We start from the raw sequence: 115343 nt of genomic DNA on the forward strand, positions 1-115343 counted from the left end.
GGAGCTTGGGCAATTTGAGCGGGAGCATGGTGAAGAAGCAGCACGTATGCTGAAGGAGCGGCTTCGGATATTTTTACTGCAAGCGCCCCCGCAGCTTGTCTTTTGCCGCAATGGCGTGAGACAGCTCGTTGTTGTGCATGCGGGCATTCGCGACAGCTATATTGGCAAGCAATCCACTAAAATTCAGGACTACTGCCGCTATGGGGAGCAGGGTGGTACCGATGCAGAGGGCAAGCCGCTGCGCAAGGAATGGTATAACGATCATGAGTCTGGCGAGCTTATCGTCTGGGGACATGATCCGCGAGTCGAGCCGACGATCATGAACCAAACGATTAATATTGATCAAGGCGCCGTATTTGGCGGGTATTTGACCGCATACCGTTACCCGGAGAAGCAGTTCGTACAAGTGAAGGCGTATGAGAATTATGCCGGGGAAGGTCGCAATCCTTTGCTAGAGGGACAATTGAATCGGTTCAGGCAGCCAAATTTGCGAAAATATATTGAAGGGTACTCGGTGCTGACCTCCGCTTATGGCGATATAACGGCCCGGGGCGAATTCGTTAAAGCGGCGATTGATACCGTATCGCATTATACGGTGCCGCTGGAGGAGCTGGTGTATATTCCGCCGACGATGAGTCCGCCGCCACAGACGGCTGAGGATGAGCGGTATTTGGAGCATCCGGCCGAAGCCTTCGCCTATTATCGTTCGCAAGGCGTAGAGAAGATGATCATGGAGAAAAAGCATATGGGCAGCAGAGCCATCGTGCTGCTGTTTCGAAACGAAGCCGCAGCTGCCTCGTATGTCGGCCGGCAGACACTAGGCGTCATTTATACTCGAACAGGCAGGCGGTTCTTCGAGCCTATGCTTGAGGAGCAAGTGCTGCGGAAGCTGAATAGCGATTTGACGAAGGCGAATTATTTTGACCGTTACGGTACGGATTTAGTGCTGCTGGATACGGAAATTGTCCCGTGGAATTTAAAGGCACGGGAGCTGATTGCTTCGCAATATGCCCATGTGGCGGAGGTTTCGCTGATGGACAGACGGGCCAAAATCGCCAAGCTGCGGGAGGCGAACGGCGCGGGCAAAGCCGTGCAGCACTGGATTGATGAGCTGGAAATCAAGCTGGGCAATGCCGAAACGTTCGAGCGGGCATTCCAGCAATATTGCTGGGATACGAATGGATTGGAAGGCATTCGAATTGCGCCTTTCCACACGCTGGCGCATAGTACATCAAGCTACCAAAGCGAACAGCACAGCTGGCATATGGAGCATGCGCGCGAGCTAGCTGCTTGCTCGGAGCTGTTCATGGAGACGGAATACAAGGTTGTAACGGATGAGGCCAGTGAGCTTGCGGCGATTCGGTGGTGGGAGGAAATGACGGAGCAGGGGCATGAAGGAGCTGTCATTAAGCCAGAGTATTTTGTCGCCAGACATAAAGGAAGGCTGATTCAGCCGGCCATCAAAGTCAGAGGCCGAAGCTATTTGCATATTATTTATGGCATGGATTATTTGCTGCCCGAAAACCTCCAAAGGCTGAAGCAGCGCAAAACAAGCAAAAAGGAGCGTTATGCGCTCAAGGAATTTGCGTTGGGACTGGAGTCGGTGGAACGGTTTATTCGCAAGGAATCGGTGGAACGGATTCATGAATGTGTGCTTGCCGCTTTATCCATGGAGTCGGATTCGGTTGATCCGCGGCTGTAGAGGATGAGGGAAGATGGTTATAAAAACGGGGCTGTCCAATAAGTCCCTAAAATAAAAAGTTGTACGGAAAAATGCAATGTTTTCCGTACAACTTTTTTTGTGCCCATGCTTTTGCAGAAGGTAGCAAGGCGAAGGCCTGCCACCTTCAAGAGATTGTGAGCCAACGCCACAATCCCAAACTCCGTGTGAACCTTGTCCAGCCCTCGCAGGGAGAACCGGCGGAACGACCGGTTGCCCTTGATGTGACCAAATACGCTCTCTACCTCGACCTTACGCCGAGCATAAATGGCGGATTTATCGTCATCCTCAAGGGCTTTTTTGGCCTTTGCTTTTAACTCTTCCCAAATCGTATTCCAGTGAACCTGGCGATTTCCCTTTGCTTTGCTGCATGCGGGCTTGAAGGGGCAGTTGCTGCAATCTTCACATTCATACAGCTTGAAGCTTTGTTCCAAACCAGAAGCATTCTTTTTTGTTTGGTATTTCTTAAAGCGAACGTAGCGGCCATTCGGGCATACAAAGCGGTCATCGTGCTCTTCATACGTCCAGTTCGAGGCGTGCCGGATGTCCTTTTGGTAACGACGCGTTTTTTCTTTCATATAGGTGCCGTAAGGAATGAGAAAATCAAAGCTCGGCTCTTTTTCCTGGCCCATCGCATACAAGTAGTTCGCTTCACTGCCATAGCCTGCATCGGCAATCACGGTTTTGGGTATAGGCAAAGAAGACGCCGCCAACTTTTCCATATGTGGAATGAAGCAGCGCGTATCCGTAGGTCGCTGATGAAGACTGTAAAACAAAACGAATTGGTTTTCCGTGGCCATTTGCACATTGTAGCCCGGTTTCAGTTGGCCATTTTTCATGTGATCTTCCTTCATCCGCATAAATGTGGCGTCCGGATCGGTTTTGGAGTAGCTATTGCGCTCGCCAAGGCAGGCTTTCTGCTGCTCATACCTCGCGAGCCTAGGAAGAAAATCCTCCCGAATCTGCTTCAGTGGATGCTTTCAGGCACGACGCGCTTTACGTAAGGCTTTCCTCCCTTCGCTGTCGTTTGCCCCAGCGATCTGTTCGGTTACGTTTGCCACTTTTTCTTCCAGTACGACAGCTGCTTCTTCGAGCTGACCCGAAAGCCCATCTGGATTCGCTGCTACGTACTCGCGAGCTTCTTGCTGCGTGAGGGTATGAATATGGGCAAGGGTCTCCTACACCTTCTCTTTCAGCTTTGCTTCAAAGCGCAGTGTGGATTTTTTCCACACGAACGAATACTTGTTAGCATCGGCTTCGATCTTCGTGCCATCTAAAAAGTACTGCTCCATCGTAATGTAGTTGCCTTCGATGAGCTTTTGAATCATCGTTTCAAACAACTCGTCCATGCATGCTTTCATACGCACGCCGCGAAATTCATTCAAGGTGCGGAAGTCCGGCTGCTGCATCGCCGACAGCCACATCGCTGGGAGGTTTTCGCGCAGCAGCTTCTCAATCCCTCGGCAGGAGTAAATCTTTTGCGAGTAGCCTTAGAGGATCGCCTTAAGCATCATTTTAGGATGGTAAGAGCTGCAGCCCCCACCAACATAGTGAGTAAACAACTGCTCGTCCGGGAGCGCTTCGATCATCTCATCAATGACACGCCCCACATGGTGGGCAGGGATAAATAACTCCAGATCCAAGATCATCTGAGCCTGCTTGTTGTCGTAGGGCTTGAAGGTAGGGGCCAGCTTTCGTTTCGACACCCCTTTTTCTTCAATATCCTCTAGAGGAAGTGAAAGCTGCATGGTATACTGTTCGGTAGTAGTCATCAGATTACGCAAAAAAATCGCCCTTTCTGTAGTGGTTGTGTGGTAACTCCCATTCTACAAGATTTGGCGATTTTTTTTTTGCTTATTTTTTACATGTCACGAAAATGGGGGGCCAGAAATCACTTTTCACTGACTTTCTGGACAGCCCCGCTTTTTTTGTGCGGAATACTATAGGTTGTGTTTATTGGGCAGAAAAATAATCCAATCAGGTGACGATAGGTTCGTTTTCTGAGGAATAGGTACGGGTGAGACACTTCAAACATGAGGGAGTCTTCATTTTTTCTTAATTGGTTTTAATGAACTGTTTTTATAAAAAGTTAATTATTTAACTTAAATTTCAAATAAATGAAAGGGTTGTATCCGATATAAGACTATAGGGATGAAAATGAGAAAATAGGATAGGAATCTTGGTTAGAATAAAAAGTAAATCTTTACGAAAGTCGAGGACGCAAAGCTGTGGGTCTAATTCATCGGTAGGAGAAACGATGTCATGACAGTCGGGCCGCTGGAGGGACCAAGGCTCCGCGTAGCTAGGATACTTGCGTATGGCGAAATAAGAGAACATAGCCACCATAAAATTATAAGCGGTGAATTCTCAAAACCTATTAGACCAAAAACAACAGAATTAGATTATGTACCAACACAATATATAACTGGATGGTTTAAAGACACAATCTATTCGTAGGCAACCCCGTGTGAAAATCAGTTATTTGTGGCTTTACCCGATTTTTTTAGTTTACCAACTCATTGTGTAACAGAAAATAAATACGATTGATCTCTACTGGGGGATTGTGATGAGATGGGTTTGAATGATCTTCAGAAACGAGTCATTGAAGAACTATACTTCGAGATGTTCAATTCTTTGTTAGCATATGCGCAAAGCGCATTGAAGGACCGAAGGTTAGCTGAAGAATCTGTACAGGATACATTTAGAATAGCATGTAATAAAGTTGGCCATATAATAACCAGCCCCAATCCAAGAGGCTGGTTATTAAATACACTGAAATATGTTATAAAGAATATGATTCGAAGCCGAGCCTCTTTAAGCAGCCTAGTAGTATCATCTTTGGTTTACGAAAACATCTTCTTGGGAGATACAAATTCGCATAATGTCGATCTGTTATACTCAGAACTAATGGATGCCGATGATTATAATTTGCTGAAAAAGGTAGTCATAGAGAAATATACTATGTTTGAGGCGGCACAGGAGCTTGGCATATCGGTAGAGGCTTGTAAAAAACGAGTTCAAAGAGCTAAAAATAAGCTGAAAAAGCTTCTTGAAAATGAGGCTTAATTTTATCCTAAATTTCGAAAGTAAGTATTCAAAATCATTAAAAGAATACGCTACCAAAGTAGTGCTTTATGGTGTTAAACAATGGCTCTTGATAGTATCAGTAGATTGTGTTTTCAAATGGACGAAGTACATGTTTAGTTTTACTGATTAGCTAGTGGCTTACTCTAATGGATAAACCTTAGTGGGTTCATGTTTTTGTTCAGTTATGCTGTATAAGGATTTAAATTGATCAAAATAGTATAAAGTATTGTTAAAGACTTGGAAATTGGTGACTCCCGGTATTTCTATATTAAGATGTCCGTCAGGAAATGAAAAAGACTGTAATAATCCAGATCTATTCAACGTTACGATTTCGTTATTTCCAAATACTTGGACAAACGAATAGTCACCATCTTTTAAGACAGAAAGTTTTTTAGTATTTATATTATATAAATAAATTCGATTGTCTTCAGAAGAATTTATGAATATAAGGGCATTATCTTTTTTTCTGTATGTTAAAGAATTTAACTGTATGTCGGAAAGTAGCTTTTGTTTGTTTTTCCCATCAAGATTGATTGAATAAAGGTTATTACCGTCACTGTAAAATATGCCATTGTCATGTAAGGTGAATTCCTCTACTGGTTCTTCAGCAAGCATCTTAAGTTCTGAATTTTTAATGTTAATTTTATAAAGATTTCCTCCACGTAGATTGGTGGCATATATCCAATCTTCGAAAACAACAAAGGGGTAGTAACTCATCTTTGATATCTGTCTCAAGAACTTACCGTCCAATGAGCGGACAACAAGTCCTCTTTTGTTTTCTTTGCTATTGAATGCATTATAATACAAGTATCCATTGACTACGTTGACATATCCAAACTCGGCAACAATATCCTGTAGTACTATAGAATTTCCGGTTTGTTTGCGTATTTCTATGACATCATTCTCTAAAGGAATATATATGTACTCGTCTGTGCTTGCCATTAGACCTCCTTGGTTTACATTGTCAGAAGTATTGCCGAACATTGCTGTAAAATCTTCCGTGTAGAAATCAGACTTCTGGCACCCTAATAATGAAAAAGATGCAACGATGACCAAAATTATACACATTATTTTTTTCAAAGTATCCTCTCCTTATCTATTATTTTGTTTTAGTGCAATATATATCATTTGTTTAAGATGTCTTATGCAAAAAATATATGAGTAGTGGGATAAGCGTGATGTAGATTAACAGTATTATAGTGTATTGTTCAACGATTAATGAACTGTTCGAAACAATTAATAACGATGTTTCAGTATACAATTTTATAAAATTTCCAGAAATCAAAGTTGCCGCCTTGTCAAGCTTATCTAGCGTGGTTGCAATAACCGTAAATGCCACAAAAGTTAAGCCATTGATAGAATACGCTAATCTACTGTTTTTAGAAAGTGAGGACAACAATAGCACTAGACAAGACATAAATACAGTATTTAGCATACCAATTATATAAAACTTGGTTAGAAACATGCCTATGCTATCATTTGTCAACACCGCACTGATGATGCTCCGGTAGGGACTGCTTACTGATCCAAAATCGGATAAGGTAAAAGTTATTAATAGATCGCAAATATAACCAATGTTGAATATTAACGTACTGACTCCTATTGTCAAAGCCAGTTTGTTTTTAAAGATTTTACCCCATCCCATCCCTGTAGCTCTAATTATAGACTGCATGCCTGTTTCGCGTTCTATACTAAAGATCGAGGAGAAGACTAGAATAATAATAATCGGTATAAAGTTCACTTCGTTCAGTTTAACGAAAAGCTGATAACCTAATACATTCACTATATCAGGTAAATTATTTGAAGCGTAGACCGATCTGAGTTTATTGAAATCAGGAGGCATGTTAAAGACGTAACTAGATTCTGTTTGAGCCACTTTTTGTACAATCTCGTAGTATTCTCGTTCTTTTAATTGCTCCAACACAGTATCAATTGCTTCTACTTCAGCACTATATTGGCTGAAATTCCCTCTAACTGCACTTAGTTCTTTTTCTACAATATTAATGTCGTGCTCTAGCGCGTAAGTAAGATAGTTGGAGTAAGTTTGTCTCCATTCTTTATCATGATCATTGTAATATGCAGTGGCTACTACTCCCTTGAACATCAACATAATAAGCAAACTAAGCAACAAAAATACAAGTGGAATTTTTCTAAGCTCAAAAAGCAGCAATTTGGTCATGATCATACCCCCTCGTATAGTAAGGCGTGCAGATGGTCGCATTCTTTTGTTAAGAAGAAACTACCATTCGCGAGATACGACGATTAGAAGTAATAATAATAGTAGAAATAAAAAGAGAGAATAATAAAATACAGGTGAATAAAATGGTTGTGTTATTAATAAGTTTAGAAAAAACTACAGAATATTCATCCAGCGCAACGAAGGTATTGTGTGAATAAAGATTTAGTAGATTGTATTGAAAAAAGATATTGTAAGGGTACGTAATTTGCACAAGTTCACTTATCAAAACAGATAATCCCACCAAAGATATCGAAGCGATCATGGAATAGGCCATTTTTCGGCAAAGCAAAGATATAAATGTAACAATCACAGCAATAAAAACATAAAAAACAGTTTTATAAGTTATTAGTAACAATATATAATCTATGACTGTTCCATTAAACAATGAATTACTCATATTTCCAATTGCTTGAACCGGCTGCAATAATGAGTGGAAATTTGTTGTATGAACAATTAGCATAGATAAGTTGATTATTATTGAGATAGCCGAACACAGCAACGCAACAAAGAAGGAACAAAGAATCTTATGTATACCGATTCTAATATGGCTGATAGGCATGCTGAATAACAACAAATGCCTGCTTTGCTCGTAGTCACTACAAAATACGGTTGAAAGTACCATTATAATTGTGAAGAGAAACATCCAATCTGTTGCGTAACTTTCCAAAAAAGAATTTACAGCACGCATATCATAGAACTCTACTTTTTGCAGGTTTTCACTTTTTTCCATTAAGAGACTCCAGTACTCCGTGTTACTGTTCGACCTTTCCATATTTCGGGCAATATTTCCCCGCATCTGAACATTTTTATCTTCCACCTGACTTAATTCGCGATAAGAGCTAATTAGGGTCGAAAGTATCAGCATGTCATCATATACGGTATTTCCATACTCGCCTTTTCCATTAAGAAATTTTTGAGATTTTTCCCATAATTCCGATTCAATATTGACCGTTGAATTTTTTTTGCTATTATTAGTGAATTGTTCTAACCAACTATTTTGTAAGTCATCATAAGCTGTGGAAGACATTTGAGCGTGCTTATAGATCAGTTCTTCCATCTTCTTATCTTTTTCAACGGAAATAGGTCCCGAAAATTGTTCGCTTAAACGAGTATACGTTTTTCCAAACTCTCTTGCAGGCGAGTATTGAAGGGCGATTATTACCGTTGAAATCAATATAACTGCAATATACACATACTTGAATTTATTGAATAGATCTTTTAAATAATAATGTGTTAACTGAATATTCATGTTAATACACCTCAATCATATATGTGGAGAAAGATTTCTGAAAGCGTCTTCGTGTCAGGAAATCTTTTTTTATGTTCGTCTATTATTTCGGAAACAGTGCCTTCATAGAGTATTGAAGAGCCCTTTAGCAACAAAATTTTGTTTGATATGTCCTCTACATCGGATACAACGTGAGTTGAGAATAATATCGTTTTAGTACTAGATGCTTCTTTTAGATATTCTATGAAGATCATTCGCTCTTTCGGGTCAAGTCCGACTGTCGGTTCATCCAAAATGAGAATCTCTGGGTCGCCTAATAATGCCTGCGCTATAGAAATTCGCTGCTTCATACCACCAGAATAGTTTTTGATTTTCTTCTTTGCATATTCAGTCATTCTAACGATGCTTAAGACTCTTTCTATTTCACATTGAATATGTTTAACGGGTATCTGCTTTAATAAACATATATATTCAAGAAACTCATGTCCGGTGTAGAACGGATAATAGGGAGGTGACTGGGGCACAAACCCCAAACAATTTCGATATTCAACTATTGACTTCTGAATTTTATTATTTTTATACAATATCTGACCACTATCAAAATCAAGCGAAGTAGCTATGATATTAAGTAGAGTTGATTTACCTACCCCATTTGCACCGAGTATTGATGTAATTCCAGTGTCAAAAACGGTTGTAAAATTTAAGATTACATTGTTATCGCGATATTTCTTGCTTAAGTTCCGAAGCTCCAGCATTTATTATTCCCTCCTCTAAGGATTCGGTGATTTTCTTGAAAGATAGGAAAGTATATGATTTCGCCATACTTTCTCTATATTTCTCGGACTGAAACGCCGCGCGCGGTCAGAGGACGGTGACAGCCGTTTCACCTTGAAATATAAGAAATTATAAGTTTCACTCTTATAATCCGGCTTATATTTCATCGCGAAATGGAAGCTTTGCCGCCAAAGGACGGCGAAAGCCGTTTACGCTTGGGATACGCATGTTGAAACACCTTTCGATCACTGTTGTGCCCCTGAATTTTTGAATTTAGGTACCTGTATTTGTGAATTTCGGAATATAAAAGCGAACGCTAACACTTCTCAAGGTTGTTTTCCGCCTATTCAGCCGCCTTTCACCGGACTTCTAATTCTGTTTCAAAGGTAGCTTTATTAGTCAGAAAGGGCATATAGTTTTCATTATCCAGTGGGAATATCAGAGCATATAAACTTCCATCAGTATCTTCGACTGATATTTCTATTTCCTTTGAAAGCATGTCGTCTCCATTTAACATAAATATATAGTTGCTTTCATTATTTGAAAAACGTATGGGTTTATTATTGCAGAATAACAGGAGAGAGTATACTCCTTTATCTCCAACCGTCTCTATTCGTATTCCTTTTCGTTTATCAGAATTGAGTTTAAGACTCCTATTGCTTATCATTTGGTATCGACTTGTTTCGATATCTTGTAATGTAGCAAATTGATAATTTCTGTACCTTTCAATAATTTCATCACTCTTGAGGTAATAATCGTTTTCATTGATTGCAATTTTGGGGATTTCGACTTGAATAGCATCGGGAACATTTATTTTGTTAGCAAAAGATACTTTGTTAAAGATCAAATCAGTATTCTGAACATTAGCGATCTGATTTTCTGTAATTACTGTAAAAACAAGGTAGTTTGATTCGGGCAGGAGTTGCTCTTCTGTTAATTGTACATTAACTTCCATTTCTGTAACGGAATCTGCTTCAGTGCTGTTGTTGTAGATGATATCAGCCTGTTGACCATCTACCTTAATAGGGCACAAAGTACCGTTTAACGTCACAAAAAAGGTATAATCAGTTTTATGATCTGTCAGGTTATAGAATTTAATTATCCGATCCTTATTTGGTGAAAACTCGTCAATGGCATTGGGCAACATCTCCATAGACCTGTCAAATACTTGGATTCCATAACTAAATTTATTTTTATACTCGTCTAAATTAAGCGTATCTTCACGGGTGCTGCAACTTGTGAAAAAAATTAAACTTATTGTAGCCACAAAGAGAATATGGACTCTGCATTTCATTTTCATCCCCCTATTATGTAAATAATAATTTTTTAGCAACTGCGTGCTTGCTTTCCATAAAATACAGCCTTAAATAGTTATCGGAGCATGGGGATTCCATGCTCCGATAACTCCAAATTAAGCCCCTATATTGTGTAAGGGAGAATTGAAAAGGAGTGCCGCGAGAATGGTATGTTTTCCGACCTTTTTGGGTCGAAGCCCCAAACCATTCGTTGAACGTGGGCAGTGCCCCGTTCAACGGGTGGTCAGTAATTAAGAGTAGTCTTTTGAAGTGCCTCCACTCCAAGATCCGCGAATATTGGAGGAATATGTGTGACCTCCAGTCCCACGGTTACCATTATCGTTTGGTGCTGTACTAGTAACAGATATCTCAGCTGTAGAATTGTTAACAATTTTGTCTTCGTATTTGGACTTCTCACTTGTCCCATCGTTATACCAAACAACTGCTGCAACTCCGTATGTACCGGTCGCGTCAGAAGTTGTATAAGCTGTAGCTGAGTCATTACTAAATAATCCACCTTGCGAGAGTGTTATTCTACCAGAGGAGTTAGCTATTCCTGATGATCCACCAGAAGATGGCCCTGAGACAGTGGGTGCGGCAAAAGCAGTCACTGTGTTTCCTAGTAACCCTAAAGCCACCAACAATGTAAATGTGCGGATTTTAAATTTTTTCATACATCTAGCCTCCATATCATTAGTATTTGTTTAGTATCATTAACCCAATCAGAATTCACTTGCATTTTATTATCTTATTTGCATCACCTCTTTACACATATATATGTGTGCAAAGAGGAAAAAGGGGACTTTTTATGGGAAATATTTCTGGAATAGATGTCTCAAAACCAAATAGGCGCTTACCTCACAATCTTTTCCTATTCAATCGTCTCCTTGTTTCTGGAGAAAATCAACCTCTTTTTGTTCCTTCGCAGGAGATCTAGAGTCTATGAAATATTTTGTGTAACTTGATAATGGGCTGTTCGATGTTTAAAGGGTTGACAAATCATTTAATAATGTCATAATGATAATATCAAACAGAAAATTAAATCGTAGCAGGAAGTGAAGCACTTGATCGAAAATGAATCCAATTATTCGCCGGAACATTACCGAACGCCGGACGGAGCGCCGACGGACATCGTGATCTTTACGATTGTTTCAACCGAGCGCAGCAAGGTTAAGAAAGCTTTGCCGCATCATGAGCTGCAGGTGCTGCTCATCAAACGTAACATTTGGCCTTTCGAAGGGCAATGGGCTCTGCCAGGCGGTTTTACATTGGAAACCGAGACGGTGCAGGAATGCGCCAGACGCGAGCTGCTCGAGGAAACGCAGGTTAGCGAGGTTCATCTCGAATATTTTAATGTATATAGTGCGCCCGGACGTGATCCGCGGGGCTGGATGATTTCACATGCGTTTCTGGCACTCGTGGGTGAGCAGAAGCTTGCAAATCGGCAGGCGGCGGTCGATGCAGCTGAGGTGCAGCTGTTTCCGGTAGCGGAGGCGCTAAAGCTCCCGCTCGCCTTCGACCATCGGACTCTGATCGAGGATGCGCTGCTCCAAATTCAGCGGAAGATGCTGACGACGACTATAGCAAAAGCTTTTTTACCGGATGAATTTACGATTGCCGAGCTGTATCAGGTCATTCAAGCGGTCGTGCCGGATTTTGCGGAACAAAACTTTATTCGGAAAATTACATCGACGCAAAGCCGCAGCGGCATTATTGAGAAAGCCGTGGACGCGGCGGGGGAGCCGAAGTCATCGAATTTGTATTCCCAGCGCCCGGCTCAGCTGTATCGGTTTACGGGACATGAACCGCAGCTGTCGATTTATGGATAGCTCCCAGAGTAAGGGAAACAGAGCATATCAGAGTGTGTCAGAGCGGAATGGCAGATTTAAATAGTAACTACGCAGCAGCGAGGAGAGTGAGTTAGATGATCAAGCTCAATGGCACGGAGCTAGCATTCAAGACGTTTCCCAACGGAGAAACGCTTGTGGATGGTGATGCGATTACGTCGCTTTTGGCGGAGCAGAATAGGCTTGCTTTTAAATATGAGACTGACAGCGACTTGATTAAGCTGATGTTTGTGAAGCAATATTTGGACAGCCGTAAGGTGCACACCGACTTGACGATTGCTTATATGCCCTACAGCCGGATGGACCGGATCGAGGGAGCCTCTGTTTTTACTTTGAAATATGTATGCGGCCTGATCAATTCTTTGGCATTTGGGCAGGTGACGGTGCTGGAGCCGCATTCGGATGTGACGCTAGCGCTGCTTAACAATTGCTCGGCGCGGTATCCGACGATTGAGCTGCTGGACCTTGTTGTTGAGGCGACGGGCTTTGACCGTGCGGCGGACTATTTATTTTTCCCCGATGCCGGGGCGCAGAAGCGCTACAGCAAAGTTCGCGGCTATAACGAGCTGGTCGGCTTTAAGGCGCGGAATTTTCAAACGGGTGAAATTGAACGGCTAGATGTGGTTGGGCAAGTGGCAAGCGTTGGCTTTAAGGCGATTATCGTCGATGATCTTTGCTCCTACGGGGGAACGTTTATGCGCAGTGCGGAGAAGCTCAAAGGCTTGGGCGCGGCGGAAATTTATTTGCTGGTAGGGCATTGTGAGCCTTCGATTCATAAGGGCAAGCTGCTTGATTCGCCGCTTATCGATAAAGTGTTTACGACCAATACGATGCTGAATGAAGCGGGACATGAGAAAATCCAACTTTTTGAATGGGGAGAGGTTTAAAATGACGACGAAGACAGCTTACCCTGCGACACTGCTATGCGATTTTTATAAAATCAGCCACAAAAACCAGTATCCGAAAGGGACGGAATTCGTCTACTCGACCTGGACCGCCCGTACTAGCCGGCTGGAAAGTGTAGAGGAAGTGGTCGCCTTTGGTTTTCAAGCCTTCATTAAGGAATATTTGATCGATTATTTCAATGAGCATTTTTTCGCAAGAACGAAGGAAGCAGTTGTGGAGGAATACTGCCGCGTGCTGAAATTTGCACTGGGAGACGCTAATCCGGATGCTTCGCACATCGCTGCGCTGCATGAGCTCGGCTACTTGCCCATTCGCATCAAGGCTGTGGAGGAAGGCTTGATCGTTCCCGTTAAAGTACCGATGCTGACGATTGAAAATACGCATCCCGAATTTTTCTGGGTGACCAATTATTTGGAGACGCTCATGTCGTGCCAGCTGTGGATGCCGACAACGAGCGCGACGATTGCTTTTGAATACCGTAAAATTTTGGAGCAATACGCTTTGCTGACAAGCGGCGATACGTCGGGCGTACCTTTTCAGGGGCATGATTTTTCGATGCGGGGCATGAGCTCGCTGGAAGCGGCGAAAGGCAGCGGCGCCGGGCATTTGCTATCGTTCACAGGAACGGATACGGTTCCGGCGATTTTGTATCTGGAGCAATTTTATGGCGCGGATATGGAAAAAGAGCTAGTTGGCACTTCGATTCCAGCAACGGAGCACAGCGTCATGTGCGCCCATGGCACCGATGAAATGGCGTCGTACCGCTACCTGATTAATGAGGTATATCCGAAAGGGTTCGTCTCGATTGTTTCGGATACATGGGATTTGTGGAGCGTGCTCGATGTGGTGGTCAGAGGGCTTAAAGAGGATATTCTTGCCCGTGATGGCAAGGTCGTCATTCGTCCGGACAGTGGCGATCCGGTCAATATCATTTGCGGCGATCCCGATTCGGAGCATCCGCTGGCGCGCAAAGGCGTTATTGAAATTTTGTGGGATATATTCGGCGGCACAGTGACCGAGAAGGGCTATAAGCAGCTCGACAGCCACATTGGCGCGATTTATGGGGATGCCATTACGATTAGCCGCTGCCGTGAAATTTGCGAGAAGCTGGCGGCGAAGGGCTTTGCTTCGACGAATATGGTATTCGGCATCGGCTCGTTCACCTACCAGTACAATACACGCGATACATTCGGCTTTGCGCTGAAATCGACGTTTACGATCATTAACGGCGAAGAGCGTAAAATTTTCAAAGACCCGGCAACCGATATCGGCAAAGTGAAAAAATCGCAAACCGGACTCGTACTCGTAACCGAGCAGAACGGCGTGCTGACACTCACGGACGATTTGAGCGTTCAAGAGTATGAGGCAAGGAAGCAGGAGGACGTAATGAAGCCGATTTTTGAAAATGGCAAGCTGGTGCGTGAGCAGGAGCTGGCGGGGGTACGGGCGAATTTGCTGGGGAAGCAGTAGGGGCGGTTTGCTACTGGAAATTTGTGAGTTTAATCGGTATAGCCGATATTAAGTAGTTATGGCGAATAGTTCAAGCGGTGATTAAGTTTCATACTGAAAAGGAAAGATTCTGAAAGGCACGGAATTGTTCATCCGTGCTTTTTGTATTTCAAAAGAGAATTCCAATTCCATATTGCGTTTGGTAAGGGGATGCTTATAAGGAATTTTGTCGTAATATGTAGTATAATATTGGAAACGATTTTATGAAGAAATAGCGGGGAGCGAGAGTAATGTCACTAGAAGAAACAGTAGAATACATCTCCGAAAGGGTAAGCAATGGTGAACTGTCAGATCACTATAAAGATATGGCACTTTCTTTGAAAAGAAGAGGTCAAATCATATTATATGGTCCGCCAGGCACAGGCAAGACTTATACGGCGAAAAAGTTTATTGAGTTCTGCTCAGTGAAAGATAGTGAGAAACCAAGATTATGGTTGTATTCTACTAGATTACATATGGAAGAAGAAGTACATTGGCGTGTTAAGGGACATCTTTGCATTAATATTGCTGAAGATGACATTGTGTTAATAGTACATGTCTCCGGTAATCAAAATACTATTATTGGTTTAGCAAAAGTAAAGTATTCAAAGGGTAAAAAATTTAAAAACAAAGAGGGGGCTGAATACTATAAAGACCATTTTGAGGATTTACATTATTTTAAACCTTCACTGACTGTATCTCTCCTCAACAAGTATTATAAAGGAGCAGAAGACGAAATTAATGAAGTATGTGCTAAACCCAATTCTGATCAAAAGCTTGCTTCAATTAATCTGAAAGAAGCAATTATTGCTTGCTTAAATGAAATTAGTGAACGAGATAAGACTATCGAAATGATTAAAAATATAGATAATGAAATAGTACCTCTGAAGATGTGTACTTTTCACCCTTCATTCAGTTATGAGGATTTTATTGAAGGCTACAAGCCTATTCAAACAAATGAAGGTTTAGTAGCATTTACATTGGAGGATGGGATATTCAAAGATTATTGTAATGAAGCGAAAAAGAATCCTGATACAGACTATTACTTTATCATCGATGAGATTAATAGAGGAAACACGGCAAAAGTTTTTGGCGAAATTATTACTTTGCTAGAATTAGATAAACGAAACACGTCTTTGACTTTACCTCAAAGTAAATCGAAATTTTCTATTCCAGATAATCTTTATATAATCGGCACAATGAATTCTGCAGATAGAAGTATCAGTTCCTTAGACGTGGCTTTAAGAAGACGATTTGCGTTAATAGAAATTCCATCCGAGCCTCAATCACTAAATAACATCATTAGCTACGAAAAAAATGGAACAGAATGCGAGGTAGAGTTAAGTGGTTTACTGGAAAAGATCAATAGTCAACTGAAAAATGAAATGGGCATAAGTGCAAATAAATATATTGGACATGGTTATTTCTATCAAGATGGTCAGGAAATTGAGGAGTCACTTGAATTGAGGGATATTTTGAAGTTTGAAATATTGCCGATATTAATGGAGTATTGTTCCTATGAGACGAACAGGTACACTGAAGTATTTGGTTATTTAGAGGAACTGTGTTCAGATCTTACAGAAGATTAGGTGCTGATGATGGTCATACAAAAAGAGCAAATTATTCTTATGGAGTATGGGAAAGAGGAACGGTTAAGTAAAGAAAGAATGACTGAAGAGGATGTTCGGTATTTGAAATCGCTCCAAAATCGGAGAAGCGATGGAAAATCCTATGAAGAGGATGATGGTTGTTTAGTTTTTAATGAGTGGACTTTTGGGATACGGGCGTTAGGATGGGTAGGAGTTATTGAGTTGAAAAACTATCAAATCACTATTCGTCCTAGGTTTAATAAGAATTTCAAATACTTTATTAATATGTTACAGGTAGCAGAGGGCTTGCCTAATCTTCAGGAAAACAGCATGGTTGAACCGGCTAAATTGCCTAAATTAATGCATAATTTTTTGGAGTTATTGGCGCAATTATATTTAAGTGAACTAGGAAGAATGATGCGTATTGGTGTGTATAAAAGTTACGTTACCGAGGAGGATAATCTAAATATACTCCGGGGTAGACCTGATTTTTATAAAAATCTTAAACATAACTATGCGTTACCGCCAAAAATCTATTGTAGTTACGATGAATTAACCACGGATATACCTGAAAACCAATACATTCTTAAAGGGTTAGACTACCTTACCCATGTATCTAGATACCTAAGCGAAGCAACTAAGCAACAACTGATGCATTTTTATAATGAATTTATTGATCTTTGTACAAATGTTGATGATTTTCAGGATTCATTTAACTATAACCCATTAAACAAACACTATAAAGAGGCGCATAGATTAACGCATCTATTAATTAATAGTATGACAGTCGTAAATCTTCATAAGCCAACAGATCAATTATTTACTGTTCTTTTTAATATGAATGATGTTTTTGAAAAGTTCACAGGGAAATTTCTCGAAGCATCACTCAAGGATTTGTATCAAGTGAATTTGCAGCCCGAAACATTTGGTTCGATACAAAGTGATGGTGGGACGATGAAGAGAAGAGCCATAATTCCAGATATCGTTATTTCATCATCATCAGAAAATAGTAGTGGTTTAGAGAAGAATCTTGTTCTCGACACTAAGAATAAGGATTACTCTAATTCAGCCAAAATTTCCAATGCGGATATTTATCAGATTACGTTCTATGCTCAGTTTTTTTCGCAAATGTCTGTGGTAGAGCAAGGTGAGGAATCTAATGAGTTTTATGCAATTATGGTCTACCCAATAAGAAATAGTGAATACTCTGGAAAAATTGTAGAGAAGAACTCCAATATTATCGTTCCTTTAATGAATGGTGGGATAGGAAAAATTCAAGCTAAAGGTATTCATGTGGATTCATTAATTGAACTTATTTATTCTCGGAAACAGGCAGAATTAGTTCATGCTGCTTTGGACTTGATAAGTCAGGAAATGAGTATTAGTACAAAGTAGAGATAGTGTAAAAGCGCTATTCTTCCAGACACTATATGCTTTACACATTTGGAATGCAATGTGTACTCTATTGACTGAAGTACATATACTTAAGACGAAGGGTTCAAGCGCTGGTACAGCATTTTGAGAAAATATGTTTGAAATACGATGGAGTTTTAATGCCTCGCATCTAAATTAGACGCGGGGCTTTTTTACGTTAGTAGAGAGGGGGCAGATGATTGATGAATAATTGCTCATATGTTAAGGTGAGGTGAGATTACTTCTCTTAGATGGGAAGTACAAGCTTTCGTGTGAAGCGCTGAAATTTTTATGAATTATACGGGGGGCATAGGCAAAGTGAAAAAGAAAAATGCGAAATCAAGGACATTAGTTTGGTATACCTTAGTCATTGTCGTTGTGTTTATTGCGCTGTTCGCCATTAACGAGATTTCCAAAAGCCGGACAGGCATCGAGCAGGAAACAGCAGTAGCACCGCCTATATCAAGTCAGCCTACATTGGGGGATAAAGCCGCCAAGGTGTCTATCGTAGAGTTCGGAGACTACAAGTGCCCGTCCTGCAAGGCATGGGGCTCCCAGATTTGGCCGCAATTGAAAAAGGATTATGTCGATACGAAGCAAGCCTCGTTCTCGTATGTGAATGTTTTATTTCATGGGGCAGAATCGGCTTTAGGCGCTTTGGCTGGAGAAGCGGTGCTCGAATCGAACCCGGATGATTTCTGGCATTTCCATGAAGCTTTGTTTGCGGAGCAGCCGGATGCAGACCATGATGGACTTTGGATTACGGTAGAGAAGCTGATGCAGGTGGCGGAGGGGGCTGTTCCAGGGCTGGATAAAGACCAATTCAAAACTCTGCTGAGCTCGGAGGAAGTGCAGGGACGCGTCGATCAGGATCAGCAGCTCGTGAAGGATTTTAATATTTTGCAGACGCCTACCATTATGATTAACAATAAGAGAATAGGGAATCCGTTCGATTACGAGGCCATCCGAGCTGTCATTGAACAGGAGCTGAGCGAGGCGGAAGCGGAATAAAGATTAGTGCTCGCAAGCCAAATTTACCTAATGGAAAGCCAGACAGCCCGAATTCTCTTGAGTCATTCCGCAGTAAAGCCTCGTGTGTCCTTGTTTCTCATTAGCTCTTGTTTTTATACTTGAGATAGTGGTAAAATTAAGCGGGAACATTTGTTCTTTTTTTACTGGATAGAGGGAATAGGCGTGGATAAAATCGTTGAAAAAGAGCTATTTTCGATGATTAGACAATTATAAACGGGCAAGCGAAATCCGTTTGTTTCGTTAAGGAGCTGACGCATACATGATCCAATTGACAAACCGTCAGGCACGGCAATTTCTGTTACTGAAGCACGGGCTGTTGGGTGAACATCAATTTACCGGAAAGCAGGGCGTATTGGATTTTGTGCGTCAGGTGAGCTGTATTCAATTTGATCCCATTGATGTTTGTGGAAAAAACGCCGAATTGGTGCTTCAGTCGCGCATTAAACCATTTTCCAAGGACATGCTCGACGAGTTGTTGTATAAAGATAGATTACTGATTGATTATCCAGACAAAAATCTGGCTATTATCCCTGTTGAGGACTGGCCGTACTTTGAACGGTACAGACATGCTGCCCGACAGCATGCCAAGCGCTATCCCGAAATGGAAGCGTTGACAGAGCAAGTACGAGTTTACATCCAAAATCACGGTGCGCTAAGTTCGAATGATTTAAAATTGGATGGGAATTTCTCTTGGCAATCGGTGATCCACTGGAGCGGCGGAAACAATGCATCGCGGTCGGTGCTGGAGCAGATGTATTCGACAGGAGAGTTGATTATCCATCATAAAAAAGGAACACGCAAGTATTACGATCTCGCGCAGAAGTACATACAGCCAAGCTTGCTGAATGCGCCAGAGCCGATAGAAGGCGAGCTTGAGCATCATAAGTGGCGGGTACTGCGTCGCATCGGCGCTGTTGGACTTTTATGGAACCGAACATCTGATGCCTGGCTGAACATATGGGGATTGAAAGCGGAGCAGCGCAACGAGGTTTTCCGCCAACTGTTGCAAGAAGCTCGCATTATTGCGGTTGTCGTGGAACAGATGAAGGATACACTGTACTGCCGCGCGGAGGACTTGCCGCTTATTGAAGCTGTCCTGCAAAATCCGGCACCGAAATGGCGCTGCGAGCTGATTGCCCCACTAGATAATTTCATATGGGACAGAAAACTGATCAACGAATTGTTTGGATTTGATTACACATGGGAAATTTACACGCCAGCAATCAAACGGAAATTCGGTTATTATGTGTTGCCTATATTATACGGAGAAAGTCTCATCGGACGAGCTGAGATAATCGCAGAGCGAAAATCCGGGACGCTCGTTGTTAAAAACATTTGGTACGAGAACGGCATAAAGCCAACAAAGCAATTGCGATCAGCCTTAAAGCAGTGTTTTCAAAATTTTGCAGTATTCAACGGCTGCGAGACGATTTCGGCAGAGTCTATGAGCTAATATTTTCAGAATCAGGCAATACCCCGAATGCTTTCTATGCGTCCGAGCGAACTAAACACGGATGGTCTTGTTAGAAACTTGTATCCGAGGTTCCACGGCCTTCATTATCTTTACCTGCTTTCCAGTCAGGTGCGGACTTTCGTTCATCGTCTATCTGTTGATTTGTGTTCTTTGATTTGAATATACGTAGCTGACATTTGAAATGTTTTGGTGGAAATAGTAAAGAGGGGCATAGGAGCATAGAGGGGCCTTTGCCCCTCTATTTCTTTATTTATGTCTTATTATTCAATCATTCAGAGCGTAAGATGCCTAAGTGACAGACGGCTTCGAATGTATACTATATCAAAACTTCATGCTTTGCTAACCTTTCAACAAGGATTGCGACGATGAAGGCGTGCTAGCCTATGACGCAAATTCTGGGTTTCATTTCACACACTCCATACGGAGTGCGACGGTGAGGGGGCATGGCAATGGTATGGCTACAGGGAGTTTCAATCCACGCACCCCATACGGAGTGCGACATAAAACAATTAACCGCGCTATTGGCGTGATTAAGTTTCAATCCACGCACCCCATACGGAGTGCGACGTCACTCCGGGATTAGCGCTAACGATCTGGAGCGAGTTTCAATCCACGCACCCCATACGGAGTGCGACATAAGGAGATGAATATAATTATGTTTTATTTATATGTTTCAATCCACGCACCCCATACGGAGTGCGACGACAAGCTGCTAGGATAAACATAGCCATAGATGATGGTTTCAATCCACGCACCCCATACGGAGTGCGACCGCCAAGACAACAAATGAGGAGATGCGGATGTTAAAAGTTTCAATCCACGCACCCCATACGGAGTGCGACCCTTGCCAGAGCTGCTTTTTCTGCTTCATCAAAGTTTCAATCCACGCACCCCATACGGAGTGCGACTGTATAGCCGTTGTTGCTCGCTACGCCGTAGGTGTTTCAATCCACGCACCCCATACGGAGTGCGACTTCCATAACCTTTCGCAGTAGCAGGCATGAATTGGTTTCAATCCACGCACCCCATACGGAGTGCGACAGCAAAAACAGTACTAATTAATCCCATCATGGCATTAATTGGCGCTATTTTCAACGAAATAATATCGAAAAAAGATAAGAGTAAGCTTGACTTTTTGCGGATTTACTCGTTTTCGTCAAGGTTCGACAAAAAATGAGGTGCGAATCCCCCAGGGATTTCATGGGAGCTTCACATTCGCACCATAAAAGCGGAGAAATTTATTTCCTAGGCGCGTTATCGTATCCGTAAAAATAATCACAAAAATATTTTTTGAAAACTACTTACAAAATTAAAGTAGATATATTATAATTACAACATAGAAGCAAGCTTTTAAGTCACTTTACATAAAATGATTTTTTAAAGGGAGCGTTTGAACATGGGAGAACTTAAAACGATTATCGAAAAACGTCGTTCGGCAGTGAATTTTGTGGAAAATGTAGCGATTTCGGAGGAGGAGCTTCAGCAGCTTTTTTCATTAAACCGCTTCGTTCCTTCAGCCTTTAATTTGCAGCACAGCCACTACATCGTGGCGACATCCGAGGAAAGCAAAGAAAAAATCTATGAGGCTTCCAAACAATATAAAGTAAAAAATGCTTCAGCAGCCATCGTCGTGCTTGGTGATACGAAGGCGCACCTCAATGTTGGAGAGCTGAACGCAGGCATGCTCGCGCTGGGCATGATGAGCAAGCTCGATTACGATCAGGAAAATGAAAACGTGATCCAGTTTTATGAATCGCGCGGCGAGCAGTTCCAGCGGGACGATGCCATTCGCAATGCGAGCCTGTCGGCGATGCAGCTCATGCTGATCGCGAAGGATATGGGCTGGGACACATGCCCAATGATTGGTTTTGACGCGGATAAAGTGCAGGAGCTGTTCGAAATCCCCGAGCGTTATGTGCCGGTTATGCTGATAACGCTGGGCAAAAGCGATCCAAACAAAGAGCGCCCGCGCGGCTACCGCAAGCCCGTTAATCAATATGTGAATATGAATGCTTTTCATTCCCCGGATACTCACTGAAATCATTAACTCACAACTATTTCTATCCATACGAAAAAGCTGCCTCCCTCTAAGGATGCAGCTTTTTTACGTGTTACGTGCAGTTGTAATAGGGTGGTATGCAAACCGCAGCCTGCGATTAGCCCAGACCTCGCAGCTCGGGTTGCTCACGCCTTTTTCGAGGACTGAGGTTCCGCTATTCTGGCTTTGGGACCGATTTCAGGCGGTAAGCGGACAGGAAAGCCGCTATCACCCTCATTATCCCGACAAAATGGACATTTTCAGGGTAATAGCGGCTTCTGGGTCCGCAGCCACTGCCTAAACCCGTGATTCTACTAAAATAGCGCCTGCGGTGTCCGCCAAAACGATCATGACGCATCCGGCTTTAGTTTTGGGACAGCGTTTGCGTTTGAACGTGCTGCTGCTACCTCTGCTTCTGTCTCTGCTTCTGCCTCATTAGTGCGTGCATGCACCACTATACGCTCGCTTTCAGACACTAGCCGTCGCTCTCCTCATTTTTCTCCTGCGGCTGCTTCGTATAATACAGGCGGAACACCAGGTCCTGATTATGATTGCCGAAGCCGGAGCCGAACAGCGTGACGCCGCCAATATGCTCGGCATTTTCCTCTACGGCGATACGGAAGGTCCATTGGTTGCTGCGAATATCAATATCGTCAATCGTCACATCGGACAGCTTGATGCCATCCATGAAGGTACCTTCCTTCTTCACGATCAAATGCTTGAGCAGCCCATGCTGATTGACGCTTTCGAACCACCATGGCGGATTAAGCTTGCCTTTGCCGCCAAAGTCGCCGGGACTCGTCCACATGCCCACCTTCATGCCGTTGAAAAAGAAGCTGATGTCCGAAGGCCAATTGTTGTTCGTAAAAGGGGCCTCCGAGGAAATTTCCATCGAAATTTCGAGCTGCTCCGGATTTTCGCTCCCCAGCATGTAATTAGGCATCTTGTATTCAATATACCCTTGCCCAAACCACAAAATCTTCGCGTTCAGCCGCTCGGGATCAAGAAAATGCCTCGGATCGTCGAATATGCCAATGATGGAATCCCGCGTACAAATGCCGCAGGTTGGCGTAATGTCCAAATCGGTAAAATGGCCAATCGAAATATCGGTCCGGCGTACCTCGCGCGGAATCACATCTTTGATCGGGAACATGATCTCCAAATTATCGATGCTGAGCGAGCAAACCTTCTGGGCTGCTCCGCCTTTGCCGGGCGTCATTTCCGAGTGGATGATGTTTGCTTTCTCCAGCTTCTTGACGTGCATCGTCATAATGGCGCTGCTAAGTCGAAGCGCTTCGGCGAGCTCACGGATATTCATCGATTTTTGCGACAGCAGGTGAATGATTTGGATGCGGACGTTGCTGGACATAGCCTCGAATACAGGCAAATATTGTTCGGAAAGTTCTATTTTCAACGTGGCGTCCTCCGGAAATTGAAATATTAATAAATATGTGAATAACACTGATTGACACTAATGATACATGATTTGCTCAAAACAGACAAGGAAACGCCTTCAAACAGGCATAATCCGGTTGACAGTCACATAAAACTGTTGATATATTAACATCGAAGATAGTAAGTAATATATTTGTGAATAATTAATAAAGGGGTTTTGATTATGCTGGAACAGCAGATTCAAGTCGAGCAAACTTTCGTCAATCCTATTATACCGCAGCGTGCGGACCCGTGGGTATATCTCCATTCCGACGGCTACTACTATTTCACAGGGTCCGTTCCGGAATACGACCGTATTGAGCTTAGAAGAGCGCGCACGATTCAGCAGCTGGGGGAAGCAGAACCCGTTGTCGTCTGGCGAAAATATGCGGAAGGACCGATGAGCGCTAACATTTGGGCGCCGGAGCTGCACTTTGTTCAGGGCAAATGGTATATCTACTTCGCGGCCGCGCGGACGACGGAGACGGTAGAAGGACTGTTCGACCATCGCATGTTCGTATTGGAAAATGAATCAGCTAATCCGCTTGAAGGGCAATGGGTGGAAAAAGGGCAGCTTGTCGCCAATTGGGAATCGTTTGCGCTGGATGCGACAAGCTTCGAGCATAAGGGGACGCAATATCTCGTATGGGCGCAGAAGGATTTGGCGATAGCGGGCAACTCCAACTTGTATATAGCGGCAATGAGCAATCCTTGGACGATGAGCGGCGAGCAGATTTTGATTTCCAAGCCCGAATACGAATGGGAGAAAATCGGTTTTTATGTCAACGAAGGAGCTGCAGTGCTGAAGCGTGGCGGAACGATATTTATTAGTTATTCGGCGAGCGCAACGAATCATCATTATTGCATGGGACTCCTTAGCGCTTCGGAGGACAGCGATTTGCTCGATCCGGCCTCATGGAGCAAAGCACCTGAGCCTGTCTTTTCAACGAGTGAAGAGAACGGACAATATGGCCCTGGACATAACAGCTTTACGGTGTCACCGGATGGCAAGCAGGATATTTTGATTTACCATGCCCGCAATTACAAGGAAATTACAGGAGATCCGCTTTATGATCCGAATCGCCACACAAGAGCGCAAGTATTCGGCTGGACAGCGGATGGCAGGCCTAGCTTTGGTGTTCCGGTGCGAGACGGCTAGTAGGCAGGAGGCTGGCAGCAGCACAACGGGTCTCCGATAATTAAACAAATATAGTTGACAATGTAAGCGCTTTGAACTATTATCATAAATAATAAAAACATTAATAATTAATAAATTTGTTATTAATGTTTGCTAAGCAATATGGAATCATAAGGCGCGATACAACGGTTGAAAGGCCATTTGGCTTGCAAACGGGTGTGTCGCGTAAGCCAGCACTTATACCATCATGATGCACATCAACATTTTCAAATTGTGTATGCGGTTTCATTTTATGGAGGAGGGCTTGAGGATGAAAAAAAGTTTACTTGCAACAATGGCAGCGACGATTGTGCTGGGGGGCGTTATCGCGGGCTGCAGCAGCAACTCGCAAACAGAAGGAAGCACCGAGGCTGGGCAGGGCGGCACGAAGCAAATTAGCTTCATGTTCCGCGGCGGACCGGAGGAGCAGAAGGCGTATGAAGCGACGGTCAAAAAGTTTGAGGCCGATCATCCTGATGTAAAGGTGAAAATCATTACGACGACGGGCGACCAATACGCGACGAAGCTGAAAGCAGCGATTACGGGCAAAAGCGTGCCGGATGTCTTTTATTTTGACCCAGGCGATTTAAGAGCTTATGTGAATGCGGGAGTGCTCAAGGATATTACGGAAGATGTGAAGGATGTCGACTTTGATAACCTATGGAAGCGCGGCGTAGATATTTATCGCTACGATGGCAATAACGTAGGCCAAGGCAGCATTTATGGCTTGCCGAAGGACGTTGGCCCATTTGCGCTCGGCTACAATAAAGACATGTTCACAGCGGCGGGAATCCCATTGCCGGATAAGGAAAAGCCGTATACATGGGACGAATTCATCAAGGTCAATCAGCAATTGGTGAAGGATACGAATGGCGATGGCAAAATCGACCAGTACGGAACGGGCTTTAATGTCAACTGGGCGCTGCAGGCCTTCGTCTGGAGCAATGGCGCGGACTGGCTGGACGCAACGAATACGAAGGTGACGATTGACGATCCGAAGTTTGCGGAGGCGCTGCAATATTTTGCCGATATGCAAAATGTACATAAAATCACGCCTTCCATTGAGGATGCGGCGACGCTGGATACGTATCAGCGCTGGATGAAGGGCGAGCTTGCTTTCTTCCCGGTAGGTCCGTGGGATCTTGCGACGTATGAGACGCTGCCTTTCGATTATGATTTGATTCCTTACCCCGCTGGCTCGACGGGCAAATCGGCGACATTCCTTGGCTCGCTTGGCATCGGCGTATCCAGCAGCTCGAAAAATCCGGAAGAAGCGGCGCAGCTCGTAACGTATCTCACCGCATCGCCGGAAGGCATGCAGCAGCTCGTTGATGCCAAGGTGCAAATTCCGAACCTGGTTGATATGGCGGAAAAATGGGCAGCAGACACGACGACGAAGCCTGAAAATAAAGCAGAGTTTCTCCGTATCGTCGAGGATTACGGCAAGCCAATGCCTAATACGCTGACGTACAACTCGGAATGGTATCAGCTATTTTTCACCGATATTCAGCCTGTGCTTGATGGCAAGATGACGGCAGCGGACTATGTGAAGGCAGAGCAGCCGAAGATGCAGAAGCTGCTTGATAAAGCGATTGAGCAGGAAGCAAAATCCAAGAAATAAAGGTTGAAAGCAGCAGCTAATCTTAGAAGTAATCTCAGAGGTAATCTCAGTACCGGCAGGACGGAGGACAGGCGAAGCTGCGGCTCCATGGCTTTCAAGGGGCAGCTGCAAAGAGCGTCTGTTCCTCTGGCCTCCGGTCATTTTGAGGGGTGAAACATGAAAGTAAGATCGAATCTCTACCGGAAGGAAAGCTACTACGGGTATTTATTCGTGCTGGCCCCCGTTGTTGGCTATCTATTGTTTACGATGTATCCGCTGCTGTACTCCCTATATGGTTCTTTTACCGATTGGGATGGGCTCGGGCAGATGACATTTATCGGGCTGGACAATTTCAAAGATATTCTCGCGGATGAGCTTTTTTATAAAGCGAGCTTTAATACGATTTTTATGATGATTGGTATTCCGATTGAAATTACATTAGCGCTGCTGCTGGCGATGGGCCTGAATCGAAAAATGTTCGGTACGACGACGTTCCGGGTCATCTATTATGTGCCGGTTATTTCTTCACTCGCGGCGGTATCAATTTTGTGGCAGTGGGCCTATAACGGCGACTATGGTCTGGTGAACCAGTTTCTGGCGCTGTTTGGTTTTGAGGGGCCGAACTGGCTCACGGATAAGTACACCGTAAAGCCCGCTCTTATTCTAATGATGATTTGGAAAAATATTGGATATTCCATGCTGCTTTATTTGGCTGCGCTGCAAAGCGTGCCGAAGGATTATTATGAAGCGGCGCAACTGGACGGCGCGAATAGCTGGAACATTTTCTGGAACATTACGTTCCCGATGGTGAAGCCTGTAACGTTCTTTATCGTCGTCACGAAAATTATCGGGGGGGCGCAAATTTTCACTGAGGTTAACATTATGACGCCGACGGGCGGGCCGGAATACAGCTCGGCAACGGTCGTTTTCTATGTATGGAAGAAAGCGTTCGAGAACCTGCAGATGGGCTATGCCTCGGGGATGGCGATGCTGCTGGGACTATTTATTTTCGTCATTACACTCGTGCAGTTCCGCATGAATGAACGTTCCTCGAAGGATATGGAATAAACTTGCCGGCAGGAAAGGAGTGAAGCCTGACTTATGCTATCGTTAAAAAGATTCAATCTGACCGATTTGCTCGCTTTTATCGTCATCAGTATCGGTGCCGTATTCATGATTGCCCCGCTGCTGTGGACGTTGTCTACCTCCTTTAAGTCGAAGGCGGAGGTTTTTGCGCTGCCTCCGGTATGGATACCGGAAACGTTCCATTTTGAGAAGTATATCGAAATTTGGGAAAAGGGCCCGCTGCTCAGCGGCATTCAGAACAGCCTGATCATTACGGTGTGCGTGACGATTATCGGCACATTCACCTCTAGTCTGGCGGCGTTTGCCTTCGCCAAGCTGCGGTTTCCTTTCAAAAATATGATTTTCCTACTGCTGCTTTCCGCCCTAATGATTCCTTACCCGGCGGTTATGATTCCGCAGTTTATTCTGTTCTCTGAATTTGGCTGGGTTGATACGCTCAAGCCGCTGATCGTGCCGGGACTATTCGGCAATATTATGATGATTTTTTTCCTGCGGCAGTATTTGACCAGCGTTCCTGGAGCGATTATTGAAGCGGCAAAAATTGATGGCAGCTCGTATTTCGGCATTTTCTCCAAAATCATTTTCCCGCTTATCCGTCCAGCTGTGGCGGCGCAGCTTATTTTATGGTTTATGGCGGTATGGAATGATTATTTGGCGCCGATTATTTATTTGAATTCGCCGGAGAAGCAGACGCTTCAGCTCGTTATTGCGAATTTTAACGCGACTTATGCGATTCAGACCGATTATGCGCTTATTATGGCGGCCTCTTTCATTGCGCTGCTGCCGATGCTTATTATTTTTCTCGTGTTCCAGAAGCAAATTATTGAATCGGTTGCCATTTCTGGCGTGAAAGGTTAGAGGCGCCTATGAAACGATATTTGTTAACGATTACGGTAGTTGCAACGGTATGGCTGTCTGGCTGCTCTGGCGAGAAAGTGATTTATCCGCAGGAGCCGCCTAGCTACCCGATGTACGATACTTCAACGATAGACAATGAGCAGGGCTGGAATATAAGCAATGTACATGATCCTTCTATTATTAAGGAAGGGGATACGTATTATATTTTCTCCACGGATGTTAAGGTTGGCGGAGTAGCAAAGCCGGGGCTCATGGTCAGAAAATCGAAGGATCTAATGAACTGGGAATGGGTAGGCTATGCGCTCGATGGTGTTCCTGCGGAAGCAGAGGCTTGGACGGGGGCAACGGGCATGTGGGCGCCAGAGGTTGCGAAGCTTAACGATCGCTTCTATTTGTATTATTCCGCGTCAACCTTCGGCTCGAATCGCTCGTTTATTGGCGTCGCAACAAGCGATTCGCTCGAAGGACCGTGGATGGATCAGGGGGAAGTCGTCAAGACGGGACCTGGTGATGAACCGAATGCCATTGACCCTAACATCGTAAAGGATGCCGAAGGCAAGCCTTGGTTTGTGTATGGTTCTTTTTTCGGAGGCATCTATGTATCTCCGCTTGATCCGGCTACGGGCAAGCTTAAGGAGCAGGGCTACGGGACGAAAATCGCGGCTCGCGCTGCCTCGGAATCGGGTGCCGTGGAAGGCCCTTATATGATTTATAATGCTGAGCAGAAGCAATATTATTTGTTCGTTTCCTATGATTCGCTCAGCCAGGATTATAATGTGCGAGTAGGACGCTCGGCGTCGATAACAGGGCCTTTTCTGGATTCTCTCGGGCGGGATCTGCTCGATACCGCCTATGATCCGACCTTCGATGTCGGTAACAAGCTTATGGGCGGCTACCGATTTGCTGAAGGAGAGGGCTGGATCGCTCCCGGCCATAATTCAATTTTGCAGGATGGCGATAGCGATTATATCGTTCATCATGCTCGCCCCGAGCAGGACTCAAACTGGATGTACCTGCATGTGCGCAAGCTGCTTTGGACTGGCGACGGCTGGCCGGTGGTGTCGCCGGAACGATTCGCGGGGGAACAGGTGCAGACGTTACCTAAGGCTGCGCTTGTGGGAACATGGGAGCGCATAGTACACGAGAAATATATAGACGGGCCTATTGATTCGGAAAGGGTCGAGCTGAGAAAAGACGGTAAGATTGGTGCCAAAGATGCAAAAGATGTTGTAGACTATTGGGAATTTGACGGCGAGCATACGCTGCGCTTGTACTTTCAAGAAGAGGATCAGACGGAGGCGGCGGTCGAAACGGTGCTGGTACTGCCAGCATGGGACTGGGAGCTGAACGAGCCTACGCTCGTATTTACCGGCATGGACGACAAAGGGCTTGCTGTCTGGGGAAAACAGATCAAATAGCTAAAATACCTCTATAAAATTGGATAGCGGCACCCTAATAATGGGTGCCGCTGTTTGTGTATCGTATATTTAACCGGGCCTTCTGCAACAAGACGGCCGTTATATCCCTTGTTAATCTTGCAAGACAGCATAATCTTGCCTCGTAACCTAACTCCAAAACAACGGAAGCCCTACCTCTCTTCCATCCTTGCGGCTCCTAGACCGCGCCAGTGTGAATCAAAGCTCGTACAGCACGAACGTGAGAATTCAGAAATAACAGAAAAGAAAATCCAGAAAAGAAGATTAAAATCTGTGGAAAACATTGAATCTCTAGGAGGGATATTTGGGGGTTAAATATAACACATCAAAGTCTATTGTAGCCCATATATAGAACAATTGCAAGGGGAGGCAAAAAGATGCCTCTATATGCATGACTTTTGCCTATCTGGATACGCTATTTTAAGGTGAAACAGCGGTCGCCGTCCTCTGGCGGCACGCGGCGTTTCAGTCCGAGAAATATAGAGAAAGTATGGCGAAATTATATACTTTCCTATATTTTAAATACAAAATCTCAGAAAGTTTGTTCCGCTTACCCGGGTAAGAGCAAACAAATGCAGGAGGCGTAACCTTTTATGCAGGATTGGTTGGAAATTACGCTGCGAACGTTGTCCTCGGTCGTTATATTGTTTGTCATGACCAAGCTGCTGGGCAAACGGCAAATTTCGCAGCTGTCGTTATTTGAGTATATTACGGGGATTACAATGGGGAATATTGCTTCGTATATTTCGCTTGACCTCGATAATGACTGGTATTTAGGTATTGTCGCTTTGTCGGTGTGGGTGATTGTGTCTGTAGGGTTTGAGTTCGCCACGATGAAAAGCAAAAAGCTGCGCGACTTTATAGATGGAAGAGGAACGGTGCTTATTAAAAAAGGAAAGCTGCTGGAGAGAAATTTAAGCAAGGAGCGTTTGACTCTGGATGAGCTGCTGGAGCAGCTGCGCAAAAAGGATGTTTTTCAAGTAGCGGATGTGGAATTTGCGATCATGGAGCAGAGCGGCGAGATCAACGTTCTATTGAAGAAGGAGCAGCACCCGCTGACCGCCGAAATGCTAGGCATCCAGGTTCCGGAGCAGGCAGAAGCCAAGACTATTATTATGGATGGAAAGGTGCTCCTGCCGGAGCTGAAAGCGGCAGGCCTTGATGAAAATTGGCTGAACAAAAAGCTGCGTGAGCAGCAAATGAAACTTAAGGACATTTTTTTGGGACAGGTGGATGATCAGGGAGGACTCATGCTTCAGACAAGCAGTAAATCCATTGGGCAAGTAAAGCCTAAAAATCCCAAAACGCAGCTTCTTCAAATAATGAAGCAATTTGAGGTTCAACTGCAGCTTCAGGATCAGCTGTTTCTCGATGAGAAGGACAGGTCTGATTATCAAAGCGCGATAAATAAGCTGCAAGCGCTAATTAATAAAAAATAGGCCGGGCGGCCACTGGCGCTGTGTCATAAATGCTGTAAAATCGGCTGTTCAACGCAGACGATGTATTTTAAAATATACGGAGGTGGATATACATAACGATAAGGGGCGAGCTATGAGACAGGTTTTATTTTTGCGAGCATACAATTACTTCTATTTCTCGCTGTTTGCATTATTTCTCTCCTTTCTGCCGATTTATTTGGCTGAACGCGATATTAGTGCGACGAATATTGGGTTAATGCTGGGGCTGGGCAGTCTTATAGGCGTCGTATCTCAGCCGCTCTGGGGCATGATTAGCGACAAATATAAAGTAGTCAAAAAGGTTTTACTGCTGCTAATTGCGATATCCGTCGTAATCGGCGGACTGCTCTATCGCTCAACAGAGCTGGTGCCGTTGTTTGTAGGGATAAGCTTGATGTATTTTTTCTTCATGCCGACCGACCCTCTTGTTGAAAGCTTCAATTATCGCGTGTCCCGTCAATACAAGGTCAATTTTGGCTCGATTCGGATGTATGGCGCGCTTGGTTTTGCGATGGCCTCTTCCATCATTGGCTATGCGGGCAAGCACTATGGCATCGGCAGCTTGGCGGTATTATTCCTCGTTTATGGGGTCATTACCTTGCTGCTGTGCAGTCTGCTTGCAGAAGTGCCGGCAGCCTCCAAACCGATTGCAATCAGGGATATCGGCTTGTTTTTCAAAGACAAGCAGACGCTATGGTTTCTCGGGCTTGTGCTGTTTCTCGCCGTGCCGCACCGGATGAATGATAATTATATCGGCCTCTACATCAAAAGTTTAGGCGGTGATGTCCAACTGGTCGGGCAAGCCTGGACCGTTATGACGATTATTGAAGTTGTCTTTTTTGCCATTAGCCATTATTTTATTAAACCGGGAAAAGAGCTGGCTGTTATCGCTGCTGCCGCTAGTTTCTATGCGCTGCGCTTTGCGCTGTCTGCTGTCGTCACGGATCCTGCTGCGCTCATGTGGCTGCAACTGCTGCAAGGAGTATCCTTTGTGCTTTTTTATGCGGCTTCGATTCAGTATTTGTATGCGATTATTCCTGAGGAATGGAAGGCAACGGGGCAGACGGTGCTGGCGGTATTGCTGTTTGGGGTATCCAGCATAGTATCGGCAACCGTCGGAGGATGGTTCATTGATCAGTACGGCGGGGCGAAGCTTTACGGGGCAATGGCGTTCTGGTCGCTTGCTGCCATGCTGCTATGTCTGTTCATCATGCTGAAACAGAAGAAAGGAGACCCTGCTTAACGGTCCCCTTTCTTCATTGTTGCGTTGCATCAGCATATATAATAGAAGAGTTTTTTTGATACGCAATGGCGAGGCGCGACTTTATGGTGTCTTTTTGGATTGAATAGGCTTAGGCATTTGCTTGCCGCCGATAAATTGATATTTCACCAAAGTATTAAAAGCATCGACATGCGGGGTCAGCGGCCGTCCGCCCCAAGACTCCACCGCATAATCATTCATTTGGTTCACAAAATCCATATTGGCGGATATGTGCACCTCCTGCACCATAGGGGCAAGCTCGCGAATACGATTGGCGATAGTCTGTTTAAGCTCAGGAGACAGCTCGTTGTGGTCGTTGACTGAAAAATACGACTGATAGGGCCTGACGAGCAGCCGATTGTCCTCAAGCGGGCTGACACGGCTCGTGTTGTAGGCGTCCTCCGGCTGTCCGCCGTTCAGCTGCTCCCGATTGCCGCCAGCGCCTCTTGTGCCAACAGCGGTCCAATCAAGCACGATGCCGACATAAGCGTTTTTGTCCGTCAGCATGACGTTCGCCGAGGCGACGCCATTTAAATCCGTCACCTTTTTCGAGAGGGTATTGCTGTATTCAAAAAAAGCATTGTCATGCTGATGCGGGTTGTTCGTCGTCGTTCCATACATTTTACTGCCCAGCATTTTTGGATCGCCGGCTTTCCTGCTGCCATAATCGTAGTCGCTGTTTTGTACCCGCTGCTCGTAGTTGCAGGCAGTGGATGAGCTAACGAGGAGGGCGGCGCATAATAACGCATTAAGCATTCGATTTTTAGGCATTTGGATGTCCTCCATTCCTGCTGTAATAAGAATAGGGTTTGTAGGGAACGATTAAATATACACAGGAAAAGCTATACAGATTTGACTTTGTGAACGGAAAGCCCGCGATTCTCGAAAAAAGCGCTTTAAAATAACGAATTTGACAGCTTTGCGAACAATTTGTGAACTCTCTGTGGAACATTGACAAATAAGGGCTTCAACTTTATATTTAATAAGGTATTAAGGTCGCAGAAGTTGTCATTTTTTATTAGCTTAAAAACAAGCAGTTTGCCACAATTTCGGGGTGTTTACAGCTGCAAAAACGTCAAAAGTGGGGTTGATTATTGATGAATCGGTGGCAGTTTTTAAAACGGCTTACGCCGCTTCTGGCCTTGATGGTATTGGTGCTGTCAGCATGCGGACGAGCAGATCTATCCGCGCTGAATCCCCAGGGGCCCGTAGCGCAAGAGCAATTCGGATTGATGAAGCTCGCATTTTCAATCATGATCGGTGTAGTTGTGATTGTCTTCGCGCTTTGTTTGTTTGTCATTGTTCGTTTTCGCAGACGCAAGGGGGATAAGTCGATTCCCAAGCAGGTCGAAGGTAGCCACAAGCTAGAGATTATTTGGACCGTAATTCCTATTATTCTCTTGATTATTTTGGGTGTACCTACTGTACAGTCCGTGTTTAACCTGTCAAAGGATTATTCAAACGATCCAGATGCGGTTAAAGTAATCGTAACTTCACACCAGTATTGGTGGGAATTCGAATATCCGGAGCTGGGCATTAAGACCGCGCAGGAACTGGTTATTCCTAAAGGCAAGATCATTACAATTGAAGCGAAGACAGCAGACGTGCTTCACTCGTTCTGGGTTCCTTCTCTTGCAGGTAAAATCGACACTAATCCTGGTGGTTCTACAAATAAAATGTTCTTCTCGGCACCAAAAGAAGGCGTTTACTTGGGCAAATGCGCCGAGCTTTGCGGACCTTCCCATGGCTTGATGGACTTTAAGGTGAAATCGGTTGATGATGCATCGTTCGACCGTTGGGCAGCCGCGCTTCAAGAACCAGTAGCAATGCCAAGCGATCCGGTAGTTGCTGCTGCTTTCGAAAGCAAATGTCTCGTTTGCCACGCTGTTGGCGACAAAGGCGGACCATTGTACCCGAACCTTACCGGTATCGGAAGCCGTGATTCCGTAGGTGGTATCCTGATTAATACAGACGATCCTAAGTACTCCAATGAAGCTTCCACTTATGACAATCTTCATCGTTGGATCGAAAATCCAGATGACATTAAACCTGGCAATCTGATGGGCAAGATCGATCTGACGCAGCAAGAGCTTGATGGTATTGCGAAATACTTATCGGAATTAACATTGGACTACGAAAAATAGATCATCGGTGATGAAAAGGAGGTACCAACTTGGCTCAAGGACACGCGGTTAAGCGTTACTCTGGTCTGATGGACTGGTTAACAACGGTTGACCACAAAAAAATCGGTATTTTATATTTGATCGCCGGCGGTTTTTTCTTTCTGGTCGGTGGTTTGGAAGCACTTCTCATTCGGATTCAGCTTTGGAAGCCGCTAAATGATTTCGTTAGTGCGGATACATACAATGAGCTGATTACGATGCACGGTACGACGATGATTTTCTTGGCTGCGATGCCGATGCTGTTTGCATTAATGAATGCGGTCGTTCCGCTGCAAATCGGCGCACGCGACGTTGCCTTTCCGTTTGTAAATGCACTAGGCTTCTGGACGTTTTTCTTCGGAGCGGTATTATTGAATGTCAGCTGGTTCACGAGCACAGGTGCGCCAGCAGCAGGCTGGACGGCCTATGCACCACTTTCGGGGCCGGCGTTCAGTACTGGCCATGGGATGGATTATTATGTCCTGGGTCTCCAGATAGCCGGTATTGGTACGCTAATCGGAGGCATTAACTTCCTGGTAACCATTATTAATATGCGTGCGCCAGGCATGACCTTCATGCGGATGCCGATGTTTACATGGGCTTCGTTCATTACGTCGGCGCTTATCTTGTTCGCTTTCCCTGCACTTGCTGTAGGCTTGGCAGCGCTTATGTTCGACAGGATTTTCGATGCCAACTTCTTCGACCCTAACAATGGCGGTAACGCTGTACTTTGGGAGCATATCTTCTGGATTTTCGGACATCCTGAGGTATATATCCTCATCCTGCCTGCCTTCGGTGTTATTTCCGAGGTAATCAGTACGTTCTCGCGTAAACGCCTGTTCGGTTACAGCTCGATGGTGTTCGCGACCATTCTGATTGGCTTTTTGGGCTTCATGGTTTGGGCGCATCACATGTTTACGACGGGTCTAGGCCCTGTTGCAAACGCCTTGTTCTCAATAGCAACGATGCTGATTGCGGTACCAACAGGTATCAAAATCTTTAACTGGATCTTTACAATGTGGGGCGGCTCGATCAAGTTTACGAGCGCTAACTTGTATGCTGTTGGATTCATTCCAACCTTCGTTATGGGTGGCGTTACAGGTGTTATGCTTGCAGCTGCGCCAGCGGATTTCCAGTATCACGATACGTATTTCGTAGTTGCCCATTTCCACTACGTTATCGTCGGCGGTCTGATTTTAGGTATTTTCTCCGGTCTTCACTACTGGTGGCCTAAAATGTTCGGTCGCATTCTGAATGAAACGCTTGGAAAATGGACGTTCTGGATATTCTACATCGGCTTCCATCTGACATTCTTTATTCAGCATTTCCTCGGTTTGCTCGGTATGCCGCGTCGTATTTGGACGTACCTGGACGGCCTTGGATTTAATGAAATGAACCTGATTAGTACAATCGGTGCGATTATGATGGGTGTTGGTACGATTATGTTCATTCTGAACGTAGTTATTACGAATGCAAAACCACAAAATGCAGCGGATGATCCTTGGGAGGATGGCCGTACGCTGGAATGGACAATTCCATCGCCGCCTCCGGAATATAACTTTAAGCAAACTCCGCTTGTTCGCGGCTACGATGCTTATTGGAAAGAAAAAATGGATGGACACAAAGGCATGACACCTGCTGAGCCAATTGGCTCGATCCATATGCCATCTCCTTCTATTCTGCCGTTCACAATGTCGCTTGGCTTGTTCATTACAGGCTTTGGCCTGATGTATTCGAGGGATTGGACGTTTATTACAGAGCATATCGGCTTCTATGTTGCCGGTCTCGGCCTGTTGATTACGTTCGGAAGCATGTTCCTTCGCTCGGTATATGATGATCATGGTTTCCACATTGAGCCGGAAGAGTTGGAAGACAAGGGGGTTAAAGCATGAGTACACATTCACATGCAGAGGGGCATCTTCCTCATGAGCCCGAGAAAGCCACTCTTGAGGGCCGCAATAAAGTATTAGGCTTCTGGCTATTTCTTGGTGGTGAAACGGTCTTGTTCGGAACGCTGTTCTCGGCGTTCCTTGCCCTTCGCCATCAAGTGCTGGATGGACCGCAGCCGAGCGAGCTGTTTAAGCTTTCGCTCGTTGCAGCAGCAACTGCTATTTTGCTTACATCAAGCTTGACTAGCGTATTTGCTATCCAAGCGCTGCATAATCATAATGTAAAAGCGTTAATCAACTGGTTGATCGTAACCGTAGTGCTCGGACTTGGATTCCTTGGACTCGAAATTTATGAGTTTTACCACTACGTGCATGAAGGACATGGCTTTACGACAAGTGCGTTCAGTTCTTCCTTCTATACGCTAGTCGGTTTCCACGGTGCTCACGTTGCGTTCGGTATTTTCTGGATTTCCAGCATTATCGGACAGTTGATGAAAAAGGGTCTTACGGTTGTTACAGCTCCTAAAGTGTACGTTGCAGGTATGTACTGGCACTTTATCGACGTAGTTTGGGTATTTATCTTCACCGTCGTTTATTTGATGGGAAAGGTGGTCTAGCCAAATGGCAAGCAATCACTCGACAGCTGAAGACCAGCGTCCAGTTCGCCACAACTCAGAAGGACCGAAGAAGCACATTATTGCTTTCATTTTCTCCATATTGCTAACACTCGTGGCATTCGCTGCGGTAGCGGCTGGCGAAATCAATAAAAGCTTCATCTATATCATTATCATGGGTTGCGCTATGCTCCAAGTATTCGTACAAATGGCATTCTGGATGCATATGAAAGACCGCGGCCATGTTTTCGCTACGGTCGGCATTCTTATGGGCGTATTCATTGCATTCACGTGTATCATTATGGCGGAATATTGGGTTTGGTGGTAATACAGATTTAAAATTGCACAGAGGAGGGTTCCCGGGTGGGTTCCCTCCTCTTTTGCAGAAGATAAAGGGAGGTTGCAGCCATGCTTGGCCTGGAATATTTCAGTTTTGAAGAGTTGTGGACCCCATGGTATATGTTTGGTACAATTGCAGTTATTATTTTGTATTTTTATTTGAACGGACCATGGCGGGAGAAGCACGCACCGCTTGAGGCGTCTGCAACAGGCAAGCAGCGGTTTATGTTTGTTGTTTCAGCTATTCTCTATTATTTGTGCAATGGCGGGCCGCTTAATTTCCTGGGACATTTAATGTTCACCTTCCATATGTTCAATATGTCGATTTCGTATCTCATTGTGCCGCCAATGCTTATTTTATCAATCCCTGCATTTATGTGGCGCAAGCTGTTTGCTTCGACAAAATGGCGTTCGCTCAATTTTTTAATGAATCCTATTTTATCGCTGCTGCTGTTTAATCTATTGTTTTCTTTTTACCATGTTCCAGGCATACATGACTTTGTCATGACTCACTATACGATTCACCGTATCTATTATTTTGTTATGCTAATTGCTGCGATTATGATGTGGTGGCAGATTGCATGTCCCGTGCCGGAATGGAATCGCCTGACAGATTTGAAGAAGATGGCGTATGTTTTCGCGAATGGCATTTTGCTGACTCCCGCGTGCGCCTTAATTATATTTGCAAGCAGCCCCTTGTATGCGGTATATAATGATCCAAACGTTTGGGTTCTGGCGATGGGTTATTGTGTATCGGGTGATCCGACAAGGCTGCTTACGATGTTCGACGGTCCTCAATTTTTCAATTTGATGGAAGTGGTAGAGGACCAGCAGCTGGGCGGCATCGTCATGAAGCTATTGCAAGAGGTGATGTACGGCATTATACTGGCGTATATATTCTCTCATTGGTACAAGCGTGAGAATAAGGAAGACGATTTGCCTAATACCAATACAGGTACGGCATAATAGATAGGCGGATTTACTATTTTACCGATATAGGTGGGATCGACATTGGATTGGTATTTTATTCTCCCTACAATAAGCACATCGTTTATCGTTATTAGTGCGATACTGGTTGCGATTGGTTGGGGACTGATTATTAAGCGGAAGGTTGAGGCGCATAAGAAAGTGATGATTGCAGCTGCAATTGCAGCCATCATCTTCTTTATTATTTACTCCTCACGAACAATAGTTGTCGGCAATACGACATGGGGCGGACCCGAAAGCATGCATCTCTATTATGTTATTTTTCTGATTTTCCATATTACGCTCGCAACGGTTGCAGCGGTATTTGGAATTACGACGCTGGTGCTCGGATTTAAAGAGAAGTATGCCAAGCATCGCAAATGGGGACGCGTAACGTCGATCATTTGGTTTTTCACAGCGATTACGGGAGTTATTGTTTATGTGCTGCTTTATTTATTGTATCCGGGCGGCCACACGAAGCCGATGATTGATGCTATATTTGGTCTATAAGGTTAAAATCACGACAAGGAAGCCGCGAAGCTGATTCGCGGCTTTGCTGTATTAAAGGGGGATTTCCTTTGTCCAGAGAAATTCACGCAGATGAGCTGGCGGCGCTCAAGGAAATTGCCGAAATGCTCAATTCGATGAATGATATGAAGGTCATGCTGAATGCGGTACTGGTGAAGCTTCTTGAGGTCACGAGCTTTACAACAGGCTGGATTTTCTTGCTCGATGAGCATTCAGACAGCATATGTGCGGCCGCGCAAAATCTCCCCTCAACACTTGCAGCAAACGATAATGCCGCGATGTGCGGAGAAGGCTGCTGGTGCACCGAAAGCTATCGCCAGAACAAGCTGAATCGCGCGGTCAACATCATTGAATGCTCGCGAATCGTATATGCTGCGGAATACAACGCCGGCGATAAAGGCGGCTTGACGCATCATGCGACGGTGCCGCTGAAAGCAGGCACGGAGAGCTTTGGACTGCTGAATGCAGCCCAGGCGGGCAAGGAGTTTTTTTCGAATGAGGAGTTGGCTCTGCTGCAGGCGGTTGCCTACCAGATAGGAACAGCGATTAAGCGTATCCGCCTATTTCAGGCGCAGGAGCGAAGTGCGCTGCTCTATGCAAAGCTTGGCGACGTCATTACCCGAATTCATGCCGTGCAGGACATTAGCGAGCTTCCACTTAAAGCGGTAGAACATATCGCTGAAGCGTTCGACTGGCCGCAAATTGCTTTATTCGTCTATGAGCAGGACAAGCTCTCGCTTCGTGCCAATTACGATGGACGGCAGACGAGGGAAGGCTGGCAGCAGCTCGATTGTGGAAATGGAGGGCTTGTTGCCGAAGCGTTTCACCATAATCGTCTCGTCGTTGTTGCGGATAGCAAGGAGGAAGCGGTTGTGCCGCTAACAGCTACGGGTCTAAAGGCATTCTCATCGGCCGTGGCGATTCCGCTGCGAAGGGGAAGCTGTCCGTATGGTGTTCTGTTCATTAGCAGTATGGATAATGGGCATTTCGATCATTATCATGAGGAGTTTATGTATGCGCTCGGCGAGCATTTGACGCTCAGCATTGATAATTTGAGAGTAATTGAGCAGCGTAGGGAGCTTGCCCGCATGGAGGAGCGAATCCGAATGGCACGGGATTTACATGATTCGGTGATGCAGAAAATATTTTCGATGTCCTTTATCGCGAAAGGGGCAGAAAAGCTGCTTGGCGGGAAAGAGCCGATTGTCGAGCGCTCGCTTCAGGAAATTGCCAGCTTGTCGCAGGAGACGCTCGGCGAGATGCGTACCCTTATTTGGCAGCTGCATCCCGCTGGCCTGGAGAATGGGCTGCTGCCTGCGCTTAAGCAATACGGCGAAAGGATGGAGCTTACCGTACATACGAAGGCAGAAGGGCTGAAGGAGCTGCCCCGAACGCTGGAGGAAGGGCTGTGGCGAATTGGCCAGGAAGGGCTCAACAACATTCGAAAGCATGCAGGCGTGAATGAGGCCTACATTCGACTGGTGAAATCGGAGCGGGCAGTATCGCTGGAGATCGAGGATCATGGGCGGGGCTTTTCGCCTAAAGAGCTGCACGGACAGACGATGGGAATGCTGTCTATGCGGGAAAGAGCAGAAGCGCTCGGCGGCGAATTTATTATTCATAGCGAGCTGGGGCAGCGAACCATTATTCGGGCAAGTATACCGCTGGCAGTAGAGGAGGGAGGGTAAGCGGTGAAAATTAAGCTTTTACTCGTTGACGATCATCAAATTGTTTTGAAGGGCATTGCTTTTTTTCTAAGCTTGCAGCCGGATTTCGAAATTGTCGGGGAGGCAGCCAATGGACAGGAAGCGGTGGAGAAAGCGGCCGAGCTGCAGCCGGATATGATCTTGATGGATTTGCAAATGCCTGTCATGGACGGCATAGAGGCAAGCCGAATCATTGCCGAGCAGCATCCAGCGATAAAAGTGCTGGTGCTGACCAGCTTCGCAGACCGCAGCCACATTGTACCTGCTCTGCAGACGGGGGCGATTGGCTACATGCTGAAGGATGTCGCACCGGATCAACTGGCGGAGGCGATACGCAGCGCTTATAAAGGCAATATTCAGCTGCATCCCGATATTACCAGTGTGTTAATCGGTACGGGAGCAGCCTCTTCCCGGCTCGATGGGACAGAGGATCGCTTATTTCATTCGCCCCCGCAGGTAGAGTCGGAACGCGATTCATCACGCTCCAAGTCAGATCAAATAGCTTTCGCTTCGCTGACACCCCGTGAAATGGAGGTGCTTAGGCAATTGATGAGAGGAAGCAGCAATAAAGATATTGCCCGGGCATTAGTCGTTGCTGAGAAAACAGTGAAAACGCATGTCAGCAGCATTCTTAGCAAGCTTGATGTAACCGATCGAACACAAGCTGCGCTGCGCGGCATTCATTATTTGGGCCCAGAGGCGTAAGGCTAGACCTAAGCCCTCCGCGCCTCCAAGCTGGCGACTTTCATGCTATTGGCCGATGTTTTGTGAGCAGAAGGCTTGTAAAATAAAGCTTATCACAAATACACAATAGAGAAGCTGCCCGCATAGAGCGCTTTTTTACGGAGGGAATATTTATTATGAGTACTGTACTTTTTGTAAAAGCAAATGATCGTGGATTAGACCAAGCGGTTAGCGTAAAGCTTTATCAAGCTTTTCTCGATTCTTATAAAGAAACACATCCGAATGATGTCGTTACGGAGCTGGATTTGTTCCAAGAAGAGCTTCCGTATATGAATGCCAATATGATTAACGGCAATTTCAAAGCGCCACGCGGCTATGAGCTGACACCTGAAGAGCAAGTAGCGGTTGACGTTTCCGGCAAATATATCGATCAATTTCTTGCGGCGGACAAAGTTGTTTTCGGTTTCCCACTGTGGAATTTGACGATTCCTGCTGTGCTGCACACTTATATTGACTACATTTACCAAGCAGGCAAAACATTTAAATATACCGAGCAAGGCCCAGTTGGTCTTATTCCTGATAAAAAGGTTGCTCTGCTCAATGCAAGAGGCGGCGTATACTCCGAAGGTCCAGCAGCGGCAGCTGAAATGTCCCTCAATTATGTCCGCAATATTATGCAGTTTTTCGGCGTAACGAATTTCGAAATCGTTATTGCAGAAGGCCACAACCAGATGCCAAATGAAGCGGAAGCGATTGTAGCGCATGCAATTGAAGAAGCGAAAGCAGCGGCAGCACGTTTCTAAATCAACAACATATAAATTGAAAGAAGCAAAGCCTTGGCCAGAGCCTAATAAGCTCATGGACAAGGCTTTTTTTTGTTTTGCCGCTGCTGGATGGTCTGGGTGAAGCAGGTTTATAAAAATTTGCTGTCGATGGATTGACAACGAAAAGAGGTGTGTTTATACTGTGTATAAAGATATATACAGTATACAGAGTGACAGGAGGAAAACTTGTGAGTATGTGGCAAGGGGCATGTCATATTTTAATCTACGAATTGCGGAAGACTCGTTGGGGTTTTCTAGGCTCGCTCTTTTTAGCTTTATATATGGCAATTATCGGAGGTATGCTCTTCCGTCTAGATGAGCCGCTGGTTTTGGCAGCTGAGTATTGGGCCATTGATTTTGTTTTTCTCACGACGCTTCCTTGTCTAGGCTTTGTGCTAAGCCATACGAATATGTTCTATTGGCGTAATGATACCTTTAGCGGGAAGCTGGCTGAATGGCGCATATTGCCGATACCGCTGCCTCAGTTGATTTGGGGAAGGCTGATGCAAATCGTTGTTATACTGCTTCCTATGCAGATTATTTTTTTCCTCCTTCAGTATTTTTTGGTCGATGGGATGAAAGAGACGATTTCTCCAGGCGCTTATATTTTATTCGGACTATTCTGGTTTCTATATTCACTTGGCATGGCAGCAACCTATGCCATTTGGGAATACGGCTACAGCGGAAAAACGTATATGATCGTTTGTTTCTTATACTGCATTTTTTATCTGCTGCTTACCTTCTTGCTTAGTGTCAATGATATTTCGATTGTCCAAAGCTTGTTAAGAGGAATGGAAAATGGCGAGTGGTGGTATTTGTTAATCGGACTATTGATAAGTATTGTTGGAATTGCCGTCAGCTATATGAGTCTTAAACGCCGTTTGGAAACACGAAGCTTTTAAACCAAGACATTCAGTAATCAAGCAAAGAAGGTGAAGCCGTGTGGCTGCCGATTCAAATTAATGAGCAAAGCGCAGAACCGCTTTATTACCAAATAGAAGTACAGCTGAAAGCGCTGATTGTTAGTGGACAAGTGGCCGAGGGAACGCTGCTTCCGTCTATTCGGGAGTTCGCGCAATCGTTGAAATGCAGTGTCATTACCGTTCGTAGGGTTTATCAGGATCTGGAGTCGGAAGGGCTGCTGCGAACGAGACAGGGAACGGGAACCTACGTTGCTGCGGTTGAGCAGGGTGATCGTGACCGCTATCGGCTAAATGCTGTCGTTGAAGCATTCGAGACGGCCATTACAGCGGGACAGCGAGTGAAGTGCTCTCGCGAGGAACTGGAACGGATTTTTCGCGAGCAGCTGGAGAAGCATTTTAAGGATCATGCTTAGAGGGAGGGCAAGTCATGAGCAACGATATTGCTATTCGAATACACGAAGTAGAGCTGCGGCATGAGCGGTTCCAGCTGGGACCTTATTCATTGGAAGTGCCGAAGGGCTGCGTCACCGCAATTGTCGGTCCGAATGGCTCGGGCAAAAGCTCGACCTTCCGAATGCTGCTGGGTCTGATCAAGCCGGATAAAGGCGAGCTTAGCATGCTTGGCCATTCCATCGCAGACCATAAAGATACTGGCTGGAAGAACAAAATCGGCTATGTGCCTGAGCTGTTTGGCAGCCATGAGAATAGGCTGAGAGCCTCGGACAAGACGGACTTTGTGCGAAAATGGTATCCGAATTGGGATGTGAACCTGTATCGTGAAATTTTACGGATATTCGAGGTAGATGACAGCATTAAGCTTGGCAAAATGTCCAAAGGGACGAGGCGCAAATATGAATTCGCGCTTGTGCTTGCCCATCGCCCCGAGCTGCTGCTCCTTGACGAGCCATCCTCTGGCTTCGATCCGCTTGCTTGGCGCAGCATGATGAGCTTTTTGCACAATTATATGAATGATGGAGAGCGCACGATTCTTATGGCCTCCCACATTGTGGATGAGGTAAAGCGTCTCGCGGATTATATCGTCTTTATGTCGCAGGGCCGCATACTGGGCATGTACGAGAAGGATGAGCTGCTCAGCAGCTGGCATATGTTTTATGTGAGTGGCAGCGAGCTTGATGGTATTGATGTCAAGAGTATCCCCGGCGATTGCATAATGGAGGATGCAGGCGGCGGAAATATGCGAATCATTACGCGGCAGGCACTGGAAACCGAGCGCTGGCTTGAGCAGGCGAGCATCGAGATCATGGGGCGGCAGACGCTCGACCTTGATGATATTTTGGCCGTATTAATTGAACAAGACAGACAGCATATTAGAGCATAATAACGAGGAGGATACGACGATGAACCCATTAAAAATCGAACAAATTTATAAGCAATATGGCGATAAAACAGCCGTAAATGGCATTAGTCTAGAAGTAGGAGAAGGCGAAATCTACGGCCTGCTAGGTGCGAATGGCGCAGGCAAAACGACGACGATGCGAATGGTGCTGGGACTTATTTTTCCCGATGGGGGCCAAATTTTATATAACGGCAAGCCTTACAGCCATAATCAGCTGCAAATGCTCGGTTATTTGCCGGAGGAGCGGGGCATGTATCCGCGTGTTCGTGTAAGTGACCAGCTGCTGTATTTGGCGAAGCTGCGGGGGATGTCGAAGCGGGATGCCGATCAAAGCCTAAAGTATTGGCTGGAAAAATTCGGAGTGCCGGAATATTACAATAAGAAGCTGGAGGAGCTGTCAAAGGGCAACCAGCAAAAAATTCAGTTCATTGCCTCGGTCATCCATAAGCCGAAAATCGTCATTTTGGATGAAGCCTTTAGCGGGCTTGATCCCGTGAACGTGGAGCTGCTGAAGGCGGCGGTGAAGGAGCTGCGTGAAGAAGGAACGACTATGCTGTTCTCGACACACCGCATGGAGCATGTGGAGGAGCTGTGCCGCAATATTACGATCATGCACCGCTCGAACGCGGTACTGCAAGGCAATCTTAAGGAACTCAAGGGGCAGTATCCACGCGAGCGCGTCATGCTGGGAACCGAGCGCACCGTGAAGGGGCTGGAGACGCTGAAAGGCGTAACGAATGTGCAGCGCAATGAATCGGGATACGAGCTTCGAATTGAGAACGAAGCGGCGGGCGGGCTTATTTTACGCCATGCGATGGAGCAGACGGAAGTTCGGCGCTTTGAGATTATGGAGCCAACCTTAAACGAAATCTTTATAAAATTGGTGGGTGAAAAGCATGAGTAATTTTTGGACAGTCGTCAGCTTTACTGTTCGCAATAAGTTTCGGACAAAATCCTTTCTAGTTATGACATTGATTTTCGCAATCATTATTACGATTGGTACTAATTTGCCTTATCTGATTTCTCTGTTTAACAATGACAGTGTAAAAACGGCCTCCATCGGCTATATTCAGTCGGAAGCGGGCAGCGCGGCCGAGGGAACTAAGCTTGCCGAGCAGCTCAAAGTCTACTACACGCAGCAGGAGCAGCCGAATGTGATACTGGTTGATTTTGCGGATACGGGTAGTGATGCGGGCAATGAGCAAGCACTTAAGCAGGGCATTATCGATCAGAAAATTAAAGGGTATTTGACCTTTGGCGACGTTCAGGCAAACGGCCTGCCAGCTGTAACGTATAAATCCGAGAAGCTGCTGGATGAATCCACAACACGTTCGCTGCAGGGGGCGCTGCAAAACATACGCACCGAAATGATTTTCAAGGAAGCCGGGCTGAGCGAGGAGCAGAAGGTGCAGCTGTTCGCGCCGGTTTCGATTGAGACGATGCAAATTGCTGCGGAAGCGGGAGCAGGGTCCAATGCCGAAGGGCTGTCGCCTGAGCAGCAGGCGGTCAATATGGGACTTGTATCGATTATTGTCATTATGCTGTTCTTTGTTATTATGGTGACGGGGCAGCTCATTGCGACAGAAATTACATCGGAAAAAGGCTCGCGGGTTATGGAAATTCTCATTACTAGCGTATCCCCGCTGACGCAAATGTTTGGAAAGGTGTTCGGAATGTTCCTTGTTGGCTTGTTCCAGCTGGTGCTGTATGGAGCCGTGATGATCATTAATTTATCGATGCCGCAAAATAAAGATGCGTTTATGAATTGGAATATTGATTTCAATCAAATTAATCCGTCGCTGATTGTGTATGCGGTCATCTACTACTTGGCAGGCTATTTCCTTTATGCCATGCTATATGCGGCGATTGGCTCCATTGTGAGCCGGACGGAGGATTTGGCCCAGGCGGTTATGCCGATTACGATTTTATCGCTGGCAGGCTTCTACATTAGCACGTTCAGCATTTCAAATCCGGACACCATGCTGGTGAAAGTCGCTTCCTTTGTGCCGTTTTTCTCGCCATTCGTCATGATGCTGCGAATTGGACTGACGAACCCGCCAGTATGGCAGGTGCTGCTGTCCTTGGGCATTTTGTTCGTATCGATCTACATCTTCGGCTGGCTGGGAGCGAAAATCTATCGCACCGGCGTCCTGATGTACGGCAAACGGCCGACGTTTAAAGAGCTGCGCAAGGCGATGCGGGCTTATAAGGTTTAGATGATGATTATCCACTGAAATGACCCCAGTAAATACAGTGTGAGTAATGTCTATAAATGATAGCGATTGTACTTATAGATGACTTTTTTATGGTACATGTTTGATATCAATAAACAGAAGCCAGTAGCTTTAAAAGCTTGATTCTACTGGCTTTTGTTGATCAATTATATAAGAGTCGGTTCGAATTAGTCAAATGATAATATGCTAAATATCAGATAATGGATTGTGTCTATATATGATGTTTTATGAATGCTAATGGAGGAATAATGGAACATTTAACCATAAGGCCTCGGATGTTTGACGATGAAAGTATGAGAGGTTTTATAACTAGGGTATCTAATGAAAACTATTTGTCAGATCCAAAGGTGCTGTATAGGAGCTCGGGTATAATGATATACAATAATCCTAAGAACATGCTCATGCCAGATGATGATCTTAATTTAACCATTCTGATTTCCTATGTTGGACGTGAACTTGATAGTAAAATACTTTTTCATCAGATTGAGCACTCTTATAATGAATTACCCGCGAGTATTAGACATCATTTCTGGAGATATGCTGCATGTACTCTTGTACAAAGAATTTGCCCGAGGTGTCTTGGGGAAAAGCCCTATCATAGGGATATATGGGAGATGTCGTTCTTCGTTATTTGCCCTCTCCATAATTGTTTATTGGTGGAAAAATGTGATAATTGTGGTGAGAAAATCGACCCGTATAGAAAAGAATTACTAGTTTGCAAATGTGGGTTTTCTTTTGGAAAATCAGAAGTGATACATGCGGAATCAACTGACTTCAGTGCTTATTTATATAAGAGGTTTTACAGGGAGATTGATCTACCAGACAAACTTAAGGTCTTGAATTCGATGTCATTTTTAAATGTGTTATTTTTAGCTAGCGTGATGAGTCAGTGGAGTTATTTTAAAATTGTTGCTGAACAATTTGTTGGACTACACGAAGATAATCAAAGATTCAATAATAATGTCGAAAAGGCTATCTTTATCTTTTCAAAGTGGCCAATTAACTTCTTTAAATTTATTGATAACTTCAGATCAATAGGTAAGGTTAATTCAAGAAAGCCTTTGAAGTTTTATTACTTACAAAAACTATTGAGAAAGAAATTGAATTACCCAGAGTATCAATTTATTCGGGATGAATTTAGAACAATTAGTAACTCACTTTCATGAACGAAATGAATTGGATAAAGCGAGAAGAGTTCTACCTTATCGTAGAAAAAGTGAAGGATGTAACTATTATACTTATTGGGGAGTACCACAGTATTTATTAATCTCTAAATTGTCAATGGAACGCATGTCCACAAATACAAAAGAATTGTTATCAGTTTTAAAGCGAAGACTCAGTGATAGAACAGATGTGGAATTAATGGGTAGAACTGGAGTTTCGGGAGGTATTGTTGGGTCTGCTTTAGATAAAAACTTAGATCGTATAAGTGACAGAGCATGGTTACAAATTATCTCAAATGACAAAATACCATATGATAGTCATTTTTCGCGGAGAAATACACACAGAGACGGAGGGTGGCTTGAGTCTTCTATTTGGCAGTTCTCAAGTAGTCTAGAAAAGGCATCTAAAGCAAATCCGACTCGATTTGTAAATCTTGCTCTTCAATTCCCAGATCGTGTGCATCCTCAATATATTTCAGCAATTCTAATTGCCGCACAATTGACCCAAAATAATTCTGAAAATCAAGGGGAAGGTAGCGAATTATGGAGAGCTGCTCCTATTGAAAATGTAATAGCATTTATTGAAAAGTATCAGAACTTTGAAGATAATAATGTATCGATCTCATTTTGTAGGCTAATTATGGAGAGAAATGAAGACGACTGGCCTGAAAGGATTCTAAATAAGTTATCTGAGCTTGCTATATTTCATAAAGATCCGTTACCCAATGAATTGAACGTACATGACTCTAAATGGGATGGTATCTTATCAAACGCTAAGATTGAAGATATATTTACAAGTGGTCTTAGTTGTGTTAGAGTAACAGCCGCTCAAGCTATTGCTAATGTTTTATGGAATAATGGAACGTTATTAAAGTTTTTTGAAAAAACAATTGCTTCCTTAGTGACTGATCAGCACATTGTTGTTAGAATGGCTGCTTTATGTACATTGTTACCAGTACTAAATTTAGATAGAGACTTAGCTGTTCGATGGTTTAAAAAGGCCGTTGAGGGTGATTTGAGAGTAGTTATGTCAAGGTATGGATTGCGTTTTATATCCCATACCATAAGGACACATTTCTCAACAATTGCAACTATTATTCATTCAATGCTTGAGTCTGACGATGCTGAAATTGTCAGTCAGGGTGCTGAATTTGTAACAGGCTTCTGGGTGTTGTATTGTTTTTTTGAAGAGGAACTTCAGAAATGTTTGTCGGGAACAATTGATCAGAAAAAGGGTATCGTTCAATTCTCAATAGAGCATTTGGAGAGTTCTGAGACATTGGAGAAATGCAATGTTTTATTGTCTCAATTAATTGAAAGTGACGGCGAGCAGCTTTCCGAAGAACTATCAGGAATGTTTAGATTCGATATTATGAACCATTCATCAAATATCAAGTTAATTCAGCAGTATCTTAGATCGGATGCATTTACTGATTCATCAATGATAGTACACAGGCTTAAAGAGTATGAGGGGAATTTACTCGGTTTTTCAGAGATCATCTTTAACTTGTTTGATGCATTTGTAAACCATAAGAATAAGGGGAAAGATTTCTCATATCGGTTTAGTCATGACATAGAAGAGGCTATCGAGCTGCTTATCAGACTATATGAGCAATCCAAGGACCATGATTCACTCATTTTTAATAAATGTCTAGATACATGGGATCTGCTCCTAGAGGAGAGAATTGGTCGAGCAATGGTTTTACAACAACAATTAAACAGGTAGTGCAGGGTGCTAAACTGCTGATAAATTTTTGATAATGAAAAGCATGATAAATCAAGCGAAGCGAGTGTGAAAGTCTTGCATCAAACTTGATTCTACCGACATAAAGTCAATTCGCTAACCCCATACTAGTCATGTGGAGTCGGTCGTATTATTACACAGAGTTGATAAATAACCGTGATGCTCGAGAAAATAAATGTCACTTTGCACAACAAACAGAGCCCATTACTGCATAAGAAGCAGTAATGGGCTCTGTTTGTTAAGGATTCATCTAGTTCTTCGGCAGCTTAATGAGAAATGTAGTCTCCTCGTAGGGGATACTGGTCAGTTGAATATTGCCTTGATGCGCTTCGACTATATCCTTTACGATAGATAGTCCGATGCCAAGGCCTTCACCCTTTCTTCCCCGATCTACACGATAGAACCGTTCAAAGATTCGCTCCTGTTCTGCTGGAGGAATTCCTGCACCTTTATCCTTCACTACAATACACACAGTTTGTTCTTCCTCAATCAGCTCGATGTGGAGAAAGTGTCCATCCTTCCCATAACGAATGGAATTATCTAGCAAGTTACGGAGCATTCTTTCGATTAATGAAGCATCAATCCATGCAAAAACCTCCATTTCCGGTAAGGCTACCTCAAATAACAATTCCTGTTCATCAATAACAAAAAGGTAATCAGAAGCAATTTTTCGAATAAGCTCGGATAAGTTATAGGAGGAGAAATGGATTTCCAGCTTATCGGTTTCTTGTCGTGAAACGTCGAGTATTTGATCAAGAAGTTTGGCCATGTATCGGGAGCGTTGAAGAATGATTTTGGCGCTGGTTTGCAGATCCTTCTCATCTTTGTAATGGCCAGTTCGAATCAACTCAGCATAGCCAAGCATCATAGTTAAAGGTGTTCGCAAATCGTGGGATAAATTAGACAGCAAGAGCTTGCGATTATTCTCCAATTGTTCGATTTGATTGACTTGCGTTCGTATTCTTCGAGTCATGTCATTATAATGCCGAGTGAGATGGCCGATTTCATCCTTGGAGTTATCCTTCAGTTCCATTACATTCGTTTGGATATTAACTTGATTCAACGCCATATTTAACTTGCGGATACGTCGATTAATAGAGTGAAAATACCATGAAGATAGTATGTATGGTATTAAAAATGCGACCAATATAGGTAATGCAAAAATAAAATATACGGAGAAGGAACGAACGTAGAAATACATTTGGCCTGGCTTTAACGCATCGGTAGGCAATCCCATTATTAAATAATAGGTTTCTCCATTCTGTTCTGATGCATAGGCCAGTGAAACCTGATTTCCGTCGGTTGATAGTGTATACCTCATGTCGAGAAATCGATCGAACAGTTCTTTAAATTGATAATGGTTCATGATGCCGGAAGAGTCGTATATCGCTGTGCCATCAGAGGCGATCCATTCAAAACGGATTTTCGGATGCTCCTTTGAAAAAGGCGTTAAAGCTGATTCAATTCCATGCTCACTGAATACTTGCTGCTCCTGCGCGGATTCCAGTGCGGAATGTGCAATATTGTCCAGAATATGCAAGGAATATCCATCATTAGCGACATTCGCTATTGTTCTGATGAGAATGAGGAATACAACCAAGCTTATTACGTAACTGAAAATGACGAAAATCCACATTTTTGTACGAAGTTTCATAGTCCATCTCCCGAAAAACGATAACCTACACTTCGAATAGTATGAATATAGTGAGGAGAAGAGGGGAGAGGTTCTATCTTTTTGCGTAGCCGATTCATAAAAACGCTTAACGTGTTATCATCATAATTTTCGTGATTCCAAATTTGCTGATAGATTTCTCTTTTGGTTAGTACACGATCAGGATTTCTCATAAACAATTGAAGGAGTTCGCACTCCGTCTGGGTCAAGGTAAAGCTTTTTCCATGATTAATAAGGAGTAGATTGTCAACATCGAGCTTCAAATTATTCAGTTGAATCACAGCGGTATTGAGATGAGCTTTGGGACGTAGTCGTCTGAGATTGGTTTGTAAACGGGCAATAAGCTCCAGTGGGCTAAAGGGTTTTGTAACGAAATCTACTGCGCCAAGACCGAGAGCGGTGATCTTGTCTTCTTCGTTTCTTCTGGCACTAAGCACGATGACTAGTAGCTCCAATTCATTCTCTCGTAGATAGTGTAAGACCTCGAATCCGTTTCGGTCATCCATCATCAGATCGAGAATCATCAAGCTAAAGTGAGTTCCCTTTAGTTGCGCTATTGCTTCATGTCCTGATTCAGCTTCGAAGGCTTCCATTCCAGCATGTTCGACGTGAATGCGGATGAGTTGACGGATTTCGGGTTCGTCGTCAACGATTAGAATTTTGTCTGAATTCATCAAAGGTAGGTCACTCTCCATAGTTGTCACTTTTTATTAAAATATATCAGGTTGCCAGATGAAAGTGTAGCACAGATATACATTTTGAATTCCGTTAAGAATTCGTTAAGAATTCAATTCCTTGTCATTGTTATACTTTTTTAAGTAAGCTCAATATTAATTAGGAATAGGTGAGTGGAATAACTATGATTAGACGATTTTTTTTCCTATTAACCTTATTATTCATTTTGGTAGGCATGATTCCTGCGTTGGCTTCGGCAGCTTCTTATGATCAGTGGAATATTCGAAGTCCGCTGCCCACAAGTCAGAATCTGAATGCCGTCGGCTACGGGAACGACATGTATGTGGCAGTGGGGAACAACGGAACGATTGTGACTTCCAGTGACGGTGTTAGCTGGACGAACCGCACTTCGGGAACAACAGCCCACTTATATTACATCAGCTACGGCAGTGGTAATTACGTGGCGGTGGGGATATCTGGAGAGATATTGAGCTCTAGTGATGGGATAAGTTGGACGAGACGTTCGTCGGGTACCTGGAATTATCTTATTGGGATCACCTATGACAATGGCCAGTTCGTGGTGGTGGGGAATAGCGGGACGATACTGACCTCGAGTGATGGCGTCAGTTGGACGAGCGAGACATCGAACACGGTAGCTCATCTGAATAGCGTGAGCTACGGCAATGGGAAGTATGTGACGGTGGGGAATAGTGGGACGATACTGACCTCGAGTGACGGATCGACCTGGGTGAATGGCTCTCCGGAAAGTGGTCATCTCACGGATGTTTTCTATGACAATGGGATGTTCATAGCGGTAGGGTTCAATGGAATCATACAGACATCCATAGATGGATTGAGCTGGACGACTCGCGTGTCGGGTAACACGAATTTTCTATATGGGGTTAGCTATGGGAATAGTACGTTCGTAGTGGTCGGAAAGAATGGAATGATATTGACATCCGATGATGGGGGAAGTTGGACGAGCAGGGCGTCCAATACCACGAATCAACTGAATGGCGTGACCTACGGCGACGATAGGTTCGTAGCAGTGGGGGAAAGTGGATTGCTATTGAGCTCATCTGATGGAGTCAGTTGGACGAGTCATTCATCGGGTACCCCGAAGAATCTGCGTAGTGTGAGCTATGGCAACAGTATGTATGTGGCTGTTGGGGTAGAAGATACGATAGTGACTTCCAATGACGGAGCATTCTGGACAATCCGCAGGGCAGGTTCTAATCAACTTAATGCCGTCACCTATGGCGATAATCAGTTTGTAGCGGTGGGCTACTCTAGCAAAGTGTTGAATTCAAGTGATGGAGTGACTTGGACAGACACGTCTCGATCGGGTACTGTGGAGACGTTAAGAGGCATTAGCTATGGTGCTGATCAATTCGTGGCGGTGGGGGATAGTGGAACGATCGTGAGTTCCGATGATGGAGCGACCTGGATGGTTCGCACATCAGGCACCACGAATGAACTTCGTGCTGTCACGTACGGCAATGGTAAGTTCGTAGCGGTGGGAGTGGATGGCACGATTCTGACTTCCAGTGATGCAGTGACTTGGACGGATCAATCATCCCCGTCACATACAGCTGGTCTTCTTAGTGTCGTCAGCAACGGTACCAACATGTATGTAGCGGTAGGGGCAGCAGGAAAGATATTGACCTCCGGCGATGGGGTGACTTGGACAAGCCGCACGTCGGGAATCTGGACTCATCTTCAAGGTGTCACATACGACGATGGTACGTATATAGCGGTGGGGGACAGTGGTAAGATATTGACCTCCAGCGACGGGATAACGTGGACGAGTCGCTCGTCAGGAATCTTCGATTCACTTATAGGTGTCATCTCCTCCAGCGGTACTTCTATCGTGGTGGGGGAAAATGGAGTCATTATACAATCGGAGGCAGCGCTAAGCAGCGATGCTGACTTAAGCGGTTTGACGTTATCGAGCGGAACGCTGAGTCCGGCGTTTGCGTCCGGCACGACAAGCTACACGGCGAGTGTGGCTAATGGCGTGAGCAGTATCACCGCAACACCGACGGTATCGGACGCCGGCGCGACGGTGACGGTGAACGGCATAGCCGTTGCGAGCGGAGCAGCATCGGGAGACATTAGCTTGAGCGAGGGAAGCAACACCATCACGACGGTGGTGACGGCAGAAGATGGCACAACGACGAAGACGTACACGGTGACGGTGACACGAGCGGCGGCAGCGCTAAGCAGCAATGCGGATTTGAGTGATTTGACTTTTTACCAAGAGAATGGTGTTATTCCTTATAACATTAATTTTGAACCTGGCAACATCAGCTATGCGTTAGGCAACTTATATGGTGTGACTAGTCTCCTGGTAAAGCCGGTATTGTCTGACATCTTGGCGACGGTGGAGGTTAACGGGACGGTAGTGACAAGTGGCAGCCAGTCCCCGGTAAATTTGAACTTGGGCAGTAATACGATCACAGTACTGGTGACAGCGCAGGACGGTACGACGAAGACGTACACGGTGACGGTGACGCGTTTGCCTGGCAATGACTCGGTTTTAAAACACAACGGTTTGACGTTATCAAGCGGCACACCTATGGAAGACCCAACGAACTATACGAAATACTTTGCTGACGTGGCGAACAGCGTGAGCAGCATCACGGTTACACCGACGGCGAGAGATAGCAAGGCAACGCTAACAGTAAATGGTACGGTGGTGGCAAGCGGCAGTGCATCGGGTTCGATTACCCTGAATGTGGGTAGCAACACGATCACGATACTTGTGACAGCGGAGGACGGCACGTCGAAGAACACATACACATTGACGGTGACACGAGCGGCGGCAGCGCTAAGCAGCAACGCTGACTTAAGCGGCTTGTCGTTATCGAGCGGAACGCTGAGCCCGGTGTTTGCGTCTGACACGATAAGCTACACGGCGAGCGTGGCTAATGGCGTGAGCAGTATCACGGCAACACCGACGGTATCGGACGCCGGCGCGACGGTGACGGTGAACGGCATAGCAGTTGCGAGCGGAGCAGCATCGGGAGACATTAGCTTGATCGTGGGAAGCAACACGATCACGACGGTGGTAACGGCAGAGGATGGCACGACAACGAAGACGTACACCGTGACGGTGACACGAGCGGCGGCAGCGCTAAGCAGTAACGCTGACTTGAGCGGCTTGTCGTTATCGAGCGGAACGCTGAGCCCGGTGTTTGCGTCTGGCACGACAAGCTACACGGCGAGCGTGGCTAATGGCGTGAGTAGCATTGTGGTAACACCGACGGTGTCGGACAGCAATGCGACGGTGAAGGTGAACGGCATAGCCGTTGCGAGCGGAGCAACGTCTGGAACGATTAACTTGAACGTGGGGAGCAACACGATCACGACGGTGGTGACGGCAGAGGATGGCACAACAACGAAGACGTACACAGTGGCAGTGACACGAGCGGCGGCAGCGTTAAGCAGCAACGCTGACTTAAGCGGCTTGTCGTTATCGAGCGGAACGCTGAGTCCGGTGTTTGCGTCTGGCACGATAAGCTACACGGCGAGCGTGGCTAATGGCGTGAGCAGCATTGTGGTAACACCGACGGTGTCGGACAGCAATGCGACGGTGAAGGTGAACGGCATAGCAGTTGCGAGCGGAGCAGCATCGGGAGACATTAGCTTGATCGTGGGAAGCAACACGATCACGACGGTGGTGACGGCAGAGGACGGCACGACAACGAAGACGTACACGGTGACGGTGACACGAGCGGCGGCAGCGCTAAGCAGTAACGCTGACTTGAGCGGCTTGTCGTTATCGAGCGGAACGCTGAGCCCGGTGTTTGCGTCTGGCACGACAAGCTACACGGCGAGCGTGGCTAATGGCGTGAGCAGCATCACGGCAACACCGACGGTATCGGACGCCGGCGCGACGGTGAAGGTGAACGGCATAGCCGTTGCGAGCGGAGCAGCATCGGGAGACATTAGCTTGAGCGTGGGGAGCAACACGATCACGACGGTGGTGACGGCAGAGGATGGCACAACGACGAAGACGTACACGGTGACGGTGACACGAGCGGCGGCAGCGTTAAGTAACAACGCTGACTTAGGCGGGTTGAGTCTGTCGAGTGGAACGCTGAGTCCGGTGTTTGCATCTGGCACGACAAGCTACACGGCGAGCGTGGCTAATGGCGTGAGCAGCATCACGGCAACACCGACGGTATCGGACGCCGGCGCGACAGTGACGGTGAACGGCATAGCCGTTGCGAGTGGAGCAGCATCGGGAGACATTAGCTTGAGCGTGGGAAGCAACACGATCACGACGGTGGTAACGGCAGAGGATGGCACGACAACGAAGACGTACACAGTGGAAGTGACACGAGCGGCGGCAGCGCTAAGCAGCAACGCTGACTTAAGCGGCTTGTCGTTATCGAGCGGAACGCTGAGCCCGGTGTTTGCATCTGGCACGACAAGCTACACGGCGAGCGTGGCTAATGGCGTGAGCAGCATCACCGCAACACCGACGGTATCGGACGCGGGCGCGACAGTGACGGTGAACGGCATAGCCGTTGCGAGCGGAGCAGCATCGGGAGACATTAGCTTGAGTGTCGGGAGCAACACGATCACGACGGTGGTGACGGCAGAGGACGGCACAACGACGAAGACGTACACGGTGACGGTGACACGAGCGGCGGCAGTTGCACCGACACCACCAGCACTGGATCCAACACCACCGACTGATAACAAAGTAATCTCAGAGAATGGTGAATTATTGCTTCCTGTGGGTAAGGCGGGCGAAGTTAGTTTGGGGGAATCGATTAAAATCGATGTACCGGCAAATGCAACAGACAAAGAATTGAAATTAACGATTGAACAATTGCTGGACACTCAACACCTTCTAACGAAAAAAGAGTTACTAGCCAGCCCGGTCTATGAGATATTGAAAAATTTCTCAGAGAACTTCAGCAAACCGGTAACGCTAACCTTTAATTTTAATCCATCAAGTCTTAAGAACGACCAAAGAGCTGCAATATTTTTCTATGACGAAGTGAAGAAGGAATGGGTGGAAGTCGGGGGCGTGGTTAGCGGCAATCAAATTTCAGTAGAGGTAAATCACTTTACAAAATATGCGGTGTTGGCTGTAAGCAAATCCTACGAAGTAAAGCTTAACTTTAGCGATACTACGGGACATTGGGCAGAGAGTATGATCCAGCAAGCAGTGAGTGAAGGAATCGTCAATGGGTATCGTGACGGAACGTTTAAGCCGAATCAGACGGTGACGCGCGCTGAATTTGTTGTTATGTTAATGAATGCACTGGGGGCGCAAGGAGAAGGAACGACATTGACGTTCACAGACACGTCGAAGATCGGAGCTTGGGCGCAGACAGCGGTGGCGCAAGCGGTGCAAGCAGGCCTAATAACAGGCTATGCGGACGGTTCATTCCACCCCGATTCCGAGATTACACGCGCCGAGGTGGCGGTAATGATCGGTAGGGTACTCCGACTTGCAGTCGAATCTGATGCCGCAACCGGCTTTGCAGACGACAACGACATCTCGTCATGGGCGAAAGGCACAGTAGCAGCAATGAAGAAGCTTGGCATTATAGAAGGCACAGGAGCAAATAAATTCAATTCCGATGCAAAAGCGACCAGAGCGGAAGCAGTAATCATTTTATTGAGAATGTTGGAGCAACAGAGTAAGTAGGTTAACAAACGGAGGGTTACCCTGAAGCCAGCGGAACTAATGGCTTCAAGGTAACTCTTTCTTTTTTTATAGGGTAGATAAATGTCGGGTCAATGACCCCCACTTAACTATCATTTGAAGTGGGAGCTTGCAACTACCCTATCGTACGAACGTCATGGCGACTCCGATCTTTTCGCGTTCCTAAGAACGTGGTGTTACATCCTCAGGCAAGCTTTCGCTTACCGATGGGCAGACTGACAGCTACCCTGCAAGCCCAGTCATGTTGAGCCTGCATCTGGAAGAAGGTACTCTGTTCCCTTCTGACAAAGATTCATCGCGCCGATCCGGTCATCATTCCTTGCATAGCCGCAGGCTTGGCAACGGAATCTATGCTTGCGATTGTCTCGATTTCCTTTCGCGGTGTGACGGCAATCGTCATCGCTTTTGCCAACTGCGACGTGTACGTCACCATCTCCCGAAGCTGGCGGACGGCTACGTCTTTCGACACGGGGATATGCAGAAACCATTTCCGCTTCTTATACACCAGCTTAGACGTGCCAAACGTCCACGAACTGTCGAAGTAGGCTTCCCTGCCTTTCGCTTCGAAAGGCACTTGGATTCGGCCTTGCAGCGTATTAATGGAGAACCGTTGCTTGGCGAGTTGCAGCGAATAATCGCGATGCCACACCAGATCATATTCTGGCTTCTTAAAGCGTACGCGTGTTCGATCATGGCCGTTGCTCCGGGCTGACTTGTATCTGGCCATCACCGTTTTCAATACCGATTGCGTCATCTGGGAGCGCAAGCCGAGCGTGTTGCGAAGGGGGGATACTTCAGGCGATGCAAAGCAGAATGCTGGCGCTCATTCGTCTCAAAAACAAGAGCAGAGACAATATTGCAGCCTTGCCGATACGCGTTCATCGTTTGTTGCATAGTCGAGAGAATAAGAACAATCGAAACAACAGTCAGGCTAACGCCTGACGCTCATTCCTCCCCCTCTTGCAGAAAATGTGAGTATCCTGAACGATTTTGATGAAGATAATGTCTCAATATGCTTAACAGTATTGCTTTCTTATACTTCAACTTGGGTTAGGCGTCCCGAAATTAGATAATTATACGTGTGTACACTGCTTACTCCACACATGTGGAGTACGTAATAGGAATACAACGAATCGATACGTAGAAATCCTTTGTTTTCAACACTTTACGCGATCTATGACATTTACGACCGAGGGTAGCGACTACAGAAATAAGATCATTAAAGACAAAATTAAGGTTTCTGTCGTTTTGGACTTGGATTTGGATGTCGAGTGTGTAGACATGTTGAATTCATTAAAGTGAGTAAGGCTTGAATGAAAGACATCTGCCGCAGATAGGCAGAATGTTATGAGACGTGAGTGTGAGCGTAGGGAGGTAGCAGAGCCGATTTGGTTCCTGCGCCTCCCTTTTGTTTGATAAGCAAAGGTTGAATTGAAGACGATGGGAGATACAATACGATTGATTTGGAAATAGTAGGCGTTCTTGTGTCTGCTGTTCTCCGCTGCATAATGGGAAAGAACCTTCACAGCCCTGCTGATTGTTTTGTCTTCAAAATAAATCATATTTCTTTAAACAAGTAACTCAAAGGGGGTATGTATAATTGTTGAATTACAAAGAACTTCCAAAGGATGGAACTGACCTGGAGCGATTAGTAAGGGAGATTTCCATACGAGAGGGATTTGACCCTTACCTTGAAGAGGATGAATCATTATTTATACTTTGAACAAACTTGCTAAAAACGAAGTAGATCCTAGTAGTAAGAATCATGAACAAACAACTTCCTTTATTAGCGTTTTAAAAGTAATGTCAGTCAAAGAGGCATTATTCCTTAATTTTGTCTTTGTTAAGCTTAACAATAGTAACGTCCCCTATTTTGACATAGATGAGAAGATTTTATAAATCAATTAATTCAAGTTGCATTAATCGAAAAAGAAGAATTACAATCCGTCGAATGCTAAATTATTCACACAACCACAGTTGGTATTGTTTGACGAGTTTTGGAGAGGAGTTCATGAAAGCATGTAGTCTTTGTAAAAATGTGAGTGTGTAAAAGTTAACTGCGAATTCTATTGAAGGTAGTCTTCAAGACAAGAAAAGTTAATTGCTCGATATTATGTTCTAGCATTATCACTAAGATATAACTACCGAAAATAATCATTTGTTGATACATTTTCGACGGGAACTATCACTAGTAAGCATGTAAAATATCATTTGCAGCCTCAATATCTGTAGTTATTTCTAGGTATCAATATCATTTATAAACATTACGCACATACAGAAAGCCTGTGTTTACTGGGTTTTTCCGTTTTTTAATTGTATAAATTGATAGGCATAGGAATATGCACAGAGACCAGCGATTTACGGGATAGGTGTTCCAAGTGGGGGAATTAACTCCAAAATAGATTTTCAATAAATAATCACTTTAAGCATTGTATAGGTTTTGACCGTTTTGTTGAAGCTTGATACAATAGCATAAACTATACGGTAATACTATACTTAGATTAGGTGGGGTCTACATTGAAAAATAACAATGATACCTTGGATATATGGTTTTCTTTTTCAGATGCTTTTAATTTTATTCATGATAAATTAGAGAAAACGCTTGTGGAACAATATGATTTGTCTTTGAAAGAGTTTTACGTTTTATATTTTATTTCTAATACAGAAGATAAAGAGCTAAGATTGCAGCAGATCCAAGAAATGGTAGGTTTAAGTCAAAGTGCCACATCTCGACTTATTGTGAGAATGGAGGCGAAAAACTGCGGTGCTTTAGAAAGACATGTATGCGAAGATGACAAAAGAGGAATTTATACAAGAATTACTGAACTGGGAGAAAACAAATTTCAACGTGCACTAAAAACATTTAATGAGTTGTTGCAAAAGGAATTTCAGCAGGGTGAGATGACAAAGTTGCAAAGTATTTTTCGTGAAATGTAATAATTGACCGTATATTTGCTAATTTTAAAGCTAATATAGCTTACTGATATAGTTTACCGACGATTTCAAAGCAGGAAAAACAGACGAAAAACGAGAATGGTCAGACAGGGAACGATGATGTACTAACATACAGATTATAGATGAAAGCCCCCACATAGGAAGCCAAAATACCTGATACCCCAAAGAACAGCACCGTCTGAGCCATCGCTCTCAACAGGGACGATTTTATAGAAATAAGCGGCATCTCCTTGACTTTTCACAGCCACCAGAAGCTCAGTGCGATCAATATAACAGATTAATATTAAACAAACACTTAATCGTGAATCTTAAAGATATGTTTAAATGCGACTTGACAACAAATTTTCAATTTGATAAATTATATGCATGCGCATGCTTTTATATTAAAAACGAGGGCGATACGGCATATTATAAAGTAACAGACGTTACCGTTAACGACCAAGTACAAGCGTTGGTTAACTCATAGAATGGAGCATCTAGGTCTAGTTGACACGTTGATCAATTGTGCAGGCAACATGCTGTTCTCCATGCGGGATAATGCACACATTGAATAGTGGAAAAAAATGATTGATTTGAACATTAAAGTTCAAGTCGGTATTGAAGAATCTAAACGATATGAATTTTGATGTCGAATTAAGCCTCGTTTGCCTTCAGGGACTATGAAAAATTCAGACCAAAAGGAATGATAAAATGAAAGTCTTGGTAGTGGGATCAAATGGACAAATTGGACAGCACCTTATTCAACTTTTAAAAGAAAGTGAAGAGCATACCGTACGGGCGATGGTTCGAAAAAAAGATCAAGCAGATGCATATGAAAAACAGGGCATCGAGACTGTTCTTGCCGATTTGGAAGGGACGGTCGATTCCATTGCAACAGCTGCGAAGGGCTGTAATGCCATTGTGTTTGCGGCTGGATCGGGTGGCAAAACAGGTGATGATAAAACATTACTGATTGATCTAGACGGAGCAGGGAAAACCATTGAGGCTGCCGAAAAAGCAGGGATTGACAGATTTATCATGATCAGTGCTATTCAGGCGAATAACAGAGATAACTGGCACGATAATATTCTTCCGTATTACGCAGCGAAGCATTATGCAGACAGAGTGCTGGAAAGTAGCAGTTTGAACTATACGATTATTCGACCAGGAATTCTCTTAAATGAATCGGGTACGGGCAAGGTGCTTGCTGCTGACAATATCAAAATGGGCAGTATTCCACGTGAAGATGTGGCCAATGCCATTATAGCTGTTTTAAATGAGAAGAACACTTTCAAAAAATCATTTGATTTAATCGCTGGTGATGTTCCAATTATGGACGCATTGCAAAAAATCTGAACGGAGGAACAGGAAATTCATGAAACATAAAGAGCTACTGGAACCTTTTACATTTAAAAACGGAGTGACTTTGAAAAACAAAGTTGTCATGGCGCCAATGACAACATGGTCGGGAAATACGGATTTCACAATTTCTGATGAAGAGGTTGCCTATTATGAAAAACGTGTTAATGGAGTAGGGCTTGTCCTTACAGGGTGTACTCATGTTGCGGCGAGCGGAATTGGATTTACAGATGAATTTGCTGGGTATGATGATAAATACATCCCAAGCTTGCGAAAACTAGCTAATGCTGCCAAGCAAGGGGGAGCGCCTGCCATTTTGCAAATTTTTCATGCCGGTAATAAAGCGATTCCTGAACTCATCCCAGGCTGCGATTTGGTAAGCGCTAGTACTATTCAAGACAAAGGATGGGGCGAAGCATCAGAAAAAATACCTAGAGCGCTTTCGCACGAAGAGGTTCTAGATATGATTAAATCATTTGGCGAAACAACAAGACGTGCAATCGAAGCGGGCTTTGATGGAGTTGAAATTCATGGTGCGCATGGATTTTTAATTCAGAATTTTTTATCCCCTTTTTTCAATCGGCGGACTGATCAATGGGGAGGTACTCTTGAAAACCGTCTTCGCTTCCCGATTGAGGTTGTAAGTGAAGTAAAGCGAGTAATTGAACAACATGCCAAGCAACCTTTTATTTTGGGTTACAGGTTCTCTCCAGAGGAGCGTTCCCAGCCGGGTGGACTTAGAATGGAAGAGGCTTATATCTTGATTGATCGATTAGCAGAACAGAATGTGGACTATATTCATGCATCCTTAGATGATGTCCTCTCTACGCCTGTCGAGACACAAAGCCAAAAGAGCAGAATGGAATTAATCGCTGAGTATGTAGACGGCAGAATCCCCCTGATTGTGGCTGGTTCCGTTATAGAACCATCACTTGCTACAAAGGCGCTGAATTCAGGTGTATCTTTGGTCGCTATTGGCAGAGCTTTAATCATGAATCCGGATTGGGTGGAACTTGTCGAGAGTGGACAGGAAGATCAGATTGAATCGAAAGTAAAAGCTTCAAATCTTGGTCATCTTCAAATTCCTTCTAAACTAATGGACGTTATCCACACAACCCAGGGTTGGATACCAATTACCGATTAAAACGGATACTGTATTCTTGGCGTTAAGGTATTAAAATGTTTATGTTGATGTAGTCTGTTGAGCTCTTGGGACTGAATCATACAGTTGACAAAAAAAAGATAATATTATAAATGCATGCGCAAGCAAATAATTGCATGGAGGAAATGAAAAAATGAGTAAAACAACTTTAAAGGAATATGAAGCTATCGTAAATGCAATGCAAGGATATATAGAGGGGAATATAGCTGGTAAAGCCGACGTGATGAAGTCTACTTTTCACGAAGATGCTATTGCGTATGGGTACATGAATGATGGCAGCCTCATTGCCGGTAATATTAGTAACCTCTATGAGTTGGTTGACACTTTAGGACCTGCAACAGATTTCAAATACAGAATTGATGTTCTTGATGTTGCTGTTACCGTTGCAGTTGTTCGAATCATTCTAGAAGTGCCTGGCACTGAATTTGTCGATTACCACAGCCTCCTTAAGGTAGATGATCAATGGAAAGTAATCTCTAAAGTATTCCATCAATATTAATTTCATCAGTTTATCTTTTGAATGATCGAATAGCTCGAATCATCGGCAAACAGCTGTGATTCGAGCTATTCGTAGTTCGGATGAATTTCAATACTCATTGTGAGCCCATCGATATGATGGGTTAGGACTATCTATTACCGCATCTGTTCAAGTCAATGGACAATCTCAGACCACATAATAATTAGATAAAAAAATTCTTTACTGATCGTTCTAGTAATGGTATGCTAGCAGCAAGTTAGAGCTACTGATTTTTGCAATTTCAAGAATGATCGTTCTAATAAAGAATGGTTATTGACACTAATTCATAGCAGAAACATTAGTAGAGTATAGCGAATCTATCCCTGTATCTTATACGGAGATAACCTATATTTTTAATTTCTGGATTCGCCGAGAACGAAAATAAGGAATGCTAACGAAGAAAAGTATAATGCTACTACTAAATATGCCCTGATACGATCAAGAATGTTGATCGATCAGGGTTTTTCGCGTTTAGAACTAATGATAATTTATAATTGATAGCTTGGTTATTTACATGATAAGAAAGTCGTATTTTATTGAAACGGCGAAAAGTATATATCCGGGAAAGGCGTGGATTCGTCAATAATCTTGTTTACAAAATTAATTATGGGATGGATAGAAATGTTACATCATTAGCAGCCTATCCTATTCTATCCAGTGTTATTAAAGACTTAGGACAAAGAAAACAAACAAATAGAAGTACAGAATCCAAATAGAGTCTCATGTACGTTTCTGCAACCCTTTTATATACTCATTTCAAGAGAGTTCCTGTATTGATAACGTTTACAATTATTGAGATCGTAAAATGCCTGTAGTGAGTTTTTTAAATCTATGAAAGTTAGAATGGGAAGGTCACGATGAAATTTTTTTAAAAATCCATGTCAAAGTACAATCGACTGCTTCGTTGGAAGACAGCAGCTGAGTTGCCACAACAGGAGTGCACATTCCGAGAAGTAGGTGGACCTAAGTGGATTACTGCTGATGGTAATCATTAATAATTGGGAGGGCTGAAAATGGCTTTTTCTTTTCAAGTACCGGAACCGAAGAGAGTACGTCTGCTTATTAATACGGATGCTAAAAATGAAGCGGACGATCAGTACGCAATTGTTCATGCTTTGCTCACGCCTATGTTCCATAATAAAGGAATTATAGCTGCTCATTTTGGCACTAGCCGGACGACGGAATCGATGGAGGAAAGCTATGCTGAGGTGAACCATGTCTTGAGCCTAATGGGTGATGCCGGAAACATTCCAGTCTATAAAGGAGCCGCCAAAGCTTTGCAAGACGAACAAACGCCTGTTATCTCTGAAGGCGCGGAAGCGATCATACGTGAAGCGCTCTCGGATGATCCCCACCGACTATTTGTAGTATTTCAGGGGCCATTGACGGATCTCGCCGCCGCTTATCTGATGGAGCCGAAAATCGCAGATCGATTGACAGCAATTTGGATTGGAGGTGGGCCTTATCCTAATGGGAGACATGAGTTTAATCTCAGCAATGATATTCATGCAGCCAATGTTGTGATGAACTCGGCTATACCTTTTTGGCAGGTACCACAAGATGTGTATGGGATGATGAGGGTAAGTTTAGCAGAGTTAGAGAACAGGGTTAAGCCACATGGAGAAATAGGAAAGTACCTATTCGAGCAGTTGGTTCGTTTTAATGATGAGAATGGTGACGGATGGCCAAGAGGAGAGTCGTGGGGGCTAGGTGATTCACCTGTTGTAAGTCTAATTCTCGATGATCTTGAATTCGGTTATGAAATGAAACCAGCGCCGCGAATCACTGAAGATATGCACTATATTCATCATCAGACAGAAAGATTGATTCGGGTTTACCATTATGTGGATGTTCGATTCACTTTGGAAGATATGTACGCCAAACTAGAGTTGTTTGCCAAGAATAACAGCAGTTTCAAAAACAGCTAAACGACATAAGGCAAAATAGGATTGATATAAATCATAAGCTTTGCAGTTATCAATCTTGGTTCTAAATCTGCAGGGTTGCTTGTGGAAGTTGCAATTCTAGGTTTTTAGTGCCTTGAAAGGGGAAGAAATGATATGTCGATCTCAGAGCAGCAATATGAAAATCCAATCATTCCAGGTTTCTACCCCGATCCAAGTATATGTCGAGTTGGGGGCGACTTTTATTTGGTCACAAGTTCATTTCAATATTTTCCCGGTGTTCCTATCTTCCATAGTCGTGATCTTGTCAACTGGGAGCAAATTGGACACTGCTTGACTCGAAAAAGCCAATTGAATCTTGACGGATGTAGAAGTTCCATGGGTATCTATGCACCGACTCTCCGATTTTATAAAGGTAGATTCTATATGATTACCACCAATATGAACAATTTTCGCAACTTTTACGTTTGGGCTGAAAGGGCTGAAGGACCTTGGTCCGAGCCGATATGGTTGGATTGGCCTGGCATTGATCCGTCATTGTTTTTCGATGAGGATGGACGAGTATTTATATCCGGTACGAATAGTTTCACAGAGGTTGAATCCGCTGGAATTTACCAAGCGGAAGTTGATATTGAGACCGGCAAATTATTATCCGAGCGCTGTCTGATTTGGAAAGGTACTGGTGGGCAAGCACCTGAAGGTCCACATTTATATCGAATCCAAGGGAAGTATTATTTGATGATTGCCGAGGGCGGAACCGAGTATGGTCATATGGTAACAATTGCTCAAAGCAGCAAGCCTTATGGACCCTTTGAAAGCAATCCTAACAATCCTATACTTACACATCGGAGCTCCCATGAAGCTATTCAAGCGGTAGGACACGCGGATCTAGTTCAGTTAAACGATGGTGGTTATTGGGCTGTATTTTTAGGAATTCGCCCAGTAAGCATCCCCTTCACAGGACGGTACCATCACTTAGGTCGAGAAACTTTTCTTGCTCCGGTCACCTGGTTAAAGGGAGGATGGCCCGTTATTGGAGATTGCGGCAAAGTTTCTGAAATGATGAGAGCCGACACACTTTTAATTGAACCTAAAAAATCTAGTTATGAAAGGGATCATTTTGAAAATGAAACATTGCAATTCTGTTGGAACTTTCTAAGGAATCCAGCAGATGATAGTTGGTCCCTTCAAGAACGATCGGGATGGCTTGCTCTTCACGGTACTGAACGGACTTTAAATGACATCGGCTCTCCTGCATTTGTCGGAAGGCGCCAACAGCATTTCAGATGCTCCGTATCTACGCGATTAAGCTTTGAACCCATTCAGGTAGGTGAAGAAGCGGGACTAACCGTGTACATGAATGAGAGATTTCACTATGAAATCGCAATGACTTTAGGCTCGGATGGTTACCGAAAAGTGATTTTTCGGCGTCGGATCGGCTCTTTATGGAAAGTAGAACATGAAGAAACAACAACATCATCAGAAATTATTCTCACAGTGATAGCCGATCCTATAAATTATTCCTTTTACTATACAGAACCAAATAACGATCAAAAGGCCCTTGGCTTTGGAGAGTGCTTGCTCCTATCTACAGAAGTGGCTGGTGGCTTTACTGGTGTGTATTTTGGTCTTTATGCAACAGGGAATGGAAGCCAGTGCAAGGTCCCGGCTTTTTTTGACTGGTTTGATTATATTCCTGTGAGGGAACAGTTGGAGGAATGAGAGAGCCTCGACACATTAAGACAGGGGAGTGAATTGTGGATCGTCTACAATTGGTGTATCCCTATCATTAGAGTAGACACATGAAACTTAACTGCACCCCGTCAATTAGACAGTATTAAAAATAAAGATTAGTTAAGCGGCCTTGGTCCTGAATTTCATGGGACTGAGGCCGTTTGGTCGCGCAGATGCAGGGTTAATTGACGGACGTGGTTTTCCTGCTTTTTCACATGGTTGACGATTGCCCTCTGTTAACTCCTCTAGCGCCTTCTTTCGTCCTCGGCCATCCTTTACCGCTTGAGGTTTAAGCTCAGCAATGTAGCTTCGACTAGAAGCACGACGCTCCAGCCCTTCATAACCATACACCTCGTAAAGACGACGCCATTTCACCAAGGATAGCGATTTTCTCCGACGTGCCATATTTTTCTTTAAACATGAAAAACTCCCCATACAGTAGCAGGATTTACTATTTCACCTGTCTACTGTATGGGGAGCATATAACAGCCTGGCTGCTGCCTGAAATGTTTCTTTTTCAAAATGATAAGGTTGAAATCGCTCGTGAAAGCGCTTTGTATTTCTCATAGCGTTCCTGATAGAGGGACGTATTAGGCTCACTTGGGTGAAAAATGCGAAGTGGTTTGACCAGCACGTTTACGGCTTCCTCATAAGACTGATAAACGCCGGAAGCTTTTCCTGCAAGAATAATGTTACCCATCGTTCCAGCTTCGCTAACGTTTAATCTCTCTACTGGACAATTCATGATGTCTGCTTTGATCTGCAGCCACAAGTCGGATTTAGCCCCACCTCCTATCGCACGCAGCGTTTCAATAGGAATGCCCACTTCCGCAAGGCATTCGAGGTTGTAGCGCATTTCGTACGTAACCCCTTCCATTAATGCTCGGTACAGCTGGGTGGGATCTGTATCAAACGATAATCCATGTATCGTACCTTTGGCTTCGGGATTCATGTAAGGTGTACCCGATCCGGCAAAATGAGGAATCACAAGCAAATCGGTAGGCGAGGCAGCAGATATTGAATTCAAATAATCGTAAACGTTAATGCCTAATTTGCGGGCTTCGGCTTCGGCGATTTGACCGAATTTGTCTCGGTACCACCGAATAAGGGAACCACCAGTAAAATTGAAGGCGTACGTCAAATATAGACCTTCAATGACATGCGGTGCACAATTGAATTGATACTGGAGCATCTTGGTATTCAGAATCGGTGAAGTATACGCGGGTGTAATGCATTCCACGGTACCAATACCGTCCACCGCATGATTGTTGTGTAGAATACCTGCACCGAGAGCTGCACAGGCTTGGTCATGGCCACCTGCTACTACTAAGGTTTCTGAACGGAAACCTAGCGATTGCCTCATTTCATTGCGAACGGGACCAATGATTTGGCCAGACTGAATGAGGTCAGGAAATTTGTTTACTTCAATTCCGGCGGCCTCAAACATTTCAGAGTCCCATTCTTTTTTGGATACATTAAAAGCCATAGTGCGGGAGGCTAAGGTGTAGTCCGTAACGGAAATACCGGTGAGTAAAAAAGCGATGAAATCGCCAAACGGCATGAATTTCCATACTTTTTGGTAAATCTCAGGCTGGTATTGTTTGATCCACATGACCTTTGGAAGGGAGAACATCGGATGCAGGGGGACGCCCGTAAGCTCCATTGTCCGTTCCTTGCCGATTTTTTGTTCAATGATTGCAGCTTGCTCTATACCTCTTGAATCCGTATATAAGATGGCATTGCTTAATACACGTCCATCATGGTCAATGGGAACAACCGTCTCGCCCAAGGAAGAAATGCTAAGGGCGCGAACATTAATGCCGGGAACAGCTAAGAGCACATCTGTAATAACCCGTCTGACGGATTCCCAGATTCGTTCTGGATTTAGCTCGAAAGCTCCTGGTTTGGGCTGTTCCAAAGGGTATTCCATATAAGCGGCTGAAAGAAGAGTTCCTCCCTCATCAAAGAGCGAAGCCTTACAACCAGTCGTTCCGATGTCGAGTCCCATTAGTGACAATTTGTTATCCCTCCAATAAAAGTATATGTTCATTATAAACAATTTTTGTTTATTTGTATAACGAAAATTTTAGGGTTAATCTTTTAAGCGGAATGGCTGAAATCTTTAGTTTAATGGCGGTTATATGGGCGTTTCCCAAGCAAAATGCTTATTTCATAAAAGGGTAGATTTTAATATTTTAATTTCGTTGTTGCTTATTACACAGGAATTAACTACAATATGTTTGAAATGAACATTTTGAAAAATAGATTGAATAGAAAGGCGGAAGGTCTATTGTCTAGAGTCTCCATGGGTGAAATGCTGCGGGATGCTTCTCGTAGGGGCTATGCCGTTCCTTGCTTTAACGCAATAAATTTAGATATGGTTCGCGGAATCATTGAAGCCGCTGAGGAAGAACAGTCCCCAGTCATCCTGTGCCACGCTGAAATTCATTTTAAGTATACGCCGCTTGAGCAGATTGCCCCCATTATGGTAGAAGCGATGAACCGTGCCAAGGTACCGGTCAGCATCCTTCTTGATCACGGAAAGAGCTTCTCCGCGGTTACGAATGCGATGCATTTAGGCTTTAACGCGATCATGTTCGATGGCTCGGAGTATGAGTATGAAGAAAATGTTCGCAGAACCGCAGAGGTCGTGAAGATCGCTAAAACGCTTGGCGTTTCGGTGGAAGGTGAGCTCGGCTACGTAACTCGGCCAAAGAGCGGCGGGGCGGAAGGGGAGGATGATGATTCCATCATTGACGATACCTCACTCTATACCGATCCCGAGCAAGCAAGGGAGTTTGTTGAGCGAACCGGTATTGATGCGCTTGCCGCTGCATTCGGTACGGTGCACGGCGTTTATTTGAAAAAACCGGTTCTGGATTTAAAGCGCTTGCAGCAAATACGGAATACGGCTGGTGTTCCGATTGTAATGCACGGTGGGTCTGGGTTGTCGGAGGAAGACTTCCATAAGTCGATCGATCACGGTGCGTCTAAAATCAATTATTACACAGGGATGGCGCTAAAGGTTGTTGATCGGGCCAAAGAACGATTCATCCAGTCGGAAGAGAAGACGTTCTATCACGAATTCATGATGAATGTCATTCAGGATTTTAAAGAAGACGCGCAGCAAATTATGCGCACGTTCCGCAGCAGCAACAAAGCGTAATTACCAATAAAACAAGTATATGGGGTGTATCAAAAATGTCCGTTACCGCTCGTTTAAATCGTTTATTTAGTGAACAAGGCAAGTGCTTTGATGTAGCGATCGATCATGGTTTTTTTAATGAATATTCATTCTTGGCAGGCATTGAGAATATGAAAGCAGCAATCGAGACGATTGTACGTGCCAATCCCGATGCGATACAGCTTAGCGTTGGTCAAGCGGAGCATCTTCAAGCTATTCCAGGCAAAAAAAAGCCTTCACTTGTACTGCGCACGGATGTTGCTAACGTATACGGTACGAAGCTTCCCTCACACTTATTTAGTGAACTCATTCATAACCCAGTTGAACAAGCTGTTCGTTTGGACGCGGCTTGTGTCGTTGTAAATCTGCTGCTTCTGCCGGGGCAACCTGAGCTTCATCGCCAATGTGTACAAAATATATCGAAGCTGAAAACGGAGTGCGAGCGTTATGGCATGCCGCTTATGGTAGAACCGCTCGTTATGCTTCCGAATGAGCAAAAAGGCGGCTATATGGTCGACGGTGATATTACGAAGATCGTTCCGCTTGTTCGTCAAGGTACGGAGCTTGGCGCGGATATAATAAAAGCTGATCCATGCGATAACGTAGAGGATTATCATAAGGTCGTAGAAGCGGCATCAGGCAAGCCGGTATTGCCACGCGGCGGCGGTCGGGCTTCGGACGAAGAAATTTTGTCAAGAACTTATGCTCTTATGGAGCAGGGAGCTTCAGGAATTGTATACGGACGCAATGTCATCCAGCATGATAATCCAGAGGCGATGACTCGCGCGTTCATGGCTATAGTTCACCAAGGCGCGACGCCTGAGCAAGCAATCGCTATTTTGAAAGGAGCGTAATCGGCATGACGAAAAAAGTCATTCGCTTCGGTGTCATCGGCTGTGGATTAATGGGAAAAGAATTTGCAAGCGCCGCGGCGCGTTGGTGCCACTTGACCAATGTGGATTTTATTCCTGAAATTATACATGTATGCGATGCGCACTTGCCTGCGACAGAATGGTTCAAAGATAACCTGCCTAGCGTGAAGAAATCCACTTCCGATTACCGAGAGCTCATCGCGGATCCGGAAGTGGATGCTGTCTACTGCGCAGTGCCGCATAACCTGCATGAGCAATTATATATAGATATCATTAAAGCCGGGAAACATTTGCTTGGCGAGAAGCCCTTTGGCATCGACGCAGAAGCTAATCGGTCAATCATGAAAGCAATCGCGGAGAATCCGGAGGTAATCGTTCGCTGCTCCTCTGAATTTCCATTTTTCCCAGGAGCTCAGCGGATTGTCGAATGGGTTAATCAAGAAAGACTCGGACAAATTATCGAAGTTGAAGCCGGCTTCTGGCATAGCAGTGATCTCGATCCGAATAAAACGATCAATTGGAAGCGTCGTATCGGAACCAATGGCGAATATGGCTGCATGGGCGATTTGGGCATGCACGTGGCACATCTACCTTTCCGCTTCGGTTGGAAGCCAGCTAACGTAAGGTCGCTGCTTAGTAAAATCGTAGAGGAGCGTCCGGATGGAAAAGGCGGCATGGCCGCTTGTGAAACATGGGATAATGCGATTCTGGCATGCGAAGTCAAAACAGATAAGCATGATTTCCCGATGCTGCTTTCTATGAAACGGATTGCTCCAGGTCACGCCAATACTTGGTTTATCCGTATTAACGGCACAAAAGGGTCTGCAGAGTACACGACCAAGAACCCGAAGCAGGTCGCATTCCTTCCATACGAGCCAGGCGGCGAGCAGGCATGGCATATTTCAGACGTTCCGTATAAATCAGCCTATGGAACGATTACTGGAGGCATTTTTGAATTCGGATTCTCGGACTCGATATTACAGATGTGGGCAGCTTTCTGCGATGAAATCGCAAATGGCAAAGACAAGCAATCTTCCTTCCAATGCGCGAAACCGGAAGAAGCGGCAATGAGCCATCAACTTTTCACAGCGGCTTTGGAGTCTAAGAAAACCGATAAAACGGTTTCGCTGAACTGGGAATAGCACTGCTGAAGGGGAGAGGAAAACGTGAAGCTTTACGGAAGAGACTGGAAACGTCGCGAGCTGGAAGCTAGAGTTGGCCGTATCGAGCAAATTGGCGGTGTTGAGCGTTATACCAGAAGTGAAGGGCCTGAGGCGGGAGTAGACACATTCCGAGTGCGAACCGGAGGGGGGTTATCTTACTGGATAACGCCAAGCAAGGGGATGGATATCTCGCTTGCCGAAATGCATGGCGTACCCGTGAGTTGGTCTGCGAGCAACGGAGAGCCTCACCCCTCTTATTACGATCAACAAGAAGCGGAATGGCTGCGGACGGCATCCGGCGGCTTGCTTATGACATGCGGATTAACACAGGTTGGAGCACCTGGTAAAGACAGCGACGGTGCTTATGGTCTTCATGGTCGAATTCATCATACGCCAGCACGCCAAATTTCTTCTTGGTCGGAATGGGAAGGCGACCAGTATGTGTTGCGAATCCGTGGAGTCATAGAGGAGACCTCGATTTTTGGCGAGCATCTACGCCTGACAAGGATAATAACAAGCCATTTAGGTGAAAATCGCATCGCAATCATGGACTCCGTTCAGAACGTTGGATTCCGCCTTGCGCCTCATATGATGCTATATCATTTCAACTTCGGATTTCCGCTGCTTGCCGAGGACACGACTGTGGAGCTTCCCAAAGGGAAAACTTCAACTCGCGACAGCGACATGGATATGAGAAGGATGGGAGTATGGCAAGCGCCCGATCCTTCCTTTAAGGAACAGGTGTATTATCATAAGCCAGATGAAGGCAAGGATGCGGTCTGTGCACGTATTCATAGTCCCTCATTCCCAACTCTTGCTGCAAATACCCATTCACAGGGGCTATCGGTCGAACTGGAATGGGATCCTGTAACGCTTCCGAAGTTCGTTCAGTGGCACATGCCAGGAGCGGGTGAGCATGTGCTCGGACTTGAGCCTTCTAATTGCTGGACGAGAGGCAAGGAGGACGAACGGGAGAGAGGATCGCTCCGTATATTAGAGCCGAGTGAAACCGTAGATTATCGATTGGAATTGCGATTTGTTTAAACCTATTCTAAGGAGGATACAGCTATGCTTCAGAATAAGCCTTATATATTTTGGTTCGTAACCGGAAGTCAGGGACTTTATGGAGAAGATGTTTTGTCAAAAGTGGAGGACAATGCGAAGGAAATGGTTGCCGGGCTGGATCAAGACGATGCGCTTCCTTATCAAATCGTATTTAAAGCAGTCGTAACAACGCCGGAAGCTATCCGTCGTGTCTGTCTGGAGGCGAATTCAGACGATCATTGTGCGGGAATCATTACTTGGATGCATACCTTCTCGCCAGCAAAAATGTGGATCTCAGGTCTTACCCAGCTGCGTAAGCCGTTGCTTCACTTTCATACGCAATTTAATGTGGATATTCCTTGGGACAGCATTGACATGGATTTCATGAATTTAAATCAAGCGGCACATGGCGACCGGGAATTCGGGTTTATTGGGGCCCGCCTTGGCATAGCCCGTAAAATCATTGCAGGTCACTGGAAAGACGTGCAAGTACGCGGCAGAATCGGTTCTTGGATGAGAACGGCTGCTGGCTATACGGAAAGCCAAACGATGAAGATTGCTCGATTCGGCGATAACATGCGTTATGTCGCCGTCACGGAAGGCGATAAAGTAGAAGGGCAAATTCGATTCGGGTGGTCGGTTAACGGTTATCCTGCAGGAGATTTAGCGGAACGGGTGCAGGATGTCACGGATGGACAAGTCAACGAATTAATGGATGAATACACAGAGCTTTATGACTTTACAGAGAACGGGCAACTTGAAGGTGCCGAACGTGATGCGATTCGAGAACAAGCACGTATGGAGTTTGCATTGAAAGCGTTTCTTCAAGAAGGCGGTTATAGCGCATTCGTGACAAGCTTTCAGGATTTACACGGCTTGAAACAGCTGCCGGGACTAGCTGCCCAGCGACTTATGGCTGCTGGATATGGCTTTGGAGCAGAAGGTGATTGGAAAACGGCGGCTCTGGTTCGTATTATGAAAATAATGGCTGAAAACAAGGGCACTTCCTTTATGGAGGATTATACGTATCACATGCAAGAAGGCAATCAGCTTGTGCTCGGCGCTCATATGTTAGAGATATGTCCGACAGTTGCCCTCAGCAAGCCAAAGATTGAGGTTCATCCGTTGTTTGTCGGCGGTAAAGCCGATCCTGCCCGTCTTACTTTTAATGGGAATAGCGGTAGAGCAATCAATGCTACCGTAGTTGATCTTGGAGACAGATTTCGTCTGATCGTGAACGAAGTAACGGCTGTGAAGAACGAGAAGGAAATGCCGAACCTGCCGGTAGCACGGGTTCTGTGGAAGCCTGAGCCGTCGTTATCGGAAGCGGCGGAAGCGTGGATTTTGGCTGGCGGCGCGCACCACTTCGGTTTCTCTTTCCATGTTACAAGTGAGCAGCTGGCGGACTGGGCTAAGATGGCTGGTATCGAATGCATTATTATTAATCAGGCCTCTACGATGACGAGCCTGGAGAACGAGATTCGCTGGAATGATCTATATTACCGTTTGAACCATAAATAATAGATGTTCTTATGACGAGAAACCGCCGCTCCTGTCTGCTGTACGCTATAAAGAGCTGTTTGTGTTTCTCGTCCATTGTCATCCGAGGGACTTGCAATGTTGAGCATCTAAGTTAAATGCGAATTAAAAACGATAGTAGGCGATTCCTATTTTAAAGACGATCCCCAGTCGCTGATTATCTAATCCTATGACGACACGCCGATGCAGCAAGAACTGCCTGAAGGCGTTATTTATCTGGAAACGAACGAGCAGATATCTGCAATTATGAAGGTTCGCCATCGTCATCGTATTTCCTTAATCACCCGCGGCTCGGGAACGAACTTATGCGGAGGAACTGTTCCTGTTACTGGCGGCGTTGTTATGGTGATGCACAGAATGAATCGGATACTGGAGATTGATCTTGAAAATTTGACGGCAGTTGTACAGCCCGGCGTGAACAAGCAGTAGAATGTTTGAAATAGACAAAAATATTATGAAATGAAACTTATTTTGTTGATTTCCAAAAATTCATCCCATACAATTAAGGTACAACCTTTCGGAAATGGAAACGTTATTGCTTTTGCTTAAAAACCATCTGCTGGAGATATGAGGGAGTGCCATGAAGGACGGTTTGAATGACAGACAAAAACAAATTATTCATCAGTTACAGACCAAAGGCGAGGTCAAAATATCGGAATTGAAGGAATTCTTCGACGTAACGGATATGACTGTACGAAGAGATCTGGAGAAAATGGAACGCAGTGGCCTGCTTAAAAGAACGTTCGGTGGAGCCATTCTTGCATCGAAAGATGTTGCGCTAAGAGAGCGTTCAATTGTACGAGGAGTAGAGAAAGAGAGAATCGGGCGACTTGCAGCCAGCTTAGTGCAGTCTGGTGAGTCGATATTTATTGATGGAGGTTCTACCACGCTTCAGATTGCGCGGCATCTCCCGGAAGATGCCAATATTACCATTGTTACAAATGCCATTAACGTAGCTGCAGAGCTGTCAGAAAAAAGGATTCCGACGATCGTTCTTGGTGGAATATTAATGGATACGACAAAGTCAATGGTAGGGCCTGTCACGCTGGAGACAATTTCTCGGATGGCATTTGACAAGGTATTCTTAGGTGCAACCGGGCTTCATCCCCATCACGGATTCAGCAACTCCAATATGCATGAGGCAGAAATCAAGCGTGTTGCCATTCAAAAAGCAAAAGAGTCGTATATTGTAATAGATCACTCTAAGTTCGGTACGAGCATGCTGGTTTCTTTCGCGGATTTGAAAGCCGTAACGGCAATCATTACAGACGAAAGTCCGAATCAAGAAATGGTTTCGATTTGCCAAACGGCTGAGACAAGCATCTTCTTAGCACAGAAATAAATAACTTATATTGAAGTATGGAGAATGAAAGACAGCGATCAGCTAAAAAACTGATCGCTGTTTTTGTTCATTACACTGTTGATAAATCTATGATTCTACTGGATTTTCATATGCAACACCACAAAGATAGGGGTACCAGAAAGCTCGGGATGTCTATGTTTGCGCTTTGATAGCTAGAGTCTCGGACGTAACAGGCTGAACTCACAAATAAAAGTTCAGAATCCAAACAAAGTCCAATATATCTGCCCATCCTCCCCCTATATAATTAATCATAAGATTTCTCTTACGCGTTATCGTCAAAACGAAAAGAGATACTAAATTTAGAAAGCGCATTCATAGAACGGAGGAAGATCACATGATTTCTTCGAAAAAAATCGTTCGCAAGGCTGCGACAGGGGTGATGGCATTGGTTATGCTCAGCTCATTGTTGATGCCAAGCATGGGTACTTCTGCAGCAGAAGGTAACCCGTCAATATCAAATGTAAGCGCTTCAAAATTGGTTACGACGGAAAGTGTAGATCCTTTGTATAACCGTCCAGTAATCGACAAGGAAATCAATCTGACTACCCCAGTACCGCATCGTAAAGTATCGGGTCACTTTGAAGGGACGGATAAAAAGTTCATCTTCTACTTCCCAGAGAAGAGCAAGTTTACCGGACGCTTTTTCCAGCTCGTATATCCTCTTCAAGATGAGAATGCAGCCGATGTGAATGTCAGCTTCGGCGCGGACAGCGGAGCTTACACCGTGCAAACGAACGGCGGGGGAGGTTACCGGGTCGATGCTGCAGCGGCCAAGTTTTCCAGAGAGGTAGCTGCGAAGTACTACGGCTGGTCAGGGCGAATATACGGATATATCTACGGTGGTAGTGGGGGCTCTTATCAGACCATTGGCGCGTTAGAGGGCAGCGTAGGTGTATGGGATGGTGCGGTACCTTACATAACAGGCGTTCCGACCTCGATCCCTAATAATTTTTTCATACGGGCATTCGCTCGCTTTGTATTAGAGAAGAAAGCGCTGCAAATAGCAGACGCGGTGAGCCCTGGAGGTAGCGGAAATCCATACGCCGGGCTTAGCGATATGGAGAAGCTGGTCCTGGAGGAAGTTACGAAGCTGGGAGTACCACTGCGGGCTTGGGAAGATTATAACTACTTGCTCGGGTTACATGATGCTGAAGGATTGCTCGGTTTTCTATCTATCCTTCGGAGTTTGGACCCCACTTATGTGGAAGACTTTTGGAATAAGCCCGGTTATCTGGGTACGCAGCAATCGCAACTAGGCGAGCTGTTCCGTGCGTCTAAGGTTGACTCCACTTCCATTATCACGCAAGTCAATCGCGATGCACAGAATACGATAACGAGTTTGACCCTTAATCAGGGACTTTCCGTTAAGACGCCGATGAATTGGCTCGATTATACGTTACTTGCAGACGACGGTACAGCGACGGTTGGAAAGCTCTCGGGATCGTTAAATGCAGAAACAAAGGTATTCACCATCGGGAAAGGAAACCCCGAGAATGTTTTATCCGCAATCCATACAGGCTCGAAGCTGAAAATTGATAATCGGTGGTACCTTGCTGCGCTCTCCTACCATCGTCACCAAGTTCCTAAGGCACTAAGCTTTACGGCTTGGGATTTGCTTAGATCAGCTGATGGTACGCCGATTTATCCTCAGCGTGAGATGGAGATGGGATCGGTTATTAGTCGAGGCGTAACCGGTGGTGCTGCATACGACGGAAATATACACGCCAAAGTGATCATGGTCGTCAACTTGCTTGATGTCGATGCGTATCCTTGGAATGCCGATTGGTACAGCGCGAGGGTAAAGGAGTCACTTGGTGACCGTTATGATGATAACTTCCGGGTATGGTACAATGACAACGCCGATCATATCAGCCCAGCGCGTTCGCCGCGGCTCGTTCAATACGATGGTCTACTCCAGCAAGCACTGCGTGATGTAAGCGCCTGGGTCGAGAAAGGCGCGGCACCGGCGCATTCGACCAATTATGAAGTCGTTGATGGGCAGGTTCAGGTACCGGAGAATGCGACGATGCGCCAGGGCATTCAACCCGTCGTGGATTTGACCGTGAATAGTGCTGCGAAGATTGAGATTGCAGCCGGCCAGTCTGTGAGCTTTATTGCAAGGATTCAGGTTCCCCAAGGAAGTGGGAAAATTGTGGCCACTGAGTGGGATTTCGCAGGTAATGGCGATTTCAAGACCTGGAAGTTCGGAACTCCCCGTCAAAAGGTAAACGTTTCGATGAAATTCAAATATACAAAGCCAGGGACCTACTACCCGTCGATTCGCGTGACATCCGAGCGTGAAGGGGAAACGCAAACAACCTTTGCAAGGATTGAAAACCTCGACCGGGTTCGCGTTGTGGTCCATTAACAGTCTCACCTTATATAGTCATATCTGAACCATGTCCGGACTCGATCATAGCTGATCGGGTCTGCTTTTTTTACCAACAGTCAACTCCGTTCTTGCTCTGTTAAGGATTTCCAAGTGGTTTTATTGATGCTCCATCGGCAGTACGTTAAAGTTAGTTAGGATAATAAAAATTGTTGCCAAGGAGAATGATGTTATAGATGGGATTAGTCAAAAGGTTCGGCTCTTTGCCGATTTTTCCGAAGCTTGCCCTTACGTTTTTGATGGTGCTCACGCCGCTGTTCTACATTGGGCTGCAGATGGGGGAGGCCGGCTCCAGCATCGTCGAGGGAGAAATCACAAGCTCGTTAACATCGCGTACCAGCCTGTACATGGATCTATTGGACAGTGACTTTGATCGGACGATCCGCATGATGGGGGAAAGCATGTACGACGAGGATCTGATGAAGCTCAGCACCTCTTCGGAAATTATGCCTATCTTGGAGCGGACCCATGCAGTGCTTAGGTTGAAAAACCAAATGGATCAGTTGGCTCGAACAAGCTCTTTCGCCAAGAATGCAATGGTCTCTATTCCGGGCATGAACCGGAATGTAAGTTCAGCCGAGAACTCCATTTCCGACTTCGATACAGAGCTATTCGAGGCATTAGCTGCACCACAGCCCAACGTTGCAGAACCTTTCCGTGTCTGGAATAAACGAATCTTCTTGTGTATGTCATATCCGGGCGTGGGCAAGCAGCCAATGTTTCTAGTCACCGTCGAGCTATCCAACACGAAGCTCTCGGCCAAGCTCAAGCAATTCACCCAGCAAGACGGTATCGCGGCTTTGGTGAGCAACGATATGGAATGGGCTATATCTGGTCAATATGATTATTTACTGAGCAAGGGAATGTCAACTAGGCTGAATCCGATCGAGGTAGACGGCATTCAAAAGATTACGTTGGATCAAGTTGATTATCTATTCGCAAGTAAGGAGTCTGGATTACTCAATGCAAAACTCATGATGTTCGTTCCTGTCGAACAGGTTGAGAAGCCTCTCCAACGGTACCGAAATTGGGTATTTGCTTTATATGGTGTGTCCGTGCTGGTCATCATTGTATTCTCGTTTGGCATATACCGTATTATTCACCGCCCGCTCAAGCTGCTCGTTCGCTCCTTCCGAAGAATCGAACAGGGAAAGTTCGATATCGCCATCGATTATTCGTTCACCGATGAGTTTGGCTACTTGTATAAACAGTTGAATGCGATGGTGCAAGAGCTAAAGCGGTTGATTCACGAGGTGTACGAGCAGGAGTATCGGGCGCGCGTGGCTGAGCTTCGGCATTTGCAATCGCAGATCAATCCGCATTTTCTGTACAACACGTTCTTCATCCTCTATCGTCTCGCGAAGCAAGAGGAAAACGAGAGCATTGCGCGATTAACGAATCATTTGGGTGAATATTTCGAATATATAACAAGGGATGGCTCACAGGAAGTGACGTTGGAGAGCGAGGCTGCTCATGCAAAGTCATATACGGATATACAGACGATCCGCTTCTCCAATCGAATTGAAGCTCGTTTCTCGGAGGTTCCAATGGAGGCGAGAGAGTTATTGGTACCGCGGCTCATTATTCAGCCGATTATCGAGAATGCCTACGAGCATGCACTGGAGAAGAGGGCCGAAGGCGGAATGCTGGAGGTAGATATGCAGATGATATCGTCCACACTGCTAATTCGCGTAGAAGACTCTGGATTCATTGAAGAGGAGACCTTGAATCAGCTGCTGATTCACTTGAACAGTGGGCAGGATGTGGGGGAGAGCACGGGATTGATTAATATACATCGGCGGCTTCAAATTTATTATGGTAGTAAGGCTGGATTGAGTTTGAGCCGGGGAGAGCTCGGTGGCCTAAAGGTCATTCTGGCGATACCGTTGAAGGGGGATATTCCTAATGCTACGATTACTGATTGTTGATGATGAACCGCTAACAGCAGAAGGCTTGTATGAAATGCTATCCGAAGTAAATGAACTAGAACTCGACCTCTATAAAGCGACGTCCGCGAAAGAAGCAATCGCCTGGCTGTCACGTACGAAGATGGACATCGTGCTAAGCGATATCCGGATGCCCGAGATGGATGGTCTCCAATTACAGCAATGGATTCACGCACGTTGGCCCCGTTGCAAGGTCATCTTTCTGACTGGCATCAGAGATATCCAGTATGCCCAGAAGGCATTGCGGAGCGGCGGTGCCGATTACATTCTGAAGACGGAAGGCGATGAAGCGATTGTCCAAAGTGTTCGAAGAGCTTCCGAGGCTATAACGGAAGACCGGAAAAATGAGGGGGTTCTCGTTCGTGCCAAAGAACAGCTGAGAGAAATTATTCCGCTACTTCGCAAGGAATGGTTCGCCTCTTTGCTTGAGCAGGGGGATCTGCCGACTGGCAGACTCAGCCTCGGACTGCAGGAAATCAATTCGCATCTTCATGCCGAAGAACCGGTACTGCTCGTCTGCGGACGGGTAGACAGCTGGCAGCAGGATTACAGTGCCTCCGATCAAACATTGCTCCTATATGCCGTGCAGAATATCGCGGAGGAATACTTGGCGCGTACGGTCATGTTGCCCGTCATGCTTAGCGGCTCCTATTTTGTCTGGTTCATCCAGCCGAAGCCTATCGAGTTGACCTGGGAAGATACGATCCCCTATGTGCAGGGTACATTAGAAAGTATTCAACAAACGTGCAGGGAGATTCTGAAAATTCCGGTATCTTTCATCTCGCATGAGCAGCCCTTGGCGTGGGAGGATATAGCGAGAGCTTACGACTTGCTCAAGCAAAAGCTCATTCTGGGTCTGGGCGACGGCAAGGAGATGCTGCTCATTTATCAAGGGGAGGAATCGGTAGTGCCGGCTGCGTATGTACCGGCACTAGCCTTATCTAAAATTGAAAATGCTATAGAGATGGGACAAGAACAAGTATTTCAGGAGCTTCTCCATGATATGTTTCAAAAAATATCGAAGCGATTTTCCGTTTATGTACAAGCATATTATGCTGTCGCAGTTATGCTGCTCAATCAATGGAACAAGATATACCGAAGCGGGAATCTTGCCAATTCGAACGATAATGGGATGCTCGGCAGGCTGCTTGACGTTAATTCGCACGGAACGAAAGAGCAAGCGGTGCAGTATCTCTATGAAACCGGCCGTGAACTGTTTTGTCATGGGAAACAGGAGCAGGACGAACGGACGCAGCGCATCATTGACAAGCTCAACCACTATATCGTGGAACATCTTAATAAAGACCTGTCGCTAGCCGTGCTTGCAGACTCTGTTTACTTGAATCCTTCCTATCTTTCCAATCTTTACAAAACGTATACTGGACGCAATATTTCGGATTATATTACCGAACAGCGGGTCGATCGGGCGAAGAGCTTACTTGAACAATCCCACGCCAAGGTGCAGGAGATTGCGATCGCGGTTGGCTTCGATGGACCTGGTTATTTTGGTCGATTCTTCAAGAAACATGTCGGCGTAACGCCACAAGAGTACCGCAGCAGATTAACAATTGGGTGAGTTGCAGGAATATACAAACGGAAGTATAGAATCCAAATAGAGTCTCATATACCTGACTACTGCCTACTATTATAATTGGTTTCAAGAGATCTCTTACAAATATCTAGAGGGGGAAGTTGGAATGAAAAATCGTGCTCGCGTAGCGACAATGGTATCTGTTCTCTTAGCGGTCAGCTTAGTTGCAAGCGCATGCAGCAATAACGGCAACAAGAATACCTCGGATGAACCGTCCGCGACGAACAACGGAACTGCCCAAGTTAATGAGACTCAAACGCCTGAAGAAAGATATTTGGGGAAGTATGAGTCAGACATTGATGTCACGACGGTACGTATAATCAGCCCTTCTTTGAAATTCGGTGAAGGGGAAACGATAGATAATAACGTGTGGTATCAGGAATATGCGAACAAGCTTGGTATTAAACTCACTAATGAATGGACGGTGAAAGGAGACGAGCCTGGTGGTCAAGGCGAACAGAAAATGAACGTCTCTATCGCCTCGGGTGACCTGCCGGACATCGTGCCGGTGAATTCCTCGCAGCTGCGGCAATTAGCGGATGCAGGCAAGTTGGCTGACTTAACGGAACTTTACGAGAACTATGCAAGTCCAATGACGAAGGAAGTTTTGACATCATCAGGTCCCGCATCGCTTGATTCAGCTACCTTTGACGGCAAGCTGCTTGCGATCCCTGCTCCAACCTCCAGGATCGACCAAGCGCCCTTGGTTTGGATCCGCGCAGATTGGATGACGAAATTGGGCCTTCAAGCGCCAAAGACTATGGATGACGTCTTCAAAATAATGGATGCATTCGTAAATCAAGATCCGGACGGCAACGGTAAAAAGGATACCTATGGTATGGCCGTAGACAAGGATCTGTATGGGTTATTTGGATTGGAGGGTTTTTTCAACAGCTACCATGCGTACCCTCGCCAAGGCGGAAAAGGAAATTGGATTCAAGATGGCGACGGCAACCTTGCGTTCGGCAGCATTCAGCCAGAAGTGAAGACGGCGCTCAGCAAGCTGCAGGAGTTGTATAAAAAAGGCTATATTGATCCCGAATTCGGCGTGAAAGATTGGACGAAAGAGAAGGAGTTAATTGTAGCCGGTAAAATCGGTCTATGGTTCGGCAGCATGCCAGCTCCGCTCGTCTTACAAGATCTTAAAAATAATGATCCGAATATGGACTTGAAGCCTTTTCCGATCGTCTCCATCGATGAAAAGCCAGTCAAGGCGCAAGTGCCGGGCATTAGCCTTAAATCGACGCAGCAATACCTTGCGGTGACCAAGGATGCCAAACATCCGGAAGCGCTGCTCAAAATGATAAACCTTTACTTTGAAATCACATATGGGACATCGTACACGCAAGAACAGATCGACAAGTTGAATACAAGCCCGGTCGACGGAATCGAGCGTTGGATGTATTCCATCTATTCCGCTGAACCGGAGAAGAACCTGAACACACATCGCATCGTGAAAGAAGTCATCAATGGTGAAAAAGAGGAATCGGCCATTTCGAATGAGCAGATGGGTGCTTATCGAAGCGTCAAGAAGGCTGTGAACGGAGAAAAGCTGGAAACGATCGATTGGGCTCTGAACCGTGTTTTCGGTATTGAAGATTCCTCATTCAGCATTATCGACATGTATGAGAAAACAGGCATGCTTATGCCAAATGCCTTTAACCAGGTCATGACGGGGACGATGACGAAGCGGGACTCGACACTGATGAAGCAGGAGCTTCAGACGTTTACTGGCATTATTATGGGTGAACCGCTCGAGACGTTTGATAGCTTCGTCACGGACTGGAAGAAGCTCGGTGGCGATGAGATAACGAAGGAAGTCAACGAATTAATGAAGAAAAAATAAGGACAACGTGATCCGCAATCTACCTCCGCTAAAAGAGGTAGATTGCGACCAAATGGACAGGAAAGGAAGAAGCGCCATGTTGAAAAAAGCCACAGATGATCAGATGATTATCATGGAATCATTGGCTCAGCCAAGGGGCAAGCGGACGTGGAAGTTCCAATTGCCCCTTCATCTCATGATCCTGCCGGGGCTTCTCTTGATCTTGGTATATAGCTATGGCCCCATGCTCGGCTCTGTTATCGCCTTTCAGGATTTCAACCCTGCACGCGGCATTCTGGATTCCGCGTGGAACGGCCTTGAGAACTTTCGTTATGTGATGGCATTGCCTGGGTCCATTCAAGTCGTCTGGAATACGCTTATCATTGCATGCATGAAGATTATTGTCGGCTTATTTGTACCGATCGTAGTTTCGCTGTTACTAAATGAGATTCGTAAGGAGCTGTTCAAGCGAACCATTCAGACTCTGGTTTACTTGCCGCATTTCTTGTCTTGGATCATTCTTGGCGGTGTATTGATCGATATTTTGTCTCCTACAAGTGGTATCGTCAATCAAGTGTTGAACGGGTTAGGGTTGAATTCCATTTACTTCTTGGGCAGTAATGACTGGTTTCGCTCTGTTCTTGTTACCTCGGACGTCTGGAAGGAATTCGGATTTAATACCATCGTCTATTTGGCAGCGCTTACAAGCATCAATCCCACGTTATATGAAGCAGCCGTAATTGACGGCGCGAATCGTTGGAAGCAAACGCTATACGTGACATTGCCAGGAATGGCTCCGATCATAATATTGACAGCAACGCTGGCGCTCGGCCAAGTGCTCAATGCCGGCTTCGATCAGGTATACAATTTGTATAGTCCCCAAGTTTATGTAACGGGTGACATTATCGACACATTCGTTTATCGAATTGGTATCGTCGATGCGCAGTATGGTGTAGCTACAGCTGTTGGGCTCTTTAAGTCGGTCGTATCTTTGATTATGCTTTCGACGTCTTACTTCCTAGCCTACCGTTTTGCCAACTACCGGATATTCTAAGTGGGAGAGGAGTCGATCGATTATGGTAGAACGTTTAACGCCGAGCCGAAGGCTGTTTATAGGGATTAACTATATCTTCCTGACTCTCTTGTCGGTTCTGTGTATATTACCGCTCATTCATGTGTTAGCGGTTTCGTTTAGTTCGAGTTCCGCCGCTGCTGCTGGTTATGTCAAGCTTTGGCCGGTTGAGTTCACGTTGGATTCGTATAAGTACGTACTTGGGCAAGCCGAATTCTTCAATTCCATTCTGGCTACATTGAAACGCGTCTCCGTCGGTTTGATCATCAATATGGTGCTGACGATTTTAGTTGCTTATCCGCTATCGAAAGATGCAAAAAAATTCCGTGGCCGCACGATTTACGCTTGGGTGTTTGTTTTTACGATGCTATTTAACGGCGGGCTCATCCCGCTGTATATGACGGTGAAATACACGGGCATCCTTGATTCTGTGTGGGCGCTTGTTCTTCCACAAGCGGTGCCGATCTTTAATATGATCTTATTGTTAAATTTCTTCAGAGGCTTGCCTAAGGAGCTGGAGGAAGCTGCTTTCATGGATGGCGCAGGCCATTGGACAACGCTGTGGAGAGTGTTCGTCCCGCTGTCCGCGCCGGCGTTGGCTACTATTACGCTGTTTACCATGGTTTTTCATTGGAACTCCTGGTTTGACGGGCTCATCTTCATGAACTCGCCGAACAACTATCCACTGCAGAGCTACCTGCAAACGGTAGTCATCCAGCAAAACTTTAATACCGCCAGTCTGGAGACGATCGCAGCCATGCAAAAAATTAGTGACCGGACTTACAAATCCGCGCAGATATTCCTTGGCTCATTGCCGATTCTGCTCGTGTATCCATTCCTGCAGCGGTTCTTTTTGAAAGGAATCGTACTCGGCAGCGTAAAAGAATAGAAGTTCGATTAAGTGGCCAGCGGATGATCCCTAGCCGTCATTCAATCATGCAGAAGATGAGAAGTTATGAGGTGTATACAAAAAATGAGATCAATAACTAATCCTATATTGCCTGGATTTAACCCTGACCCGTCAATCGTGAGAGTGGATGATAATTATTACATTGCGACTTCTACATTTGAATGGTTCCCTGGCGTACAAATCCATCATTCGAAGGATTTGGTAAATTGGAAGCTGATTGCTCACCCGTTGAATCGTGTTTCTCAATTGGACATGATCGGGAATCCAAGTTCAGCGGGGGTTTGGGCACCATGTTTGACTTATTGTGATGGTGTTTTTTATCTCATATATACCAATGTGAAATCCTTGGACGGTTGGGGCTTCAAAGACACCCATAATTATCTTGTAATGGCAACGGATATCAATGGCGAATGGTCTGACCCTATCTATTTGAATAGCAGCGGATTTGATCCCTCGTTATTTCATGATGATGACGGAAGAAAGTGGCTCGTCAATATGCTATGGGATTACAGAGCCGGAAAGAATCTTTTTGCGGGCATACATCTACAGGAATATTCCATTGAGGAAAAAAAACTTATTGGCAAGCCAAGAAATATTTTTAAAGGAACGAGTCTTTGGGTTACCGAAGGTCCGCATCTTTACAAATATAATGGCTATTATTATTTGATGACGGCTGAAGGTGGTACCGGCTTACACCATGCGGTAACCATGGCCCGCTCCCAACATATCGAGGGCCCCTATGAAGTGGATCCGGTTAATCCGATATTGACATCAAGGCATGATCCAACTTTGGTTCTGCAGAAAGCAGGGCATGGTTCCCTTGTGGATACCCAAAACGGGGAGTGGTATATGGTTCATCTTTGCGCTAGACCGATTCCTACAACGGGCAGATGCACCTTAGGAAGAGAGACCGCTATCCAAAAAATGACTTGGACTGAGGATGGGTGGTTCAGACTGGCGTGTGGAGGGAATCAGCCTGAGGCGAAGGTAATGGCGCCTGATATTCCGGAACATCCATGGGAACCAGAGCCGGCAAGAGACGATTTTAACGTGGAGAGGTTGAATATCCATTTCGCTACATTAAGAATCCCTTTAGGAGAGGACATGTTGTCTTTAACAGAAAGACCGGGATTTCTGAGACTGAAGGGCAAAGAGTCTCTTATTTCTAATCATAAACAGAGTCTGGTAGCTAGGAGGCAGCAGTCTCACAAGTATACGGCATCCACCTGCGTCGAGTTTGAACCGGAGAACTTTCAACAAATGGCTGGATTGGTATGTTTGTACAACACCCAAAATTACTACTATCTCCGAGTAAGCCATGACGAGGAACTTGGGAAATGTATCGGCATCGTTTACGCTCAAAATATCGCTTTTCAGCAGCCGGTGGAAGATCTATCCATAGCGGGCTGGAGCAAGGTTTATCTCAAGGTGGTCGTAGACTACGATAAATTGCAATTCTATTATTCGATGAATGAAGAAAATTGGATTTCGATCGGTCCAATCTTGGATGCGAGTACACTCTCTGATGAGTTTTACAATAATATGGCGTTTACCGGCGCTTTTGTTGGAATTTGCTGTCAGGATATGAGCAACGGCGAGAAGCATGCCGACTTTGATTGGTTTGAGTATGTGGAAGGAAATAGATCAGAGATTCTTATTAAGGAAGGAGTGCAAGTATGACATATCATTCGATTAGACCAGGACAAATATGGCTGGATACGGAAGGGAAGCGCATCCAGGCACACGGTGGCTCCATTATTACGGTAGGTGATACCTTTTATTGGTATGGCGAAAATAAGGAACATACAAAGCCCGGAAGCGGAATTTGGCACTGGGGGGTTAAATGTTATGCCTCTAAAGATTTGTACAATTGGGAAGATAAAGGGCTCATCATTCCACCGGTGGAGGATGACCCGGAGTCGCCGCTTCATCCCGCTCAATATGCAGATAGGCCGCATATCATTTTCAATGAAGCAACGCGTAAATTCGTTTGCTGGATCAAAGTGATGAAACGGGATGGGACGCAAAAGTCGACGGTTTTGACGGCTGACCATATTTTGGGACCGTATACGATGGTGCAAAGCGACCTTCGCCCGTTGGATATGAGCGCGGGTGATTTCGATTTGGTTAGTCAAGACGGCAAAGCCTACTACTATTTCGAAAGAGTACACAGCGAGCTCATTTGCGCTGATTTGAGCACGGACTTTACGGATGTAACGGGTTATTATTCCACCCATTTCCCGAAAATACAGCCCCCGTTCGTACGTGAAGCACCAGCTTATTTCTATCGGAATGGATTGCATTATTTGTTTACGTCCGGTACGACGGGTTATCATCCGAACCCATCGGAAGTTGCACGCGCGAGCAGCTTTCATGGTCCATGGGAGTTAATGGGGGATCCGCATCCAAACGATACTTCCCGTACCTCCTATAATACTCAGATTACATCGGTTTTTAAGCATCCCAATAAAAAAGATTTGTATATCGCCTTGGCAGATCGTTGGATCCCGAACCTTCCGGAAATATCCGGTGAGGCATTCTATAATGGGGAAAAGTACCAAAAGGTATCGGAACAATTCAATGCGATCTTCAATCCGGAAATCGAGCACGTCTTGACGGAAGAAGATCACAATGACCTACTTGTCAATACTTCGATCGCGGATTACGTTTGGCTGCCGGTACGTTTTGAAGGCGAGATGGCCTATTTGGACTGGACTGAGGAATGGAAGGTAGAGGACTATGACTGATTATCGGCACCCTTCATTATCGGCTTTACATCGGGCAGAAGATTTGCTGGCAAGAATGAGTATCGAAGAGAAAATGGGACAAATCGTCGGGTACATGCCGCAAAATGATACCATTGAACAGTTTGAAAAGGATTACCCATGTGGCGCCGGCCAGGTTTCCATGCTGTTCGCCGGCAAGCTTAGCGATAAGGAAGCCGTTGCAGAAGAAGTAACCCGTATCCAAAAGATGATTATGGCTCGCAGCGAACACCGCATTCCTGCCATATTCCATGTGGAAGCTCTTACCGGCGGATTGCTTCCGGAAGCGACTAGCTTCCCATCCGGAATCGGACAGGGCTCAACCTGGAATCCGGAACTGCTAAAAGCGATGGGGAAGATCGTGGGGAGCCAAGTTAGGGCGGTTGGGGGTTCCCATGCTTTTGCGCCAGTATTAGATATTTCGCGTGACTCACGCTTCGGGCGTCAGGGTGAAACCTATGGGGAAGACCCGGCTTTGGCATCGGCATTGGGAACGGCTTATGTTTCAGGCTTACAGAACGATGGAGATGTGAAAGAAGCGGTACTGGCTTGCGCGAAGCATTTCCTTGGCTATCATGCGACGCAGGGAGGCATACATGCCGCAACGACCCCGATTCCACAGCGGTTGCTTAGAGAAGTATATGCCAAGCCGTTCCAAGCGGCGATTACCAACGCCAGTCTGAAGTCCGTGATGAACACATACAGTTCGATCGACGGGGAGTCCGTGACCGGCTCCAAGAAGATTCTCACCGAACTCCTGCGCGGGGAAATGGGCTTCGAAGGCTTGGTCGTGTCAGACTATACTTCCATTGCTGAACAGCATACGCGTCTTATGCTTTGCGAGAACAAAACGGATGCGGGCGAACGTTCTTTGCGCGCCGGGATGGATATTGAGCTTCCTTCAAAGGATTGCTATAACGAGGAGCTAATGCTGCGTATTAAGAAAGGCGATGTCGAAATGGATGCTCTTGACCGGGCGGTTAGGAACATCTTGATCGCTAAATTCGAACTTGGTCTCTTCGAAAATCCGTTTCCACGATCCAAAGCGGACATGGATTCGATCTACACTGACGCAGCAAACGAGCAGATCAGTTTGGACGCCGCGAGACAATCCTTGGTTTTATTGAAAAACAACGGAGTACTCCCATTAAAGCGGACTAAACAGAAGATAGCCGTCATTGGTCAGCTTGCTGCATCGACAAGAGCGCTTTTCGGCGGCTATACCTTTGCCACATTGTCTGAAAATATGCTCGGTATCGGAAATACGATGGCCGGCGTCGATTTCGAGAAGATCTCGAATTTAACAAAGGATGAGTTCGGGGCGGGACGAGACCATTATACTTATCCTGGCAGTCAAGTGAAGATTGAGCTGCCGGAGGTCGAGGCGCTTATGAGGAAGTGCTACTTAGGTGCGCTTAATCTGTTCGAGCAAATCATGCTGGAAGTTCCGGAAGCCGAAGTAACCTACTCCTATGGATTTGCCTATGCCGGCAATGATACCTCTAAGCATGAAGAGGCATTGGCCGCCGCAGCTGAGGCTGATCTTGTCATATTAGCATTAGGCGGGAAGCACGGCTGGGGAACGTCTTGTACGACCGGAGAAGGGATCGATGCGACCAACATTCATTTGCCAGCGTGTCAGGAGAGCTTCATTCAAAAGCTGGCAGGTCTAAATAAACCAACGGTCGCCGTACACTTCGACGGAAGACCAATTTCGAGCGACATGGCTGATCGACATATCGATGCCATACTTGAAGCTTGGAATCCAGGGCAGTTTGGTGCGAAAGCGATAACTGATGTGCTTTTCGGAACCTATAATCCCTCCGGTAAAATGCCGGTTTCCGTCGCATATAATGCGGGTCAGATCCCGGTTTTCTATAATCACGACAATGGCTCTAGTTATCACGTGGGCACGATAAACGAGTTCAGCAGCTATGTCGATTGTCCCCGCGAGCCGAGGTATTATTTCGGACATGGGCTTTCTTATACGACATTTGCTTATTCAGACCTGCGGATTGAGCAAAATGCCTATGAGCCGGAAGAGCAAATAAAAGTCGAGCTTAACCTTACGAACACAGGAGAAGTTTTCGGTGAAGAAGTGGTTCAGCTTTACGTACGTGATCCATACGCTTGCATGGTTCGTCCCGTCATGGAATTGGCCGGCTTCGTTCGAGTGCCTTTAGCGCCCAAGGAAACAAAAACGGTGACTTTTACGATGCAGCCTAGCCAATTCGCCCTTCTGGATACCGACATGAAATGGAAAATTGAGGCGGGGGAAATGGAAGTAAAGGTTGGCGCATCCTCGAACGATATTCGTGCCGAAAACAGCTTCCGCATCAAATCGTCCATGTATATCGACGGGAAAAAAAGAGGTTTTTATGCAGATGCCACGATCAGGTAAACGGAGCGGATGATTAGGATTTACCATATTCAACGGGCAATTTGCGTTGGAAGACATGTGCTCTAAGCAAAGCTTGCTAAGAAACAAGCGAAAAAGAAAAACAGTAAGTAATTCGACCTCATTGCGGATAACTTACTGTTTTTTTACAAGACTCTTTATCTTAAGGAGCTACGATTTAAGAAGCAGGATTACGTTTCATCCTTCTTCTTTGCGTATTCATTTTCTAGGGGGAAATGTTAAAATCATCTTCGCCTTGTAGCAACTTGAGACGCTAGATTCGAAAATATTACCAAGCAAAATAGCAATTAGGAGGCAGCAAATGAATCTGTATGCGAAGCCGCACAATTTTGACTGGGAAAACCCAAATGTTCAGCAGGTTAACAGAGAAGCGATGCATTCGCCTTGGGGGGCATATGCCTCCGAAGCGGCAGCGTTTCATCGTGAGCGCTACAAGTCTCCAAATGTAAAGCTGCTTGATGGAACATGGACCTTTCACTTGGCTCCTAATCCACACAGAGTCCCTGAAGGTTTCTATAAAGATTGTTTCGAGCCTGAAGGATGGGGCACAATTCAAGTTCCGGGGTGCTGGGAGCTACAAGGTTATGGAAAACCAATCTATACGAACATTGCGTATCCGTTCGATATCGAAAATCCTCAGGATTCACGCCACCTTCGTCATCATGATCCTGCGGAATTGCTAGGTTGGTTTCTTCCGCTCTGTCCACCTTACGTACCAGAAGATAACCCAACGGGTTGTTATTTGACCGAATTTACGATCCCACATGACTGGAGCGGCAAAGAAATATTTCTGAACTTTGAGTCTGTCGAGTCGGCTTTCTATGTATGGGTGAACGGCCAATGCGTAGGATTTTCGAAGGATAGCAAACTGAGCGCCGAATTTAATGTTACGGAGTTGATACGGCAGGGAACTAATACATTGGCTCTCCAGGTGATACGTTGGTCGGATGGTACTTATCTGGAAGACCAGGACTACTGGCACCTTTCGGGCGTTCATCGATCTGTTGCTCTGATTGCCAAGCCTAAGCATCATATCCGTGATTTTAAAGTTATGGCTTTGTTAGATGATCAGTATCAGAACGGAAGCATCGTTATATACGCACACGTCAACAAATTTGGAAATTACAGCAAATACTCAGTAAGAGCCACGTTGTTTGATGCCGAAGGGAGACGAGTCATTGATCCAATGACGGCTTCTGTTGCAAATTCTACCCCTATGTATGGTTCAGTGGAGACCAGTTGGGAGCATGAGGATGGCGCTGCGCTGCTCATGACAACCATTTCAAATCCTAAATTATGGAGCGCGGAGCAGCCAAATCTATATACGCTTGTGTTGACCTTACTTGACCCAGCAGGCAATGAAATTGACTTTGAAAGCTGCAGAGTCGGATTTCGTACGATCATGCGCTCACCAGATGGTGTTATCCTTCTCAATGGCAAGCGGCTGGTTATCCGTGGCGTCAACCGCCATGAGCACCATCCGGACACGGGGAGAACGATAACTCTAGAACGGATGCGGGAAGAAATCGTGAAGATGAAGCAGTTAAACTTCAATGCTGTCCGGACGAGCCATTACCCGAATGATTCGGCATGGTACGATTTATGCGATGAATTAGGTATATATCTGGTAGATGAAGCCAATCTTGAGACACACGGGATCCAAGCTACCTTATCCAAAAATCCGGAATGGGTCGCTGCTTATTTAGACCGTGCGATTCGCATGGTTCTGCGCGACAAGAATCATCCCTCCATTCTATTCTGGTCACTTGGGAATGAATCGGGCGTAGGGCCGAATCATGCTGCCATGGCAGGGTGGATTCGTCATTATGATCCATACAGACTGGTACAATACGAGAGCGGCGATCCCGGCCCGCTAGTATCAGATATACGTGCCCCCATGTATCCAAATCTTAATTGGGTGGAAAGTGTTATGGCGGATACACGAGATCTAAGGCCTCTGATCATGTGCGAATATGCATATGCTAAAAGCAATAGTAACGGTAACTTCTATAAGTTCTGGGAGATGATCGACAAGTATCCGCGCTTTCAAGGCGGTTATATTTGGGATTGGGCCGACAAGGCTTTTCGCAAAAGAAATACGGATGGTACCTCAACGTGGTGTTATGGTGGTGACTTTGGCGAACTAGTCGTGGATTCTGTTCCCGATATGTGCATAAATGGAATCGTGTCACCGGATCTTGAACTTCATCCAAGTGCATATGAAATCAAGAAGCTGCAAGCTCCTATTGCGATTAAGGACAAGGAAGCTCTCCAAGGGAGATTCATCATTGTCAACAAATACGCCTTCACTAATTTGGATCATCTGCAGATGGATTGGGAATTTACAGAAAACGGAAAAGTCATCCAGTCAGGCTCGCTACTCCTACCGAGTATTCCCCCAGAACGGCATGAAGAGATAACAATTCCATTCAGCCAGCCGGAGCCAAAAGCAGGGTTTGAATATTATATGAATTTTTCGTTTCGTCTTCGCCATGATACGCAATGGGCGGCTGCTGGACATGAAATCTTCTGCGAGCAATTTGAGCTATCGCTTGAGGTTAGTTCTATTTTACCTAAACGTTCTCTGCAAACGGGACTGTCAGTAAAAGAAGACGGAGCGGCAATCCACGTTCAGGGCACAGGATTTGGGATTCTATTCGATAAACATGAAGCCTTGCTGAAATCCTATGTCCAGAACGGGAAACCGCTGCTACTCTCCGGGGCAAGGGAAAATTATTTCAGACCACCTACTGGTATTGATCGGGGAATGGGGAACAGTCCTTCATACGCAGTAGAATGGGAAAACTACGGATTGAACAGGATGCTTAGAGAGGTTGTATCTGTTCGATTAGTTCAACATGATCAAGGCATGGTACAGATTGAGACCGAAGCTTTCATACATGCGGAAAATAGATCGGATGGATTCTATAGCACAGTTCGTTACTCTATCTATGGTGACGGTTCAATCGAAGTGTATAACCGTGTAGACGCACACGTGCCACTTTCTCTCTTACCGCGTATAGGGCTTTTCTTCACGCTTCCCCGTACATTCGATCAGATGAAATGGTTCGGCCGTGGTCCGCATGAAAGTTATTCGGACCGTAAGCATAGCGCTGCAATAGGACTTTACAGTTCTATTGTGGATGAAAAGCTCTGCCCGTATATTGTTCCGGTCGAGTGGGGCGGCAAGGAGGAGGTCCGCTGGTTTACATTAACCGATCAAGATGGTAGCGGAATGATGTTCATTGGCTTCAAGCCGCTTCACATCGACGTTCATTGTAACAGTGTTGAGGATTATGCCGCAGCCGGCCATATCGAGGATCTACCAGAGCGTGATCGGATCTGGGTCAACGTTGACCACGTTCATAGCGGTTTGGGCGGAGATACGGGCTGGACAGCGAATATCCACAAGGAATTTCAAGTTAAACCGGGACGTTATGAGTATAGCTTTACCATTAAACCAGTCTGATAACGTGTATTCGATAAGGAGGTATTAATATGTCCAGCAGTGAAGTGGTCAATCTTCGTGTGAATTATAGAAAGAATCCATTGGGAATAGATGATATGCACCCTCGTTTGAGTTGGCAGATCATTGCGGAATCGAGGAGTTTTATACAAACGGCCTATCAGATTCAAGTAGGTAGAGATCATGAATGTGTACAGGACCTAGTATGGGACACTGGTAAAACAATGTCTACTAACAATGTGCATATTGAATATAATGGTCAGTTGTTTCAATCTAGAACCCGCTATTATTTCAAAATACGCATATGGGATAATCTGGGTGGTGTATCGGAATGGAGCGAGCCTTCATTCTGGGAGACCGCATTACTGTCGCCTTCAGAATGGGAAGCCCATTGGATTGCTCCAACCCAACAGAATGAACCCGTCGATTACATGCGGAGCGAATTTACTATTCCCAAGAAAGTGGTCTCCGCCCGAATCTATGCGACCTCTTTGGGCTTGTACCGATTGTATGTGAACGGTGTTCCTGCAGACGATACGTTGTTTAATCCCGGCTGGACTAGCTACCATAAGCGGCTCCAATATCAAACTTATGATGTTACCGATCTAATCACAGAAGGCTCCAATGCAGTAGGATGCATGTTAGGTAACGGCTGGTATAATGGGGACCTAGCTTGGGAAGGAGAAAATGAGTTTTACGGAAAAAGCCGAGCCGTTCGAATCCAACTGCATATTAAGTTGTCCGACGGCTCCGAGCATACCATTGTTTCTAACCGGGAGTGGCGCTCTACAACCGGACCGCTGCTAATGTCCGAACTATATCATGGGGAAACCTATGATGCCAGACTCAGCATAGACGGCTGGTCTGCTTGCGGTTATGAAGATGGAGAATGGGCAGGCGTGTTCCTTCCTGAGCCTCCAGTAACCTCTTTGGTCGCTCAAGAAAACGAACCTGTCCGTATTGTTGAAACTCTAAAGCCAATTCAAGTCATCACTACGCCAAAAGGTGAGACTGTCGTTGACATGGGTCAAAATATGGTGGGTTGGGTTCGATTTACTGTAAGAGCAGACGCTGGTACCGTCATTACACTGCAGCATGCGGAAGTACTGGACCGGGAAGGGAATTTCTACATCGACAATCTTCGAATGGCTAAGCAGACTATCACCTATATATGTCGTGGCGGTGAGGAGGAAATGTTCGAACCAACGTTTTCTTTTCAGGGGTTTCGCTATGTCAAAGTGATCGGATCTCCTAATGAAAGACTGCTGGAGGAAATGATTGGCTGCGTTATTCATACAGATTTGGAGCAAACGGGCAGCTTCAGATGCTCTGATGAATTGGTTAATCAACTACAGCACAATATACTCTGGGGTCAAAAAGGAAACTTTCTGGACGTCCCAACGGATTGTCCTCAACGAGACGAGAGACTTGGATGGACAGGCGATGCCCAGGTGTTTATTCGGACATCTGCTTTCAATATGAATGTCGTTCCTTTCTTTGAGAAATGGCTAAGGGATTTGGCGGCTGACCAAGAACCGGATGGAAGAGTTCCCCACGTCATTCCGGATGTTCCGGTAGCAGGTTATGGTTCGTCCGCTTGGGGCGATGCCGCCGTAATTTGTCCTTGGACCTTATACGAATGTTACGGTGACATACGCGTACTGCGACAACAGTACACGAGTATGAAAGCCTGGGTAGAGTATATTCGTTCACAAGGTGATCATGAATATCTTTGGAATACAGGGTTTCATTTCGGAGATTGGCTTGGGCTCGATGCCAAGGAAAACAGTCTTGTCGGAGCAACGCCGAAAGACTTCATAGCTACAGCATTCTACGCTTATTCAACGGAATTGTTGATGAAGGCCGCAGCGGCAATTGGTAATACAGAAGATGTGACCGTTTATAAAGACCTGCACGAGAACATTATTTCGGCATTTCGACATGAATTCGTTACTCCTAGCGGGAGGATAGCTGCTCCTACTCAAACGGCATACGTACTGGCTTTGATGTTTGACTTGTTGGAAGAAAAGGATCGCGATCGTGCAGTCAAGATGTTAGTTGATCATATTAAAGAGAACGAGATCCACTTAACGACCGGATTCGTGGGTACACCTTATCTGTGCATGGTGCTGACGCGATTCGGATACACCGATCTAGCCTATCAATTGCTACTTCAGAAAGAGTATCCCTCGTGGATTTATTCCGTTCTCCAAGGGGCGACCACGATCTGGGAGCACTGGGACGGCATCAAGAAGGATGGTACTTTCTGGCCGGAGGGGATGAATTCGTTTAACCATTACGCTTACGGATCGATTGGAGAGTGGCTCTATCGTATTGCGGGCGGAATCGATTTGGCAGAACCGGGCTACAAGAAAATACGGATTCATCCTCAATTCGGAGATGCATTTGCTTGGGTAGAGGCTTCTCTTCTCTCGGTCCAAGGTATGATATCGGTTTCTTGGAAAAAACGGGATAACGGTTTTGTTGAGATGGAAGTCAGTATTCCCGCTAATACCACCGCTGACGTTGTCATCCCTGCGAAACGATATGCCGACATACTGGAGAGTGAGCAGCAGTTGGACAGCGTGAGTGGGATTGTAAAAGCGGAACAAACTGACTACGGACATGTCCTGCTCATCGGATCGGGAAATTACCGATTTACATTCCCTGATCCAGTGGCAACCGGTAATGTCAGCTCAGAATAGAACAGCGAGTATGCTGTATTCGACGCAACGGACGACATTAAGCAAATATCGACAGAGCAAAACTTAAGGAGGTTTTACGTTGAACCCAATATTACCTGTACAGCATTTCGTTCCAGACGCTGAAGCTAGACAGTGGAAGGATGGCAGAATGTACATTTATGGATCCTATGACCTCAGCGGGGATACCTTCTGGTGCAGCAACGAATACCGCACCTTTTCATCTGAAGATTTACTTCATTGGCAGGATCACGGCCTTAGCTTCAAATCGGAAGACGTACCTTGGCATGAAGGGACAACGCCTCTACCTCTTTACGCGCCCGATTGTGTTTATAAAGACGGAAGCTATTATTTGTATTTTTGCTCTGCGGACAATAGTGAGGGAGTTGCTGTGAGCGATACTCCCCAGGGACCTTTCCGAAATGCAGTGCCTGTGGAAGGGGGACCGCACGGGGATGCGATCGATCCAGCCGCCTTTGTGGACGATGATGGTCAAGCCTATATCTTCTGGGGACAATTTAACGCTCGCTGCGCCCGATTGAATTCGGATATGAGATCAATCGACTTAGACACATTGAACACCAATTTGATCAACGAGAAGGAACATGGCTTTCACGAAGGAGCCTCCATTCGCAAACGAAATGGAATTTACTATTTGGTTTACACAGACACGAGCCGGGGAAAGGCTTCATGCCTGGGGTATGCGACCAGTACCTCCCCGCTGGGCCCTTTTACGAAAAGGGGCATCATTATTGATAACGACGGATGCGATCCGGAAACGTGGAATAACCATGGATCGATAGCGGAATTCAACGGGAGCTGGTATGTGTTCTATCATCGTTCCTCTCAAGGCAGCCGGTACAATCGACGCGCCTGCATAGAGCCGATTGCTTTCAATGAGGATGGCAGCATCAACGAAGTTGAAATGACGACTCAAGGCATTTCAGAGCCTCTAGATGCAGGAAGTCTGATGGAAGCTTGGAGGGCTTGCCTGTTATCGGGTATGGTATGCTCTGAGCCTGTTGACAACGGCCCAGAAGCAGGAGACGAGCGCTTTACGGAGCATTTGGCCTTCATAGAAAATGGTAATTGGGCGGCATATAAATATATCGATTTCGGTTCCGGGAAAACCTTGTTCGAAGCTGCGGTAGCCAGCTCTGCTTACGGTGGCGAAATTGAAATTGTGCTGGATTCTCCTGAAGGAACTTGTATCGGTCGTTGCGAGGTTAGCCGAACGGGCGGCTGGCGTGTCTGGGAGCGCGTAGCGTGCCCGATTGTACCGACTTCCGGCGTACATGCCGTTTATCTCGTCTTCAAAGGCCGTTCGGATGGAAGGCTGTTTAATTTGAAGAATTTTCAGTTCTTTGACTAAATAACACAAGTCAAAGGTATTAACGCGTGGATTTCGGTTACGTAGCCTAGCTCCATGCGTTTACAAATCAATGTTTATGGTAGCCGATCGATTATCGTGAAGAAATAATAAATAAACATATAAGGGAGTTTGAAGACGATGTCCCAATTCAAATATTCTGTCGGTCCATGGAACGTTCATAACGGAGCGGATACCTATGGTCCCGCGGTACGAAAAGAGATCGAATTTGAGGAGAAAATCAAAGCCTTCGCAGAGATGGGCTTCAGCGCGATCCAGTTTCACGACGACGATGTTGTTCCGAATATGAATGATTTATCGGAAGAAGAGATCAAATCGGAAGCCAGAAAAATGAAGGAACTACTCGACAACTATAACCTTGTTGCGGAGTTCGTAGCCCCGCGCCTCTGGATGGATCCGCATACGATCGAAGGCGGGTTCATGTCAACTTCTGAGAAAGACCGCGAATTTGCGATGTGGCGCTCATACCGCTCGATTGATATCGCAAACGAGCTTGGTTGCGATAAAATCGTCTTGTGGCTCGCAAGGGAAGGTACGCTTTGCGCGGAGAGCAAAAGTCCGGTCGAGGCGACCAAGCAGTTGATCGAAGCGATCAATGGCATGCTGACCTACGATAAGAATATTAAAGTGCTGATCGAGCCAAAGCCGAATGAACCGATCGACCGCAGCATTTGCGGAACAATGGGCCATGTGCTTGCCGTATCGGCCGCGACGATCGATCCTTCCCGTGTCGGAGGGCTGATGGAATCCGCACATGCCGTGTTGGCTGGATTGGATCCGTCTCATGAGATGGGCTTCGCGATGGCCATGGATAAGCTATGGGGCGTACACTTGAATGATCAGAATGGAATGAAGTTTGATCAGGATAAGAGCTTCGGGGTGGAAAATCTTCGTCAAGCCTTCAATCAAATTAAAGTACTGAAAGAAAATAATTACGGAGCGTGCGGTGAATATGTGGGGCTTGATGTAAAAGCCATGCGTACGACCGTGGATAAGGATAGCTATTCACATCTGGAGAACAGCTTGAAAATTGTAAAGGCGTTGGAGGAGAAGGTCAATCGGTTTGATTACGAGTATCAGAAGAAATGCGTGGAAAAGAGAGACTTCGAAGCCCTTGAAATGTATGTGATGAATCTGCTTATGGGTATCGAATAGGAGTTAACACTACAACGCGCGCTGGAAACGGCGCGCAAGGGAATATCTAGCGGACAGCTCGAACATGCACGCATCAATAAGCTTCTGCTTGTGCTCAGTCAGCAAATGAAAGCATGCTTGGATATAGGGTAGCTCTCTTTTTTGGAAACAACCGATAACTCGCCCTCTAGCAGCAAGCAGATTTCGAAATCATGATGCATGTGCGAATTGCGGTAGGATAAATCGATTAAAAACGGGTTTAAATAATTGATCTGCGGGTGCTTTATGATTTCATATTGATCGTTCATTAATCATGATCCTCCGTCACAAACGCACAGTTAACTCACAGTGTAGCATTTTCTACTAATCAAGTCATGTTATGTTTCAATGGAGGAATGCGAATTGTCTCGTTTTATTGCACCTTACCGCGTAATCGTTGGCGGCCATGTATGCCTGGACATCATTCCCGCGGTTCACGGCGGTGATTTCAAGATGGTTCCAGGCAAGCTTATCGAAGTTGGCCAAGCCGTTGTTGCTACTGGAGGTGCCGTTGCGAATACCGGTATCGCCTTGCATCGACTAGGCGTTCCCGTTCAATTGATGGGCAAAATCGGGGATGATATTCTAGGTGAGGCAATTCTGGGGATTTTCCGCAAGGAAAACCAAGATCTGACGGGAGGCATGATTATCGCTGAGGGCGAGTCTACCTCGTATTCCATCGTACTCAGCCCGCCGAATAGGGATCGCATGTTTCTTCATTGCACTGGAGCGAACGACACATTCAACTCTGGCAATGTAACAGTGGAAGCGCTTGCTAATGCAGGCTTGTTTCATTTTGGGTATCCACCTCTTATGCAGCAAATGTATGCAAACGATGGTTCGGAATTAAGTCTCATGATGCGGAAAGTTAAGGAGGCTGGGCTGACAACGTCTCTTGATCTAGCCAAGCCTGATCCAAACTCGGCAGCCGGACAGTTGAACTGGTGCAGGATCTTGACTGAGGTGTTACCTCATGTGGATCTATTCCTTCCGAGTATCGAGGAGATTCTGTTCATGCTGAGAAGACAACGTTATGAAGAGATGCTGCATGAATACGGCACGGAGGGGCTAGTCAGTCATATTGACACACAGCTCTTGGAAGAGATTTCGACGGAGCTGCTGAACATGGGGACAGGAGTTGTTATCTTAAAGCTTGGGGAGTTTGGCCTATATATGAGAACGACTTCTCATGTATCACGTCTGGGAAATATGGGACTATACGGCCCAGTGAACCAGGAAATATGGTTGGATCGAGAGCTATATATCCCTTGCTTCCAAGTTGATGTCGCCGGCACAACCGGGGCTGGAGACTGTACGATTGCAGGCTTTCTGGCAGGCATCATCCAAGGGCTGCGCCCAGAAGAATCGTTAATCGGCGCAGTAGCCACCGGGGCGCATAACGTTGAACAGCCAGATGCTACTAGCGGCATTCCTCCTTGGAGAAAGGTTATGGAACGAATCGAAGCCGGATGGCCACAGCATGGGCCTAAGCCGTATCTTACTGATTTTGTTTCTTCTAAAATGGACGAAGCCTTTGTTTTTTTGGGGCCAAATGACGGGCTGGCCTCTGTCACTAGAAGATAGGGGTAGCATGATGCGTAAACCATGTTTGAACCGGATGTTTAGTGAACAGGGAAAGCGCTTCGATGTTGCCATCACAGCTTCTTTAATGAATATTCATTCCTGTACAGCATACATGAAGGGCAAACCAAAAAAACTAAAAGAAATTGTAGGTTTTTCGAGTATTAATACAAGTCTGGTATCGGTATATTAGATATCTGATATTCCAACGGCAGAGAAGTTGACGGGAATTGAAAAAAATGTAGTCTCCCTATAATTTAGCAATAAAGGAGATGAACGAGATGCTACATTCTGCAAAGTGCAAACTTAATGGAGCTTTTTGGTTGAGCCCGCCGAGGGAAGCCTTCGAACTGAAGGGTCTTATCCCGGATGATAAAAAAAATCGTTTTTTTTATTATCGACTTGCCGTTAAGTTAAATGAGCCAGCTTCTTTACAGCTGTCTATTAGTGCGAATACCCGTTATCGGCTATGGATTAACGGAGAGGCCATCGGATCCGGTCCACTGAAGGGTGACCGTTGGAGGCATTACTATGAAACGCTGGATGTCAGCTCCTTCCTGCGCGTGGGAATTAATGTATTTGCCGTACAGGTATGGTCTCTTAATACCTATCTGGTCAACGATCCAACGAAGCCAGATCAACCACTTTACTCCATGACATCGCTGCCGATTGGTCCTAGACTGGCTGTTAGTGGGACGTGCCTTAATGCACACGGTGACCCATTAGCGGATCTCGGGACTGGTACTGGTGATTGGCGCGTAATGGTAGATGATGCGGTTGAGTTCTATTCCGACGACACATATACAATCTTTCTAGGTGCTATCGCAGAACGTGTGAATGCGAAGGAGATCCCAGAAGGTTGGAAGATATTGAATGAGCCTGGTGGGACGTGGCATGGGGCGGAGAAAGGCGATCCCTGTCTAGGTAAGGACGATGCTTATCCATATTACATTATCCCACAGTTGCCTCTTGTTGAGAGGCCAGTTCCGTTGTTGTATGAGATGAAGCGGAGTTTCCTACGCGAAATGCCGATTCGCAAAGACGATCTGCAGCCATTCAGCTTCTCGGACGCTGCCTCGATGGATGAATGGGCGGAAATTCCACCTTATAGCTGCGCCGTCGTCGAGTTGGATGCGGGCGAATTAACTACAGGCTACCTATCTTACCCCTTAGAGCAAGGCGAAGGCGTACGTATTAAGTTCCGCTACGCCGAACGGTATTTCCAGCGCGGCAACGAGAAAGCGAACACTGTGCGGGATGACGCAGAGAACGGAGTTCTCCTGGGGATGGAAGATATTTATTATGCAATCGGCAGAACCGAAACATATGAGCCTTTCTGGTTGAGGACGTTTCGGTTCATCAGAATCGAAGTGCAGACGAAAGATCAGCCTCTGCGGATCCGGCGCCCTTTGTACAGGGAGAGTGCGTATCCGCTTATGCCGCAAACTTCCATTAATTCGCCGGTTCCTTGGGTAGGTTCTTTATGGAACATTAGTATGCGGACGCTGCAGCTCTGCATGCACGAGACGTATGAGGATTGTCCTTATTACGAGCAGATGCAGTTCATAATGGATACAAGGCTCCAGGCTTTGTTTACTTACAGCGTTGGGGGAGATATGGGCTTGGTTCGAAAAGCGCTGGACGATTTTCACAGCTCGCTTCTTCCTGAAGGAATTACGCAAAATCGGTTCCCTAGCGCGATGGTGCAGGTCATCCCATCGTTTTCATTACATTACATCTATATGCTGCACGATTATTACTGGCATACTGGCGATACGGACCTGATCAGAAGATACCGGCCCACGATCGATGCCATCTTGGATTGGTTTGATCGTAAGATCGGCGACACAGGTTTGGTTGAAAGGATCGGCTTTTGGGAATATATCGATTGGGTTGACACGTGGGAAGGGGGAGTACCGACCGCGGGCAGAGAAGGGCCTGCTGCCATCCATAATCTAATGTATGCTAGTGCACTGCAGACGGCAGCGAAGATGAATGCAGTGACGGGACGTGTCCAAGTCGCGGAGGAATACGAAGCGCGTGCAGCACGGATTGTTGCCCAGATCGACCTGCTATGCTGGTCGGAGGAGCGAGGCATGTACCGTGAAGGACCAGCATTTGAGCAATACAGCCAGCATGCGCAGCTATGGGCGGTTTTATCAGGACTTTGCGAAGGAGACAAAGCGAAGCAGGTGCTAAATCGGGCGCTCGACGATCCGCAAGTGCTGCAGTGTTCGTTCTCCATGGCATTCTATCTATTCCGAGCACTGGAGAAAGCAGGGCTCTATGAACGGACTGGCAATTTGTTATACCAATGGGTAGAGATGCTGCCGCTTAACCTAACCACCCTTCCAGAAACGCCTACCGAACCCAGAAGCGACTGCCATGCATGGAGTGCCCTGCCCTTGTACGAGCTAACACATTGCATACTTGGTCTAAAAAGCAAACAGCCTGGATGGCATGAGCTAGTAATAGAGCCCCATACACTCGATCTTCCCGAGATGAGCGGCGAAGTATTGACGCCTGTTGGTAATGTATCCATCGTTTGGAGCCGGACGGACACTTCATTTACCATTTCCGGCATCGTCCCGGACGAGATACCGTTCACTGTACGATGGGGTGGAAGTATCGATAACCGCTACGAGAACGGCGGTGCCTTTCACGAGTTCGTGGATTTAACGCTTTAGGCGGGTATTTCTGCGAATAGGTAGTGCAGTAACGGAAAACATCGTTCAATGTTTCCTTGGGCACTAGCAGGTGCGTTAAGGTTCCAGCGGCATTCTTTTTCCTAGTACTGATCAGTATCTATTTATTATGGAACAGCTTAGACTGATATAGCGTTCTAAAGTACAGTATTTATTTTTCTAAACAGAGAGCGCTAATTTGCAAAAAAACATATATGAGACTTAAATATGCCCTGATACGATCAAGAACGTTGATCGATCAGGGTTTTTCGCGTTTAGGTTCAGTGCACATACAAGAGGATAGAATTGTTCATACAAAAGTTAATTTTATACATTCTTTGTTTATGAAGCTTAACTTAGAATGAAAGAGTCTTATTGATGGGGATTAAACATTGGGAACGTCACACCATATCGCACACTCATTTAAGGATTGAATAGGCTGTACATATCGGAAAAGAGAGATTAATACACGGTAACAAGTGTAAATTACAAGCTTATTTCTATACGGTTTATCTTTATAATGTTTACATACATGACCAGAGACAATGACAATGACAAGGGAGGGATTTTGTTGAATAACGAACAAAAGAATAAATTGTGGTATAAAGAGCCAGCCTCAGAGTGGAATGAGGCACTTCCTATTGGGAATGGTCGATTGGGTGCGATGATCTTCGGCGGCATATATGAAGAGAAGCTTCAGCTAAATGAGGATACGGTATGGTACGGCGGACCGCGGGATAGAAATAATGAAGATGCTCTTCCTCATTTGCCGCAGCTGCGTGAGCTGCTGATGCAAGGACGGCTGAAGGAAGCTGAGGAGCTTGCAGCACTAACAATGCCGGGTCTGCCTGAAGCCCAGCGGCATTATTTGCCGCTCGGTGACCTGCTTCTTACTATGGGAGGACATGACCAAGAGGCTGCGGATTACCGGCGGGAGCTGGATCTGTCTGACGGAGTGGCCCGCGTCAGTTATCGTTTAGGTGATATAAGCTGCACCCGGGAGCTGTTCGCCAGCCATCCCGACCAGACGATTGTGCTGCGGTATACGGCCGATAAACCAGGAGCTATATCACTGAAGGCCCGATTCAACCGCAATCGGTGGAAGTATATGGAGAAGACAGAAAAATGGGGTCATGATGGACTGGTCATGAGAGGCGAGTGCGGAGGTGAAGGGGGAAGTCAGTTCCGAGTGGTGCTTAAGGCTGTCCTTGAAGGGGGAAGCTGCCGGACGGTTGGTGAACATCTCCTTATCGAGAAGGCGGACAGTGTAACTCTCTTGCTGATGGCAGCGACTACCTTTCGTTACAACGACCCCGAGACACACTGCAAATCACAGCTGAGCACATTGGAGAAGCTGTCCTATAATGAATTACTCGTGCGGCACACTCAGGATTACAGAGCCCTATACAATCGGGTGGAGCTAAAGCTCCCGGGTAATGATGGGGCAATGGAGCAGTTGCCAACTGATGAAAGGCTAAGCAGGATCAAAGAAGGGAAGATGGATAATGGTTTAGTCGCCCTGTACTTTCAGTATGGGCGCTATCTGCTCATTTCCTCCAGTCGTCCGGGTTCTTTGCCTGCCAATTTGCAGGGCATCTGGAATGACAGTTTTCTGCCGCCATGGGACAGTAAATTTACGATCAACATTAACACTCAGATGAACTACTGGCTGGCGGAAAATTGTAATTTAGCGGATTGTCACGAGCCATTATTTGAGCTGATTGAGCGGATGAGAGAGCCTGGCCGCCGCACAGCTAGAGTCATGTATGACTGCCGTGGCTTTACAGCTCATCATAATACAGACATTTGGGCGGATACTGCCCCGCAGGATACTTATTTACCGGCTTCCTTCTGGCCGATGGGTGCAGCATGGCTCTGCCTGCATCTCTGGGAGCATTATCGTTTTGGAAAGGACCGGCTCTTTCTGGAACAGGCTTATGAGACCATGAAGGAGGCGGCAGAGTTTTTACTGGATTATTTAATAGAAGATACAGAAGGAAGACTGGTCACCTGTCCTTCTGTATCTCCTGAGAACCGTTATACTCTTCCCGGAGGGGAGAGCGGTGTACTCTGTGTAGGTGCCTCTATGGATTTTCAAATCATTAGAGCGTTGTTCGGCGCTTGCATAACAAGCTGTGAAATTCTGAACCGGGATCAGCCGTTCGCTGAAGAGCTTGCCGAGACGCTGGAACGGCTGCCGAAGCCACAGATCGGCCAATATGGACAGGTTCAGGAGTGGATGGAGGATTATGAGGAGCCGGAACCGGGTCACCGACATATTTCCCATCTGTTTGCCCTCTATCCTGGCGACGAGTTTAACCTGGAGCAGACGCCAGAGCTTGCGGCTGCATCCCGTGTAACACTGGAGCGCAGGCTAAGCGCTGGAGGAGGGCATACGGGATGGAGCCGTGCCTGGATCATTAATTTTTGGGCACGTCTTCAGGATGGGGAGAAAGCCTTCTCCAATGTGTTAGCGTTATTAGATCATTCGACATTGCCTAATTTGTTCGACAATCATCCGCCGTTTCAAATAGACGGTAATTTTGGTGGAGCTGCAGGTATCGTCGAGATGCTTTTGCAAAGTCATACGGAAGAAATTCTGCTCCTGCCAGCACTGCCGGCAGCCTGGGATAGTGGATTCGTCCGCGGTCTTAGAGCGCGTGGAGGATTTACTGTAAGCTTGCAGTGGTCGGAATTGAAGATAGTAGAGGCAAGGGTAGAGTGTACAACAGCTGGACTATGCAAAATAAGCGGGCCGGGCCTCGCAAGGGTGGAATTTATGGCTGAAGCAGGACAGACCTATTCCTTCTCCTCGGATGAGGAAATTAATTTATAGTTTTATATATAATCTCAAACTTTTATAATCAGTAAGCCAAACAGCGATTTCTCAAATATAGAGAAAGGATGTGACTTTTCGATCCTTTCTCTATATTTCTACGCGAAACGGCAGCTTTGCCGCCAGAGGACGGCGACTGCCGTTTACGCTTGTGTAGGAGGGAATCGTTGTTTGGCTTTTTTGTATGCATGGGATCTTTGTGGGATAAGAAATTATACACGACAAAAAGGTGTAAATTACAAGCAGTCACCCGCGCTATATATTCCTATAATGATTCTAGGCTAATAACAACAATCAGGAGGTAGGATCAAGATGTCCATGGCGATCAAACGAAATACAGATCGACCTCAGAGGAAATGGTGGAATCAGCGCCGGAAAGAGGGCGTTATCGGGTGGATCTTTCTAGCACCGGAAGCGATAGGCATTATTATTTTGGCTATCTTCCCGCTTATCTTTTCGTTATTTCTTAGCTTTACTGACTGGAATCTGGTGAGCGGATTTGAGGGGATGAGATGGGTCGGGTTTGATAATTTCACACGATTGGCGGAGGATTCTAAATTTATAAAGGCGCTTCAAAATAATATCTTTTTTACGGCTATAACAGTTCCCGTTGGTCTAATAGCAGCAATGATTATGGCTGTTATTATTCATACCAAGGTCTATGCCAAGGATTTATTTAAAGTGTTGTTTTTTATTCCTTATATCTGCTCTACCGTAGCGGTTGCCGCCGTGTGGGCAGCCTTGTACCATCCGTCAAGCGGGCCGATCAATCGCTTTTTGATGCAAATAGGCCTGGAGCATCCGCCGAAATGGCTGGTGGACTCCCATTACGCGATTATAGCCATTATGGTCATTGCGATCTGGCAGGCACTCGGATACCAGATGATTATTTTTATGGCGGGCTTGACTCAAATTTCGGAGGATCTATATGAAGCAGCCGACATAGACGGAGCAAACGGAGTCCAGAAATTTTGGTTTATTACGATGCCTCTATTAGCGCCAACCACGTTATTCCTGACCATTACAACGATAATAAGCTCCTTTAAAGTGTTTGATCTGATTAAGTTTTTAACCGATGGTGGACCAAACGATGCATCAACTGTAATTGTATACCGGATCTATGAAGAAGGTTTCATTAACTTTAATATGGGATATGCTTCAGCCATGTCATGGATTCTTTTTTTACTCGTGATTTTGGTGACTTCCGTAACATGGATTTTTCAAGCGAAAGAAAAAAAATCTTAAAAGAGGGGGTGAACGAATGAAGGCTAGGAAATGGGATTGGAGCCGTATAATCGTAACTGTTGTGCTTGGCGGTTTGTCTATCTTCTTTATTGTTCCGCTGGTATGGATGCTCTCTGCCTCCGCCAAATTTGAACGTGATGTCATGGTATACCCTATTCAATGGATTCCAACGGACTGGAATTGGTTCAGTAATTTTCATAAGGTGTGGCTTGAGAATGTGCCATTCGGTCTGTTTTATTGGAATTCCCTGAAGCTTGCTGTTATTGCTACCGTATTTACCCTACTTTTTTCGTCCATGGCCGCTTTCTCTTTTGCAAAATTAAGAGCACCCGGGAAAGGCCTGATGTTTGGAATGATGATGTCCTTTATGATTATTCCTGAACAAGCGACACTGGTCCCCAGATTTATTATGATAAAATGGATGGGTTTATATAATACGCATACGGGCATTATCGTCATGCTGATGTTTTCCATGTACTTTACGTTCTTAATGCGGCAGTTTATGGTAGGTGTTCACAATGAATTTATTGAATCAGCCAAAATTGACGGTGCAGGCTATGTTCGGATTTATGCCCAAATTTTATTGCCTCTTAGCAAACCTATATTGGCCACAGCAGGAATTATTAAGTTTATCTGGACCTGGAATGATTATCAGAACCCGTTGATCTTTCTATTTACCAAGGAGCTATATCCATTGCCGCTAGGGATTCAGTTCTTCCGTCAGGAATATTCAAACAACGTTTCACTAATGATGATGGCTGCAGTTTCGGCGATTATTCCGCTGATTATTGTGTTTATTGCCCTGCAAAAACAAGTGATTAACGGCATTACAGTCGGCGGTGTAAAAGGATAGCAGAACAGGATGTAATGGAATTATACACGAAAAAGAGCGCATCAGGTTACACGGTAAAACGCTTACAAATGAGTATGATAAAGATGCAGCACATTCTATATAACAAAAAGGGGATACAGCGCATGAAGAAGGCATCTATCTTTCTATTCCTGAGTTTAATGTTGATTTTGGCCGCTTGCGGCAATAATGCCGGGAAGAACGAAAGCGATACTAGTAAGCCGGAAAATCAAGCTGGAGAAAATTCGTCAGCTGAAAAGGTTACGGTTAAATTGTATACCAATGCTAAAGGCGACTCGGGAGAACCGATGATGAAGCTGGTGGCCGCTTTTAATGAACAGAATGATCATATTAATGTAGAGCATGTGGCACTTGTACAAAATAATGACTCCAGAGAAATGCTGCAAAAGCTTGATGTTCTCTCAGCATCAGGTGAAGAGGTGGATGTCGTTCTGCTCAACAACGAAGGTTTTGTGCTAGAGCGTGCGGGTAATGGGATGTTATATCCTTTAGATGAATTCTTTACAGCAAGCAATATTAATCCGGACAATGAATATTACCGCAACCCGATTTTTGAAGGCAAGCACTATGCTGCAATGACAGATGCCAGCTTCTGGTTTGTTGCCTTGAATGAAACACATCTGAAGGAAGCGGGCCTTGAGGTTCCCGGTTTTGACTGGACGTGGGATGACTTCAGGGAATATTCCAAAAAGCTTACAGCGAGCGGCGAAAACCGCTACGGTACTTACTTTCATACCTTTGGAGAATACGCAAATCTGATTGCTTACACGGATTTCAAAAATCCTCAGTTGAAAGAAGACGGAACCCTGCTCTTCGATGATCCTTCCTTTGAATATTGGTTTAATTTACGCCGGGCGATGGAGCTAGAAGACAAGTCGGTAAAACCTCTTGCTGATGTACTTGCTGCAAAGCAGCACTGGGCTACTGATTTTATGAACGGTACGACCAGCATGCTTCCAATTGCAGGCTACGCATTGGATGAGGCTTTTTTAAACACAGAAAGCTATCCTAGAGATTTTAAGATCACCTTTGCACCATTGCCGCGATCCTCGGCGTCTGCAGAACCTGGGTTGACAAGCATAAGCGGAAGCTTTCTGACTATGCATAAAAACTCCGAGCACAAAGAAGCCGCATTTGAGTTTATAAAATTTGCAACGATGGATGGGGCTGAATTGTCGGGAAGAATTCCAGGCTGGAAGAAGGCAGATGGAAAAGCAGTGCTGGAGAAGATTATTGGTGAAAAATCGGATTTGGTGGATAAGCAGGTGCTCTCAAATATACTGTTCGATGAACGTGTGCATACGGCAGGCTCTTCATCTGTGAGTGTATCTTACCAGCAGCAATTAAAGAAAGTGGCGGAAGCAGGAATCAATAAATTTTTGCTAGATAACACCACTTATGAGCAAGCTAAGAAATACATGATGGATGAGGGCCAAAAAATAATTGCCGCTAATCCATAACCATAACGAAAGGGGAGATCGAATTTATTTCGATTCCCCTATTTTTCTTTAGATAGTCCTCGTGTAGTATCAGAAGAAAGCAGACTTTGGGGGAATACAGCATGAGGTGGTTGTATCGAATATCGTTTTACCAGAGGATTCAGGCAGCATTGCTGCTGTTTTTGATTATCCCGTTGCTATTCATTTCAGGGTTCTCCTATTTTGCTAACAAACAGTCCAGCGAAGTTAATGCACATGCAAATATGAAGGGGATCACGGGCATAATGGCAAATGATCTATCGAAAACCGCAAATGATATTTTGTATACGGTAAATCAATTTACGACACCTCAGGCTAACGGTATATTTTACGATTTAAGAAAGCTTCATCAGCTGCGGCACTTTGATCATTTTGAGGATTATCAAAATTATACGGATTTAAATGAGAGCATGACCATTCTGGTGGGTAAACTCTCGCTATTGCATGTTGATACTTTTTTTATTAATGAAGCGGACTATCCACTTGTCGGTTCTTTAACAACTGAAGATATTAAGCTGCTAAGAATGGACAGGCAGTTCGAGCACATGACCACATCCGAGGCAGCTTCCGGAGTCGTACAATGGTTCCGGTCAGAGTTGCCTGAGATAATGCAGAAAAGGGCATCTGAACAATACTATTATTATTGCAAAAAGTCCGTTTACGATCCTGTACAAAACCGAATATTGGGCACCTTATTTATCGGGATTCCCGAGTCTTATTTCATCCAATTATTTGAAAATACAACAAATGGGAAATTCTCGTTGTATAGCGGGGAGAATCTGCTCATAGCTGGGATGGATGGGAGTGCCCCGCATTTGCCTGCTGCTGCGCAAAAAGGCTGGATGCTGGAGCAGACAGAGGTAGCAGGAACGCCATGGAAGCTGACCTTTGAAGTGGATATAAAAGAGGTTACAGGCGAGATTACACAGCGCTTCTCCTTCTTACTGATGGGAATACTGATTGTTTTATTTATATTTCTCTTTATATCTTTTGTGATTGCCAGGGGGCTTAATCGTCCAATAGGAAAGCTGATGCGCGTGGTTAAGCAATATGGAGAAGGGAATACTTCGGTTCGCTACAGTGTGAAGGGGCAAGATGAAATCGCTCAGCTCGGCAGCGCGGTTAATCATATGCTGAATAATATTCATTCCTTAATGAGGAAAATTGAGGAGGAACAAGAAGAGAAGCGAACGATCGAATTGTATGCTCTTTTTTCTCAAATTCAGCCGCATTTTTTGCTTAACACCTTAAATTCCATAAAGTGCAATTTGGCCTTGGAGGGAGATTTCTCAAATAGTGAGAATATTGATTCCTTAATGATTTTATTGCGGGCACATTTGCGGGTAAATGAGCCTTTGTTTTTATATGAGGAATGTAATCTGTTAACAGAATATATGTCCATTATGCGGCTGCGAAACCGGATAAACATTAAGCTCGATATCGTGTTGCCTGAACAATACCGTCAATTAGTTGTACCAAGACTGCTGCTTCAGCCTCTGGTAGAAAACAGTATCGTTCATGGAATAAAACGAAATCATTCAAATCCCTGCATTCGTGTTATTGTCGAGGCGGTTAATCACATGATAGAAATCCGGGTGGAGGACAACGGCAGCGGGATCAGTGAAGAGGAACTACAGGAGCTGAGTGGAAAGCTGATTTCAGGAGAACAGTCGACAGATGAAAAAGGCGTAGGTCTTCACAATGTGAAAAGGCGTTTAATTCTCAGTTATGGTGAGGGAACATCTTTTACGGTTACGCCAAATTACCCCAAGGGTTTTGCATGTATTTTACGGATACCCGGAATGAATAGTTGGAAAGGAAATGTAACATGGCCAAAGTGATGCTAATTGACGATGATGTGCCGGTTGTTGAATATTTGCAAAGGCTTGTTCCTTGGGAAAGTCATGATCTGTCGGTCTGTGCTGCAGCTTTTTCAGTTAGTGAAGCCAAAGAATTATTTATGAAAGAGTATCCGGACATCCTGCTTACGGATATTGGATTACCTGATGGAAACGGTATAGAGCTCGCTCAATATTTCCGGTCTGTATATCCCGAGCTGCGGATTATTTTTTTAACTTGTCATGAGGATTTTCATTATCTTAAAGAGGCTATGAGTATAGAAGCGGATGATTATATCGTCAAGGACGAATTAAGCCCTGATAAAATTATTCAAAGTGTCGAAAAAGCGGTTGCAAAAATGAAATCTGCCCAAACCGAACTGGAGAAGATAGCCTATAAAAGCGATGTTGAGCGGAACAAGGATCTATTAATCCAGCGGTTCTTTCTTGAAATACTTAAAGCCTCTGAGCCGGAGTCATTATTAAAGCAAGGAGAAAGACTGGGGATCGAGTGGGTATTTCCTAATTATATGGTTATTTTATGCCATCTGGATATAGGCTCCATGCTGAACGTTTATAATCGGAACAACCTGGAGCTAGTCAAATATGCAGCGTACAACATAGCCAAAGAACTGACGGAAGGAACAGGGATTACCCCCATTCAAGCCGAAGGGCTTCAGTTATGGTTCATTGCTAACTTCTCCGTCAACTTAGATGAACCATTAGCTGTCCGTGGGCATCTCAACCACATTCATGAGAAGATTTCGGAATTCCTAAAAATCAATTGTTGTTTCTTAATATCCTTTCAGCCTGTTTCACTGGTTCAGTTGAAATTGAAGGTTGATGAGATGATCAGGAAACAGCAAAGCTCGTATTACGAATCTGCGTGGTTGATTACAATTGACGGGCTTGAAAGCCAAGCTGAAACAAGAGACGATATAGATTTAACTGCTATTGAGCCCTATTGTCAAAAATGGGCAGCCGCATTAAGCGAGTTTAACAGATCCCTTGTCCTCATTTATGCAAGCACCATTGAAAAGCTTATTCGTGAAAAAAAACCGCAAGCTAAACAAGTTCAGGATCTGCTGATCCGCATGCTGCAGCAGGCGGTCTATCAGTTGAAGGGGACAATGGATGAGCGGCTTCAACAGGAAATAAAGCAAGCGTTGAATTTAGGAGAGGCCCTTGTGATCATGAGTGTTTTTTCAGACGATTTTATGGAGCAGAAGCGCTCGGCTTATACAGACAATCAGAATACAAATCCTGATCTTAAGGTTATAAACGCTTTTATTTATCAGTATATCTACAAAAATGTGACTTCTATTGATATTGCGCAATATCTGCATCTGAACCCAAACTATTTCTCACGGTATTTCAAGAAACTGGCCGGTTTGAATTTTACAGATCATGTGCATCTTCTGAAAATGGAGGAAGCCAAACGTTTGCTCAGCGGACAAAATGAAACGGCAGAGAATGTAGCTTATATGCTGGGATACTCAGACCGTGCGTATTTCTCTAAAGTATTTAAAAAGTACACGGGCATGAGCCCAAGCGAGTTCAAACAAAAATAGCTGAACAATAGGAGGAAACTAGAATGATGAAGGAACCTATCAAACCGAAATATGGCTTAGAACCATGGACTGCTGACCTGGGGGACGGGACTTACAGAAATCCTATACTGCACGCCGACTATTCAGATCCTGATGTCATTCGGGTAGGTGAAGATTTCTACATGACAGCCTCCAGCTTTGGACATATTCCAGGACTTCCGATTCTGCATTCAAAGGATTTGGTAAATTGGCGTCTTATCAATCATGCCCTGAAGCGTATGCCACTGGAAGGTTACGACAGACCTCAGCATGGGAATGGTGTATGGGCACCGAGCCTCCGCTATCATGACAACCGGTATTGGATTTTTTATGGTGATCCTGATGTAGGTATTTTTATGACGACCGCCGAGGACCCAGCAGGAGAATGGTCGGAGCTGCATCTTGTACACGCGGGCAAAGGCCTCATTGATACTTGTCCTTTCTGGGATGAGGATGGACAAGCCTATTTGATTCACGCATTTGCTAAAAGCCGCAGCGGCCTTAAGCATCGGTTGTGTCTGCGCCCAATGTCGCCTGATGGAAAAAGACTGTTGGGTGAGGGCCAGATTATTTTCCACGATTCCGAGCGACATCCCACACTGGAAGGTCCCAAAATGTACAAGCGACAAGGGTTCTATTACGTGTTTGCTCCTGCAGGTGGTGTGGAGAACGGCTGGCAAGCGGTATTTCGGGCTACCAGTCCTTACGGTCCGTATGAAGAGCGTGTTGTGCTTATTCAGGGAGCTTCAAAGGTAAATGGCCCACATCAGGGTGGATGGGTAGAACTAGAATCTGGGGAATCATGGTTTCTGCATTTTCAGGATAAAGGTGCATACGGGAGAATTGTGCATATGCAGCCCGTTGCGTGGGTCAATGGCTGGCCGGTAATGGGGAATGCTGTGGATGGGAATGGCGTGGGAGAACCGCTCGAACGGTACCGCAAACCTGATGTAGGAAGGGAGTATCCTTGCGAAGTGCCGACTTCATCTGATGATTTTGCAGCATCCGCTCTTGGCGTGCAATGGCAGTGGCAGGCCAATCCGTCTGACACCTGGTACTCTCTGTCGCAGCGGCCGGGTTGGCTAAGATTGTTTGCCCAGCCGCGCCTGAATAGGGAAGATACTTTGTTTCATGCCCCGCATTTGTTGTTGCAGAAGTTTCCAGCGCCTTCGTTTAGAGCCGCTACCTTA

The 115343-nt window shown here is 45.4% G+C and carries 86 protein-coding genes, 1 pseudogene, 1 CRISPR repeat array and 1 riboswitch (2 of these 89 cut by a window edge); of the genes and pseudogenes, 69 read left to right on the plus strand and 18 right to left on the minus strand.

The window, feature by feature from the left end:
* Window positions 1-1702, plus strand: partial view of a polynucleotide kinase-phosphatase gene (locus ACSR9A_RS15355; protein WP_473758080.1) — the 3' portion only. 914 nt of this gene lie to the left of the window's left edge; only the last 1702 of its 2616 coding nucleotides appear in the window; the start codon falls outside the window, past its left edge; the stop codon is at window positions 1700-1702.
* A 17-nt stretch (window positions 1703-1719) separates the two neighbouring features.
* Here the strand turns inward: ACSR9A_RS15355 and ACSR9A_RS15360 are convergent, their stop codons facing one another.
* The 4 genes and pseudogenes from ACSR9A_RS15360 to ACSR9A_RS15375 form a co-directional block, all read right to left on the minus strand.
* Window positions 1720-2559 carry a transposase gene (locus ACSR9A_RS15360; protein ID WP_473758082.1) on the minus strand — a complete coding sequence of 280 codons (840 nt, stop codon included), beginning with the start codon at window positions 2557-2559 and terminating at the stop codon, window positions 1720-1722.
* Between the two features lie 339 nt (window positions 2560-2898).
* Window positions 2899-3129: a transposase gene (locus ACSR9A_RS15365; protein WP_473758084.1), complete on the minus strand. Its 231-nt coding sequence runs from the start codon at window positions 3127-3129 to the stop codon at window positions 2899-2901.
* Between the two features lie 18 nt (window positions 3130-3147).
* Window positions 3148-3195: pseudogene (locus ACSR9A_RS15370) on the minus strand (hypothetical protein); the annotation flags it as partial.
* A gap of 15 nt (window positions 3196-3210) precedes the next feature.
* Complete coding sequence (locus ACSR9A_RS15375; RefSeq protein ID WP_473758086.1) at window positions 3211-3504, minus strand: transposase; 294 nt, start codon at window positions 3502-3504, stop codon at window positions 3211-3213.
* Between the two features lie 400 nt (window positions 3505-3904).
* A riboswitch (cyclic di-GMP riboswitch) is annotated at window positions 3905-4002 on the plus strand.
* A 289-nt stretch (window positions 4003-4291) separates the two neighbouring features.
* On the opposite strand from ACSR9A_RS15375, the gene ACSR9A_RS15380 reads away from it, so the two are divergent.
* Window positions 4292-4786: an RNA polymerase sigma factor gene (locus tag ACSR9A_RS15380; protein ID WP_473758087.1), complete on the plus strand. Its 495-nt coding sequence runs from the start codon at window positions 4292-4294 to the stop codon at window positions 4784-4786.
* 159 nt (window positions 4787-4945) lie between these two features.
* Here ACSR9A_RS15380 and ACSR9A_RS15385 read toward each other — a convergent pair whose 3' ends face one another.
* The 6 genes from ACSR9A_RS15385 to ACSR9A_RS15410 all read right to left on the minus strand — a co-directional run bounded on the left by ACSR9A_RS15385 (window position 4946) and on the right by ACSR9A_RS15410 (window position 11017).
* Window positions 4946-5887 (minus strand): DUF5050 domain-containing protein, encoded by a 942-nt coding sequence (locus ACSR9A_RS15385; RefSeq protein ID WP_473758088.1) that lies wholly within the window; start codon window positions 5885-5887, stop codon window positions 4946-4948.
* Window positions 5888-5939: 52 nt separating this feature from the next.
* Window positions 5940-6986 carry a hypothetical protein gene (locus tag ACSR9A_RS15390; RefSeq protein WP_473758089.1) on the minus strand — a complete coding sequence of 349 codons (1047 nt, stop codon included), beginning with the start codon at window positions 6984-6986 and terminating at the stop codon, window positions 5940-5942.
* A gap of 49 nt (window positions 6987-7035) precedes the next feature.
* Window positions 7036-8295: a hypothetical protein gene (locus tag ACSR9A_RS15395; protein ID WP_473758090.1), complete on the minus strand. Its 1260-nt coding sequence runs from the start codon at window positions 8293-8295 to the stop codon at window positions 7036-7038.
* An 11-nt stretch (window positions 8296-8306) separates the two neighbouring features.
* A complete protein-coding gene (locus ACSR9A_RS15400; RefSeq protein ID WP_473758092.1) occupies window positions 8307-9029 on the minus strand; it encodes an ATP-binding cassette domain-containing protein in 723 nt (240 codons plus the stop codon).
* 377 nt (window positions 9030-9406) lie between these two features.
* Complete coding sequence (locus ACSR9A_RS15405) at window positions 9407-10342, minus strand: hypothetical protein (protein WP_473758094.1); 936 nt, start codon at window positions 10340-10342, stop codon at window positions 9407-9409.
* A 252-nt stretch (window positions 10343-10594) separates the two neighbouring features.
* Window positions 10595-11017: a hypothetical protein gene (locus ACSR9A_RS15410; RefSeq protein WP_473758095.1), complete on the minus strand. Its 423-nt coding sequence runs from the start codon at window positions 11015-11017 to the stop codon at window positions 10595-10597.
* A gap of 390 nt (window positions 11018-11407) precedes the next feature.
* Here ACSR9A_RS15410 and ACSR9A_RS15415 point away from each other — a divergent pair, with 390 nt between their 5' ends.
* The 8 genes from ACSR9A_RS15415 to ACSR9A_RS15450 all read left to right on the plus strand — a co-directional run bounded on the left by ACSR9A_RS15415 (window position 11408) and on the right by ACSR9A_RS15450 (window position 22130).
* Window positions 11408-12172 carry an NUDIX domain-containing protein gene (locus ACSR9A_RS15415; RefSeq protein ID WP_473758096.1) on the plus strand — a complete coding sequence of 255 codons (765 nt, stop codon included), beginning with the start codon at window positions 11408-11410 and terminating at the stop codon, window positions 12170-12172.
* Between the two features lie 95 nt (window positions 12173-12267).
* Entirely contained in the window at window positions 12268-13077 is an 810-nt protein-coding gene (locus tag ACSR9A_RS15420) for a ribose-phosphate pyrophosphokinase (RefSeq protein ID WP_473758097.1), read from the plus strand.
* Window position 13078: 1 nt separating this feature from the next.
* Complete coding sequence (locus tag ACSR9A_RS15425) at window positions 13079-14566, plus strand: nicotinate phosphoribosyltransferase (RefSeq protein WP_473758098.1); 1488 nt, start codon at window positions 13079-13081, stop codon at window positions 14564-14566.
* A gap of 269 nt (window positions 14567-14835) precedes the next feature.
* Window positions 14836-16173 carry an McrB family protein gene (locus ACSR9A_RS15430; RefSeq protein ID WP_473758100.1) on the plus strand — a complete coding sequence of 446 codons (1338 nt, stop codon included), beginning with the start codon at window positions 14836-14838 and terminating at the stop codon, window positions 16171-16173.
* Window positions 16174-16179: 6 nt separating this feature from the next.
* Window positions 16180-17568: an McrC family protein gene (locus ACSR9A_RS15435; RefSeq protein WP_473758102.1), complete on the plus strand. Its 1389-nt coding sequence runs from the start codon at window positions 16180-16182 to the stop codon at window positions 17566-17568.
* Window positions 17569-17904: 336 nt separating this feature from the next.
* A complete protein-coding gene (locus ACSR9A_RS15440) occupies window positions 17905-18597 on the plus strand; it encodes a DsbA family protein (RefSeq protein WP_473758103.1) in 693 nt (230 codons plus the stop codon).
* A 280-nt stretch (window positions 18598-18877) separates the two neighbouring features.
* Entirely contained in the window at window positions 18878-20071 is a 1194-nt protein-coding gene (locus ACSR9A_RS15445) for a winged helix-turn-helix domain-containing protein (protein WP_473758104.1), read from the plus strand.
* Between the two features lie 420 nt (window positions 20072-20491).
* Window positions 20492-21133: a CRISPR direct-repeat array (repeat unit 33 nt; unit sequence GTTTCAATCCACGCACCCCATACGGAGTGCGAC).
* Between the two features lie 355 nt (window positions 21134-21488).
* Window positions 21489-22130: a nitroreductase family protein gene (locus tag ACSR9A_RS15450; protein ID WP_473758105.1), complete on the plus strand. Its 642-nt coding sequence runs from the start codon at window positions 21489-21491 to the stop codon at window positions 22128-22130.
* A gap of 347 nt (window positions 22131-22477) precedes the next feature.
* Here the strand turns inward: ACSR9A_RS15450 and ACSR9A_RS15455 are convergent, their stop codons facing one another.
* On the minus strand, window positions 22478-22606 hold the full coding sequence (locus ACSR9A_RS15455; protein ID WP_473758106.1) for a hypothetical protein: 129 nt from the start codon (window positions 22604-22606) through the stop codon (window positions 22478-22480).
* The gene (locus ACSR9A_RS15460) at window positions 22606-23544 is read right to left on the minus strand and encodes an ArsR/SmtB family transcription factor (RefSeq protein WP_473758107.1); all 939 of its coding nucleotides are present in this window, start codon (window positions 23542-23544) and stop codon (window positions 22606-22608) included. Before ACSR9A_RS15460 ends, ACSR9A_RS15455 begins: the two co-directional genes overlap by 1 nt.
* A 204-nt stretch (window positions 23545-23748) precedes the next feature.
* Here ACSR9A_RS15460 and ACSR9A_RS15465 point away from each other — a divergent pair, with 204 nt between their 5' ends.
* The 7 genes from ACSR9A_RS15465 to ACSR9A_RS15495 all read left to right on the plus strand — a co-directional run bounded on the left by ACSR9A_RS15465 (window position 23749) and on the right by ACSR9A_RS15495 (window position 32421).
* The gene (locus ACSR9A_RS15465; RefSeq protein WP_473758109.1) at window positions 23749-24723 is read left to right on the plus strand and encodes a glycoside hydrolase family 43 protein; all 975 of its coding nucleotides are present in this window, start codon (window positions 23749-23751) and stop codon (window positions 24721-24723) included.
* A gap of 289 nt (window positions 24724-25012) precedes the next feature.
* The gene (locus ACSR9A_RS15470) at window positions 25013-26362 is read left to right on the plus strand and encodes an ABC transporter substrate-binding protein (protein ID WP_473758110.1); all 1350 of its coding nucleotides are present in this window, start codon (window positions 25013-25015) and stop codon (window positions 26360-26362) included.
* Window positions 26363-26518: 156 nt separating this feature from the next.
* Window positions 26519-27409: a carbohydrate ABC transporter permease gene (locus tag ACSR9A_RS15475; protein WP_341281261.1), complete on the plus strand. Its 891-nt coding sequence runs from the start codon at window positions 26519-26521 to the stop codon at window positions 27407-27409.
* Window positions 27410-27442: 33 nt separating this feature from the next.
* Complete coding sequence (locus tag ACSR9A_RS15480; protein WP_341281262.1) at window positions 27443-28285, plus strand: carbohydrate ABC transporter permease; 843 nt, start codon at window positions 27443-27445, stop codon at window positions 28283-28285.
* Between the two features lie 29 nt (window positions 28286-28314).
* Complete coding sequence (locus ACSR9A_RS15485; RefSeq protein WP_473758417.1) at window positions 28315-29703, plus strand: arabinan endo-1,5-alpha-L-arabinosidase; 1389 nt, start codon at window positions 28315-28317, stop codon at window positions 29701-29703.
* 611 nt (window positions 29704-30314) lie between these two features.
* Complete coding sequence (locus ACSR9A_RS15490) at window positions 30315-31160, plus strand: DUF421 domain-containing protein (RefSeq protein WP_473758113.1); 846 nt, start codon at window positions 30315-30317, stop codon at window positions 31158-31160.
* Between the two features lie 112 nt (window positions 31161-31272).
* Complete coding sequence (locus ACSR9A_RS15495; RefSeq protein ID WP_473758114.1) at window positions 31273-32421, plus strand: MFS transporter; 1149 nt, start codon at window positions 31273-31275, stop codon at window positions 32419-32421.
* Between the two features lie 81 nt (window positions 32422-32502).
* Here the strand turns inward: ACSR9A_RS15495 and ACSR9A_RS15500 are convergent, their stop codons facing one another.
* Window positions 32503-33210, minus strand: coding sequence for a YhcN/YlaJ family sporulation lipoprotein (locus tag ACSR9A_RS15500; protein WP_473758115.1), 708 nt, complete (start codon window positions 33208-33210; stop codon window positions 32503-32505).
* A 323-nt stretch (window positions 33211-33533) separates the two neighbouring features.
* Here ACSR9A_RS15500 and coxB point away from each other — a divergent pair, with 323 nt between their 5' ends.
* The 16 genes from coxB (at window position 33534) to ACSR9A_RS15580 (ending at window position 49554) form a co-directional block, all read left to right on the plus strand.
* Entirely contained in the window at window positions 33534-34583 is a 1050-nt protein-coding gene (gene coxB, locus ACSR9A_RS15505) for a cytochrome c oxidase subunit II (RefSeq protein ID WP_473758116.1), read from the plus strand.
* A gap of 68 nt (window positions 34584-34651) precedes the next feature.
* The gene (ctaD, locus tag ACSR9A_RS15510) at window positions 34652-36493 is read left to right on the plus strand and encodes a cytochrome c oxidase subunit I (RefSeq protein ID WP_473758419.1); all 1842 of its coding nucleotides are present in this window, start codon (window positions 34652-34654) and stop codon (window positions 36491-36493) included.
* Window positions 36490-37107 carry a cytochrome (ubi)quinol oxidase subunit III gene (locus ACSR9A_RS15515; RefSeq protein WP_046234813.1) on the plus strand — a complete coding sequence of 206 codons (618 nt, stop codon included), beginning with the start codon at window positions 36490-36492 and terminating at the stop codon, window positions 37105-37107. Before ctaD ends, ACSR9A_RS15515 begins: the two co-directional genes overlap by 4 nt.
* Window positions 37108-37111: 4 nt before the next feature.
* Window positions 37112-37432, plus strand: a complete 321-nt coding sequence (locus tag ACSR9A_RS15520; RefSeq protein ID WP_341281268.1) for a cytochrome C oxidase subunit IV family protein — start codon at window positions 37112-37114, stop codon at window positions 37430-37432.
* 80 nt (window positions 37433-37512) lie between these two features.
* The gene (ctaG, locus tag ACSR9A_RS15525; protein WP_473758118.1) at window positions 37513-38409 is read left to right on the plus strand and encodes a cytochrome c oxidase assembly factor CtaG; all 897 of its coding nucleotides are present in this window, start codon (window positions 37513-37515) and stop codon (window positions 38407-38409) included.
* Between the two features lie 45 nt (window positions 38410-38454).
* Complete coding sequence (locus ACSR9A_RS15530; protein WP_473758119.1) at window positions 38455-38919, plus strand: DUF420 domain-containing protein; 465 nt, start codon at window positions 38455-38457, stop codon at window positions 38917-38919.
* A gap of 68 nt (window positions 38920-38987) precedes the next feature.
* Window positions 38988-40625: a GAF domain-containing sensor histidine kinase gene (locus tag ACSR9A_RS15535; protein WP_473758120.1), complete on the plus strand. Its 1638-nt coding sequence runs from the start codon at window positions 38988-38990 to the stop codon at window positions 40623-40625.
* A gap of 3 nt (window positions 40626-40628) precedes the next feature.
* Window positions 40629-41348, plus strand: a complete 720-nt coding sequence (locus ACSR9A_RS15540; protein ID WP_473758121.1) for a response regulator — start codon at window positions 40629-40631, stop codon at window positions 41346-41348.
* Window positions 41349-41503: 155 nt separating this feature from the next.
* On the plus strand, window positions 41504-42130 hold the full coding sequence (locus ACSR9A_RS15545) for an FMN-dependent NADH-azoreductase (protein WP_473758122.1): 627 nt from the start codon (window positions 41504-41506) through the stop codon (window positions 42128-42130).
* 209 nt (window positions 42131-42339) lie between these two features.
* Window positions 42340-43053 (plus strand): hypothetical protein, encoded by a 714-nt coding sequence (locus ACSR9A_RS15550; protein ID WP_473758123.1) that lies wholly within the window; start codon window positions 42340-42342, stop codon window positions 43051-43053.
* A 38-nt stretch (window positions 43054-43091) separates the two neighbouring features.
* Window positions 43092-43487 carry a GntR family transcriptional regulator gene (locus ACSR9A_RS15555; RefSeq protein WP_473758124.1) on the plus strand — a complete coding sequence of 132 codons (396 nt, stop codon included), beginning with the start codon at window positions 43092-43094 and terminating at the stop codon, window positions 43485-43487.
* Between the two features lie 14 nt (window positions 43488-43501).
* A complete protein-coding gene (locus tag ACSR9A_RS15560; protein ID WP_473758126.1) occupies window positions 43502-44413 on the plus strand; it encodes an ABC transporter ATP-binding protein in 912 nt (303 codons plus the stop codon).
* A 19-nt stretch (window positions 44414-44432) separates the two neighbouring features.
* Window positions 44433-45335, plus strand: coding sequence for an ABC transporter ATP-binding protein (locus tag ACSR9A_RS15565; RefSeq protein WP_338554753.1), 903 nt, complete (start codon window positions 44433-44435; stop codon window positions 45333-45335).
* Window positions 45328-46647, plus strand: coding sequence for an ABC transporter permease (locus ACSR9A_RS15570; RefSeq protein ID WP_473758128.1), 1320 nt, complete (start codon window positions 45328-45330; stop codon window positions 46645-46647). Before ACSR9A_RS15565 ends, ACSR9A_RS15570 begins: the two co-directional genes overlap by 8 nt.
* Window positions 46648-46913: 266 nt before the next feature.
* Complete coding sequence (locus tag ACSR9A_RS15575) at window positions 46914-47831, plus strand: TniQ family protein (protein WP_473758130.1); 918 nt, start codon at window positions 46914-46916, stop codon at window positions 47829-47831.
* A 10-nt stretch (window positions 47832-47841) separates the two neighbouring features.
* Window positions 47842-49554, plus strand: coding sequence for a hypothetical protein (locus ACSR9A_RS15580; protein ID WP_473758131.1), 1713 nt, complete (start codon window positions 47842-47844; stop codon window positions 49552-49554).
* 268 nt (window positions 49555-49822) lie between these two features.
* On the opposite strand, the gene ACSR9A_RS15585 is transcribed toward ACSR9A_RS15580, so the two are convergent.
* Both ACSR9A_RS15585 and ACSR9A_RS15590 read right to left on the minus strand, forming a co-directional pair.
* Complete coding sequence (locus ACSR9A_RS15585; RefSeq protein WP_473758132.1) at window positions 49823-51226, minus strand: sensor histidine kinase; 1404 nt, start codon at window positions 51224-51226, stop codon at window positions 49823-49825.
* On the minus strand, window positions 51223-51918 hold the full coding sequence (locus tag ACSR9A_RS15590) for a response regulator transcription factor (RefSeq protein WP_473758420.1): 696 nt from the start codon (window positions 51916-51918) through the stop codon (window positions 51223-51225). Before ACSR9A_RS15590 ends, ACSR9A_RS15585 begins: the two co-directional genes overlap by 4 nt.
* 185 nt (window positions 51919-52103) lie before the next feature.
* Between ACSR9A_RS15590 and ACSR9A_RS15595 the strand changes: the two genes are divergently transcribed.
* Window positions 52104-57590: a cadherin-like beta sandwich domain-containing protein gene (locus ACSR9A_RS15595; protein WP_473758133.1), complete on the plus strand. Its 5487-nt coding sequence runs from the start codon at window positions 52104-52106 to the stop codon at window positions 57588-57590.
* Window positions 57591-57900: 310 nt separating this feature from the next.
* Here ACSR9A_RS15595 and ACSR9A_RS15600 read toward each other — a convergent pair whose 3' ends face one another.
* Window positions 57901-58362, minus strand: coding sequence for a hypothetical protein (locus ACSR9A_RS15600; protein WP_473758134.1), 462 nt, complete (start codon window positions 58360-58362; stop codon window positions 57901-57903).
* Between the two features lie 1763 nt (window positions 58363-60125).
* Between ACSR9A_RS15600 and ACSR9A_RS15605 the strand changes: the two genes are divergently transcribed.
* From ACSR9A_RS15605 to ACSR9A_RS15630, 6 genes are all read left to right on the plus strand, one after another.
* Window positions 60126-60545 (plus strand): MarR family winged helix-turn-helix transcriptional regulator, encoded by a 420-nt coding sequence (locus tag ACSR9A_RS15605; protein ID WP_473758136.1) that lies wholly within the window; start codon window positions 60126-60128, stop codon window positions 60543-60545.
* Between the two features lie 708 nt (window positions 60546-61253).
* Window positions 61254-61898, plus strand: coding sequence for an SDR family oxidoreductase (locus tag ACSR9A_RS15610; protein WP_473758137.1), 645 nt, complete (start codon window positions 61254-61256; stop codon window positions 61896-61898).
* 19 nt (window positions 61899-61917) lie between these two features.
* On the plus strand, window positions 61918-63045 hold the full coding sequence (locus ACSR9A_RS15615) for an NADH-dependent flavin oxidoreductase (protein ID WP_473758138.1): 1128 nt from the start codon (window positions 61918-61920) through the stop codon (window positions 63043-63045).
* Window positions 63046-63196: 151 nt separating this feature from the next.
* Entirely contained in the window at window positions 63197-63562 is a 366-nt protein-coding gene (locus ACSR9A_RS15620; RefSeq protein WP_473758139.1) for a nuclear transport factor 2 family protein, read from the plus strand.
* Between the two features lie 1031 nt (window positions 63563-64593).
* Window positions 64594-65508, plus strand: coding sequence for a nucleoside hydrolase (locus tag ACSR9A_RS15625; protein ID WP_473758141.1), 915 nt, complete (start codon window positions 64594-64596; stop codon window positions 65506-65508).
* Window positions 65509-65640: 132 nt separating this feature from the next.
* The gene (locus ACSR9A_RS15630) at window positions 65641-67206 is read left to right on the plus strand and encodes a glycoside hydrolase family 43 protein (RefSeq protein WP_473758142.1); all 1566 of its coding nucleotides are present in this window, start codon (window positions 65641-65643) and stop codon (window positions 67204-67206) included.
* A 529-nt stretch (window positions 67207-67735) separates the two neighbouring features.
* Here the strand turns inward: ACSR9A_RS15630 and ACSR9A_RS15635 are convergent.
* Window positions 67736-69226: an FGGY-family carbohydrate kinase gene (locus ACSR9A_RS15635; protein WP_473758422.1), complete on the minus strand. Its 1491-nt coding sequence runs from the start codon at window positions 69224-69226 to the stop codon at window positions 67736-67738.
* 282 nt (window positions 69227-69508) lie between these two features.
* On the opposite strand from ACSR9A_RS15635, the gene ACSR9A_RS15640 reads away from it, so the two are divergent.
* From ACSR9A_RS15640 to ACSR9A_RS15735, 20 genes are all read left to right on the plus strand, one after another.
* A complete protein-coding gene (locus ACSR9A_RS15640; protein WP_473758143.1) occupies window positions 69509-70384 on the plus strand; it encodes a class II fructose-bisphosphate aldolase in 876 nt (291 codons plus the stop codon).
* A 35-nt stretch (window positions 70385-70419) separates the two neighbouring features.
* Window positions 70420-71256, plus strand: a complete 837-nt coding sequence (locus ACSR9A_RS15645) for a class I fructose-bisphosphate aldolase (protein WP_473758145.1) — start codon at window positions 70420-70422, stop codon at window positions 71254-71256.
* Window positions 71257-71261: 5 nt separating this feature from the next.
* Entirely contained in the window at window positions 71262-72416 is a 1155-nt protein-coding gene (locus ACSR9A_RS15650) for a Gfo/Idh/MocA family protein (protein ID WP_473758146.1), read from the plus strand.
* A 24-nt stretch (window positions 72417-72440) separates the two neighbouring features.
* Window positions 72441-73481, plus strand: a complete 1041-nt coding sequence (locus ACSR9A_RS15655; RefSeq protein WP_473758147.1) for a DUF4432 family protein — start codon at window positions 72441-72443, stop codon at window positions 73479-73481.
* Between the two features lie 24 nt (window positions 73482-73505).
* Window positions 73506-75002 carry an L-arabinose isomerase gene (araA, locus tag ACSR9A_RS15660; protein WP_473758148.1) on the plus strand — a complete coding sequence of 499 codons (1497 nt, stop codon included), beginning with the start codon at window positions 73506-73508 and terminating at the stop codon, window positions 75000-75002.
* 201 nt (window positions 75003-75203) lie between these two features.
* Window positions 75204-75449: an FAD-binding oxidoreductase gene (locus tag ACSR9A_RS15665; RefSeq protein ID WP_473758149.1), complete on the plus strand. Its 246-nt coding sequence runs from the start codon at window positions 75204-75206 to the stop codon at window positions 75447-75449.
* Window positions 75450-75600: 151 nt separating this feature from the next.
* Window positions 75601-76362, plus strand: a complete 762-nt coding sequence (locus tag ACSR9A_RS15670; protein ID WP_473758150.1) for a DeoR/GlpR family DNA-binding transcription regulator — start codon at window positions 75601-75603, stop codon at window positions 76360-76362.
* Window positions 76363-76717: 355 nt separating this feature from the next.
* Window positions 76718-78751: a PKD domain-containing protein gene (locus ACSR9A_RS15675; protein WP_473758152.1), complete on the plus strand. Its 2034-nt coding sequence runs from the start codon at window positions 76718-76720 to the stop codon at window positions 78749-78751.
* Window positions 78752-78948: 197 nt separating this feature from the next.
* Window positions 78949-80700 carry a sensor histidine kinase gene (locus ACSR9A_RS15680; RefSeq protein ID WP_473758153.1) on the plus strand — a complete coding sequence of 584 codons (1752 nt, stop codon included), beginning with the start codon at window positions 78949-78951 and terminating at the stop codon, window positions 80698-80700.
* The gene (locus ACSR9A_RS15685; RefSeq protein WP_473758154.1) at window positions 80678-82294 is read left to right on the plus strand and encodes a response regulator transcription factor; all 1617 of its coding nucleotides are present in this window, start codon (window positions 80678-80680) and stop codon (window positions 82292-82294) included. The genes ACSR9A_RS15680 and ACSR9A_RS15685 overlap by 23 nt, the downstream gene beginning before the upstream one ends.
* 121 nt (window positions 82295-82415) lie before the next feature.
* Window positions 82416-84155: an extracellular solute-binding protein gene (locus tag ACSR9A_RS15690; protein ID WP_473758156.1), complete on the plus strand. Its 1740-nt coding sequence runs from the start codon at window positions 82416-82418 to the stop codon at window positions 84153-84155.
* A 112-nt stretch (window positions 84156-84267) separates the two neighbouring features.
* Complete coding sequence (locus tag ACSR9A_RS15695) at window positions 84268-85188, plus strand: ABC transporter permease (RefSeq protein ID WP_473758423.1); 921 nt, start codon at window positions 84268-84270, stop codon at window positions 85186-85188.
* Window positions 85189-85210: 22 nt separating this feature from the next.
* Window positions 85211-86095, plus strand: coding sequence for a carbohydrate ABC transporter permease (locus ACSR9A_RS15700; RefSeq protein WP_473758157.1), 885 nt, complete (start codon window positions 85211-85213; stop codon window positions 86093-86095).
* A gap of 84 nt (window positions 86096-86179) precedes the next feature.
* A complete protein-coding gene (locus ACSR9A_RS15705) occupies window positions 86180-87796 on the plus strand; it encodes a glycoside hydrolase family 43 protein (protein ID WP_473758159.1) in 1617 nt (538 codons plus the stop codon).
* The gene (locus tag ACSR9A_RS15710) at window positions 87793-88863 is read left to right on the plus strand and encodes a family 43 glycosylhydrolase (RefSeq protein WP_473758161.1); all 1071 of its coding nucleotides are present in this window, start codon (window positions 87793-87795) and stop codon (window positions 88861-88863) included. The genes ACSR9A_RS15705 and ACSR9A_RS15710 overlap by 4 nt, the downstream gene beginning before the upstream one ends.
* On the plus strand, window positions 88856-91282 hold the full coding sequence (locus tag ACSR9A_RS15715) for a glycoside hydrolase family 3 N-terminal domain-containing protein (protein ID WP_473758162.1): 2427 nt from the start codon (window positions 88856-88858) through the stop codon (window positions 91280-91282). The genes ACSR9A_RS15710 and ACSR9A_RS15715 overlap by 8 nt, the downstream gene beginning before the upstream one ends.
* 319 nt (window positions 91283-91601) lie before the next feature.
* On the plus strand, window positions 91602-94769 hold the full coding sequence (locus ACSR9A_RS15720; RefSeq protein WP_473758164.1) for a glycoside hydrolase family 2 TIM barrel-domain containing protein: 3168 nt from the start codon (window positions 91602-91604) through the stop codon (window positions 94767-94769).
* A 29-nt stretch (window positions 94770-94798) separates the two neighbouring features.
* A complete protein-coding gene (locus ACSR9A_RS15725; protein WP_473758166.1) occupies window positions 94799-97471 on the plus strand; it encodes a family 78 glycoside hydrolase catalytic domain in 2673 nt (890 codons plus the stop codon).
* A 79-nt stretch (window positions 97472-97550) separates the two neighbouring features.
* A complete protein-coding gene (locus tag ACSR9A_RS15730; protein WP_473758168.1) occupies window positions 97551-98840 on the plus strand; it encodes a family 43 glycosylhydrolase in 1290 nt (429 codons plus the stop codon).
* Window positions 98841-98978: 138 nt separating this feature from the next.
* Complete coding sequence (locus ACSR9A_RS15735) at window positions 98979-100013, plus strand: TIM barrel protein (RefSeq protein WP_473758169.1); 1035 nt, start codon at window positions 98979-98981, stop codon at window positions 100011-100013.
* A 98-nt stretch (window positions 100014-100111) separates the two neighbouring features.
* Here ACSR9A_RS15735 and ACSR9A_RS15740 read toward each other — a convergent pair whose 3' ends face one another.
* On the minus strand, window positions 100112-100300 hold the full coding sequence (locus tag ACSR9A_RS15740) for a hypothetical protein (RefSeq protein WP_473758171.1): 189 nt from the start codon (window positions 100298-100300) through the stop codon (window positions 100112-100114).
* Window positions 100301-100394: 94 nt separating this feature from the next.
* On the opposite strand from ACSR9A_RS15740, the gene ACSR9A_RS15745 reads away from it, so the two are divergent.
* The 9 genes from ACSR9A_RS15745 to ACSR9A_RS15785 all read left to right on the plus strand — a co-directional run.
* A complete protein-coding gene (locus ACSR9A_RS15745) occupies window positions 100395-101615 on the plus strand; it encodes a carbohydrate kinase family protein (RefSeq protein ID WP_473758173.1) in 1221 nt (406 codons plus the stop codon).
* A 320-nt stretch (window positions 101616-101935) separates the two neighbouring features.
* Window positions 101936-104299, plus strand: coding sequence for an alpha-L-rhamnosidase-related protein (locus tag ACSR9A_RS15750; RefSeq protein ID WP_473758175.1), 2364 nt, complete (start codon window positions 101936-101938; stop codon window positions 104297-104299).
* A gap of 529 nt (window positions 104300-104828) precedes the next feature.
* Complete coding sequence (locus ACSR9A_RS15755; RefSeq protein ID WP_473758176.1) at window positions 104829-107132, plus strand: glycoside hydrolase family 95 protein; 2304 nt, start codon at window positions 104829-104831, stop codon at window positions 107130-107132.
* Between the two features lie 312 nt (window positions 107133-107444).
* A complete protein-coding gene (locus ACSR9A_RS15760) occupies window positions 107445-108377 on the plus strand; it encodes a carbohydrate ABC transporter permease (protein WP_473758178.1) in 933 nt (310 codons plus the stop codon).
* Between the two features lie 16 nt (window positions 108378-108393).
* On the plus strand, window positions 108394-109230 hold the full coding sequence (locus ACSR9A_RS15765; RefSeq protein ID WP_473758179.1) for a carbohydrate ABC transporter permease: 837 nt from the start codon (window positions 108394-108396) through the stop codon (window positions 109228-109230).
* Window positions 109231-109352: 122 nt separating this feature from the next.
* Window positions 109353-110708 (plus strand): ABC transporter substrate-binding protein, encoded by a 1356-nt coding sequence (locus ACSR9A_RS15770; protein WP_473758180.1) that lies wholly within the window; start codon window positions 109353-109355, stop codon window positions 110706-110708.
* Window positions 110709-110857: 149 nt separating this feature from the next.
* Window positions 110858-112567, plus strand: coding sequence for a sensor histidine kinase (locus ACSR9A_RS15775; protein ID WP_473758181.1), 1710 nt, complete (start codon window positions 110858-110860; stop codon window positions 112565-112567).
* The gene (locus ACSR9A_RS15780; protein ID WP_473758182.1) at window positions 112555-114135 is read left to right on the plus strand and encodes a response regulator transcription factor; all 1581 of its coding nucleotides are present in this window, start codon (window positions 112555-112557) and stop codon (window positions 114133-114135) included. The genes ACSR9A_RS15775 and ACSR9A_RS15780 overlap by 13 nt, the downstream gene beginning before the upstream one ends.
* A 23-nt stretch (window positions 114136-114158) precedes the next feature.
* Window positions 114159-115343 carry the 5' portion of a glycoside hydrolase family 43 protein gene (locus ACSR9A_RS15785; protein ID WP_473758184.1) on the plus strand. Its footprint extends 429 nt past the window's final position, so only the first 1185 of its 1614 coding nucleotides appear in the window; the start codon lies at window positions 114159-114161; its stop codon lies beyond the right edge, outside the window.

Source organism: Paenibacillus sp. R-74696 (assembly GCF_055814915.1).

Excerpts from the sequence above, each read along its gene's own strand:
- ACSR9A_RS15360 (WP_473758082.1), bottom strand. The coding sequence starts at position 2,559 with ATGAAAAATGGCCAACTGAAACCGGGCTACAATGTGCAAATGGCCACG.
- ACSR9A_RS15365 (WP_473758084.1), bottom strand. The coding sequence starts at position 3,129 with ATGCAGCAGCCGGACTTCCGCACCTTGAATGAATTTCGCGGCGTGCGT.
- ACSR9A_RS15380 (WP_473758087.1), top strand. The coding sequence starts at position 4,292 with ATGGGTTTGAATGATCTTCAGAAACGAGTCATTGAAGAACTATACTTC.
- ACSR9A_RS15390 (WP_473758089.1), bottom strand. The coding sequence starts at position 6,986 with ATGACCAAATTGCTGCTTTTTGAGCTTAGAAAAATTCCACTTGTATTT.
- ACSR9A_RS15395 (WP_473758090.1), bottom strand. The coding sequence starts at position 8,295 with ATGAATATTCAGTTAACACATTATTATTTAAAAGATCTATTCAATAAA.
- ACSR9A_RS15400 (WP_473758092.1), bottom strand. The coding sequence starts at position 9,029 with ATGCTGGAGCTTCGGAACTTAAGCAAGAAATATCGCGATAACAATGTA.
- ACSR9A_RS15405 (WP_473758094.1), bottom strand. The coding sequence starts at position 10,342 with ATGAAATGCAGAGTCCATATTCTCTTTGTGGCTACAATAAGTTTAATT.
- ACSR9A_RS15410 (WP_473758095.1), bottom strand. The coding sequence starts at position 11,017 with ATGAAAAAATTTAAAATCCGCACATTTACATTGTTGGTGGCTTTAGGG.
- ACSR9A_RS15420 (WP_473758097.1), top strand. The coding sequence starts at position 12,268 with ATGATCAAGCTCAATGGCACGGAGCTAGCATTCAAGACGTTTCCCAAC.
- ACSR9A_RS15425 (WP_473758098.1), top strand. The coding sequence starts at position 13,079 with ATGACGACGAAGACAGCTTACCCTGCGACACTGCTATGCGATTTTTAT.
- ACSR9A_RS15430 (WP_473758100.1), top strand. The coding sequence starts at position 14,836 with ATGTCACTAGAAGAAACAGTAGAATACATCTCCGAAAGGGTAAGCAAT.
- ACSR9A_RS15435 (WP_473758102.1), top strand. The coding sequence starts at position 16,180 with ATGATGGTCATACAAAAAGAGCAAATTATTCTTATGGAGTATGGGAAA.
- ACSR9A_RS15445 (WP_473758104.1), top strand. The coding sequence starts at position 18,878 with ATGATCCAATTGACAAACCGTCAGGCACGGCAATTTCTGTTACTGAAG.
- ACSR9A_RS15450 (WP_473758105.1), top strand. The coding sequence starts at position 21,489 with ATGGGAGAACTTAAAACGATTATCGAAAAACGTCGTTCGGCAGTGAAT.
- ACSR9A_RS15465 (WP_473758109.1), top strand. The coding sequence starts at position 23,749 with ATGCTGGAACAGCAGATTCAAGTCGAGCAAACTTTCGTCAATCCTATT.
- ACSR9A_RS15470 (WP_473758110.1), top strand. The coding sequence starts at position 25,013 with ATGAAAAAAAGTTTACTTGCAACAATGGCAGCGACGATTGTGCTGGGG.
- ACSR9A_RS15475 (WP_341281261.1), top strand. The coding sequence starts at position 26,519 with ATGAAAGTAAGATCGAATCTCTACCGGAAGGAAAGCTACTACGGGTAT.
- ACSR9A_RS15480 (WP_341281262.1), top strand. The coding sequence starts at position 27,443 with ATGCTATCGTTAAAAAGATTCAATCTGACCGATTTGCTCGCTTTTATC.
- ACSR9A_RS15490 (WP_473758113.1), top strand. The coding sequence starts at position 30,315 with ATGCAGGATTGGTTGGAAATTACGCTGCGAACGTTGTCCTCGGTCGTT.
- ACSR9A_RS15495 (WP_473758114.1), top strand. The coding sequence starts at position 31,273 with ATGAGACAGGTTTTATTTTTGCGAGCATACAATTACTTCTATTTCTCG.
- ACSR9A_RS15500 (WP_473758115.1), bottom strand. The coding sequence starts at position 33,210 with ATGCCTAAAAATCGAATGCTTAATGCGTTATTATGCGCCGCCCTCCTC.
- ctaD (WP_473758419.1), top strand. The coding sequence starts at position 34,652 with ATGGACTGGTTAACAACGGTTGACCACAAAAAAATCGGTATTTTATAT.
- ACSR9A_RS15515 (WP_046234813.1), top strand. The coding sequence starts at position 36,490 with ATGAGTACACATTCACATGCAGAGGGGCATCTTCCTCATGAGCCCGAG.
- ACSR9A_RS15520 (WP_341281268.1), top strand. The coding sequence starts at position 37,112 with ATGGCAAGCAATCACTCGACAGCTGAAGACCAGCGTCCAGTTCGCCAC.
- ctaG (WP_473758118.1), top strand. The coding sequence starts at position 37,513 with ATGCTTGGCCTGGAATATTTCAGTTTTGAAGAGTTGTGGACCCCATGG.
- ACSR9A_RS15545 (WP_473758122.1), top strand. The coding sequence starts at position 41,504 with ATGAGTACTGTACTTTTTGTAAAAGCAAATGATCGTGGATTAGACCAA.
- ACSR9A_RS15560 (WP_473758126.1), top strand. The coding sequence starts at position 43,502 with ATGAGCAACGATATTGCTATTCGAATACACGAAGTAGAGCTGCGGCAT.
- ACSR9A_RS15565 (WP_338554753.1), top strand. The coding sequence starts at position 44,433 with ATGAACCCATTAAAAATCGAACAAATTTATAAGCAATATGGCGATAAA.
- ACSR9A_RS15570 (WP_473758128.1), top strand. The coding sequence starts at position 45,328 with ATGAGTAATTTTTGGACAGTCGTCAGCTTTACTGTTCGCAATAAGTTT.
- ACSR9A_RS15575 (WP_473758130.1), top strand. The coding sequence starts at position 46,914 with ATGGAACATTTAACCATAAGGCCTCGGATGTTTGACGATGAAAGTATG.
- ACSR9A_RS15585 (WP_473758132.1), bottom strand. The coding sequence starts at position 51,226 with ATGAAACTTCGTACAAAAATGTGGATTTTCGTCATTTTCAGTTACGTA.
- ACSR9A_RS15590 (WP_473758420.1), bottom strand. The coding sequence starts at position 51,918 with ATGAATTCAGACAAAATTCTAATCGTTGACGACGAACCCGAAATCCGT.
- ACSR9A_RS15595 (WP_473758133.1), top strand. The coding sequence starts at position 52,104 with ATGATTAGACGATTTTTTTTCCTATTAACCTTATTATTCATTTTGGTA.
- ACSR9A_RS15600 (WP_473758134.1), bottom strand. The coding sequence starts at position 58,362 with ATGACGCAATCGGTATTGAAAACGGTGATGGCCAGATACAAGTCAGCC.
- ACSR9A_RS15610 (WP_473758137.1), top strand. The coding sequence starts at position 61,254 with ATGAAAGTCTTGGTAGTGGGATCAAATGGACAAATTGGACAGCACCTT.
- ACSR9A_RS15615 (WP_473758138.1), top strand. The coding sequence starts at position 61,918 with ATGAAACATAAAGAGCTACTGGAACCTTTTACATTTAAAAACGGAGTG.
- ACSR9A_RS15620 (WP_473758139.1), top strand. The coding sequence starts at position 63,197 with ATGAGTAAAACAACTTTAAAGGAATATGAAGCTATCGTAAATGCAATG.
- ACSR9A_RS15625 (WP_473758141.1), top strand. The coding sequence starts at position 64,594 with ATGGCTTTTTCTTTTCAAGTACCGGAACCGAAGAGAGTACGTCTGCTT.
- ACSR9A_RS15630 (WP_473758142.1), top strand. The coding sequence starts at position 65,641 with ATGTCGATCTCAGAGCAGCAATATGAAAATCCAATCATTCCAGGTTTC.
- ACSR9A_RS15635 (WP_473758422.1), bottom strand. The coding sequence starts at position 69,226 with ATGGGACTCGACATCGGAACGACTGGTTGTAAGGCTTCGCTCTTTGAT.
- ACSR9A_RS15645 (WP_473758145.1), top strand. The coding sequence starts at position 70,420 with ATGTCCGTTACCGCTCGTTTAAATCGTTTATTTAGTGAACAAGGCAAG.
- ACSR9A_RS15650 (WP_473758146.1), top strand. The coding sequence starts at position 71,262 with ATGACGAAAAAAGTCATTCGCTTCGGTGTCATCGGCTGTGGATTAATG.
- araA (WP_473758148.1), top strand. The coding sequence starts at position 73,506 with ATGCTTCAGAATAAGCCTTATATATTTTGGTTCGTAACCGGAAGTCAG.
- ACSR9A_RS15665 (WP_473758149.1), top strand. The coding sequence starts at position 75,204 with ATGCAGCAAGAACTGCCTGAAGGCGTTATTTATCTGGAAACGAACGAG.
- ACSR9A_RS15670 (WP_473758150.1), top strand. The coding sequence starts at position 75,601 with ATGAAGGACGGTTTGAATGACAGACAAAAACAAATTATTCATCAGTTA.
- ACSR9A_RS15675 (WP_473758152.1), top strand. The coding sequence starts at position 76,718 with ATGATTTCTTCGAAAAAAATCGTTCGCAAGGCTGCGACAGGGGTGATG.
- ACSR9A_RS15680 (WP_473758153.1), top strand. The coding sequence starts at position 78,949 with ATGGGATTAGTCAAAAGGTTCGGCTCTTTGCCGATTTTTCCGAAGCTT.
- ACSR9A_RS15685 (WP_473758154.1), top strand. The coding sequence starts at position 80,678 with ATGCTACGATTACTGATTGTTGATGATGAACCGCTAACAGCAGAAGGC.
- ACSR9A_RS15690 (WP_473758156.1), top strand. The coding sequence starts at position 82,416 with ATGAAAAATCGTGCTCGCGTAGCGACAATGGTATCTGTTCTCTTAGCG.
- ACSR9A_RS15695 (WP_473758423.1), top strand. The coding sequence starts at position 84,268 with ATGGAATCATTGGCTCAGCCAAGGGGCAAGCGGACGTGGAAGTTCCAA.
- ACSR9A_RS15700 (WP_473758157.1), top strand. The coding sequence starts at position 85,211 with ATGGTAGAACGTTTAACGCCGAGCCGAAGGCTGTTTATAGGGATTAAC.
- ACSR9A_RS15705 (WP_473758159.1), top strand. The coding sequence starts at position 86,180 with ATGAGATCAATAACTAATCCTATATTGCCTGGATTTAACCCTGACCCG.
- ACSR9A_RS15710 (WP_473758161.1), top strand. The coding sequence starts at position 87,793 with ATGACATATCATTCGATTAGACCAGGACAAATATGGCTGGATACGGAA.
- ACSR9A_RS15715 (WP_473758162.1), top strand. The coding sequence starts at position 88,856 with ATGACTGATTATCGGCACCCTTCATTATCGGCTTTACATCGGGCAGAA.
- ACSR9A_RS15720 (WP_473758164.1), top strand. The coding sequence starts at position 91,602 with ATGAATCTGTATGCGAAGCCGCACAATTTTGACTGGGAAAACCCAAAT.
- ACSR9A_RS15725 (WP_473758166.1), top strand. The coding sequence starts at position 94,799 with ATGTCCAGCAGTGAAGTGGTCAATCTTCGTGTGAATTATAGAAAGAAT.
- ACSR9A_RS15735 (WP_473758169.1), top strand. The coding sequence starts at position 98,979 with ATGTCCCAATTCAAATATTCTGTCGGTCCATGGAACGTTCATAACGGA.
- ACSR9A_RS15740 (WP_473758171.1), bottom strand. The coding sequence starts at position 100,300 with ATGAACGATCAATATGAAATCATAAAGCACCCGCAGATCAATTATTTA.
- ACSR9A_RS15755 (WP_473758176.1), top strand. The coding sequence starts at position 104,829 with ATGACCAGAGACAATGACAATGACAAGGGAGGGATTTTGTTGAATAAC.
- ACSR9A_RS15760 (WP_473758178.1), top strand. The coding sequence starts at position 107,445 with ATGTCCATGGCGATCAAACGAAATACAGATCGACCTCAGAGGAAATGG.
- ACSR9A_RS15765 (WP_473758179.1), top strand. The coding sequence starts at position 108,394 with ATGAAGGCTAGGAAATGGGATTGGAGCCGTATAATCGTAACTGTTGTG.
- ACSR9A_RS15770 (WP_473758180.1), top strand. The coding sequence starts at position 109,353 with ATGAAGAAGGCATCTATCTTTCTATTCCTGAGTTTAATGTTGATTTTG.
- ACSR9A_RS15780 (WP_473758182.1), top strand. The coding sequence starts at position 112,555 with ATGGCCAAAGTGATGCTAATTGACGATGATGTGCCGGTTGTTGAATAT.